This window comes from Nocardia niigatensis NBRC 100131 (genome assembly GCF_000308655.1).
Lineage (GTDB): Bacteria > Actinomycetota > Actinomycetes > Mycobacteriales > Mycobacteriaceae > Nocardia > Nocardia niigatensis.
Map to the genome: position 1 here is coordinate 1 of NZ_BAGC01000039.1, position 114,627 is coordinate 114,627.

Here is a 114,627-nt window from a genome sequence, read left to right on the forward strand (position 1 = left end):
GGCTGACACCCGCTCCCCACGCGGCGATCGGCGCGCGCCGAGCGATGCGTCGACCGCCGCCTGCCTCGACGAGCTCGACCGCAACGTCCCCGGCTGACACCCGCTGCGGACCGGAACACGATGAGCGCCGGAAATTATTGCGGCTGAAGGGGTTTGCGCAAGGCGGCGAGGAACATGGCGTCGGTGCCGTGGCGGTGGGGCCACAGTTGGGCGCCGGGGCCGTCGCCCAGTTCCGGGACGCCCGGGAGCAGGTCGCGGGTGTCGAGTTGTTCCGCGCCGGTGCGGCGGACCAGGTCGGCGACCACGGAGACCGTCTCCGGGAGGTGCGGGGAACAGGTGGAGTAGACCACGACGCCGCCGGGGCGGACGAGATCCCATGCGGCGGTAAGGAGTTCACGCTGCAGGGTGACCAGGTCGCGGACGTCGGAGGGCTGACGGCGCCAGCGGGCCTCCGGGCGGCGGCGCAGCGCGCCCAGGCCGGTGCAGGGGGCGTCGACCAGGATGCGGTCGAAGCCCGGGGTCAGGCCGCTGTCGCGGCCGTCTGCGACATGAACGTCGACGGGCATGCCGCGGGTGGCCTGGCGGACCAGGTCGGCGCGGTGCTCGGCGGGTTCCACGGCATCGACGCGGAAACCGTCGATATCGGCGATCGCGGCCAGCAGAGCGGTCTTTCCGCCCGGGCCGGCGCACAGGTCCAGCCAGCGTCCGGTGTCGGCGCCTTCGAGCGGCGCGCGGGTGACGGCCAGGGCGACCAGCTGGCTGCCCTCGTCCTGGACGGCGGCCATGCCCTCGCGGACCGGTTCCAGCTTCGCCGGGTCCCCGCCCTCGAGGTACACCGCGTACGGCGACCAGCGGCCTTCCTCGCCACCGGTGACCAGAGCCAGTTCCTCGGCGGTGATGTCGCCGGGCCGGGCCACCAGGTGCACGGCGGGCCGGGCGTCGTCGGCCTCGAGCACCTCGCGCAGCTCGCCCGCCCGCGCGCCCAGCGCATCCGCGAACGCCTGCGCGATCCACACGGGATGCGCGAACTCGAAGGCCAAGTGCCCCAGCGGATCCCGCGGCGCGAGTCGTTCCACCCACTCCTCGGCCGTATGCTCGGCCACCCGCCGCAGCACGGCGTTCACGAATCCGGCCCGCCCCTGCCCGTACTCGGCCCGCACCAGCGCCACCGACGTATCGACCGCGGCGTGCGCCCCGATCCGGGTCCGCAGCAGCTGATACGTGCCCAGCCGCAACGCATCCAGCAGCGGCCCGTCGATCTCGTCGACGCCGCGCCCCGCGCATTCCGCGATGACCGCGTCCAGCAAACCCTGGGACCGCGCGGCCCCATAGGTCAACTCGGTGGCCAGCGCCGCGTCCCGCCCGCTGATCTTCCGCTCCCGCAACAGCCCCGGCAGCACCAGGTTCGCGTAGGCATCCCGCTCCCGCACGGCCCGCAGCACATCCCGCGCCACCACCCGCACCGGATCGGCACCCGCCGCCCGCTCTGCCCGCCGGGCCGCCGCATTGCTCATCTCGCCACCGCGCGCCTCCGACGAGCCCCGTTTCGAGCCCCGATCCCCTTGCCGCGCAGCCTTTTCAGGATCGAACGAGCCACCCCGCCCGCCGCCACGACCATCCCCCACCGACCGTTTCGACCCCGAACCACGCTCGCCCGCAGGGAATCCCCCACGCCGGTCGTCATCCCGGCGATCGCCGGCGCGGCCGCCTCCGGAGCGGTCCCAGCTGCCGCCGGCGGATCGGTCGCGGCCGGGGGACGTGTCCCGATCCTGCCGCCCGTCGCCGAAGGAGCGCCCGCGGCCCGCGCCGGGCCCGTAGCCGTCGCGACCGCGAAGGCCACCCTCCGATCGGTTCGAACCCGAATTCTGTTCCCTCGCGGGCCGTTCACCCCGACCGAAGCCCGCGCGCTGTTGCTCGCCGCCCGCCCCACGGGATCCGGAGGATCGGGTCGGGCCAGACTCGCCGGAGGCGGAGCGGCGGAAGCCGCGGCGCTGATCGCTCTCGCCGGACTGTCCACCACGCGAGCTCGCGCCGCGGGCGTCGTCGGTTCGGGAGCCGCGGCGCTGATCGTCCTGGGATCGGTCGCTTCCGCGCGATGCGCCGGAGTCGGCGGCCGAACCCGAGGCGGAGCGGCGGAAGCCGCGGCGTGGGGTGTCGCCGGACTGCGCGCGATCGCCCTTGTGCGAGTCGCGGTCGCGGCCTTCGCCTTCCGGGCGGGTCACTCGATCACCGTGCCCGGCTCGAGGCGGGCGCCACGGGCCCAGTCCAGGGCGGGCATCATCCGTTTGCCCGGGGGTTGGACCTGGGTGAGGCGGACCGCGGTGGTGGCGGTGCCGAGGTAGGCGCCGGTCTTGCGGATGTCGATGGTGCCGGCGGGGAGGGTCTCCTCGACCAGTTCGACAGGACCGAGTTTGATGCGCTTGCCGTCGATTTCGGTCCAGGCGCCGGGGGCGGGGGTGACCGCGCGGATGCGCCGGTCGATGGCGAGGGCGGGCTGGTTCCAGCGAATGCGGCCGGCCTCGGGTTCCACCTTGGGGGCGTAGGAGATGCCGTCCAGGGGCTGCGGAATCGCTTGCAGGGTACCGTCTTCCACGCCGTCGAGGGTGGATTCCAGCAGGACCGCCCCGCTCTCGGCGAGCCGCTCCAGCAGGGTGCCCGAGGTGTCGCCGACGGCGATGCGCTCGGTCATGGTGCCGTAGACCGGGCCGGTGTCGAGGCCCTTCTCGATGCGGAAGGTCGAGGCGCCGGTGAACTCGTCACCGGCGAGAATGGCGGCCTGCACGGGCGCGGCCCCGCGCCAGGCGGGCAGCAGTGAGAAGTGCAGGTTGATCCAGCCGTACCGGGGAATGTCGAGCACCGGCTCGGGCAGCAGCGCGCCGTAGGCCACCACCGGGCAGCAATCGGGCGCCAAAGCCGTGAGCTGCTCGATGAATTCGGGCTCCGAAGGCCGCTTGGGCGTGAACACGGGAATCCCGTGCTCATCGGCCAGCAGGCCGATGGGCGAGCGGGTGATCTTGCGGCCGCGTCCGGCCACCGCGTCCGGCCGGGTCACCACCCCGACCACCTCGTGCCTGGAGGATTCGATGAGCCGCCGCAGCGACGGCACCGCCGGTTCGGGGGTTCCCGCGAATACCAGACGCATATCAGCGGCTCCGTTCCCGGTCACCGGCCGCCGCGCGGCGTCCGCCGCCGATCTCGGACGCCGGCAACACCGTGACTCCCTGTGTGAACCAACCCGATTCCCGGATGGTGCGCATGGCCTCCTTGCGCGAGGCCGACTCCAGCCGCTGCAGGAACAGCACCCCGTCGAGGTGATCGGTCTCGTGCTGCACACAGCGCGCGAGCAGTCCCTCCGCGCGGAATTCGACGGGCTTGCCGTCCATGTCGACCCCGCGCGCGAGCACGGTCAGCGGGCGCGTCACGTCGAAGCGCACGCCGGGAATCGACAGGCAGCCCTCCGGCCCGGTCTGGGTCTCGTCACCGACCACCTCGAAAACGGGGTTGATCAGATGTCCCTGCGCGTCGCCGGTGTCGTACACGAATACCCGCAGCCCGACCCCGATCTGCGGGGCCGCCATGCCGACGCCTCCGCTCTCGTACATGGTGTCGATGAGGTCGGTGACCAGCTGGCGCACCTCCCGGTCGAACGTCTCGACCTCCGCCGCGCGGGCGCGCAGGATCGGATCGCCGAACAGGCGGACAGGCTGGATGGTCACGGGCAGCTCCCGATAGCGAACGAATACGGTCGTCTCATTTTACGGACGCCCGTGACCACCCTGATCAGGAATGCGCCGCCAACACGACATCGCTGATGCCGGTGCCCAGCGCGACCGGCACGCAGTCCGGTATCACGGGGTGCGCGGGATCGAGCAGATTGACCACCAGCCGCTGCACGAACGGGTCGTACACCAGGTGGAAATGCCCGGTCAGGTCCTCCGCGCACTGCTCCTGCAGCACGATGTTGGTGGCGCCCGCGCCATGCAGCGCGATATTGGTGTTGGGCTGGATCATTTCATCGACGCGGCTGCCGATCGTCGTGTATTTCACACCGGACACCGTGTCGCCGCCCGCGTTCAGGTCCTTGATGAACGGCGATCCGGCCGCCTGTTGAATGGCGGCGGTGGAGGACCCCATCTCCACGAGCTTGTAGATGCCCGGCACCGCGTCGGCGATCGGTACCAGCCCGTACATGATCCCGCCGTAGCTGGGCGAGGCCAGGCCGATCCACTGGCCGACCTTCGGCGCGCCGCCGAGCTTGTTGATCCAGTAGCGGGTCACGCTGGCGCCCTGCGAGAAGCCGACCAGATCGACCTGGGTGGCCCCGGTCGCGGCGAGCACCTGATCGACGAAGGTGCCGATCTGCGCGGAGCTGGCCCACACGTCCTCGGTGCCGTAGGTGTCCTTGCCGGGTTTGCCGCCGTAGTTGAGGGCGAACACGCAGATCCCGGCCTGGGCCAGCAGTGGGCTGATGCCCGACCAGTCGGAGTAGGCCGAGGAGTCGGTGCCGTGTGCGAGCACCACCGGGCGCGGATGCTCCGCGGTCGGTTTGCAGCCGAAGTCGTTGGCGCCCTGGGGCGCCGCGTCCGGATGCTCCTTCAGATAGCGGGCCGCCGCCAGATGTTCGGTCTGCGGCGGCCCCTGTTGCGCCGGTACCTGCAGTACCGGATTCACGGACGGCTCGGCCTGTGCGTACGTCCCCGTCGGTGTGGCGGCCGTACCGATCACGGCGGCCGCCAGCGCCATCACCCCCACCGGTGCCACGCGGCGCAGTGCGCGAGTCCGGCTCCTCTGTTGTCCCATGTCACAAGATCGCATGGGGCGCTTTTGTCCCATGTCACAATCTTCGTCGGAATCAGTCCGAATGTTCCAGCGAGAAGCAGAGTTTCGAGGACATTACTTTTCGGGTGTGTCGTCCTCGGCGAGGATCCGGTAGAGCGAGCGGCGCGCCTCGGTGAGCACCTCTGCCGCCTTGGCCGCCTGCTCCTGCGTGCCGACGGCGGCCACCTGGGCGACCGCGCCCATCAGCTGGCCGACCAGTCCGCGCAGGTCCAGGGCCTGATCGCCGACGCCGTCCTTGACCTCCTGCCAGGGATCGCCCAGATCGGCGCGGTTGGCCTCGACGTACTCGACCCCGGATTCGGTGAGCTTGGCCGTCTTTCGACCCGACACCTTCTCGATGAGCACCAGACCCTCGTCCTCGAGCTGCGCGAGCGCGGGGTAGATGGAGCCCGGGCTGGGACGCCAGACATCCTCGCTGCGTTCGCGAATCTGCTGGATCAGCTCGTAGCCGTGCATGGGCCGCTCCTGCAGCAGCAGGAGGATGGCCGCGCGGACATCGCCGCGGCGGCCGCGCCCGCCCCGGCCACGACCGCGACCGAAGTGCGGACCGGGTCCGAACCCGGGACCGAAGTCCGGGCCGAAGCCGCGGCCGTGGCCGTGGCGGTGCGGACCGAAGTCGCCGCCGCGCGGGCCACGCGGGCCGCCGCGACGCATCCGCGGATGTTCGGGGCCCTGCTGCTCTTCGGCGCGCAGTCGCCGCCAGGGGCCGCGGCCCCGTTCGATGTTGTCCATGTGTTCCATGGTCGTGCCTCCTTCAAGGCTCGTCGTTGTGTTTGTTACTATCGACGATATATCGACAATCTATTTACAACAAGGGTGAGGCGGAACACAAACCGATTGGTTTGGACTTTAGGCGGTCAGCAGCCCGTGGGCACGGACGGCGTCCCACAGCCCCGACGGGCGCTCGACCGTCGGCAGCGGTTCGACCAGGGCGAATGCGCAGCCGAGGGCGGTCGCGCCGCCGTCGGCCTCGGCGCTGTCGCCGACCATGAGCGCGTTCCCAGGAGTCACCCCGAGGTTGTCGAGCGCCGCTTCGAAGATGCGGATATCGGGCTTCATCGCGCCGACTTCGAAGGACAGCGCGTAATCGCCGATATATCGATCCCAGCCACGGCCGGTGAAGGCCGGGCGGATGTCGAAGGCGATATTGCTGACCATGCCGACGTGCACGCCGCTCTCGTACAGGGCCTGCAGCAGCTCGCCGGCGTCCGGATACGGCGTCCACCCGTGCGGATCGAGCAGCAGGTCGTAGACCTGCAGGGCCTGATCGCGCGGGACGCCGGTCTGTTCGAGGACCTCCAGATAGGCCCGGCGGTGCAGGGCGGGGTCGAGATCCCGGTTCTCCCAGGCATATTGGCCCTCGGCGTCGAATCGCACGGCCTGACCGACCGGCGCGGTGAGCCGGCGCGTGATCTCGGCGATCTCGTGGGTGTCGAGCGGACGACCGTCGGCGGCGGTGAGCTGTGCGTCGTGGAATGCGGCCTCCTCGAATCGAAAAACCGTGCCGGAGAAGTCGAACAGCACCGCGTCGATCGCCATGTCGCCACCCTACACAGACCTCCCGGCCACTGACCGGCCCGCGGAACCTCACTCCTCAACTTGTCTGAGGACTTTGCTACGGTGGGATCATGACGGACCCGGTGCTGAACGTGAACGACGTGACGGTGGTGCGCAGCGGAAACCCCATCCTGCAAGGGGTTTCACTCACCGTGCGCGCCGGTGAGCACTGGGCTCTACTGGGCCCCAACGGCGCGGGCAAGACGACGCTGCTGCGGATGCTCGGCGCCTTCGAGCATCCGACCCGGGGCAGCGTGGAGGTGCTCGGCGAGCGGCTGGGCCGGGTGGACATGCGCGCCTTGCGCGCGGGCATCGGCCACGTCGATCCGCGCCACACCCCCAACGGGTCGCTGACCGTGCACGACGTGGTGATCACGGGCGCCACCAATACCGCCGGCCTCATTCCCCGCCGGCATCCCTCCCCCGCCGAGGTGGCCGAGGCCGACCGGCTGATCGACCTGCTCGGACTGTCCCATCGCCGCGACGCGGACTGGCAGATCCTGTCCCAGGGCCAGCGCGGCCGCACCCTCATCGCCCGCGCCCTCATGCCCAACCCGCGCCTGCTCCTGCTCGACGAACCGGCCACCGGCCTGGATCTGGCCGGGCGCGAACAACTTCTGGAGCGCCTCGACATCCTGCAGCGTGCCCACCCCGGCCTCGCCTCGGTCCTGGTGACCCATCACCTGGAAGAACTCCCGCCCGGCACCACCCACGCCATGCTGCTACGCGACGGCCGCACGGTCGCCGCGGGCCCGGTCGGCGAGGTGATCACCACTGCCCACATCAGCGCCTGCTTCGACCACCCGGTCCGCATCGTTCGCGACGAGGGCCGCTGGTCGGTGAGACCCGCTCAGCCGCAACTGAACTGAACCCGCCCAGCGGACGCGATGCGCCCCGTTGCACCGCACCGACTTCCCCAGGCCCTGGGGGATCGTGCATCGACGATGCTCGACCGATCATCGGAGCGCAGACCGGTCCGAAAGCTCAGGTCGCGGGGACGAGGGAGTCGATCCAGCGTTCCAGGCGCGCACCCTCGGCCGCCATCATGGCCGGGTCGCGGAAGGTATTGGTGAGCAGAGAGATTCCCTGGTAGGCGGCCAGCAGGGCGACGGCCAGTTCGCGGGAGTCGGTGCGGCCCATGCCGGCGAACTGGGCGTCGATCCAGTCCAGGAGGCCGCGCATGACGTCGGCGAGTTCGCGGTCGAGGCCGTCGGCGCGTTTGTCGAGTTCGGCGGCGAGAGAGCCCGAGGGGCAACCGAATTGGGCGGCGAGCTCGCGCTGGTCGACCCAGCCGCGCACCAGGGCCTTCAAACGTTCAGCGGGAGAGTCGAATTGCTCGAGCGCCGCGATGATGTCCTGGGCGGTCCGCGCGTGGGCGCTGATCGCGGCATGGACCAGCTGATCCTTGGTCTTGAAGTAGTAGTACACATTGCCGACCGGAACGTCGGCGGCGCGCGCGATATCGGCGATGGTGGTCTTCTCCACGCCCTGCTCGTGGAAGACCTTGGCTGCCGCGTCCGCGAGCCGTTGCCGCTTCCCCGACTTGACGGTCGCCGCGCGCGGCTGTGAGTCAGTCATACGACTAACTATAGACAGCGGCCGGTCACGTGCTTTATGGTTCGAGTTAGTCAGCCAACTAACTCAGGAGTGGGACAGATGATCGTGGTTACCGGAGCGACCGGAAACGTCGGCAGCGCGCTCGTGCGGGAGCTCGCGGAGGCGGGCGAGCAGGTGGTCGCGGTGTCGCGGGGCGAGAAGCCGGTGGATCTGCCGGAGGGCACCGAGCACCGCCGTGCCGATATCGGGGAGCTGGACAGCCTGGCCGAGGCGGTGGCGGGTGCGCGGGCATTGTTCCTGCTCATCACCGGCCCGCAGCTGGTCGAGGGACCGGCGGCCGCCGAGGTCCTGGAAACCGTTGCGGCGGCGGGCGTCCGGCGAGTGGTGTTCCTGTCCTCGCAGGGCGCCGTGACGCGGCCGGGCAGTGACGGCTACGCGCGCACGCTCGAGTTCGAGAAGGCGCTGGCCGCTTCGGATCTGGAATGGACGGTGCTGCGGCCGGGCGGATTCTTCAGCAATACCTTCGCCTGGATCGAACCGGTGCGGGCCGGGCGGCTGATTCCGGCGCCGTTCGGGGATGTCGGTCTGCCGCAGGTGGATCCGGCCGATATCGCGGCCGTGGCCGCGGCAGCACTGCGGGAGGACGGCCACGACCGGCAGGCCTACACGGTGACCGGACCGGAGCTCGTCACCCCGCGGCAGCAGGCGCAGGCGCTGGCGGCGGCGCTGGGCGAGCCGCTACGGTTCACGGAGCTGACCCGCGAGCAGGCCAAGGTGAACATGCTGCGGTTCATGCCGGAAGCCGTCGCGGACCACACGCTCACCATCCTCGGCGAGCCGACCCCCGAGGAGCAGCTGGTCAGTGACGATGTCGAGCGAGTGCTGGGCCGGCGGGCGACCGGATACGCCGAATGGGCGGCCCGGGTGGCTCCCGCCTTCCGATGAAACCGGGCGTCGACTCCTGGCAGGCCGAACAGTTCGACGCCGACACGGTTCCGGCCCGCGCGGGCGACACGATCGAGAGGCCGCACCGGTGCGCCGCTTAATCTTGTCCGCATGACAGACCGTCCGGACCTGGCAGCGATGATCGTCCCCCTGGGCCGTGCCCTCATGGCGGCGGAGCAACCGGTGCTCGCCGCACACGGGCTCACCATGTGGGCGTATGTCGTGCTGCTGCATCTGGACGAGGGGCCGGCGCGAGGTCAGGGCGTGCTGGCCCAGGAGATCGGGGCCGACAAGACCCGCATCATCGCGGTGCTCGACGACCTGCAGGAGCGCGGACTCATCGAACGCCACCCCGATCCGGCCGACCGCCGGGCCCGGCTGCTCGCGCTGACCCCGGAGGGGCGCAGCCTGCGCGACGCGGCACAGGCCGGGATCCAGGCGCAGGAGGATCGTCTCCTCGCCAAGCTGCCCGCCGCCGACCGCCACGGCTTCGTCAACGCCCTCATCGCACTCGCCGCCCTCCCCCGAGACGAAATCATCGGCGCCTGAACGAGATCAGAGAGCGGTCGGCGCGGTGATCCGGGCAGGATTCCGCGCCGATACAGCTCCGAGCTAGCCGATGTCGATGGGGTCGATCTGGACGCGCAGGGGCGCGTCCGAGCGGTGGGTGCTGCGGACGGCCTGGGCGGCGGTAAGCGCGCGAGAGAGGGCGGCGCCGACGGCGCGGTCGGCCCGCAGGATCATGCGTTCCACCTCGGCGGGAGAGTCGCCGGAGGAGAACGGCTTTCGCGCGCCCGGCGGCAGCGGCACCGGACCCAAGATCTCGACACCGCCGGGAAGCTCTGCCTCGCCGAGCAATTCGGCGATGGAGTCCGAGGTGCCGTCGATGGCGGCGAAGCGGACCGCGGGCGGGAACCGCACCTCGGTGCGCTGCTCGAGTTCGAAACCGGCGTGCCACACCGGATCCCAGCGCACCAGCGCCTGCACCGTCGGGATCGCTGCATCCGCCATGACGATGACCCTGCCGCCCGGGCGTACCAGGGCCGCGGCGGACATCCAGCGGCGCAGGGCATCCTCGGCCGCACGCAGGTCGGCGCGGCCGAGCAGCGCCCAGCCGTCGAGCAGCATGGCGACCGCGTAGCCGCCGGGCACCCGTGGTTCCGCGCCGATGGTCGACACCACGACCTGCGGCCCCTCCGGGACGGTGTCCAGAATCGACGAACCACCCGAACCCCGTACCGGCACACCGGGAAACGCACGTCCCAACTCCTCGGCCGTGCGTGACGCCCCGATGACGACGGCCCGCAGCGCCCGCGACCCACACGCTCCACATCGGAACGCCGCCTCGGTGATTCCGCACCATCGGCAGGCCGGACTCTGCGCCTCCGCGACACCTTCCCGCCCACTGCGCAAAGCGCCACGTGACGCGGGCCCGCCGTCGGGCAGTGCCAGCGGGCCATTGCAGTGACGGCAGCGCGCCGGGGTCCGGCACTTGGCACACGACAGCGCCGGAATGTATCCGCGCCGGGGTACCTGGACCAGCACCGGCCCGCCGGCTTTGATCGCCTTGCGCGCCTCCGTGAACGCCACGGCCGGAATCCGAATGGCCTGCGCGATCGGATCCCGCTCCAGCGCCGCGTCCGTATCGCCAGGTGCGGTGATGCGCGGCATGGCCTGCCGCACCACGGCACGATCCGCGAGCAGATCGTGCGCCCACCCGGATTCGACGATCGCCTGCACCTCGGCCGTCCGCGAGAACCCGCCCGCCACGAACGCCGCCCCGGTCTCGTGCGCGCGCAGCATGGCCACTTCCCGCGCATGCGGATACGGCGACCTCGGTTCGGCGAACGTATCGTCCCCGTCGTCCCAGATCGCGATCAGCCCAAGATCTTTCACGGGCGAGAACACCGCACTCCGCGTCCCCACCACCACCCGGGCCTTCCCTCGCAGCACCGACAACCACCGCCGATACCGCGCCGAAGGCCCCAACCCCGCCGCCAATCCGACCGCCGACTCCCCGACCAGCCCAACGCATTCCGCCAGCACTCGATCCAGATCCCGCTGATCTGGCACCATGATCACCGCACTGCGCCCACCCCGCACGGTCACCGCCGCCAACTCCGCCAACCGCGCCGCCCAGTCCTCCCCCGGCAACGCCTGCCACCCCGCCCGCGGCCCCCGCCCGGCCGCCAAGGCGGTCAGGAACGAATATCCATGGACATACCGTCCCCAGCCCGGATAGTCAGCCCCCACCGGCAGTGCGGCCACGAACTGCTCAGCCCCGCTCCCGGATTCGACCGCCGATCCAGCCGCAGGCAGCGGCGGATCTACCGGGCCGTCAACCGAATCGATCAGCGCCACACCAGCTTCCGCCGCCGCATCGGCGGCACTGCCGGGTGCCGACGGTGCGACCGTCATCCCTTGAACCCCGATATCGCCGGCCTCGGCCGGGACGTCGCCCGCGCCGTCGTTCTCGACCTCGTTCCCGGCCTCCGTGATTGCGGTCGTCGCCACGTCGGCCTGCTCGGGTCCACCCCGATCAGGTTGCGCCGCAGCGTCTTCACGAGTTCTCGGAGTGGCAGCAGTATCCGCATCGTCAGCCACCGCGAGATCGCCGGATGCGGCGGCGGGGCTCTTCTTCGCGGTGCGCTGGGATTCTTCGGCCTTCTCCGTGCCTTCGGATTCGACCTTGGCGTGGCGGGGTGGGATGGCGAGGCGGAGGACGTCGGCTCGGGTGCCGGCGTAGCGGGCAGCCACCGCGGTGACGAGGTTCAGGATTTCCGGGGTGAGGACCTGTTCGCCGGATACGACGCGTTCGAGCCGGACGAGTTTGCCGGTGTGGTCGGAGGTTTCGAGGCGTTCGAGGAGGTAGCCGTCGACGAGGCGGCCCGAGAAGCGGACGCGGACGCGGACGCCGGGCTGGGCTAGTTCGTCCATCTCCGGCGGGACCAGGTAGTCGAAATCCCGGTCCAGGTGGGCAGGTTCGAGAAGGGGCAGGACCCGCGCGATGGGACGCAACACGCCAACGCGCTCCACCTCCCTGCGCTTGGCGGGAGCGCCGGGCTCGGAGAGGCTCTCCGTGCCCGGCGCTCCCGTCGAGAGTGGTGGGGTGCCGGTCAATTACAGCCCGGCGGCCGCGCGCAGCTTCTCCGCGCGGTCGGTGCGCTCCCACGGCAGATCGACGTCGGTACGGCCGAAGTGGCCGTAGGCGGCGGTCGGCGCGTAGATCGGGCGCAGCAGGTCCAGGTCGCGGATGATCGCGCCGGGACGCAGGTCGAAGACCTGACCGATGGCGTCGGAGATCTTGATCGGGTCGATCAGCTCGGTGCCGAAGGTCTCGACGAACAGGCCGACGGGCGCGGCCTTGCCGATGGCGTAGGCGACCTGGACCTCGACCCGCTCGGCCAGGCCGGCGGCGACGACATTCTTGGCGACCCACCGCATGGCGTAGGCGGCCGAGCGGTCGACCTTCGACGGGTCCTTGCCGGAGAAGGCGCCGCCACCGTGGCGGGCCATGCCGCCGTAGGTGTCGACGATGATCTTGCGGCCGGTCAGCCCCGCGTCACCCATCGGACCACCGAGCACGAACTTGCCGGTCGGGTTGACCAGCAGCCGCACATTCGAGGTGTCGAGCGGGTTGGGCAACTGCAGCTCGGCCAGCACCGAGTCGACGACCTTCTCGCGGATGTCCGGGGTGAGCAGATTGTCCAGGTCGATGTCGGCCGCGTGCTGGGTCGAGATCACCACGGTGTCGAGGCGCTTGGGGATGGCGCCGTCGTACTCGATGGTGACCTGGGTCTTGCCGTCGGGACGCAGGTACGGCAGCACGCCGGACTTGCGGACCTCGGTCAGACGCCGGGACAGCTTGTGCGCCAGCGAGATCGGCAGCGGCATGAGCTCGGGGGTCTCGATGGTGGCATAGCCGAACATCAGGCCCTGGTCACCCGCGCCCTGACGGGCGATCTCGTCGTCCTCGCCGCCGACGCGGGCCTCGTGCGAGGTGTCCACGCCCATGGCGATATCGGGCGACTGGGCGCCGATGGCGACGTTCACGCCGCAGGAGGCGCCGTCGAAACCCTTTGCGGAGGAGTCGTATCCGATCTCCAGGACCTTCTCGCGAACGATGGTCGGGATGTCGGCGTAGGCCGAGGTGGTGACCTCACCGGCCACGTGCACCTGACCGGTGGTCACCAGAGTCTCCACCGCGACCCGGCTGCGCGGATCGGCCGCGAGCAACGCGTCGAGGATGGAATCGCTGATGGCATCACAGATCTTGTCGGGGTGACCCTCGGTCACCGACTCACTGGTGAATAGGCGGCTGCCAGACGTGCGCACAGTTGTTCCCTCTCCCTCAACGGGTTTCTCGTATCGGGTGGCGACAGTAGCGTCTCCGCTGCATCGCACAACCCTTTGTCTCAGGTTATTCCAATATGTTCGTCACAGGGGCAGGCTGCCTCCATGACGAGCACATTGTGACTCAGACAGTCGCGAGGCCGCGTCCGCGGACTGCGGACGCGGTCGTCGACCGCCTGAACCCTGCGGTGCCGAGGCTTCAGCGGAGCAAGGGACCGAGTGCATCCAGCACTCGGCTAGCCAGTAGTGCCTTGGACCCGTGGTCCAGGGCGATCTCGGTGCCGTCAGCACCGAGCAACCAGCCGTCGTTGGTGTCGACCTCGAAGGCCTTCCCCTCCCCGACGGCATTCACGACCAGCAGGTCGCAGCCCTTACGGGCCAGTTTGGCCCGGGCGTGGGTGAGCACATCGGCGTGCTCGTCCCCGGTCTCGGCGGCGAAGCCGACGATCGCGGTGCCCGGTAGGTGCCCGTCGCGACGGGATTGCACCAACCCGGCCAGGATATCCGGTGTCTTGGCGAGTGCGATCGAATCCGGTTCTCCCGCACCCTTTTTGATCTTAGCCGTCGCCACGTCCACGGGGCGGAAGTCCGCCACCGCCGCGGCCATGATGACCGCGTCCGCGCCGAGCGAATGCTTGTCGACCGCCACCTTCAGCTGTTCGGCGGTGGTCACGTGCACGACCTCGACCGCGGCCGGGGCGTCCAGGCCGATGGTATTCCCCGCGATCAGCGTGACCTGCGCGCCACGCTGGGCGGCCAGGCGGGCGATCGCGTAGCCCTGTTTTCCGGAACTCCGATTGCCAAGGAAGCGAACGGGATCCAGCGGTTCCCGGGTGCCGCCGGCGGACACCACGACGCGGCGGCCCTCGAGGTCGCGCGGCAGGGCGTCGGCCCGTTCCAGCAGCAGCCGGGCCAGGCCGAAGATCTCCTCCGGTTCGGGCAGCCGGCCCGGACCGGTGTCGGTGCCGGTGAGCCGGCCCGAGGCGGGTTCCATGACCACGGCGCCGTGCGCGCGCAGCGTCGCCACGTTCGCCCGGGTGGCCGGGTGCTCCCACATCTCGGTGTGCATGGCCGGGGCGAAGAGGACGGGACAGCGCGCGGTCAGCAGCGTCGCGGTCAGCAGGTCGTCGGCGCGGCCCTGCGCGGCGCGGGCCATGAGGTCCGCGGTGGCGGGGGCGATGACGACCAGATCGGCCTCCTGGCCGAGGCGCACATGCGGCACCTGCGGCACATCGGCGAAGACGCCGGTGTGCACGGGGTGGCCGGACAGCGCCTCGAAGGTGGCCTTGCCGACGAACTCCAGTGCCGACTCGGTAGGAATGACACGAACCTCGTGCCCGGTCTCAGTGAACCGGCGCACGAGGTTGCAGCTCTTGTAGGCGGCGATACCGCCGCCGACTCCGACGACGATCCGGGTCACCGCTGGACTACTCCCCTTCGGAGTGCTCGAGCAGGTCGGCGTGGATCTCGCGCATCGCCACCGACAGCGGCTTCTCCTGCAGACCCGGCTCGACCAGCGGACCGACGTATTCGAGAATGCCGTCGCCGAGCTGGTTGTAGTAATCGTTGATCTGCCGGGCGCGCTTGGCCGCGTAGATGACGAGCGCGTACTTGGACGAAGTCCGCTCCAGCAGTTCGTCGATCGGCGGGTTGGTGAGGCCGACCGGAGTGTCGTAGGCGGGAACGGTCTTGATGTCCGTACTCACTAGGAAGGCTCCTGCGGGGTTGTTCGGAAGGGTGGCTGCCCGGCTCACTGCCCTGCTTGATCGATCAAAACAGAGAAGAGCCGGGCGGTTCCGGGGCTAAGACCCCGAATTTGTGCTAACGAACAACGATACCAACTGCTCGCAGGCGCTGGTCACGTGGTCGTTCACGATGACGATGTCGAACTCGTCACATGCAGCCAATTCGGTCCGAGCGGTCTGTAGGCGACGCTCGATGACCTCGGGCGATTCCGTCCCGCGTGACGTCAGGCGGGACACCAGCTCGTCCCAGCTGGGTGGGGCCAGGAAGACCAGCAGGGCTTCCGGCATGGTCTTGCGGATCGAGCGCGCGCCCTCGAGGTCCACCTCGATCAGGACGTGATGTCCGGACGTGAGCGCTTCCCGCACGGGTGCGGCCGGGGTGCCCGACCGCTGCAGTCCACCATGGATGTCGGCCCATTCGAGCAGTTCGTCCGCCTCGATCATGGCGTCGAACTTCTCACGGGTGACGAATCGGTAGTCCTGGCCGTCGACCTCCCCGGGCCGCGGAGCCCGGGTGGTGGCCGACACACTGAATACCAATTCGGGCAGTCGTTCGCGCACGCAGCGCACGACGGTGGACTTACCGACGGCCGAGGGGCCGACCAGAACTACCAGTCGACCCTTCCGAGTGTGTTCGACCACCCTCGGATTATTCGGCGCTGAAGTCGAACCGGGCCAGCAGCGCCTTGCGCTGCCGGTCACCCAGTCCGCGCAGGCGGCGGGTGGGAGCGATCTCGAGCTCGCTCATGATCTCGGCCGCCTTGACCTTGCCAACCTTCGGCAGGGCCTCGAGCAGCGCCGAAACCTTCATCTTGCCGAGGACTTCGTCCTTCTCGGCGTCCGCAAGGACCGTCTTCAGATCGGTGCCACCACGCTTCAAGCGCTCCTTGAGCTCCGCCCGAGCGCGGCGAGCGGCAGCCGCCTTCTCCAAAGCAGCGGCGCGCTGCTCGTCAGTCAGCTGGGGAAGGGCCACGGTTCCTCCGTCTCATCGTTCATTGCTTGATCTACCTCCGGTAACCCGGTGGTCTCAGCGACCGTACCCACGACGCTTGCCGATTGCGAACCCACCCCCCAGGTCAGCGCGTGATTCGGGCCGCGACCGGGCCGGATGGGCGGCCTCGCGGGCCACCTCCGACCGACTGCCAGGATGCTACCGCCGCGGCCACGAATATCCTTGCAGCCAGGGCTTTTTCGGTCACGGAACGGGGCCGCCCGGGGGTCGGACGGGCCCCGGATGAAACCGTGACCGAGCTGTAATCTCGCGACCTGGATTTTTCTTGGATTTCTCGGCGTGTCGTTCGAATCCGCACCGCGTGTCGCGGCTCACGCGGAGCGTTGAGAGCAGGGTTGAATCACGCAATTCAGACACCTTCCGGTGCAGGTCGGACCGGTGCGGGGCCGCCCCGGAGCCGCCGGAACGACCCGTTTCCCAGCCCTGACGCGGCCGCTGACGGGCTAAACCTCCCGGGCGCGACGATCAAACGCCCGCCGCGATGCGGCGGGCGTTGTGAGGCGATACGGACAAGCGTTCGATCGGGTCGCCGGACGGATTCGCCGACAGCGAACAAGATCGCGTCAGTCGTCGTACTGACAGAGTTCCACGAGCGTGCCCTCCGGGGCGCGGACATGCGCCACGCGCATGCCCCACGCGGGCTGTTCGGCGGGCTCGGCGGCGATGCGGGCGCCGCGTTCGCGCAGGATGTCCACCGCCCGGTCGACCTCGGCGACGCGCAAAACCACGACGACCGTGTCGATCTCGCCGCGCGGCCGGTGCTCGGCGCCGAGGGCGGCGTCCATGTAGGCGCGGGTGAACAGTGCGAGATCGCCGCCGGGGAGCGCGAAGCAGGCGTACGGGCCGGCGTCCGATTCGGGCACGTCACCAGGGGTTTCCTGCTTCAGGGGCAGGCCCAGGACATCGCGGTAGAAGCGATAGCTGGTCGCGAAATCGTCCACCAGGACGCGGGTTTGGCCGTAGGAGACGAGGCCGAGGCCGGCGTCGGACATGAGAAATCCCACCTTTCTACCGAGCGGTCGGGTTTCAAGCCTAGTGCGCGGCGACCGAGCGCGAATCCGGCACACGGGCGGAAATCAGTTGCTCCCCACCGCGATTCGAACCCCTGCGGAGGTCAGTCCGCCGGCCAGAAGTCCTTCAGGCCCGGGGCCGCCTCCGCTCCCTGGCGCACCCCCGCCTGGTAGGCGGGCTCCAGGGCGGCGGCGTTGAACAGGTCCGGACCATAGGCGGCGATCGCGTCGGCGTCGGGGACGATGAAAGTCGTTACGGCGCCGCCCAGATCCCGGTCGGACGGGCTGTGCGGGAACAGGTGCGCGAGCGGCTCGATGATCAGCACGCGTTCGGCTCCGGCCGCCAGGTCGGCATTGATGGGCGAGCGCATGCCGCCGTCGAAGTAGTACATGCCGTCGATCGGGATGGGCGGGAAGACACCGGGAACCGAGGTGCTCGAGGCCAGTGCCTCGGGCAGGGTGGCCTTGCCGTCGGGGGTCCACACCTGCAGGTCGCCGGTGGCGACGCTGATGGCGGTGATTCGCAGATCGCGCCGCGGCCAGGCGGCATGGCCGACGAAGGCGCCGATGCGGGCGATGTGCTCGGCCGGGTCGCCGAGGTTCATCTCCAGCGCGCGCTCGCCGGCGCGACGGCGGGCCTGGTCCGGCGTCAGTCCCGGGGTGGCCAGCAGACCCATGATCTCGCCGAAGCTGTTCGGGTCGAACCGGATCGGGGGCGGTCCGGAGGCGTCGGGAGTGGGCCGGCGCAGCAGCAGGGCCAGGTCGACCTCGGCGGCGAGGGCGGCGCCGACGACGGCTCCGGCCGAGGTGCCGACGATCCGTTCGGCGCGGGCCGGGTCGATGCCGGCTTCACGCAGGGCGATGACCACACCGGCCATCCAGCTCAGGCCGACGGCGCCACCGCCACCCAGCACGAGGGCATGGCCAATTTCATTGGGCGGCACCGCGGCAGACATACCGTCACTGTAGCCGGAATCGAGCGAAGCGGAGGGGATCACTCCGAAAAGCTCGTGGCACCGGAACGGGTCCGGTGCCACGAGAGACGATCGCCTGCGGCGAATCAGTTCTGCAGGAAGGCGAATTCCTCGGTGAGTTCGGCGACCTTGGCCCGCAGGGCGGCCACGGACGGGCCCGCCTGCAGTACCTCGCGCGAGACATTGGGTACGACCGCGCCGAGCTCGTTGCCAGGCACCAGGTTCCGGATGGAGTCCACTCCCCCGCCCTGCGCGCCGACGCCCGGCATCAGGATGGGGCCGTTGAGCTTGCTCAGGTCGGGGGCCGCGGTGAGGGTCGCGCCGACCACCACGCCGACCGACCCGAACTCCGCGCCCGCGTTGGCCGCGGCCGCGTCGTCCACCATGCGCTGGGCGATGGTGCGGCCGTCGGGACCGGTGATGGTCTGCAGGTCCACCGCCTCCGGGTTGGAGGTGGCGGCCAGCACGAACACACCCCGGTCATTGGCCCGCGCCAGGTCCAGCGCCGGTGCGAGCGAACCGAATCCGAGGTACGGGGACACGGTGACCGCGTCGCTGCCGAGCGGCCCGTTGCCGAGCCAGGCGTGGGCGTAGGCGTCCATGGTGGAGCCGATGTCGCCGCGCTTGGCGTCGGCCAGCACCAGGGTGCCCGCCGCCCGCAGCGCGGCAATGGTCTCCTCCAGCACCACCATTCCGGCCGAACCGTAGGTTTCGAAGAACGCCACCTGCGGCTTGACCAGGGCGACCCGGCCCGCGAACGCCCGCACGCAGACGTCGGCGAACTTGGCGACCCCGGCCGCGTCCTCGGTCAGGCCCCAGGCCCGCAGCAGCGGCGGGTGCGGGTCGATACCCACGCACAGCGGACCGTGCTCGCGCATCGACTCCCGCAGCCGCACACCGAAACTCGTCATCGTCAGCCTCGCAGCGTGGCGTGGAGTTCCTGCAGGGACCGCACGCCGATGCCGCCGCGAATGGTGGCCTCGATGCCCTGCACGGCCGCGGCCGCACCCTGGACGGTGGTGATGCACGGGATGTTCGCGCCCACCGCGGCGGTGCGGATCTCGTAGCCGTCCACGCGCGGGCCGTTGTTGCCGTACGGGGTGTTGAACACGATGTCGACGTCGCCGTCCTTGATCATGTCCACGATGCTGGGCTGGTCCGGCGCGTCGTCGGAGTGCTTGCGCACCCGATCGCACGGAATGCCGTTGCGGCGCAGCATCTCCGCGGTGCCCTCGGTGGCGAGGATGCGGAAACCCAGGTCGTGCAGGCGCTTGACCGGGAACACCATGGCCCGCTTGTCGCGGTTGGCGATCGAGACGAAGGCGGTGCCCTCGGTCGGCAGCGAACCGTAGGCGGCGGACTGCGACTTGGCGAAGGCGGTGCCGAAGTCGGCGTCGATGCCCATGACCTCACCGGTGGACTTCATCTCCGGGGAGAGCAGCGAATCCACGCCGGAGCCGTCGGGACGGCGGAAGCGATGGAACGGCAGCACGGCTTCCTTGACCGCGACGGGGGCGTCGATCGGCGCGTAGCCGCCGTCGCCCTCGGCCGGGAGCAGGCCCTCCTTGCGCAGCTCGGCGATGGTGGCGCCGAGCGCGATTCGCGCCGCGGCCTTCGCCAGCGGCACCGCGGTGGCCTTGGAGACGAACGGCACGGTGCGGCTGGCGCGCGGGTTGGCCTCGAGGACGTAGAGCACGTCGTCCTTGAGCGCGTACTGCACGTTCAGCAGGCCCTTGACGCCGATGCCCCTGGCGAGCGCGGCGGTGGAGCGGCGCACGGCCTCGATATCGCTGCGGCCCAGGGTGATCGGCGGGAGCGCACAGGCGGAGTCACCGGAGTGGATACCGGCCTCCTCGATGTGCTCCATGACGCCGCCCAGGTAGACCTCCTCGCCGTCGCACAGGGCGTCGACGTCGATCTCGATGGCATCCTCCAGGAACCGGTCGACCAGCACCGGGTGGTCCGGAGTGATCTCGGTGGCGCGGGAGATGTAGTCCTCGAGGGACTTCTCGTCGTAGACGATCTCCATGCCACGACCGCCCAGCACATAGGACGGGCGCACCAGCACCGGGTAGCCGATCTCGTTGGCGATCTTCTTGGCCTGCGGGAAGGTGGTGGCGGTGCCGTACTTCGGAGCCGGAAGACCGGCCGCCACCAGCACATCGCCGAACTCGCCACGGTCCTCGGCCAGGTCGATGGCCGCGGCCGAGGTGCCGACCACGGGCACGCCCGCGTCGGTCAGGCGCTGCGCCAGGCTCAGCGGGGTCTGGCCGCCCAGCTGGCAGATGACGCCCGCGACGGTGCCGGACTCGGTCTCGGCGTGGTACACCTCGAGCACGTCCTCGAAGGTGAGCGGCTCGAAGTAGAGGCGGTCGGCGGTGTCGTAGTCGGTCGACACCGTCTCCGGGTTGCAGTTGACCATGATGGTCTCGTACCCCGCGTCCGACAGCGTCTGCGCGGCGTGCACACACGAGTAGTCGAACTCGATGCCCTGGCCGATGCGGTTCGGGCCGGAGCCGAGGATGATGACCTTCTCCCGCTCCCGCTGCGGCGCCACTTCGGATTCCGCGGCGGGATCCAGCTCGTAGGCGGAGTAGTGGTACGGGGTCTTGGCCTCGAACTCGGCGGCGCAGGTGTCCACGGTCTTGAACACTGGGCGGATGCTCAGGCGGTGGCGCAGCTCGCGCACGCCGCCCTCGCCGGCGAGTTCCGGTCGCAGCGAAGCGATCTGGCGATCGGAGAGGCCGTAGTGCTTGGCCGTGCGCAGCAGCGGCTCGTCCAGCACGGGAGCGTCCATGATCTCCTGACGCAGCTCCACCAGGCCCGCGACCTCGGCCACGAACCAGGGGTCGATGCCGGAGGCGGCGGCCACGTCCTCGATGCTCGCGCCCAGCCGCAGCGCACGCTCCACCTGGTAGATGCGGCCCTCGGTCGGCACCTTCAGGTCGTCCAGGATGGCCTGCACGTCGGTCCACTCGCCGTCGGGCTGGGTCCAGAAGCCCGCGGCCTTGGTCTCCAGCGAGCGCAGCACCTTGCCCAGGGCCTCGGAGAAGTTGCGGCCCATGGACATCGCCTCGCCGACCGACTTCATGGTGGTGGTCAGCGTAGGGTCGGCGCCCGGGAACTTCTCGAAGGCGAAGCGCGGCGCCTTGACCACGACATAGTCGAGGGTCGGCTCGAAGCAGGCCGGGGTCTCGCCGGTGATGTCGTTGAGGATCTCGTCGAGGGTGTAGCCGATGGCCAGCTTGGCGGCGATCTTGGCGATCGGGAAACCCGTTGCCTTGGAAGCCAACGCGGACGAGCGCGAGACGCGCGGGTTCATCTCGATGACGATCAGACGGCCGTCGCGCGGGTCCACCGCGAACTGGATGTTGCAGCCGCCGGTGTCGACGCCGACCTCGCGCAGGATGGCGATGCCGAGATCGCGCATCTTCTGGTATTCGCGGTCGGTGAGGGTCATGGCCGGGGCGACGGTGACCGAGTCACCGGTGTGCACGCCCATCGGGTCCACGTTCTCGATCGAGCAGACGATGACGACATTGTCCTTGCCGTCACGCATGAGCTCGAGCTCGAATTCCTTCCAGCCCAGGATGGATTCCTCGATGAGCACGTTCGCGGTGGGCGAGGCGGCCAGGCCGCCGCCGGCGATGCGATCGAGGTCGTCGTGGTTGTAGGCCATGCCCGAGCCCAGGCCGCCCATGGTGAACGACGGGCGCACGACCACCGGGAAGCCCAGTTCCGCAACGGTTTCGCGGACCTCGTCCATGGTGAAGCAGACCTTGGAGCGCGCCGACTCGCCGCCGACCTTGGCGACGATGTCCTTGAACTTCTGGCGGTCCTCACCACGCTGGATGGCCTCGAAGTCGGCGCCGATCAGCTCGACGTCGTACTTGTCCAGGATGCCGTTCTCGTGCAGGGCGACAGCGCAGTTCAGCGCGGTCTGGCCGCCCAGGGTCGCGAGGATGGCGTCCGGGCGCTCCTTGGCGATGACCTTCTCGACGAATTCCCAGGTGATCGGTTCGACATAGGTCGAGTCGGCGAACTCCGGGTCGGTCATGATGGTCGCCGGGTTGGAGTTCACCAGCGACACGCGCAGGCCCTCCGACCGCAGGACGCGACACGCCTGGGTTCCCGAGTAGTCGAACTCGCAAGCCTGGCCGATGACGATCGGGCCCGAGCCGATCACCAGGATGTGGTTGAGATCGGTGCGGCGTGGCATCAGGCTCCTTCCATCAGCATGGCGAAACGGTCGAACAGGTAGGCGGCGTCGTGGGGTCCGGCCGCGGCCTCGGGGTGGTACTGGACGGAGAAGGCGCGGCCGTTCACCAGCTGCACACCTTCGACGACACCGTCATTGGCGCAGACGTGGCTGACCTCGGCCTTGCCGAACGGGGTGTCGAAGACCTCGCCGCGTTCGCCCTCGAGGGCGAAGCCGTGGTTCTGCGCGGTGATCGAGATGCGGCCCGAATGATGCTCGACGACCGGCACATTGATGCCGCGGTGGCCGAACTTCATCTTGTAGGTGCTGCGGCCCAGCGCCCGGCCCAGGATCTGGTTGCCGAAGCAGATGCCGAACAGCGGCAGGCCCTCGCCCAGGACGCCCTGGGTCAGCGCGACCTGGGCGTCGGCGGTGGCCGGGTCGCCCGGACCGTTGGACAGGAACACGCCGCCGGGGTTCAGTTCCTTGATCTGGTCCAGGGTCACGTTCGCGGGCACCACGTGCACCCGCATGCCGCGCTGGGCGAACATGCGCGGGGTGTTGGACTTGATGCCGAGATCGACTGCGACGACGGTGAATCGGTGCTCGCCGACCGGGTCGATGGTGTACGTCTCGTCGGTGGAGACCTCACCGGCCAGGTCCGCGCCCAGCATGGACGGCTGGCCGTTGACCCGTGCGACGAGCTCCTCGTAATCGGCGAGCTGCTCGCCAGAGAAGATGCCCGCCTTCATGGAACCCTGGGTGCGCAGGTGCCGCACCAGGGCCCGGGTGTCGATGCCCGCGATACCGACGACGTTCTGGTTCTCCAGCTCGTCCTGCAGGGTGCGGGTGGCGCGCCAGTTGGAGGCGCGGCGCGCGGGGTCGCGCACGGCGTAGCCGGCGACCCAGATCCTCGAGGACTCGTCGTCCTCGTCGTTCCAGCCGGTATTGCCGATCTGGGGCGCGGTGGCCACCACGATCTGGCGGTTGTAGCTGGGGTCGGTGAGGGTCTCCTGGTAGCCCGTCATGGCGGTACAGAACACCGCCTCACCCAAGGTCTGCCCGACGGCGCCGAAGGTCGTCCCGCGGAACACGCGGCCGTCCTCGAGCACCATCACGGCAGTATTTCCGCTGCTCATGCCTCGTCTCCCGTCTTCGTAGCTGCTGCGGTCCATGCCGGGTACACCGCTTTGTCGTCGCCGCGGAAACCGGTATCCACCTCGGTTCCGGTCGGCAATGTCCAGCGAATCACCAGCACACCGTCTTCGGTCATCACTTTGCCCGCGTGCCCGCGCTCGGCGCGCACCGCGGTGATGGATTCCTGCGGAATCCAGATCGTCGCCGCGCCGTCCCGCTCCAGCAGGATGCCGCGTTCGAATCGGGTCAGTTCCGCCGTGGCGCGGAAACCCAGGTCGCCCACCGTGATTCGCTGAATCCAGCTGGGGGCGAGGGTGCTGCCGAGGTAGAGACCGGTGGTCGGCTCGAGCAGCTGCGCGCCGCAGTCGGCGGGCACCACCGGCAGCTCACCGATCGCCCCGGCCTGCTTCTTCGCTCGCCGGGTCCACGCCCGGTACATGAGCCACAGGCACAGCGCGAACAGCACCAGCAGAACCAGTACCTGCAGTGTGCGCTCCATTACGGTCCTCCGTGTCCTTCTAGGAATGGGCGGGGGGCCTGCGTGGTCACGCAAGCTTCCGCCTCCGGCCCCTGACCGCTCATTCCTGGGTTCCCCACCCGCCGCTAACCGGCGACGATCTTGCCGTCCCGGGCAGTGAGCCGGCCGCGCAGGAAGGTGGCGGTCACCTTCGCGGGCAGGGTCATCGCCTGGTAAGGCGTGTTGCGGGAGATCGAGGCCAGTTCCGTGGCCTCGACCGTCCATTCGGCGGCCGGATCGATCAGCACCAGGTTGGCGGGTTCACCGGCCGCGAGCGGCCGGCCCTGATCGTCCAGGCCCACGATCCGCGCCGGGTTCTCACTCATGACCCGCGCGACGCCGCGCCAGTCGAGCAGTCCCGGCTTGACCATGGTCTCCACGATGATCGACAGCGCCGTCTCCAGGCCCAGCATGCCGGGACGGGCGGCCGCGAATTCGCAGCACTTGTCCTGGTCGGCGTGCGGGGCGTGGTCGGTGGCGACGCAGTCGACGATGCCCTCGGCGAGGGCCTGCCGCAGCGCGGCGACATCGGAGGACTCGCGCAGCGGCGGGTTCACCCGGTTCACGGCGTCGTAGGTCTCCAGGCGCGAGTCGTCCAGCAGCAGGTGGTGCGGGGTGACCTCGGCGGTGATCGAAATGCCCTGGGCCTTGGCCCATTTCAGCAGTTCGACGGTACCGGCGGTGGAGGCGTGGCAGATGTGCACGCGGGCGCCGGCGTCCCGGGCCAGCAGCGCGTCGCGGGCCACGATGGACTCCTCGGCGGCGCGCGGCCAGCCGGCCAGGCCCAGGCGGGAAGCGGTCGGGCCCTCGTGCGCGACCGCGCCCTTGGTCAGGCGCGGCTCCTCGGCGTGCTGGGCGATGAGCACGCCCAGCGAGTTCGCGTACTCGAGGGCGCGGCGCATGATCAGCGGGTCGTAGACGCAGTGGCCGTCGTCGGAGAACATGCGCACCGCGCCGACTCCGGCGGCCATGGTGCCCATCTCGGCGAGCTGCTTGCCCTCGAGGCCGACGGTGACCGCGCCCACCGGGTGCACGTCGACCAGGCCGACCTCCTGGCCGCGCTTCCACACGTGGTCGGTGATGACCGCGGTGTCGGCGACCGGGCTGGTGTTCGCCATGGCGAACACCGCCGTGTACCCACCCAGAGCGGCTGCGGCGGAACCGGATTCGATGGTCTCGGTATCCTCGCGGCCCGGCTCGCGCAGGTGGGTGTGCAGGTCGATGAAGCCGGGCAGCAGGAACTGGCCCTCGCCCTCGACGATCTCGGCGCCCGGAGCGTTCAGGCCCGCGCCGATCTCGCGGATCTCACCGTCGGCCAGCAGCACGTCGACCGCGTCACCCTCGCCGTACAGACGGACATTCTTGATCAGGACGCTCATGCCACCACCTCGTCGGTTCCGACCAGCAGGCGGAACAGCACCGCCATGCGCATATGGACTCCGTTGTTGACCTGTTGCAGCACAGCGGCTTTCGGGGAATCGGCCACGGAGAAGCCGATCTCCATGCCGCGCAGCATGGGTCCGGGGTGCAGCACCACCGCGTGCTCGTCGAGCATCTTCATGCGGCGCTCGTTGAGGCCGTATCGGATCGAGTACTCGCGCGCCGACGGGAAGAAGCCGCCGTTCATGCGCTCGGCCTGGACGCGCAGCATCATGACCGCGTCCGCGCCCGGCAGCTCGGCGTCGAGCGAGTCCGAGACCCGCACCGGCCAGGCTTCCACGCCCACCGGCAGCAGTGTGCGCGGCGCGACCAGCACGACCTCCGCGCCAAGCGTGTCGAGCAGGAACGCGTTCGAGCGCGCGACCCGGCTGTGCAGGATGTCGCCGACCAGCACGACCCGCTTGCCCTCCAGCTCGCCGAGGCGCTGACGCAGGGTCAGCGCATCCAGCAGCGCCTGGGTCGGGTGCTCGTGCATGCCGTCACCGGCATTGATGATGGCGGGTCCGGGACCGGCGTAACCGCTTGCGGCCTCGTTCATCTCGCCGAACCAGCGCGCGATCTGATGGGCCGCGCCCGACGCCGGATGCCGCACGATGAGCGCGTCCGCGCCCGCCGCGTGCAGGGTCAGCGCGGTGTCGCGCAGCGACTCGCCCTTGGAGACCGAGGAACTCGACGCGCTGACATTGATGACGTCGGCGCTCATCCACTTGCCCGCGACCTCGAAGGAGACGCGGGTGCGGGTGGAGTTCTCGAAGAACACGGTCATGACCGTGCGCCCGCGCAGCGTCGGCAGCTTCTTGACCTCGCGGCCCAGCAGCGCCTGCTCGAAACGCTCGGCCTCGTCGAGCAGCCCGGTGGCGGCGTCACGGTCCAGGTCGGTGACCGAGAGCAGATGCTTCACTGGTGGTCACCTTCCTGACGCAGGTACACACCGTCGCGTCCGTCGTGTTCGCGCAGCAGCACCGAGATGTCCTCGGTGCGGGCGGTGGGCACGTTCTTGCCGACGTAGTCGGCGCGAATGGGGAGTTCGCGGTGGCCGCGATCGATGAGCACCGCGAGCTGCACCGCGCGGGGGCGGCCCAGGTCCCGCAGGCCGTCCAGCGCGGAGCGCACGGTGCGGCCGGAGAACAGCACATCGTCGACCAGCACCACCAGGGCGTCCTCGATGCCGCCCTCGGGCACCGAGGTGCGCTCGAGCGGACGATGCGGCTTGGAGCGCAGGTCGTCGCGGTAGAGGGTGATGTCCAGGGAGCCGATCGCGGGGCGGACGCCGGAGAATTCCTCGATCCGGCCGGCCAGGCGATGGGCGAGAGTGGTTCCGCGAGTGGGGATTCCGATCAGCACCACGCGAGCAACCTGAGGATCGCCGGAGTCCAGAGCCGTCTTCTCGATGATCTGGTGCGCCATGCGCGCGATGGTCCGGCCCACATCCGAATCCGAGAGCAGCTCGCGTCCGGCCTGGACCCGGTCCGGGTCGTGCCGCTGCGAGAACTCGGCAGCGCTCGACTTGGCCGCCCGGTCTTCGGGCACAGCCATGCCGACCTCCTTCCCCGCCTCACGGGACGGTCCGTTAAAGGATGTCTTTCGAGCGGTCACCCTACCAGCGCGCTTACCGCCTCCCGACCCCGCACCCCTCCGCAACCCGCGGCGGCGCGCCGTCCCGCAACACTCCGCGACCTGCCGGAACCCGAAACTCCCAGACCAACCGGCAAGCCCGCAGCTATGCACGCCCGGAGGCCCTGTGGCCAGGTTCACGATTCCGCCGATCCGGCGGGCGGCCGCCTCGAAACAGCCAACCCAGGTTGTTCAATTCCAATTGCACAATCCGGGTTGGCTATCTAGGGTCGAGACATGACCGATGCCCCCGTCATCCTGTCCGCATCCTCGACCCAGGCGGCCCGGGAACTGCGCGTGCTGGTGAGCCGCCTGCGGCGGCGGTTCCTCGAGGCGTCGGACAATGTGGAGCTGACACCCTCGCAGCTGTCGGTGCTGAGCCGGTTGAAGAACGGGGACGCCACCGCCAGCGAGATCGCCGCGGCGGAGCGGGTGCGCCCGCAGGCCATCGCCACCCACCTCGCGATTCTCAGCGACCGCGGCTTCGTACAGCGGCGGCCCGATCCGAAGGACGGCCGGCGGCAACTGGTTTCCCTGAGCCCGGCGGGCCGGGAGCTGATGGCGGGCCGCAGCCGGGCCGGGCAGGAATGGCTCACCACCGCCCTCGAGGAGCGGTACACCGAGGAGGAGCGGCAGACCCTCCTGGAAGCGCTGGAGCTCCTGGAAAGACTCGGGCCGCAATGATTTCGACGCTGTACCGGCGCACCCGCGAGCGGCCGCCCGACGGGTTCGACCGGCGGCTGCTGGCGCCCATGATCACCAGTTCGATCCTGAATCCGATCAATTCGTCGATCATCGCGGTGTCGCTGGTGCCGATCGGGGTGGCGTTCGGCGCGCCGGCGTCGGAGACCGCATGGCTGGTGTCGGCCCTGTACCTGGCCACCGCGATCGGGCAGCCGGTGGTGGGGCGCCTCATCGATCTCTACGGTCCGCGCCGCCTTTATCTCGGCGGGGCCGCGCTCACCGGATTCGCCGGACTGCTGGGCATGGTCGCGCCGAGTCTGTGGGTGCTGGTGCTCGCCCGGGTGATTCTCGGATTCGGCACGTGCGCGGGCTATCCCGCGTCCATGTACCTGATCCGCAGTGAGTCCGAACGGACCGGCAAGGACAGTCCGCACGGGGTGCTCACCGCCCTGGCCGTGGCGAATCAGACCATCGCTGTCATCGGGCCGACGCTGGGCGGGCTGCTGATCCACCTCGGCGGATGGCGGGCGACCTTCGCGGTCAATCTGCCACTGGCGCTGGCGTGCCTGATCATCGGCCGGCGGCGGATCGCGAAAACCACTGCGCCGCAAGGTGGCCGGTTGTCGGATATCGATCCGCCCGGGATCGGGTTGTTCGCGGCGATGCTGGTCGGCTTCCTGTTCTTCCTGATGAAACCGCAAGCGGCGCACTGGTATCTGCTGGTGCCGGCCATCGCCGCGGGGGTCGCGCTGGTGTGGCGGGAGCGCCGGGCCGAGCGCCCGTTCCTCGATGTGCGGCTGCTCGCGGGCAATGTGCCGCTGCTGGGCACCTATGCCCGCACGCTGCTGACCGCTCTCGTGGGTTACTGCTTCCTGTATGGGTTCACCCAGTGGCTGGAGGAGGGGCGCGGACTCTCCGCCGCCGCGGCGGGCCTGATCCTGCTGCCCATGTCGGCCACCGCGATCGGTGTCTCCGCGCTGACCGGTCGGCATCCCGGGATTCGCGGCAAGCTGCTGGCCGGTTCCACCTGTCAGGTGGTCATGACGGTGCTGCTGCTGGCCCTGCACTCGGGTGCCGCCCTGTGGTTGCTGGTCGGGGCCGCCGTCATCAACGGCGTCCCGCAGGGTCTCAACAATCTGGCCAATCAGAACGCCCTCTACCACCAGGCCGAGCCGGACCGCATCGGCTCCTCGGCAGGGCTCATGCGCACCTTCTCCTACTTCGGCGCGATCGGCTCGGCGGCGGTCAGTGGCGCATTCCTCACACCGGGTTCCGGTGTCGCGGGGTTGCACGATCTGGCCGCGTTCATGTTGGCGGCGGCCGCATTATGCCTGGTCCTCGTGGTGATCGACCGCTCGCTGCGGGTGCCGGTGGCCGGCGCGAGGACCGGTCCGGACAGCTCGCGGTCCTAGCTACCGGCCAGTCTTCATACACCGTAAACCCACGTGTGCGATGCTCGAAGGGTGAGCAACGACGCTGAATTCACCGAACCCGCCCGGGTGAGCTTCCGCGGGCACGGCGGTATCACCATCGCCGGGGACAGCTGGGGACCCAAGGACGGCCCGCTGGTGGTTTTCCTGCACGGCGGCGGGCAGACCCGCGGCTCGTGGAAGGACTCCGGCCTGGCCCTGGCCAAAGCCGGGATGCACGCGGTCCTCCTGGACGCGCGCGGGCACGGCGACAGCGACTGGGACCCCGAGGGCAACTACAAGCGCGAGGCCATGGTCGAGGACCTGATGGCGGTGCTGCGCGAACTCGGCAAGCCCGCCTTCATCGTCGGCGCCAGCATGGGCGGCCTGACCGGGCTCATGGCCACCACCCACCCGGAGCACGACCGCATCACCGGTCTCGTGCTCGTCGATGTGGTGCCGCGCCCCGAGCGCAAGGGCGTGGAGCGCGTCATCAACTTCCTCAGCAGCAACCCCGAGGGCTTCGCCAGCCTCGAGGAGGCCGCCGACGCGGTCGCCGCCTATCTCCCGCACCGCCGCCGCCCGCGCAATCCCGAAGGGCTGCAGCGCAATCTGCGTCAGCGCGCCGACGGCCGCTGGTACTGGCACTGGGATCCGGCCATGATGGGCGGCCCGCGCGACGGGCGCGGCGAGGAGATCGACGTCCACACCGAGCTGCTGGAGAGCGCGGCGCGGGAGCTGACCATCCCGGTGCTGCTGGTGCGCGGCGCGCTCTCCGATGTCGTCAGCGAGGAGGGCGTGGCGGCGTTCCGGGCCCTGGTCCCGCACGCCGACTACACCGAGATCGGCACCGCGGCGCACACCGCCGCCAGCGACGCCAATGACGAATTCACCGATGCGGTAGTCGATTTCGTCCGCGCGCAGGTCAGCGCCCAGGGCCGCTAGCGCCTATTTCCCGGCGGACACCCGGCCGAGCCGGTGGTCGAGCAGTTCGACCGCCGTCTCCCGGGTGGTTCCGCCCGCCAGGATCGCCTGGCTGATGCCGGTGACCGCCGGCACGGTCAGCTCGGCATCGAGTTCCAGTGCGCGCGTATCGGTTTCGCCCGGCCGATCGCGGCGCAACCGCTCGGTGAAGCCGACGATCAGGTAACGCGCCGGCCCCGCCGTCTCCTCGGAGGTGACGGTATTTCCGATCAGATTGGTCGGTCAAGACGTCTTGCTCTATTCCGAAAACGATACGGTCGCGCGTATGTATACACGATCCGATCCGCTTGGACTGGTCGGTCGGATTCGAAATGCCCGGGCGCACAAGACGTCCGCGCCCGCACCGCTCCACAAGTTGTTGCTGCGCATTCGCCGATAGCTCGCTATTCTGGATGGAGCCGAAGGTGAGCTTGTGAAACCATCAGCGCCCCAAAGAGATCGGGTGTCGCTGAACCTTGCACGTCGTGCTCATTGTGTTCGCTCGTCCAAGTTGCGGTGGGTCCGGAATCGTCACGCTGTCCAGTGGCGAGGCGGAGTTCGCCGGTGATCACGCAGTGGCACAACGCGTTCGGCTCGAGATCGATCGACACGCGCACATGACGCCCGACCGGGGCGGGCACGCTCCACGCGCGCGTCAGCGCAGAGGTTCCCGCCGACAGAGGAGACGAGCCCATGACGATCACACACGAAGCCATCGCCCTGACCGGTCCGGGCAGCGGCGTTCGCATCGATTCACCGCACGCGGAGCCGGCGGACGGCGACGTCGAGACCCACCTGCGCACGCTACGGCGACGCCTTCCACATCTGATCGGATCCGCGGTGGCCTCCTGCGACGGACTGCTGCTGGCCGACGATCTGCCGGAGGCCATCGAGGCCACCGGCATCGCGGCGCTGACCGCGGCGCTGCTGTCGGTGTCGCTGACCTTCACGGCCGCGACGCACGGCACCGACCTGCACGAGGTCGTCCTCGACAGCGGTGTCGGCCACGTTGCCGTCTACCGCGCCGGCCCCAGGGCCTGCCTGGCCCTGCTCACGGACTCCGACGCCACACTGGCCCGTGTCCATCTCGAAGCCCGCCCGGTGGCCCGCGCCATCGCGGCGACGCTGGCACCTCATCACGACTGACGGCACCCGAATTCCACTCATCGCGGACAGCACACGGAAAGGGAGATCAATGTCGAATCTGGATGTGGCACTGAAGGACATGATGAACATCGACGGGGCGCTCGGCGCGGCGGTCGTCGACTACAGCAGCGGGATGACCCTCGGCACCGCCGGCGGATCCCGGTCTCTGGACCTGCAGCTCGGCGCGGCCGGCAATACCGAGGTGGTCCGCGCCAAGATGCGCACCATCGAACAGCTCGGCCTGGACGAGGGCATCGAGGACATCCTCATCACCCTGACCGGTCAATACCACCTGCTGCGCCCACTGAACGCGCACCCGGAGAACCGTCTGTTCCTGTATCTCGCGCTCGACCGCATCCGCGGCAACCTCGCCCTGGCCCGGCACCAGCTCCGCAAGATCGACGAGGAACTCGAGATCTGACTCGGCGGCCGTCACCGCCGTTTTCCGCGCTCTTCCCGCGACATCACGACCAACTATCGAACATACGTTCGGACCTGTGGTAGGTTCGTCGGTATGTCGACGCCTTGGCAGGGATCACTTCTGGACGGGTTCGGGAAGGCGGAACTCGGTGCGCTGCAGGGGATACGGCGCACCGAGCTCGGCGACGGCGCCTGGGTGGATGTGCTGCCGGGCTGGCTGAGCGGCGCGGACGCGCTGTTCGATCGGCTCGTCACCGAGGTGCCGTGGCGCGCGGATCGGCGGGCCATGTACGACCGGATGGTGGATGTGCCACGGCTGCTGCGCTTCTACGAGGCCGGGCACGAGCTACCGGATCCGGTGCTGAGCGAGGCGCGGGAGGCGTTGAGCACGCACTACTCCGAGGAACTCGGGGAGCCGTTCACGACCGCCGGCCTGTGCTACTACCGCGACGGAAACGACAGCGTCGCCTGGCACGGGGACACCTTCGGGCGCGGGGCGACCCACGACACCATGGTGGCCATCGTGTCGGTGGGCGCGGCGCGCGCCCTGATGCTGCGCCCGCGCGGCGGCGGTGCGAGCGTGCGGTATCCGCTCGGACATGGGGATCTCATCGTGATGGGCGGCTCCTGCCAGCGCACCTGGGAGCACGCGGTACCCAAGACCAGAAGACCCGTCGGGCCGCGCATCAGCATTCAATTCCGCCCGCGCGGCGTCCGGTAACGAGGGGTCCGGACGCCGCGCGGTCCCCCGCGCAGGAGATCGGTCAGAGGCGGCGTGCGAAGTCCGGCACCGGTTCGGGAATCAGGCCCCGGGCCACCAGGAAGGCCGGGAGGCTGCGCAGCACCGGGATACGCCGAAAGACCTTCAAGGCCACAGGCGTCTCCCGGGAATTCGAGGTGTTCAGCTGACCCGCGATCGCCGGACGCACGACCTGCGCATGAGCGAGGCGCTGCATGCCCTGGATGACAGCGGTCGGCAGCCACCGGCGGCGCTGCACGCGGGCGAGATCCGCGGTGGTCACGGTGTGCGACAACAGTTTCGGGCCGAGCAGCCGCGCCGTCGCGACCGCGTCCTGGACGGCGAGATTGATGCCGACCCCACCGATGGGCGACATGGCGTGGGCGGCGTCTCCGATGCACAGCAGTCCGCCGGTGTACCACCGGTCGAGCCGATCCAGTTCGACGTTCAGCAGTTTCACCTCGTCCCAGCTCTGCAGGGCGTCGGTGCGGTCGGCCAGCCACGGCACCACCGCGGCCAGGCTGCGCATGATCTCCGTGACCGGTTGCCGCGCACGCAGTTCCGCGTCGCGTCCCTTGGCGATGAGGGTGGCACTCTGCCAGTAGTCGCCGCGATCGAACATGGCCACCACCCGATGGGCGCTGACCACGGGAATCAGTCCGGACGGGTCGGTGCCGTGGCGCGGGATCCGGAACCACCAGGCATCGAACGGCGTCGCCCAGCTCCGAACCCCCAGCCCGGCGGCGGCCCGCAGCACCGACGACCGGCCGTCGCAGGCCACGGTGAGATCGGCCCTGATCTCGCCGGTGACGCCGTCGTCGGTGCGATAGCGCACGCCCGCCACCGTGCCACCCTCGCGCACCAGATCGATCGCCTCGGTGTTCATCCAAAGGCGGAAGGCCGGTTCGGCGTCCCCGGCGCGGGCCAGCAGATCCAGCAGGTCCCACTGCGGCACCATGGCGACGTACTTGTGCGCCCCCGGGAGGTGGGTGAAGCTCGCCAGCGGCACCATGCGGCCGCCGATCGGGATCTGCACGGTGGTCAGCCGTCGCTGCGGCAGTTTCGCGAAATCCTCCCCGAGGCCGAGAGCGTCGAGGAGATCCAGGGTGGTCGGGTGCACCGTGTCACCGCGGAAGTCGCGCAGGAAGTCCCCGTGTTTCTCCAGCACGGTGACCTCGACGCCGCCGCGGGCGAGCAGCAGCCCCAGGAACATTCCCGCCGGTCCCCCGCCGGCGATGAGACAGGTCGTGCGTTCCATCGGGACCTCCCGAGCCGATGACCACCCTCACCGTCGATGGTAGGCCGAGTCCGGCTCGGGCACAGTCGCTTCGTCGACCGGGGTCAGCGGTCGCGGTACAGCACGAAGAAGTACGGCTCGGTCAGTCCGCGCTTGTCCATCACGCCCAGCAGGGTGTCCTCGTCGACCTTGCGGAAGATGTCGATGATCGGCAGATCGTCGTAGATCATTGCGGCGCTGGTCTTTCCGCGGAACTCCAGATTCCGCAGGCGGGCGCGCGGAGCGCGGGTCCGCAGCAGCGGCCGCAGCACCCCGAGCGACCGGCGCACCGGCTTCAGCGTCGTCACGGGCACCTTCCCGGCCAGGAACAGGGGCACCCGACGCGGATCGACCGCGAAGATGCCGCCCGCCGGATCCGTGAACAGCAGTGGCTGCACGCTGTCGGCGCTGTCGAATTGCTTTCCGTACCAGCCGCTTTCCACCAGCATCCCGTCCCAGGGATGCCCGGTCTCCACCTCGTTCCCGCGCCACCGACCGGTGGTGACCTCCTCGACCCGCACCGCGGGCAGGCTGTCGAACAGCTCCCAGGCCCGCGCGGCCGTGCCGTCCCCTGCCATCAGCGTCTGCAAGCGCAGCGCATTGTCCGTGGCGGGCCCGGCGGCAACCATCATGATCTCCTCGGTGAGAGCAAACGACATTTTGTACCTCACTGTATCCGGCGCTCCCCGGACACACCACACCTAGGCTGGCATCATGCCGACCGCGCTGTCCGCCCAGATCTCCGCCGCCAACCGCCTCACCGCCCGCTGGTGCGCCGCCGCCGGGACCGGCGACTTCGTTCTATCCGGTTGCGGCGCATGGCCGTTGCTCGCCCTACTGGCGTCCGCCGCCGACGAGCCCGGCCGCGGCGAGCTCGCCGCGGCCACCGGAATTCCCGCGGACCATGGCCACGATTTGGCCCTGGACCTGCTGCGGACGCTCACCGACAGCGAATCGGTCTCGGCGGCCCTCGGGCTCTGGGTCCGGCGGGATCTGCCGCTGCGCCCGGATTGGTCGCGCAGCCTGCCCGCCGGTATCGTGCAGGCCCTCACCGACCAGGCCGCGCTCGACAATTGGGCGAGCCGTCACACCGACGGCCTGATCGAGAAGTTTCCGCTCCCGATCGACGCCGGCACGGTCCTCGTCCTCGCCACCGCGCTGGCCGCGCGCACCACCTGGCTGCAGCCCTTCCACCGGACCACCATGGAGGTCGCCGACGGCCCGTGGCGCGGGTACACCGGCCCCGCCCTGCGGCGATTCTCGTCGCACCCTCGGGACGCGTGCGTGCTCGGCGCCGCACATCCGGTGACCCGCGTAATCATCTATGGCACAGGCGATCTCGATGTACACCTGCTGCTGGGCGACGGTTCGCCCGGCACGGTGCTGACAACCGGCCTCGCCGCCCTGGACGGCGCCGCCCCGATCCGGGCGGACCTGCCCGCGGGCACCGTGGCGCCCGGCCTGCGAGTGACGGCCGCGACCGATCACGGGCAGGGCGACACCCTGGAAACCCTGGTGCCGCCCTTCGAGATTCGCAGCCTGCACAACCTGATCGAACAGTCGGCACTGTTCGGGCTGAGCACCGTGACCGACAGTGCGCGTGGCCATTTCCCGGCGATGTCGGAGCACCCGCTCTATGTGGACCAGGCCGCGCAGGACGTGTTCGCGCGCTTCACCGAGACCGGGTTCGACGCCGCCGCGGTCACCGCGCTGGCGATGAGGCTGGGCAGCGCCCGGTTTCCGAAGCCGGGCCACACCGTGCTGCAGACAAAGGTGACGTTCGACCGCCCGTTCGGCTTCGTGGCGACCCACCGGCCCACCAGGCTGGCCGTGGTCGCCGGATGGGTCGCGCAACCGGGCCGCTAGCGGCGGCGAACGCAGCCCGCCAGGCTTTTTGTCTAACTTACAAAAAGTTGCCCCGAATCTCTGGCGCACCCGGTTTTAGTCGTCTAGCCTAAAACAATGACGACAGCACGGGAGACCGCCGAGAACATTCGTGCGGCCCGCCGGCCCGAGGATCTGTTCGGTACTGCCGCAACAGATTCCACGGCCCGCCAGGACGCACGGCGGCGATACCACCGGCTGGCGGCGATCGTGCATCCCGACCGGGTCGAGCCCGTCGACACCGCGATCGCGGGGGCCGCGTTCGCGCGGCTGGCAGAGTTGTACCGGCAGTGGCTCGACCTCGACGAGCCCGCCCTCGAGGTGACCGGCACACACGGCACGTATCCGGTCGGCGCGCTGCACGCGCCGGGCTCGGTCGCGGACGTGTATCGCAGCGGCTCGGATCGGGTCGTGAAGATCCCGCGACGGCCCGCCGCCAACCGGCTGCTCGCCGGGGAACGAAATGCGCTGCGCGACATCGCGATCGTGGCCGCAGAGCACGAATGGCTGGGTCCATACTTCCCCGAGCTGGTCGACACCGTCGATCACCTGGACTCCACGTCGGGTGAGCAGCGCACGGTGAACGTGCTCGGCGCCCTCACCGGGGAATTCGTGACACTCGAGGACGTTCGCGCCGCCTACCCGGGCGGCCTGGATCCGCGCGACTACGCCTGGATGCACCGCCGGCTGTTGCGCTGCCTCGCCGGTGCGCGGTCGGCGGGCTGGGTGCACACCGCCATCAGCCCCGCCAATGTGCTGGTGCATCCGCGCCTGCACGGAATCGTGCTGGCGGGCTGGTCTTTCGCGACCCGGCCCGGCCATCCGGCGGCGGCCACGCTGAAGTCCCTCGAATATCCGCCGGAGATCCGGGACGCGGTCTCCCCCGCCACCGACGTCTATCTCGCGCATCGACTGATGCTCACCATGCTCGGCGACCGCGCACCCGCGCCGATGCGGTCCTACGCCACGGGGTGCCTGCAATCCGATCCACGCCTGCGGCCCGAGGCCGCCGACCTGCTCGGGGAATTCGACGATCTGCTCGACCGGCTCTACGGGAAGCGCCGCTTCCGGCCCTTCGAGCTCACGAAAGGTAAGTGATAACAATGGGTTACGGACGCTGGGACGACAGTGCCTACGACGCGGCGCGGACCTTCCGCGCGGCCGAGGGACTCGACGACTTCGGCTACACCGCGGACATGCGGTCGGTGCCGTGGGATCAGTGGAAGGCGCATCCCACCCTGGACCCGTTCGGGGTGGGCACGCGGGAGTCGCGCGACTCCGACGACCACGGCAACTCGCTGCCGATCGCGGTGCTGTTCGACGTCACCGGGTCCATGGGCAGCGTGCCGCGCATCATGCAGGAGAAGCTGGCCAAACTGCACGGGCTGTTGCAGCGCAAGGGATATGCCGAGGATCCGCAGATCCTGTTCGGGGCCATCGGCGACGCCGACAGCGACCGGGTGCCGCTGCAGGTCGGGCAGTTCGAATCCGACAACCGGATGGACGAGCAGCTGCGGCTCATCCTGCTCGAAGGAGGCGGTGGCGGGCAGAAGTCCGAAAGCTACGAGCTGGCCGCGTATTTCATCGCCCGGCACACCGCCACCGACGCGTGGGACAAGCGCGGCCGCAAGGGCTACCTGTTCATCGTCGGCGACGAACTGAACAAGGCCCGGCTGGCCGGCCGCCACATTCGCGCCGTCATCGGCGACGACGTCGACCGCGATATCAGCGTCGACTCGATCTACCGCGAACTCGCCGACCGCTGGCACGTGCACTACATCCTGCCCAATCAGTCCAGCTACTACCGGGATCCCGAGGTCGCCGAGCACTGGCAGGGGCTGCTCGGTGAGCGGTTCCTGCGGCTCGACGATCCGGCCGCGGTGTGCGAGCTGATCGCGCTGACCATCGGCATCGCCGAGGACCGCATCGATCTCGGAGCGGGATTGGCCGACCTGCGCGACATCGGATCGACCAGCGAGGCCGATGCGGTGGGCAAGGCCCTCGCGCCGCTGGGCGGCGCCCGGCGCGGCCGCAGCGTGGGAGCGCTGCCCGCCGCTGCCGGGACCGACGACGTGGATCTCTGACCGATCCGAGAGACGAAGGGACAGAACATGTTCGGCGACAGTCACCTGATCGTGGTGGACCTGGGCTTCGGCGACGCCGGCAAGGGCGCCACCGTCGACTGGCTGTGCTCACCGGCGGCCGGGCTCGAGGTGGCCGCGGTGGTGCGGTTCAACGGCGGGGCGCAGGCCGCCCACAATGTGATCGCCGACGGCCGCCACCACACCTTCCGCCAGTTCGGGTCCGGCACCCTGTCGCGGGTGCCGACCCTGCTGTCGCGGCACATGCTGGTGGAGCCGCTGGCCCTGGCCACCGAGGCGCGCGCCCTCGCCGCGCTCGGGGTCGCCGATCCGCTGTCCCTGCTCTACGTGGACGAGCGGGCACTGCTCACCACACCGATCCACGGAGCCGCCAACCGTTGCCGCGAGGACACGAGGGGTACCGCGCGGCACGGTTCGTGCGGCATCGGCATCGGCGAGACCGCGAGCTACGCCCTCGGCCACGACGCACCCCGCGTCGCCGACTGCCGGCGACCGGAGGTGTTGCGGCGCAAGCTGATCGCCCTCGAGAAGCACTACGGGCCGCTGCTGACCGGCGGGCGGCACCGCTACGACCCGATCGACGACCTGGTCGCCGCCTACACCGCGTTCGCCGAGGCGGTGGCCATCCTGCCGGGCGAGCAGCTCGCGGCGTTCGCGCGCCAGGGCCGGCTGGTGTTCGAAGGCGCGCAAGGCGTCCTGCTCGACGAGTGGCGCGGCACCCACCCGTTCACCACCTGGTCGACCGTCGAACCCCGCAACGCGCGCGCCATGCTCGCACGCCTCGGCGCACCCGCCTACGTGCTCGGTGTGACCCGCGCGTACCTGACCAGGCACGGGGCCGGGCCCTTCCCCACCGAGGACCCGGCGCTCTCGATCGCGGAGCCGCACAATGGAACCGGCGAATACCAGGGCGCTTTCCGCCGCGGGCACCTCGATCCGCTGCTGCTGCGCTACGCCGTCGAAGCGTGCGGCGGGATCGACGGCTTGGCCGTCAACCACCTCGACGCCGTCGGCGACATCCGAACCGCCACCGGCTATCTCACCCCGGACGGGTGCGTCGACCGCCTGGAGTGCGGCGTCTGGCAGGACCTCGATCACCAGCAGCGGCTCACCGACCTCCTGGGCACCGCCACCCCGGCCCTGGCCGACCTGCCCGCCGACGTGCCCGGCCACCTGGAAACCGAACTCGGCGTGCCCGTGGTCCTCACCGCCCACGGCCCCGGCCGAGCCGATCGCACGCTCCGGATCGCGGCTCAGGCATGATTGCCTCTTTGTGGAGCAACAATCCGCAGTGTCCATCGACGTGATCACCCTGCGCTACGGACCCGACGACCCCACCGCCACCCTCGGCATCGCCACGCGGCGGTGGGAGCCGTTCGCCGGTGAGCTGGCGCTGCCGGGTGTGCTGCTCGGCCTCGGCGAACGCCTCGCCGAGGCCGCCCACCGCGCGGTCCACACCAAACTCGGCGTGCCGGAGGACGCCATCCTGGCCATCGGTCAGGTCGCCACCTTCGATGAGCCGCACCGCGATCCGCGCGGGCCGACCCTGTCCATCGCCATGTGGGCCGTGGTCGGACCGCACGGCACCGACAGCGCGACCTGGGTTCCGTTCGATGCCGTCCCGCCGCTGGCGTTCGACCACAACCAGATCGTCGCCGCCGCCCGCACCCGGCTGGCCGACATGCTCTGGAAGGACCTCACCTTCACCCGCGCCCTCACCGGCGACCAGTTCACCGCCACCCGAGCCGTCAGCCTCACCACCGCCCTGCACGGCACCAAACCCGACCCCGGCAACCTGAATCGGACATTGGCCGCCCTCCCCGGCCTTTCCCGCACCGGCGAACGCGTCCGTGTGAAGGCCACCGGCCGCCCCGCCGCGGTCTGGTCCTTCACCTGATCTCGTTCCGGCTCGAGGAATCAGCGCCGCGTGGCCACGCAGGCCACCGGCGGCCGGCCGGTAGCGCGGGCGTCGGCGACGCGGGCCCGCGCGGTCACCGCCTCGGTCCCGCTGCGCGTCGATTACGAGCGCACCGAACTCCGCCGCAGTCCGCTGCCGGTCATGCAAACCATCGAGAGCTGGGCCGAGACGCGATCGGGTACGTCCCCGCCACCCGCGAACGCTACGACGACAGCCCATCCTGAGCCAGCCCCTCCGCCACCCGGGCAGATCCGTCGAGGACCGATTGGACGAGCTGCCGAACTGCTTCGAGCAGGCGGTCCTTCTGACCGTTGCGGACCAGGTGCGGAACCAGGTCGCCGCCGAGCGGGGCCAGCAGCAGCCCGCCGACCACCTCGGCGTCCAGATCCGGGCGCGCCTCGCGGAGCAGGGTGGCGATGTGGGTCGCCCAGAACGCGTGCAACTCCTCGGCGCGCGGGTGCGGTGGAATCGCCCGATAGGCGACCGAGAGCTCGATGTCGTCGGCGACCATGCGGGTCATGGCATCGAAGTAGGCCAGCAGTCGCTCGCCCGCCGGTGCGCCCGGACCGAGCGGGGGCGGGCCGGACCGCACGGCCTCCATCAGGGCGAACGCGCCCTCGGCGACCAGTTCGTGCAGCAGCCCGGCCCGATTGCCGAAGCGGTGGAACAGCGTGCCCTTGGCGACTCCGGCCGCGCCCGCGATCCGTTCCATGGTGACAGCCTCCGCGCCCTCCTCGGCGAACAGCCGGCGCGTCGCTTCGAGGATGGCCTGCCGGTTGCGGGCGGCGTCGGCGCGTTCCTTGGGCGGGTTCATATCACCACTTCCATTGACAACTTGACCGACGGTCAATATCTTCGCAGATATATCTTGACCGTCAGTCAACTTATGAGGTTTTCAATGCAAGCAATCCTATTGACCGGCACCGGCGCACCCGACGTCCTGGTTGCGGGCGAGGTGCCCGCACCGCGACCGCGGGCCGGGGAGATCCTGCTGCGCGCCGAGGCGATCCCCGTCCTGTTCCCCGAGACCATGCTGCGTTCGGGCGCGTTCCCGTTGCCGGTGGAATTCCCGATCGTCTTCGGCACGCAGGCCGCGGGCGTCATCACCGAAGTCGGCGCGGGTGTGGACACCTCGCTGATCGGACGGCGAGTCGTCGTGAGCAGCAACAGCTTCGGCACGTACGCCGAGCAGGTCTGCGTCCCGGCCGAAGGGGTGACGCCGATTCCGGACGGCCTGGGCACCGTCGAGGCCGCGGCCGTCTCCATGAGCGGCTCGGTGGCGATCCCCCTGCTGGACACCGCCCGGCTCACCGGCACCGAGACGGTCCTGATCGAGGCGGCCGCCACGGGTGTCGGCGCCTATCTCACGCAACTGGCCAAGGAGTACGGCGCGGCGCGGGTGATCGCGACCGCGGGCGGCGCCGAAAAGGCCGCGCAGGCCCGGGAATTCGGGGCCGACGTGGTCATCGACCACCACGCCGCGGACTGGACCGAGCGGCTGCGCGAAATCCTCGGCGGCGCAACGCTGGACGTGGTCTTCGATTCGATCGGCGGCGAATCCGCGCTCGCAGTATTGGATCTCATGACCCCGCTGCGCGGGCGCATGCTCAGCTACGGGTTCCTGTCCGGCGCGCCCGCCCAGGTCAGTGCCATGGATCTGATCATGCGCGGCCTCACCCTCGTCGGCTGCTCCGGACCGGACTGGCTGGCGGGAGTGGCCGCTGCCCGCGGCGCCGCGCTGGCGCGGGCGGCCGACGGCTCGCTCACTCCCCTGGTCGATCGGGTGCTGCCACTCGACCAGGCCGCGCAGGCCCATCGCCTGCTGGCCGACCGCGCCGCCAAGGGCACCATCGTGCTACGGCCCGCCGGGGCATGACGAAAATCCGGCTCAGCCGGTGATTTCCCACTCGTGGACGGTGAGTTCCGAAGCGCCCGTGGTGTGAATCGGGTCCGTGTGGATCAGTTCCTGTGCGGCAGCCAGATTCTCGGCGGTGATCACGTACGCGCCGCCGCTGCCGTCGGTGAATTTGCCGGTCTCCACCAGCTGTCCGCGTTCGCGGACCTCCGCCAGCCAATCCTGGTGCGGGACGATGACGGAATCGTCGAAGCGCGGGGTGCGCATGGCCAGGACCAGATATTTGCGCACCCTGCGCCTCTCCTTCGAACTACTGCTCGCGAACTATTTCTCGTCGTCGGCGACGACCGTGCTGCGGGTCGCGGCCGCGGCCGCCCGGACCTGCGGGGCCACCTGGACCACCTGGCCGAGCACCCCGTTGATGAACGACGGCGAATCGTCGGTGGACAGCTCCTTGGCCAGCTCCACCGCTTCGTCGACCGCCACCACCGGGGGAACGTCGTTGGCGTGGAACAACTCCCACACCGCCACCCGCAGAATGGCGCGGTCCACGGCGGGCAGCCGTCCCAGCGTCCAGTCCTGCAGGTACGACTCGATGGTGCCGTCCACCCGGTCCAGATCGTCGGCGACGCCTTCGACCAGGACCCGGGTGTAGGGGCTCACCGGAGCCACCGATTCCTCACGGACCGACAGCGAGACACGCTCGGACAGCAGGTCCGCGGGATCGATGTCGCGGGCCTCCGCCTCGAACAGCAGATCCACCGCGCGCCGGCGCGCCTTGTGCCGTGCGCCGAGCTTCTTGAAAGATTTCTTGTCCGATTGATCGGCCACGGAAGACATTATCCGTCGCGTCAGTTGTTGACGCGGCTGATGTAGCTGCCGTCGCGGGTGTCGATGCGCAGCTTGTCGCCCTGGTTGATGAACAGCGGCACCTGCACCTCGGCGCCGGTCTCCACGGTGGCGGGCTTGGTGCCCGCCGAGGAGCGGTCGCCCTGCAGGCCCGGCTCGGTGTGGGTGACGACGACGTCGATGGCGACGGGGAGCTCGACGAACAGCGCCTCACCCTCGTGCATGGCGATCTGCACGGCCATGTTCTCCAGCAGGAAGCCGGCATTGCGGCCCAGCAGCTGCTCGCTCAGGTGGATCTGGTCGTAGGTGTCGCCGTCCATGAAGATGTAGTCCTGGCCATCGTGGTACAGGTATGTCATGTCGCGACGGTCGACGGTCGCGGTCTCCACCTTGACGCCGGCGTTGAAGGTCTTGTCGACGACCTTGCCCGAGACCACGTTCTTCAGCTTGGTACGCACGAAGGCGGGACCCTTACCCGGCTTGACGTGCTGGAACTCGACGATCTGCTGCAGCTGATTGTCGATCTTCAGCACGAGGCCGTTCTTGAAGTCGCTGGTGTCCGCCACTGTCCTCGGATCTCCTACTAGTCGGTCAAACCGCGCGTCAGTCGACGACGGTCAGGTCTTTGCTGGTGCGGGTGAGCAGCTCCGGGCCCCCCTGGCGAACCACGAGCGTGTCCTCGATCCGTACGCCACCGCGGCCGGGGAAGTACACACCTGGCTCGACGGTCACCGCCACGCCATCCAGCAGTGTACCTGTGCCGGTTTTGGCGATTCCGGGCGCTTCGTGAATCTGCAGGCCCACACCGTGCCCGAGGCCGTGCACGAACAGCTCACCGTGTCCGGCGGCCTCGATCACCGCACGCGACGCCGCGTCCACCGCCTTGGTCGAGACGCCCGGGGTCAGGGCCTCACGCCCGGCCTGCTGCGCGCGCCGGACCAGCTCGTACACCTCGCGCTGCCAGTCCGCGGGCGCGCCGAGCACGAAGGTGCGGGTCATGTCGGAGTGGTAGCCGCCGACCACCGCGCCGAAGTCGAGCTTCACGAAATCGCCGGCGGCCAGCACCGCCCCGGTCGGGCGATGGTGCGGGACAGCCGAATTCGGGCCCGCCGCCACGATGGTCTCGAAGGCGACCGCCTCCGCGCCGTGCTCGAACATGAGCCACTCCAGCTCCCGGGCCACCTGCCGTTCGGTGCGGCCGGGCCGCAGGCCGCCGCGCTCGAGCAGGGTGGCCAGGGCCGCGTCGGCGGCGTCGCAGGCCGCGCGCAGCTGGTCGACCTCGAACTCGTCCTTGACCATCCGCAGCTGCTCGACCAGCCCCGAGATGGCGACCAGGTCCAGGCCGGTGCCCAGCGCGGACAGGCTCCGATGCTGGTCGACGGTGACCACGTGGCTCTCGAATCCGACTCGGCCGGTCTGCCACTCCCCCGCGATCTCCATGACGCGGCGGGCGCTGACCCGGTTGATCTCGGCGCGCAGATCGGGCACCTGGACGCCGACCTGGGTGAGATAGCGGCCGTCGGTGCAGATGATGGTGCGGTCCTCGGTGGAGTCCCAGGCGTACACCAGCAGCGCGGCGTTCGACCCGGTGAACCCGGTCAGGTACCGGATATTGATCAGGTCCGTGACCAGCAGGGCATCGACGCGGTTCTCCACCAGCAGATTGCGCAGATTGGCCCTGCGCAGCGCGTAGTCGGGGCGCCGGGCCGAAGCGTGATCAGCAGACATGGGTCAAAGCTACCGCCGACACGCCGCAACGCCGACACGCAACACGTGAATGGACCTGTTATGGAACTCGCGCTGTTCACATAGCAAGCGGTTCTCCACATTTCGCGATCGCGCGCCCCGCGCCGGGCGCCGGCGCGCGACCCTCGAACCATGCCCGCACTGCCGACCCTGCTGTTCGCCCTGTGGTGCCTCGCGCTCAGCGCCTGCGATCTGTGCTGCCGGCGGCTACCGAACGCCCTCACCCTGCCGGGCGCGGCGTTCGTGCTCGGCTACGGATTCGCCACGGGCAGACCGGCTCTCGCCCTCTCCGGCGCGGTGCTGCTGGCCGTCCCGTATCTGCTCGTGCACCTGTGCAGCCCACATGCCCTCGGCGCGGGCGATGTCAAACTGGCGCTCGGTCTAGGAGCCGCGACAGCCCTCGCCGGCCCGCAGACCTGGTGCTGGGCGGCGCTCGCCGCGCCGATGCTGACCGCGGCCGCCGGCCTGGGCAGCCTGCTCGCGGCGCATCCCTCGCTATCGCCGCCGTCCCCGCTGTCGCCACCGTCCGCGCAACCGCGTGGCGACGCCCGTGCCCGGTGGACGTCCAGTGGGCCCGCGGTCGCTGCCGGGACGCTCGCGCACGGGCCCGCGATGTGTGCCGCGAGCGTGGTGGCGGTGCTGGCCGGGCGCTGACATCGGGCTATGCGCGGACCGTGTGTTCGAGCACCCCCGTTGTCATGGAAAGATGTCACTCGTGTTGCGCTGGATAACTGCCGGAGAATCCCATGGTCCTGCTCTCGTCACCATCCTCGAGGGGATGGTGGCCGGTGTCGAGGTGACCTCCGCCGAGATCGGCGCGCAACTGGCCCGGCGACGACTCGGGTACGGGCGTGGCGCGCGGATGAAGTTCGAGGCCGACGTCGTCACCATGGTCGGTGGCGTGCGCCACGGCCGCACCATGGGCGGCCCGGTCGCCATCGAGGTGGCGAACTCGGAGTGGCCCAAGTGGACCCAGGTCATGTCCGCCGACCCGGTGGACGAGGCCGAACTTGCCGACCTCGCCCGCAATGCCCCGCTGACCCGTCCCCGCCCGGGCCACGCCGACTACTCGGGCATGCTCAAGTACGGCTTCGACGACGCCCGCAATGTGCTGGAGCGCGCCAGCGCCCGCGAGACCGCGGCGCGCGTCGCGGCGGGCACGGTGGCCAGGAACTTCCTGCGCCAGGCGCTGGGCGTCGAGGTGATCTCGCACGTGGTGTCCATCGGCGCCGCCGCCAACACCACCGGTGTCGTCCCGACCGCCGCGGACCTGGACGCCATCGACGAGTCGCCGGTGCGCGCGTTCGACAAGGACGCCGAGGCGGCCATGATCGCCGAGATCGAGGCGGCCAAGAAGGACGGCGACACCCTCGGCGGCGTGGTCGAGGTCGTCATCGAGGGCCTGCCCGTCGGTCTGGGCTCGTTCACCTCCGGTGAGGCGCGCCTGGATTCGCGACTGGCCGCCGCGCTCATGGGCATTCAGGCCATCAAGGGCGTCGAGGTCGGCGACGGTTTCGAGACCGCTCGCCGCCGCGGCAGCCAGGCCCACGACGAGATGCGGCCGGGCCCCGACGGCGTGCTGCGCTCCACCAACCGCGCGGGCGGCCTGGAGGGCGGCATGACCAATGGCGAGGCGTTGCGCGTGCGTGCGGCCATGAAGCCGATCTCGACGGTGCCCCGGGCGCTGTCGACGGTCGACATGTCCTCCGGTGAGGAGGCCGTGGCCATCCACCAGCGTTCGGACGTGTGCGCGGTCCCGGCGGCCGGTGTGGTCGCCGAGGCGATGGTGGCGCTGGTCGTGGCGCAGGCCGTGCTGGACAAGTTCGGCGGCGACTCGCTGCCCGAGACCGTCGACAACATCCACGCCTACCTGAAGCGGATCAACGCTCGTCCGCACATCCCGGGCCACGCCGGGCAGTGACCGCTGACGACAGCGCGGTGTCCGGCGAGCAGGAACCGGCCGCGGCCGAGCTCGCCGACACCGCCGACGCCGCACCGGCGGGCGGGCCGGGTGAAACCGGCGGGCCCACGGTCAGTCTGGTGCTGGTCGGCCCGCCGGGCGCGGGCAAGTCGACCATCGGGCGCAAGCTGGCCCGGGAACTCGGCGTGGACCTCTACGACACCGACGCCGGGATCGAGGAGCGCGCCGGGCGCACGATTCCGGAGATCTTCGCCGAGGACGGCGAGCCGGAGTTCCGCCGCATGGAGGAGGAGGTCGTCCGCGACGCCGTCCTCGCCGGGCACGGCGTGGTCTCCCTCGGCGGCGGCTCGGTGCTGTCGGCCGCGACGCGCGCCCTGCTGCGCGACCGCACCGTCGTCTACCTGGAAATCAGTGTGGGCGAAGGACTTCGCCGCACCGGCGCCAGCACCAACCGGCCCCTGCTCAACGGCGACGATCCGGCCAAGAAGTACCGCGAGCTGATGAAGATCCGCCGCCCCCTCTACCGCGAGGTGGCGACCGTGCGGGTGCGCACCGACGGCCGCAGCCCGGGCCGGGTCGTCCGCATGATCCTGGCCAAGCTGGGTCTGGAACCGATTGCGCGCCCGGAGGATTCGGCCACCGAGCCCGCCACCGCCGAGCCCGGCGTGAGCAGCCGCTCCCGGGCGCGCCGCAAGCGCCGTCGCGGCGGGCGGGGTCGCGGGGTGAACAAGCCGGATACCGCCGCCACGACCACGACTGCCGCCGAGGCCGATTCGGCCGCCGGCACCGGGCAGACCGCGTCCGGCGCGGAGGCCGGCGCCGTCGAGCGGACGAAACCGGCCCGGCGCAACCGGCGTTCGCGCCGTCGCGGTGGCCGGACGGCCGACACCACGGCGGTCACCGCCACGACGGGAACGTCCGACACCGAGGAGTCCGGCGCACCGCGTGGCGATGCTCCGGGCGCGCGTTCCGGGGGCGGACGGCGCCGGCGGGCGTCCCGCGCCGCCGGTTCGCCCACGAGTGCGGCCGCCGGTGGCCAGGATCCCGCCACCGCGTCGTCCGCGTCCGAACAGGACACGCCCGCCGCACAACGGGATTCGGCCCGCCCCTCCGGCGCGGTGGCCGCGCCCGGCAATGGCCGCTCCCGGCGGGCGCGGGCCCGCCGGGCCCGGGCGCGGGCCCGCGAGCACGAGAACGCCGGCGCCACAGGGCAATCCAGCGCTCCGGCGTCGTCCACGGCGGACGGAGGCTCGTGATCGACAGCCTGCCGCGTCCGGCCGCCGCCCGGCGACCACCGATCTGATCGAAATCCCTTCGGGGACCCGCTACTTCCCCGCCCTCGGGCGGGACCATTCACGGAGGAGTCCTGATGAGCGAGCCGACTCGCATCGAGGTCCGCACCGCCGACCCGTACCCGGTGATCATCGGGCGCGGGCTGCTGGGCGATCTGGTCGACGAGGTGACCGGCCGGTCCGGTGTGCGGACCGTGGCGATCTTCTATCAGCCGCCGCTGGCCGAGACCGCCGAGGTGGTGCGGAAGGCCCTCGCCGACAAGGGCATCGACGCGCACCGGGTGGAGATCCCCGATGCCGAGGCCGGTAAGGACCTGCAGGTCGCGGGCTTCTGCTGGGAGGTGCTCGGCCGTATCGGCCTGACCCGCAAGGACGTCATCGTGAGCCTGGGCGGTGGCGCGGCCACCGACCTGTCCGGTTTCGTGGCCGCCACCTGGATGCGCGGCGTGGACATCGTGCATGTGCCGACCACGCTGCTGGCCATGGTGGACGCCGCAGTGGGCGGCAAGACCGGCATCAATACCGAGGCGGGCAAGAACCTGGTCGGCAGCTTCCACGAGCCGGCCGCGGTCATGGTGGACCTGGCCACGCTGGAGACTGTGCCGCGCAACGAGATCGTGGCGGGCATGGCCGAGATCATCAAGGCCGGTTTCATCGCCGACCCGGTGATCCTGGAGCTGGTGGAGCGCGACCCGCAGGCCGCCCTGGACCCCACCGGCGACGTGCTGCCCGAGCTCATCCGCCGCGCCATCCAGGTCAAGGCCGATGTGGTCGCCGCCGACCTCAAGGAATCGGATCTGCGCGAGATCCTCAACTACGGCCACACCCTGGGCCACGCCATCGAGCGCCGCGAGCGCTACCGGTGGCGGCACGGCGCGGCCGTCTCGGTGGGCCTGGTCTTCGCGGCCGAACTGGGCCGCCTGGCCGGTCGGCTCGACGATGCCACCGCCGAGCGGCACCGCACCATCCTGGAGAGCATCGGCCTGCCCACCACCTACGACGCCGACGCGCTACCGCAGTTGATGGACACCATGCAGACCGACAAGAAGACCCGGTCGGGCGTGCTGCGTTTCGTGGTGCTCGACGGCCTGGCCAAGCCGGGCCGGCTCGAGGGCCCGGATCCGAGCCTGCTGGCCGCGGCCTACTCGGCCATCGCCCGCGAGGGCGGCCCGACCGGCGGTGCGATTCTGCTGTAGGACGCAACGGCTTTCACCTCAGCGCCCGGCGCCGGTCTCCCGGCGCCGGGCGCTGTCGTGTCTGCCCCGGGCGTTGTCGTATCGGCCCCGCATACGAAAACCCCCGCGCCACAGCGTGAGTGGCGCGGGGGTCGTGCTCGTCGGGAGCGTCAGACGTTGGCGGGCTCCGGGTTGGGTGCGGTGCCGGCGGGCGTGCCCGGCTGCTGCTTGCCGTTCCGGCCGGCCAGCCAGCGGCCGACGGTGACACCGAGCATGCCCGGGATGAAGATCAGCAGCACGATGAACGACGCCCCCGAGGTGAGGTTGAAGAACAGACCCTGATCGCCGAGGTCGAAGCCGGGCACGAAGTCGAGCAGCCAGGCGACCAGCCCGGAGCCGATGCCACCGGCGAGTGCGGCCTTGAGCCAGCGCATGGTCAGATCGGCGCCGCGATCGGGATCGGCATTGGCGCGCCGATCGGCGCGGCCGTCCAGCAGACCCCACGCGATCACCGCACCGACCAGCACGATCAGGCACAGGATCCGCATCCAGGCGCCCGTGGTCGGCCAGTACCTCATGCCGAAACCGAGCAGGGCCTCCAGCACAACGGTCAGCGCCCCCAAGCCCACGGCGCGCAACACCCACGCATTCATGACGATCACCTTAACCTGCGCGGCCGCCCGGCCGAACCGAATGAATTGAAACTTGTTCCAGAACCATAGCCGGAGCGGGGCCGCCGGACACAGCCGGGCCCGACACGCTGCTAGAAAGACAGCGTGAGCATCGAAGCCGTCGCCCTGCTGCAGGATCCGATCCGCAAGCGGCTCTACGACTATGTCGCGGCCGCCGGCCACGATGTCAGCCGCGACGAGGCGGCCGCGGCGGCCGAGATCAAACGGCCGCTGGCGGCCTTCCATCTGGACAAGCTCGCCGAGGCCGGACTGCTGGACGCGGTGTTCCGCCGCCCCGAGGGCCGCACCGGACCCGGTTCGGGACGGCCCGCCAAGTTCTACCGGCGGGCCGGCGCGGAGTTCGCGGTCACGCTGCCGGCGCGCGACTATCGCACGGTCGCAACGGTTCTCGCCGAGGCGGTCGAGCACGAGGGCTTCGAGGAGGCCATCGCGCGGGCGGCCGCCGGACACGGCCCGGACCTGGCGGGCGGCGATCTGGTCGAGGCGCTGCGGGAGCGCGGCTACGAGCCCTATCTCGACGGCGACACCCTCCGCCTGCGTAATTGCCCATTCCATCAACTGGCCCTGGACTTCCCGCCCCTGGTCTGCGGCATGAATCTGGCCATGCTGGCGGGCTCGGCCGCGGTGGCGGGCTGGACCGCGCGAATGGATCCGGCGCCGGGCCGATGCTGCGTGAGCTTTTCTAAAACCAATGTCGACTAGTTATAGTCGAGCCATGCACCTCGCACAGCTCAATATCGGGCGCATGGTCGCCCCCGAAGGCGATCCCCGGGTCGCCGAATTCTTCACGGCCCTCGACGAGATCAATGCCGTCGCCGACTCCTCCCCCGGCTTCGTCTGGCGCATGGTGGATGGCGAATCCAACAACGCCACCTCCCTGCGCCCCTACGACGACCCGCACATGCTCGTGAACATGAGCGTGTGGGAATCGCGGAACGCGTTGTTCGACTACGTCTATCGCAGCGGCCACCTGGAGTTCGTGCGCCGTCGCCGGGAGTGGTTCGTCCCGCTGCGCGAGGTGTTCATGGTGCTGTGGTGGGTACCGGCGGGCACGCTGCCCACCCTGGCCGACGCCATGGCACGGCTGGACCACCTGCGCGAGAACGGCCCGACGCCTTACGCTTTCACCTTCCGCCAGGGGTTCGAACCGGAAACGGCCGCGGAAGCATCCGCGGCCGTTCTGGATTAGTGGATGATGCTCGGCGATTCAATCCCGCAGGGCCGCAGCCATTTCCGCGCGCGGGGCGGGCTTGCCGGTGAACTGCTCGACCTGCCCGTAGGCCTGGTTCAGCAGCATCTCCAGGCCGCTGACCACGGTATTGCCCGCCCGGGCAACCGCTTCCGCGAGGGGCGTGGGCCACGGGTTGTAGATGGCGTCGAGCACCACTGGGGCGGCCGCCACCGAATCCGCAACAGCCGCAGCGGCTTCGGCGGGCACGGTGCTGACGACGGCGTCCACGTCGGAGCAGACGAACAGCAGGCCCTCGGGGTCGAACCCGAGCACCTCGGCCGACATACCCAGCTGCTCGGCCAGTTCCAGGGTGCCGGCGGCGCGCCCACGGTCGCGAGCCACGATGGTCACGGTGTGCGCGCCCAGGTCCGACAACGCCAGCAGGGCCGGGCGGGCGGTGCCGCCCGCACCCAGCACGACGGCACGGGAGATCTCCTGTACGCCCGCGCCTTCCAGCGCGCCGCGCACGCCGTCCACGTCGGTGCAGTCGGCGCGCCAGCCGGATTCGGTGCGCACCAGGGTGTTCGCGGAGCCGACCAGGACCGCGCGCTCGGTGCGCTCGTCGGCGTAGTCGAGAGCGGCGACCTTGCCGGGCATGGTCACCGACAGCCCGACCCACTCCGGGCCGAGCCCGTCCACCAGGCCGGGCAGCTGCTCGGCGGTGCACTCGATGCGCTCGTAGCTCCAGTCCAGGCCCAGCGCCCGGTAGGCCGCCAGATGCAGTTGCGGCGACCGGGAATGGGCGATGGGGCTGCCGAGCACGGCGGCCCGCCGGCTACCGCCCACTGTCGAGGATTCCACTCTGCCTGGCCTTTTCGATATTGCGCAGGTGCTCCTTGTAGTCCTCGGTGAACAACGTGGTGCCCTGCTTGTCGACGGTCACGAAGTACAGCCACGGCCCGGGCGCGGGATTCTCCATGGCGCGCATGGCATCCAGCGACGGCGCGGAGATCGGCGTGGCGGGCAGGCCGGCCATGGCGTAGGTGTTCCACGGCGTCTTGCGCGCACGGTCGGAGTCCGTGGTGGCGACCTCGGTCTTGTCGAGGGTGTAGTTGACGGTGGAGTCGAACTGCAGCGGCTGCTGCGCGGCGAGCCGGTTCACGATGACCCGCGCCACCTTCGACATGTCCTGCGGCAGCGCCTCCCGCTCCACCAGCGACGCCGCGATGAGCGTGTCGTAGGGGGTCAGGCCGTTCGCCGCGCCGGACTGCGCGATCCCGGTGGCCTCGTAGCTCATGGCGCTCGAGGTCACCAGTTGCTTGAGGATGTCGAGCGCGTTGGCGCTGGGATCGAAATCCCAGGTGCCGCCGGCGATCAGGCCCTCGAGCTGACGGGAACGATCCGGCACCGACTTGACCCGCTCCAGCGCCCACGCGGGTACGCCCAGCGCGGCCGGATCGGCGGTGGCCCCGGCCTGGTCGAGCTGCTCGTAGGTGACGCACTTGGCGGCGGTGCCGGTGCCGACGCAGCTGGCCTCGGCGATCTTGCGGTAGATGCCGTCCTTGCGCGCGCCGGTGGTGACGTCGCTGGAGTCGTGCAGCTGGCGGCCCTCGGAGATGACCACGTTGCCGACCCGGGCTTCCTTGCTGAACAGCGCGGTCACCGCCTCCGAGCCCTTGCTGTGGCCGGGAATGGCGTAATAGCCGGGCTGGATGGAGTTCATGTTCGTATTGCGCACGGCCGCCTCGTAGAACGCGCCGCTGCTGGCCACCACGCCCTTGTCTGCCATGGTCTGCGCGATCTGCGTGGAGGTGTCGCCCGACTTGATCTGGATGACGACCAGCGGGCCCTGCGGACCGGAGAAGTCGGGCGGCGGGCTCAGCTTGCCGACGAACTTCCAGCCCGCGAATCCGACTGCGCCGACGAACAATACGGCGAACACGCCCGCGATGACGAACAGATTGCGGCGCCGCCGCTTGCGCTCGGCCGCCTTCCGCGACGCCATCCGGGATCGCTTGGGGCGCTGGCCGCCCCGCGATCCACCACCGGCCCGTGACTGCGACCGGGTGGCGCGGCGGCCACGCTCGGCGCGCTGGGCCCGCTCGCCGCCCCGGCCGCGCTCGGGCCGCTGGGGTGTGCCGCGGCGCGGCGGTTCCGGCTCCAGCGGAGGCTCCTCGTCGTACTCCTCACCCTGATAGTGCTCGTCGTCGTAACGCTCATCCTCGTAGCGGGGAATGACGGTGGTGTCGTCCTCGTAATCGTCCGCCTCGGACCAGTCGAGATCGTCGCGGCGGTAACGCCGTTCGGCGTTCTGCCGGTAGCGTTCCTCGGCCCGCGTCCAGCGGTCGGTCATGCGTCATCACCGCGCGGCTTCAAAAGGGCACTCCGTTCGTCCAACCATCCTTGCAGGATCGACACGGCGGCGGCTTGATCGATGACCTGCCGCTGCCCGCGTGCGCGAACTCCACTGTCTCGCAACGCACGTGCAGCAGACACCGTAGTCAAACGTTCGTCGGAAAGTCGCACCGGCACCGGCGCGATCAGGGCCCGCAAACGCCCCGCGAAGGTGGCCGCCAGCTTAGCCGACGAGCCGCTCTCCCCGCGCAATGTGCGCGGCAGGCCGACGATCACTTCGACTGCCTCGTACTCCCGCACAATGTCGGCAATTCTCGCCAGATCGGACGCGAGGGTGCCGGGCGCGACCTTCTTGGCGCGCGGCACCGTCTCCACCGGAGTGGCCAGCAGGCCGTCCGGATCGCTGGAGGCGACACCGATGCGGACCGAACCCACGTCGATGCCGATGCGCCGGCCGCGGCCCGGATCCCGTTCCGGCGAGGGCCGCTCGGACGCGAAGCCCCGCCCGCCGGCCGAGACGCCGGAGGCCTCGGTCGGCGGGCGAGCGAATCCCGCGGAATGCCCCGAATCAGCCCCTGCCGGGTCTGCTCCGGGGGTGGACCGGGTCCCGCCTGCGGGACCCGGGTTATCGGCTGTGTCCGAGTCGCCCATTTACCCGGCGAGCTCGGCGACCCGCGCGCGCAGGGCGGCCAGACCCGCCTCGATGCCCGACGGGTCGGAACCCGCGCCCTGGGCCATCTCGGGCTTGCCGCCACCCCGGCCGGAGATGGCCGGACCGAAGGCGGACACCAGGTCCCCGGCCTTGATGCCGAGATCCTGAGCGGCCTTGGTGACCGCGGCGACGAACGGCACCTTGCCGTCGGCATTGCCGAGCAGCACCACGATGGCGGGCTCGGAACCGAAGCGGCCCTTGATGTCCTGCACCAGGGTGCGCAGATCGCCCGCACCCACGCCCGCGGGCGCGGCGGCGGCGACGAGCAGCACCTTGCCGACCCGCTGGGCCTGCTCCACGAAGGTGCCCGCGCTGGACAGCACGGCCGCCATCTTGGTGCGCTCGAGTTCCTTCTCGGCGACCTTCAACCGCTCGACGAGCTGCTCGACCCGGCCGGGCACCTCTTCCGACGGCACCTTCAGCGAGGAGGCGATGCCGGCGAGCAGCGCCCGCTCCTTGGCCAGGTACCGGTAGGAGTCCAGGCCGACGAAGGCTTCCACGCGGCGGATGCCGGAACCGACCGACGACTCACCGAGCACGGTGATCGGGCCGATCTGCGAGGAGTGCTGCACGTGGGTGCCACCGCAGAGCTCCATGGAGAACGGCCCGCCGATCTCCACGACACGCACCTCGTCGCCGTAGTTCTCGCCGAACAGGGCCATGGCGCCCATCTTCTTGGCGGAGGTCAGGTCGGTGACGAAGGTGTTGACCTGGAAGTCGTCGGCGACCGCGTTGTTCGAGACGGCCTCGATCTCGGCCTTCTGCTGCTCGGACAGCGCGCCCTGCCAGTTGAAGTCGAAGCGCAGGTAGCCCGGCTTGTTGAGCGAGCCGGCCTGAACGGCGTTGGGGCCCAGCACCTGTCGCAGCGCGGCGTGCACCATGTGGGTGCCCGAGTGGCCCTGGGTGGCGCCGTGCCGCCAGGACGGATCGACCTGGGCCAGCACCGTGTCGCCCTCGGTGAGCTGACCGGCCTCGACGGTGGACTTGTGCACCCACACCTTCTTGGCGATCTTCTGCACGTCGTTGACCGTCACCTTCAGCCCGTGCGACGACACCAGCGAACCGCGGTCGGCGATCTGACCACCGGACTCGGCGTAGAGCGGGCTGCGGTCGAGGATCACCTCGACGTCCTGCCCGGCCTCGGCGACCGGCACCCGGACGCCGTCCTTGATCAGCGCCAGCACCGTCGCCTCGGTGGACAGTTCGTCGAAACCGGTGAACTCGGTCGCGCCGCGGTCCACGAACTCCTTGTAGACGGTGAGGTCGGCGTGCGCGTGCTTGCGCGAGAGCGCGTCCTCCTTGGCCCGCTTGCGCTGCTCGGCCATGAGCGCTCGGAAGCCCTCCTCGTCGACCTGCAGGCCGGCCTCGGCGGCCATCTCCAGGGTCAGGTCGATCGGGAAGCCGTAGGTGTCGTGCAGGGTGAACGCGTCGGTGCCGCTGATCTTCTTGCTGCCCTGGGCCTTCACGTCGTCGACGGTCTCGTCGAACAGCTTGGTGCCGGTGCTCAGGGTCTTGAGGAACGCGGCTTCCTCACCGACGGCCACGGTTTCGATCCGCTTGAAGTCGGTGAGGAGTTCGGGGTAGGACGGCGACATGAGGTCGGCGACGACCTTGATGAACTCGCCCATCACCGGCTTCTCGGCGCCCAGCAGGCGGGCCGAGCGCACGATGCGGCGCAGCAGGCGGCGCAGCACGTAGCCGCGGCCGTCGTTGCCGGGGTTCACACCGTCGCCGATCAGCATGGCCGCGGTGCGCGCGTGATCGGCGATGACACGGAAGCGCACGTCGTCGGTGTGCTCGACACCGTAGGAGCGGCCGGTCAGTTCCTCGGCCTTGTTGATGATCGGGCGCAGCAGATCGGTCTCGTAGACGTTGTCGACACCCTGCAAAAGGAACGCGACGCGCTCGATGCCCATGCCGGTGTCGATGTTCTTCTTCGGCAGCGGGCCCAGGATCTCGAAGTCGTCCTTGCCACGACCCGCGCCGCGCTCGTTCTGCATGAACACGAGGTTCCAGATTTCGAGGTAGCGGTCCTCGTCGGCCTCCGGGCCGCCCTCGACGCCGTACTCGGGGCCGCGGTCGAAGTAGATCTCCGAGCACGGGCCGCACGGGCCGGGGATGCCCATGGACCAGTAGTTGTCGGCCATGCCGCGACGCTGGATGCGCTCGTCCGGCACACCCAGCTCACGCCAGATCCGCTCGGCCTCGTCATCGTCGAGATAGACCGTGACCCAGAGCTTTTCGGGGTCGAAGCCGTAGCCGCCGTCCTCGACCGGCTTGGTGAGCAGCGACCAGGCCAGCTCCATGGCCCCGCGCTTGAAGTAGTCGCCGAAGGAGAAGTTGCCCGCCATCTGGAAGAAGGTGTTGTGACGGGTGGTGACGCCGACGTTCTCGATGTCGCCGGTGCGCACGCACTTCTGCACGCTGGTCGCGGTGTCGAAAGGCGGGGTCTGCTGACCGAGGAAATACGGCACGAACTGGACCATGCCTGCGTTGACGAACAGCAGGTTGGGGTCGGCCAGGATCAGCGAGGCACTCGGTACCTCGGTATGTCCGGCCTTTACGAAATGCTCCAGGAAGCGCCGTCGAATCTCGTGGGTCTGCACAACCGTCCAGCCTACCGGTCCGGGCCCAGGGCGTTTCCACCCACCACCGGGCGATAGCTACCATCGCCGGAGTGACTGTGATCCCGGACCCATCCCAGCGCTTCCCCCTCCCCCACGCACACCGCACCATCTTCCTGAAACCGCACGTCACCTCGCCGAATATCGAGGTCGGCGACTTCAGCTACTTCGACGATCCGCAGGCGCCGACCGCCTTCGAGACCGAGAATGTGCTCTACGCCTTCGGGCCGGAGAAGCTGATCATCGGCAAATTCTGCGCCATCGCGAGCGACACCCGCTTCATCATGGCGGGCGCCAACCACCCGACCTCGGGCGTGTCGACCTTTCCGTTCACCATCTTCGGCGGCGCCTGGGCCGAGGAGACCATGGACCTCCTCACCTCGATCCCGTCCAAGGGCGACACCGTGGTCGGCAACGACGTGTGGTTCGGCTACCACACGCTGATCATGCCGGGCGTGCGGATCGGCGACGGCGCGATCATCGCCACCGGCGCGGTCGTCACCGCCGACGTGCCGCCCTACACGATCGTGGGCGGCAATCCGGCGCAGCCGGTGAAGCAGCGCTTCCCCGACGCGGATGTGGCGCGACTGGTGCGGGCCGCCTGGTGGAACTGGCCGATCGAGCTGATCACCGAGAGCGTGCGCACCATCATGGGCGGCACGCCCGCGGAGATCGAGCGGATCGCCATCCACAACGGGCTGCTGGCGGACTGACCCGCGCCGCAAGCGGATTCGCGGCACACCGGACGACTTCTTCTGGCAGTCGCTGCAATTCGGCGCGTGCAGCACACGCGCAGGCGGCGCTATCTACCCCGGACGATGCGGCGGAGTTTGGTCACCCGGGGACCGACTTCGCGCTCGTACCCGTGATCGGTCGGGTGGTAGTAGTCCACGCCGACCAGTTCGTCCGGCGGATACTGCTGCCCGAGAACACCATCCGGGTGATCGTGCGGGTACCTGTAGCCCTGGGCATTGCCGAGCGCCGCCGCACCCGCGTAATGGCCGTCGCGCAGATGAGCGGGCACCGCGCCCGCCTTGCCCGCGCGCACATCGGCCATGGCCGCGCCGATGCCCTTCACCACGGCGCCCGATTTCGGGGCGGTGGCGATATGGATGGTGGCCTGGGTCAGGGCCAGCTGCGCCTCCGGCATGCCGACCAGCTGCACCACCTGCGCCGCGGCGACCGCGGTCTGCAGCGCGGTCGGGTCGGCCATGCCGACCTCCTCGCTGGCCTGGATCATCAAGCGGCGGGCTATGAATCGCGGATCCTCGCCGGCGCTGATCATGCGGGCCAGATAGTGCAGCGCGGCATCGACATCCGAGCCGCGCAGTGACTTGATGAACGCGCTGATCACGTCGTAGTGCTGGTCACCGGCGCGGTCGTAGCGCACCGCGGCCTTGTCGACGCTGGCCTCGACGAGTTCCACGCCGACAGTGCCGTCCAGGGAGGATTCGGCCGAGGCCTCCAGCGCGGTGAGCGAGCGGCGGGCGTCACCGCCCGCGACGCGCACGATGTGATCGAGCGCCTGGTCGGTGACCGTGTACTCCCCCGCGAGCCCGCGCGGATCCTCGATGGCGCGGGTGAGCACGGTGCGAATGTCATCCTCCGACAAGGACTGCAACTGCAGCACCAGCGACCGCGACAGCAGCGGCGACACCACCGAGAACGACGGATTCTCGGTCGTCGCCGCGACCAGCAGCACGATACGGTTCTCCACGGCCGCGAGCAGCGCGTCCTGCTGGGTCTTCGAAAACCGGTGCACCTCATCGATGAACAGCACGGTCTGTTCGCCCACGGTGAGCCGGCGGCGCGCCAGATCGATGACCGCGCGCACCTCCTTCACGCCCGCGGACAGCGCCGACAGGGCTTCGAAGCGCCGGCCCGTGGCCTGCGACAGCAGCGAGGCGAGCGTGGTCTTGCCCGTTCCGGGCGGCCCGTACAGCAGCACCGACGCGGCGCCGGACCCTTCGATCAGCCGCCGCAGCGGCGAGCCGGGTCCGAGCAGATGCTGCTGCCCCACCACCTCGTCGAGGGTGCGCGGGCGCATGCGCACGGCCAGCGGCGCGAAGCGGTCGTCACCACTGGGAATGCGCGTGGCTCCCGTCTCGTAGTCGTCGGACACGGCCTGCGTGCCCGGCGCATCGAACAGCCCATCACTCACGCCGACGACCCTACCCAGCGACTCCGACACGCTCGCCCGCCCCGAGGCCGCGCACAGCGGTGCGGGCCGCGATCCAGCCTCGGATCCCGGCCCGCGCCAACGCGGAGGATCACTCCTCCCAGTGTTCTTCCAAGGTGGCCGAGACGTGTTCGGCGAAGTCGCCGAGGGTGTCGTCGCCGGTGCAGCGGGCATCCTCGGCGAGCGCGGCCCACCGGTTGATGAGCGCGGCCGAGCGCGGGATGGACAGGCCGTGCTCGCGCGCGGCAGCGATGCGCGCGTGGTCGGCGGGCAGGAACCAGTAGGTGGACAGCCACACCCAGATGAGCCGGGCCTCGAGAATGCGCTCGGCGAGCACGTCGTCATCGGCGAGGGCCGGCCACACCGCGACCACCTCGGAGCGCCAGGCCTCCACCATCTGGCGGGCGCGTTCGCGCGACAGCTCGAAATCGCACAGGCAGCCCGGGAAGGAGACCAGGGCGTAGGCGATGTCGAGGGTGGCGTCGCGGAAGCCGCCCCACTCGTAGTCGAGGAACCGCGCGCCCTCGTCATTGAGGATGACATTGTCGGGGCACAGGTCGGAGGGGCTGAAGGCACGGTAGCGGCCGGCGGAGAAGAGGCGGTTGCCGCGCACGATCCGCTCGGCGATCTCGCCCGGCACCTCGATGCCCAGTTCACGCTGCAGCATGATCGGCACCTCGGCGACCGCGGATTCGGCTTGCTGCGCAATGCCGTCCACGCGATGCACCACATCCACGCGGCGCAGCAGCGCCACGAAGTCCGCCTCGCGGCCGACGGTCGCCGCGTGCATACGGCCCAGTGCCTGCGCGAATGCCATGAGCGCATTGCGTCCGCTCGGTTCCGCGCCGGACTGCAGGACCGCGGTGAGAGAGGTGTTCTCGCCGAGGTCGCTGAGAATGAGCAGGCGGTCCGGAAGGCTGTAGCCGAGCAGGTAGGCGCCGGGCCGATGGTCGCGGCCGAGGGCGGTGGTGAACTGGTAGGAGACCGCCTCGCGCAGGAATGCGGAGTCGATGCTGGCCACACCGGGGGCCATGCCACCGGTGCGTCGGTGGTTCGTCCCGCCGGCAACCTGCTTGATTATGAGTGTGCGAGGTAGGGAGAAGGCGTTCTCCGCAACGCGGACGCGGAGCACCGTCGTCCTACCACTGCCGCTGAGTTCCATGGGGTCACTCAGCTTTACCGCAGCACCCATTCGCTTTGTGAGCAACTGTTGTGCCGCGGACACGACTTCGGCGGCGCGTTCGGCCAATAGTGCGGTCATCGGAACCCAAGTTACTCCCGTCAGGTCACTTTCAGCGAGCGGTTGCGCAACCTTTCGCGCGTCGGACGGCGTGTCTTTGTAAAGGGTTTGCCCACGCGGCGCTGGTTGCTTGACACAACCAGGACCGTCTAGTTGTCTCATGGTCACTTGCTGTGCGCCACACCGTAAACCGGGAAATGTGAAAGGCTTGCGACCATGACTGGCACGCCGCCCTCAGCACCGTACGACCCCTCGGGCGACCGTCCGGGCGCGGGAGGCGGCGAGCCGTATCCGCCCCACCCGGGGCAGCACCAAAACCCCGAGCCCGCACCGGTTTCCGGCGCGCCCGAACCGGGCCCGGCGCCCGCCCGCCACCAGATGCCCGGGCTCGCCGGGTACCCGCAGTTCGACGGACCCGGCGCCGCGCAGTACGGCAGCGAGCCGGTAGAAGCTCCGCCGGCCTTCACCCCACAGCCGGGTGCGTCACAACCGCCGGCCGGCTACGGCCCCGGCACACCGCAGCAGTTGCCGCGGGGCGGCATGCCGCCCGGCGGCAATCCGCCTCCGCCGGGCGGATTCCCGCCGGGTGCGATGGCGCCGCCCGCCGGTCCCCCGCCCGCGCAGCCGGCGTCGCAGCAGGTCTATACGCCGCCCCGCGAGACCCTCGATGTCGGCGCGGCCCTCACCTACGGCTGGGATCGGTTCCGGCTCAATCCCATTCCCTGGGTGGGCATGGTGCTGATCGGCATGATCGCCTGGCTGGTGGTCACCCTGCTGGTGAATATGGTTGAGGTGCAGTCGCTGTCCGCGGTGGTGCTGCTGTTCGCGGTGGCGTCGCTGGTGGTGTGGCTGCTGCAGGCCGCCATGATCCGCGGCGCGCTCTACGAAACCGACGGGACGCCACCGGATTTCCCGGCCTTCTTCGGATTCGTGAATGCCGGAAATGTGCTGATCACCGCGCTCATGGTGTTCGCGCTGTGCTTCGTGGCCTCGATCGCGTGCGTGTTCCCCGCGATCATCGTGGGCGTGCTGTGCATGTTCGCGCTGCACTTCGTGATCGACCAGGACCAGAATCCGATCGCCGCAATCCAATCCAGCGTGCGGCTGGTGATCGCCAACGCGCTGCACGTCAGCCTGCTCGCGCTCGCGGTGCTGATCATGACCGTGATCGGCACGCTGCTGTGCGGTCTGGGCCTGCTGGTCGCCGGCCCGGTGACCGCCATCGCCACCACCTACGCTTACCGTACCCTCACCGGCCGGTTGGTCGTCTGAGTCCGATTCGCCTGTGGCTCAGCCGTCGCCGAGCCACCTGGTGTGCCATACCCGAAACGCCGCGCTGCACACGAAAACGCCGCACTACACGGTGACGTGCGGTGCGGCGTTACCAGGTGATCCGGCTACTTGGCGTCTTCCTTGACCGGGTTGCCGTTCGCGTCCAGCTTGGCGTTGAGTCCCGCCTCCTGCCGCTGCTGCGGGGTGATCGGGGTGGGCGCGTCGGTCAGCGGGTCGACGCCACCGCCCGACTTCGGGAACGCGATGACCTCGCGGATCGAGTCCACGCCGGCCAGCAGCGCGGTGATCCGATCCCAGCCGAAGGCGATGCCGCCCATGGGCGGAGCACCGTAGGAGAAGGCGTCGAGCAGGAAGCCGAACTTCTCCTGCGCCTCCTCCTCGCCGATACCCATCACCTTGAAGACGCGTTCCTGCACGTCGCGGCGGTGGATACGGACCGAACCGCCGCCGATCTCGTTGCCGTTGCAGACGATGTCGTAGGCGTAGGCCAGCGCCGTACCCGGGTCGGTGTCGAAGGTGTCCAGGTGCTCGGGCATGGGCGAGGTGAAGGCGTGGTGCACGGCGGTCCAGGCCGAATGCCCCAGGGCCACATCGCCGCTCGCGGTGGCGTCGGCGGCGGGCTCGAACATGGGGGCGTCCACGATCCACACGAAGGCCCAGGCGTTCTCGTCGATGAGGCCGCACCTGCGGGCGATCTCACCGCGGGCCGCGCCCAGCAGCGCCCGGCTGGACTTCGTGTCACCGGCGGCGAAGAAGACACAGTCACCGGGAACCGCGCCGACCTGCTTGGCCAGGCCCTCGCGCTCGGCGTCGGTGAGGTTCTTGGCGACCGGGCCGCCGAGGGTGCCGTCCTCGTTGAAGGTGATGTAGGCCAGGCCCTTGGCGCCGCGCTGCTTGGCCCACTCCTGCCAGGCGTCGAACTGGCGGCGCGGCTGCGAGGCACCGCCCGGCATGACCACGGCACCGACGTAGGGAGCCTGGAACACGCGGAACGACGTGTCCTTGAAGTACTCCATCATCTCGGTGATCTCGACCTCGAACCGCAGGTCCGGCTTGTCGGAACCGTAGCGGCGCATGGCCTCGGCGAAGGTCATGTGCGGAATCGGGGTCGGGATCTCGTAACCGACCAGCCGCCACAGCGCGGCGAGGATGTCCTCGGCCAGCAGGATGACGTCCTCCTGCTCGACGAAGCTCATCTCGATGTCGAGCTGGGTGAACTCGGGCTGGCGGTCGGCGCGGAAGTCCTCGTCGCGGTAGCAGCGCGCGATCTGGAAGTAGCGCTCGATGCCGCCGACCATGAGCAGCTGCTTGAACAGCTGCGGCGACTGCGGCAGCGCATAGAACTTGCCGGGCGCCAGGCGGGCCGGGACCAGGAAGTCGCGCGCGCCCTCCGGGGTGGAACGGGTCATGGTCGGGGTCTCGACCTCGATGAAGGCATGCTTGGCCAGCACCTCGCGGGCGGCGGCATTCACCTTCGAGCGCAGCCGGATCGCGTGCGCCGGGCCTTCGCGGCGCAGGTCCAGGTAGCGGTACTTGAGCCGGGCCTCCTCGCCCGGCTCGTCGTCGAGCTGGAACGGCAGCGGCGCGGCCTCGTTGAGCACCTCGAGCTCGGTCACATTGACCTCGATGGCACCCGTCGGCAGGTTCGGGTTCTCGCTGCCGGCCGGGCGGTTCTCGACCACGCCGATGACCTTGACGACGAACTCGTTGCGCAGCTTGTGGGCAGCCTCCGCGGGCTCGCCTTCACGGAAGACGGCCTGGGCAATACCCGACGCATCGCGCAGATCGATGAAGATCACGCCACCGTGGTCTCGCCGCCGGGCCACCCAGCCGGTGAGGGTGACGGTCTGACCGGCGTGCTCGCTTCGCAGCGAACCAGCCAAGTGGGTGCGCAGCACGGGATTCCTTTCGACGGGCTCGAAGCACCGGGGAGATGTGACCAGGTGCAGACCCATCGTAGAGAGACACATTCAGCGAGTGGAAACCGATATCGACTCGCCCGTGTCACAGTGATAGCCATGACCTTCAACGAGGGCCTGCAAATCGACCCGAACCGGGTGAGTGGTGGCGGCGGCGGACCGGGCATGGGCGGCGGATTGGCTCTCGGCGGCGGTGCCGTGGGCATCATCGCGGTGATCGTGGCGTTGCTGCTGGGCGGTGACCCGGGCAGCATCCTGGGCCAGTTCACCGGCGCGGACAGCAAGACCCAGTCGAACACCGCGGTCACTCCACAGCACTGCAAGACCGGTGCGGACGCCAACAAGTACGTCGATTGCCGGGTGATCGCCACCGCGCAGAGCCTCGACGGGGTGTGGAGCACCGAGCTGTCCAAACAGACCAACCGCAAGTACGTGGTCCCGAAGGTCACGCTGTTCTCGGGTGCGGTCAACACCGCCTGCGGCAAGGCGTCCTCGGCGGTGGGCCCGTTCTACTGTCCCGCCGACCAGACCGCTTATTTCGACACCAGTTTCTTCCAGGAACTGGTCGACCGCTTCGGCTCCAGCGGCGGCCCGCTCGCCCAGGAGTACGTGGTCGCCCACGAGTTCGGCCACCACATCCAGAACCTGCTCGGCGATATCAACCGCGCCCAGCGCGACCCCAAGGGCCCCGAGTCCGGCGCGGTCCGCACCGAACTCCAGGCGGACTGCTACGCCGGCGTCTGGGCCTACTACGCCGACAAGCTCCCCGCGCCCGGATCCAGCACCCCGTTCCTGAAGCCGTTGACCGACAACGACATCCGCGACGCGCTCTCCGCCGCCTCGGCCGTCGGCGACGACCGCATCCAGAAGGCCTCCACGGGCCGCGTGAACCCCGAGGCGTGGACCCACGGCTCCTCCGAGGAACGCCAGAAGTGGTTCCTCACCGGCTACAAGACCGGCCAGGTCAAGGCCTGTGACACCTTCTCGGCAGCGGACCTGAACAACCCGCCCGCCCTCCGCTGAACGTATCCGCCCCGAGGTCCCCGGTCCCCTGGCCCGGGGACCTCGTCGTCTCGGGCGATGCCCGCTGTCGGCGTGGCTCCGTGGGCGAGCGCCAGGCGGGCGGCAGAATCGGCGGCGGCGGGTGGGTGCCCGCAGGGTAATTCGGAGGAGTGGGATGCGGATCGCCAGGGCGGCAGGACTTTTCGGTGAAATGGGACAGGGGGAGGTGTCATGGCGTCGAGGCGGTGTGCCGCGGCGACGCGGGTGGCGCGCGGCGGCGGCCACGGCGGCGGCGACCGTGATGCTCACGGGTGCGGGAGGATTCGCGATGGCCGATCCGGCGCCCGCGCCCGCGCGGTCGGTGGCGCTGTTCACGCTGACGGCCATGCCCGCGGGATGGCAGACGCGCACGGATCTGCACCCGTCGCTCGAGGTCCAGCCCGACGGGCGGGCGGTGAAGCGCGCCGACAACGACGCTCAGCCGGTGAACGGGAGCATCCCCGCCGATGTCCTCGGGGCCGCGGCCACCGAGGTCGAGGCGCTGGCCGCCATGGACATGGGCACGCCGGAGCAGTCCGACAAGGGCACCTCGATCATCGACTACATGCCGCAGTCGCCCGAGCAGGACGTGCACCTGATCGTGTACGCCCCCGAAGTGTCCGACGGGCTCACCGATGACCAGAAGGCGTCCCGCAAGCGCTTCGACGATCTGTTCCAGCGCCTGCTGAACGCCTTCGTTCCGGCCTGACGGCGGAAGCTCAGCCGACCGTCCAGGTCTCGCGGCCGGTGAGCAGCTCCTGCAGCGAGTCACCGCTCACCGGTGTGCGCTCGACGGCGGTGGTCAGCTGGGCGCGGACGCCGTCGTCGTAGGTGGGCCGGGAGACGCTGCGGAAGATGCCGGTCACCACGTGGGTGAGGTCCTGGTCGGACAGGCGGGACAGGGCGTAGGCGTATTCCGGGTGGTCGGTATAGGCGTCGTGAACCACCAGCTCGGACTCGGCGACGCTGTCGGCGCGCGCCACCCGCAGGCCGAAACCGTCGCGGACCACGGCGAATTCACCGTCCGCGCCGAAACGGATCGGCTCACCGTGCCGCAAACGGATGAGATGCGATTCGGCGTTCTCCCGGCGCAGCGCGTCGAACGAGCCGTCATTGAAGATCGGGCAGTCCTGCAGGATCTCCACGAACGAGGTGCCGCGGTGCTCGGCGGCGGCGCGCAGCACCTCGTTGAGCCCGGTCCGATCCGAGTCCAGCGCCCGGGCCGCGAAGGTGGCCTCGGCGCCGAGCGCGACCGACAGGGTGTTGAACGGATGGTCCACCGAGCCCATCGGAGTGGACTTGGTGACCTTCCCGGCCTCCGAGGTCGGCGAGTACTGCCCCTTGGTGAGGCCGTAGATCCGGTTGTTGAACAACAGGATCGTCATGTTCACATTGCGGCGCAGCGCGTGGATGAGGTGATTGCCGCCGATGGACAGCGCGTCGCCGTCCCCGGTCACCACCCAGACCGACAGGTCGGGCCGGGTCACCGCCATACCGGTGGCGATGGCCGGGGCCCGCCCGTGGATCGAATGGATCCCGTACGCCTCCAGGTAGTACGGGAACCGGCTCGAGCAGCCGATACCGGACACGAACATGAGGTTCTCGCGCTCGAGCCCCAGATCGGCCAGGAAGCCGCGCACGGTGGCCAGGATGACGTAGTCGCCACAGCCCGGGCACCAGCGCACCTCCTGATCGGAGGTGTAGTCCTTCGCCTTCTGCGGCCCGTCGGCCCGCGGCACGCCGGACAGTCCGGAGAGACCGAGATCGGTTCCCACGAGCGGATTTTCGAGAATGGTCATCACTTGCCCCCTGGGGTCCGGTAGGTCGCCCGCGCGCGTGCGGCGAAGGCCTTGGCCTGTTCCATCTCCGCGATGGAACCGTCCAGGGCCGCGTCGATGACGCCGACCAGTTCCTGTGCTTGGAAGGCGGTGCCCGCGATCTTGGTCCACGGTTGCACGTCCACCAGGTAGCGGGCGCGCAGCAGCATGGCCAGCTGGCCGCCGTTCATCTCCGGGCAGACCACGGTGCGGTAGCGGCGCAGCACCTCGCCGAGGTTGGCCGGGAAGGGATTCAGATGCCGCAGATGCGCCTGCGCCACCGGCACCCCGCGCCGCCGCGCCCGCCGGCACGCCTCGCCGATCGGCCCGTAGGAGCTGCCCCAGCCGATGAGCAGCAGTTCGGCGCGATCCCCCGGATCGTCGACCTCGAGGTCGGGCACCGCGATGCCGTCGATCTTGGCCTGCCGGATCCGCACCATCAGCTCGTGATTGGCCGGTTCGTAGGAGATATTGCCGCTGCCGTCGGCCTTTTCGAGCCCGCCGATGCGGTGGGCGCGGCCCACGGTGCCGGGCACGGCCAGCGGCCGGGCCAGGGTCTCCGGATCGCGCGCGTAGGGCTGGAACGAATCCCCCTCCGCGCCACCGGGTTCGAAGCCGGGATCGATCGGGGCCAGCTCGGTGACCTGCGGAATCGCCCACGGCTCGGAACCATTGGCGATGGCGCCGTCGGACAGCAGCAGCACCGGGGTGCGGTAGGTCAGTGCGATGCGGGCCGCGTCCAACGCGGCGTCGAAGCAGTCCGCGGGCGAGCGCGGCGCGACGATGGCCACCGGCGACTCGCCATTGCGCCCGTAGAGCGCCTGCAGTAGGTCGGCCTGTTCGGTTTTGGTGGGCAGTCCGGTGGACGGCCCGCCGCGCTGCACGTCGATGATCACCAGCGGCAGCTCGGTCATGACGGCCAGGCCGATGGTCTCACTCTTGAGCGCCAAGCCCGGACCGGACGTACTGGTCACCCCGAGCGCACCGCCCAGTGCCGCGCCCAGCGCCGCGCCGATGCCGGCGATCTCGTCCTCGGCCTGGAAGGTGGTGACGCCGAAGTTCTTGTGCTTGCTCAGTTCGTGCAGGATGTCCGAGGCCGGGGTGATCGGGTAGGTGCCCAGGAAGACCGGCAGCCCGGACAGCTGCCCGGCGGTGACGATGCCGTAGGCGAGCGCGGTGTTCCCGGTGATCTGCCGGTAGGTGCCGGGCGGCAGCGTCGCGGGAGCTACCTCGTAGGTGGTGGCGAAGGCCTCGGTCGTTTCGCCGTAATTCCAGCCTGCCCGGAATGCGAGGATATTCGCTTCGGCGACATCCGGTATGGCCGCGAATTTCTCCCGCATGAACTGTTCGGTGCCGCCGATGGGCCGCCCGTACATCCAGGACAGCAAACCGAGCGCGAACATATTCTTCGCGCGCTGCCCATCCTTTTTACCCACACCGGTCGGCTCGGTTGCCCCGAGCGTCAGCGAGGTCATGGGCACCCGGTGCACCACGAAATCGGTCAACGTGTCATCGGTGAGCGGATCACCGGCATAACCGACCTTGGCGAGATTGCGTTTGGTGAATTCGTCAGTATTCACGATCACCGTCGCCCCGCGGGCCAAATCCTCCAGATTCGCCTTCAGCGCAGCGGGATTCATGGCCACCAGCACGTCCGGCTGGTCACCCGCGGTGAGGATGTCGTAGTCCGCGATCTGGATCTGAAACGACGACACGCCAGGCAGGGTGCCCTGGGGTGCGCGGATCTCCGCGGGAAAGTTCGGTTGGGTGGCAAGGTCATTGCCGAAGGCGGCTGCCTCGTGGGTGAAACGGTCACCGGTGAGCTGCATACCGTCACCGGAGTCACCCGCGAAGCGGATGACCACCCTCTCCAGTTTCTCGACCGCCAATTTCCCTGTGGCGCCGCCGTTTCCGGCCGTCACAGAGTCGTCATGCTGCGAAACCATGCGCGTGCATCACTTCCTCGTCAGGTGTGAGGTACCAACGCCAAACTACTCCGCAATATTCGCGACACACCCGTGAAGTGCAATGGTTTCGATCAAAGAACCGCCGTCAGGCGAACAACGCCAACTGCGGATCGGGCGTGTGCGATTCGGCGGCGCGGACCTCGGGTTCGGCCGGCCGATCACGGTTCAAACGGTGCTTCTCCAGCAACGGCTCGATTCGGCCGCGTAGCCACGCAGAATACTCCAGTGTCACCGAAGTACTGCGACCATACAGCTGCCGGTAGCGCCGCAGCAGCGCCGGGTGGGCTTCGGCCAGCCAGTTGAGGAACCACCCGCGGGTGGAACCGCGCAGATGCATGGGGAAGGCCGTGACGCCGGCGGCCCCGGCCTCGGCGATGGCGGCGAAGAGCGCGTCGAGATGCGCCTGCGAGTCGGTGAGATACGGAATGACCGGCGCCACCATGACATTCACCGCGAATCCGGCATCGGCCAGGGTGCGCACCAGCTCCAGCCGCGCCCGCGGCGACGGCGTGCCGGGCTCGAGGCCGCGGTGCAGCTCCTCATCCAGAATGGCGATGGAGACCGCGAGATGCACCGGCACCTGCCCGGCGGCCTGGACCAGCAGTGGCAGATCCCGCCGCAACAGCGTGCCTTTGGTCAGGATCGAGAATCCGGTGCCGGATTCGGCAAGCGCGGAGATGATGCCGGGCATGAGCCGGTAGCGGCCCTCGGCGCGCTGGTAGGGATCGGTATTCGTGCCCAGCGCAACCGATTCCCGCCGCCACGACCGCCTGTGCAGTTCGCGCCGAAGAATCGGGACCACATTGGTCTTGACCACGATCTGGGAGTCGAAATCCGCGCCCGCGTCCAGGTCGAGGTACTCGTGCGTACCGCGAGCGAAGCAGTAGCGGCACGCGTGCGAGCAACCACGCATGGGATTGATGGTCCAGCTGAAGGGCAGATTGCTGTCGGGCACCCGGTTCAGGGCACTCTTGCAGAGCACCTCGTGAAACGTGATGCCCTCGAAGTCGGGCGTCTGTACGCTGCGTACGAAGCCCGCACGTTCGAGCCCGGGCAGCGCGCCGTCATCGGCGCCGAGGGTTTGCCTTTGCCAACGCACTACCCCAGTCGAACATGCGTTCTAACGACTGTCAAGCAATCTTCTGCGTGTCGGCCTCGATCGGATGCCCGTTGTAGAAGGCGACCAGATCGCGAATGGTCTGCTCGGCCGGACGCGGACGGTAGCCCAGCTCCTCCGCGGCCTTGGCGTGCTCGACGATCGGCGCCGACAGCAGCGCGCCCATGGCCGCCTTGGAGATGCGGTCGCTGCCCAGCGCGCGGGCGACGGGCTCCATGACCGGCATGCACGCGTTGATGACCTTGGCCGGAATCGCGAAGGCGGGCTTCATCTTCCCGTTGACCTCGGCCGCGGTGCGGGTGGCCTGGAACATGTCGGTGAAGTGCCCGCCGAGCAGGTAGTTCTCACCGGTGCGGCCGCGCTCGCTCGCGAGCACCAGGCCCTGCGCCACGTCACGCACGTCGACCAGGTCGAAGCCGCCGCTGATCATGACCGGCACGCGGCCACGCGCGGCGTCCCACAGCGTGGTGTTGATCCGGGAGGCGGTGTTGTCGATCGGGCCGTACACACCGGTCGGGTTGCACACCACCGCGTCCAGGCCCTTGTCGATGATCTTGCGGAGCTCGATCTCGCCCTGCCACTTGGAGCGGTCGTACACCGGCAGATCCGGATCGATGGACCGCGGCGAACGCTCGTTGATCCGGCCGCCACAGCAGTACTGGTTGAACGCGTGAATGGAGCTGGTGTGCACCATCCGCCGCACGCCGACCTCACGCGCGGCGTCCGCGACGATGCGCACGCCCTCGGTGTTGACCCGCCAGGCCACGTCGTTCTTGTGGGCCAGGGTGATGAGCGCGACGAGGTGGTAGACCACCTCGGCGCCGTCCAGGGCCGCCCGCATGGACGCCGGATCGAGCACGTCGCCGTTGACCCAGGTGACACCGGGCTGACTCGCGCCCGCGACCCGGTCGATGGCCGTCACTTCGTGACCGCGATCGGTAAGCAGGCGAAGCAAATTGGTGCCAAGGAACCCGGCAGCGCCGGTGACTGCGACCTTCATGGTGACGAGAATATAGAACTTGTTCTAATTTGCAACAACGGTGCCGTCGCGGTGTGGCCGCGCACGCCACGCCGGTCCGGACGCTGAAGGCGCTATATTCGCCATCCGTATGTCCATGACGATCAGGGGGGCGTTGCCATGGCCGATCTCTCGGTCGACACCGGTGCGGTTCGCAGATTCGCCGCGGCGCAGGACGCCGTCGCCGCCGACATCGCCGCCCAGGGCGGCCGCGACACGGTATCCCACGTCGCGGCGATGACACCGGTCTTCGGACTCATCGGCGCGGACTTCCTGGCCGGCTTCGCGGTCGCCGAGTTGCTGCACCACCGCGATATCGACGCCCTCTCGGCCCGCTTCGGCGCGCTCGGTCAGGCGGCCTTCGGATCGGCCGCCACCTACGACACCACCGACGCCGACTTCGCCCGGGGTTTGGGCGCGGTGGCCGGGCAGATCGGCGAACAGTCATGAGGCCGTTCGAATCCGGCGTCATCGATGTGCTCCGCCCGGCCGATCCGGACAGCAGCGGACGGGGAGCCGAGAGCACGACCGTCCTCTCGCCGGGCCCGATCCCGGAGCTGACACTGGATGCCGTGCCCGATGACGTGCCCACGTTCGAACCGGACGCATTCGGCGATGACCATGCCGTACCCGGTTTCACGGCCGTGTTGCCGCCGCTGCCCGCCGACCCGGTCGGAGATCTCGTGCAGGGCCTGACCGTCCCCGCGATTCCGGGACTGGACGCGCTGTTCAAACCGTTCCTGGAGCTGCTGCAGAGCTTCGGCACCGGCGTCCTCGGCGAGTTGAATCCCGCGACTCTGCTCAGCACCGGGTCGAAGGTCATCGGGTCCGCGGTCCAGGTCGGCGGTGGCGCGCTCGGGACCGTCGAATCCCTGTGGCAGGGAGCTGCTTCTCAGAGGGCGCAGGAGTCGGGCCGCCAGGCCTGTAACCACGGCCAGGAGACGACGCAGCGCGGTTTCGACCTGTCGTCGATCACGACTCGGGCCGCGTCCGTGGTGCAGCAGGGCAACATCCAGCTCACCGCCATCGCTCAGGCCTTCGCCGAAGAGGCCACGGCACTCGCCCCCTTGATCCTCACCCCGATCGGGCAGACCACGCTGCTCTCCTCGGCCACCTACCACCTCGGTGAGGCCGTCGCGGTCGTCAATGCCACCCAGGGCGAACTCTCCGGCTACACCGCGCAGGTACAGGGCATCATCGGCCAGCTGCTCGGACGAAGCGGCGGCGCGGACCCGGCCGAGGTCGCGCGGTCGCTCGCGGAGAACATCGGCAGGCCGATCCTGGAGCAGGCCAAGACCCTGCTCGAAAGTGGTCTGCACGCAACAACTCCCACATCGGGTACGCCAGGACGAACCGCTCCGGCCGGTGGCCTCCCGGATACCGGTGCGGCCGGTGTCGGTGCAGGCGGCAGTGGTGGCATCGGAGCCGGTGGCGGCGGCATGCCCTCGACGCCAGGCGGCCCGGGTGCCTCGATCCCCGGCGGCAAGATCGCCAATCCGGCCGATCCGTTCGGCACGGGCACGGCCGGTATCCCAGGCGTCGGCAGTCCGGCCGGTTCCGGTTTCCTGGGCTCCCCCGCCGCGGCGGGCGCGCGCAAGGGCGGCGCGGCAGACGGCCGGCACGGTCGCACCGTGCAGCCACACCCGAGCCCCACCGCCGAAAGCGAACTCACCGGCAACCTGGGCATCTTCGCCCCCGGCGTCATCGGACAGGCCGAGGATAGCCCGGATCCGGCAGACTCCGATCCGGCCTGAACCCAGTGCGGCACAGCCGCTTTCACCCGGCCCCGGACAGCAGAATGCCGCGGCGATCGGGTCGGGTACCCCGGTCACCGCGGCATCGGTGGAGGCCGAAATGCGGCTGTACACCCCGCGGGCTCGGCCACCGTTCAGGGCGCGCGATGAGCACGCCGCGGTGGATTACACCGCGGTCGGCCGCGTCTGCGCGTCGATTCCGCCGTCGATGACGAACTGGGCGCCATGGATGAAGCCGGCCTGCGGGCCGATCAGGTAAGCGATGAGGGAGGCGATCTCCTCGGGCTTGCCGTTGCGGCCGATGGGGGCCACGAAGTTGCGGATGGCGTCCCCGTAGCGCGGGTCGTCCAGACCGGCCTGCAGCAGCGGGGTTTCGACACTGCCGGGGGCGACGGTGTTCAGGCGCACGCCCGCCGCGCCCCACTCGACGGCGCGTTCGCGCACGGCCACGGTGACGGCGTTCTTGGAGGACGCGTAGGCGTAGTGGCCCGCGAAATCCCCGGCCCGGGCGAAGGCCTCGGCCTCGGTGCCGGAGGCGATCGGGTTGTCCTCCCACTTGATCTGGGTGGAGGCGACCGACGAAACCACCACGGCGGCAGGGTTTTCGCCCTTGCGCAGCGCGGGCAGCAGGGCGTCGAGCAGGGCGACGGTGGCCCGGTAGTTGATCTCCACGATCAGGTTCGGGTCGGGCACCTGGGGGCCGACGCCCGCGCACAGCACCAGCCCGTCCAGCACTCCCCCGGACCGCTCCACGATCTCCTCGACGGCGGCGGCCCGCGCCGCGGCGTCGGTGAGGTCGACGGTGATGTCGGCGTTGCGCAGATCGATCCCGATGATGTCGTGCCCGGCGGCGCGCAGGGCGGCGGCGGTGGCCGCGCCGATGCCGGAACCGGAGCCGGTGATGGCGATCGTCATGACGCGATTAGAACAAGATCCAGGAATTCGAACAAGCCCACCGGGACGGGCATCTCAACCACCGGGACCGCAACGACCGGGCGGTCGGCCGCTGGGATACGACAAATGACCACCCCCTGCACGATCGGGTGCCGGGGGTGCGGATCGCTCGTTCGACTGCTTTTCCCGCGAGCCTCCCGCTAGCATCACTTCAAGAACTAGAATCGGTTCTAGTTTTTAGCACCTGGCTCACTGTCGAGAGGACGATCGATGCGCTTCACCTACGCGGAGGCGATGACCAACCCGGACTACTACATCCCCCTCGCGCAGGCCGCCGAGGCCGCCGGGTTCCACAGCATCACCGTGGCCGACAGCATCGCCTACCCGGCCGAGTCGGATTCCAAGTACCCGTACACCGCCGACGGCAATCGCGAGTTCCTGGACGGCAAGCCGTTCATCGAGACCTTCGTGCTGTCGGCCGCCATCGCCGCGGCCACCACCACGCTGCGGCAGACCCCGTTCGTGCTCAAGCTGCCCATCCGCCCGCCGGTGCTGGTGGCCAAACAGGCCAGCTCCCTGGCCCGCCTGAGCAACAACCGCTTCGCGCTGGGCGTGGGCATCAGCCCGTGGCCGGAGGACTTCCAGATCATGGGCGTCCCGTTCGAGAAGCGCGGCAAGCGCATCGACGAGTGCATCGAGATCGTGCGCGGCCTGTCCACCGGCGAGTACTTCGAGTACCACGGCGAGTTCTACGACATCCCGAAGATCAAGCTCACCCCCGCCCCGACCGAGCCGCTGCCGATCCTGCTCGGCGGGCACAGCGATGCCGCGCTGCGCCGCGCGGTGCGGTTGTGCGACGGCTGGATGCACGCCGGCGGCAAGGCCGACGAACTGGACAAGTACCTCGCGCGCATCAACGAGCTGCGCAGTGAGCGCGACAATCCGGGCGAGTTCGAAATCCACGCCGTCTCCCGCGACGGCTACACCACCGACGGGGTCAAGCGCCTCGAGGAGAAGGGCATCACCGATCTGATCGTCGGTTTCCGCAACTCGTACTCCATGGAGCACGACACCGAGTCGCTGGAGGAGAAGATCGTCAAGATCAAGTGGTACGGCGAGAACGTGATCAACAAGCTGAGCTGATCACCACCGCCGATCAGGACCGCTTCGCGTACCCCAGGTCGATCACGGCGTCGCGCTCGCGCACGAGTTCCGCGACGCTCTGGTCGATCCGGGTGCGGGCGAAGTCGCCGATCTCCAGGTCCGGCACGATGGTGTATTCGCCGTCGGCGCAGGTCACCGGGAACGAGCTGATCAGTCCCTCCGGCACCCCGTAGGAGCCGTCCGAGGGCACCGCCATCGAGGTCCAGTCGCCGGGCGCGGTGCCCAGCACCCAGTCGTGGATGTGGTCGATGGCGGCGCTGGCCGCGCTCGCCGCCGAGGACGCGCCGCGGGCCTTGATGATGGCGGTGCCGCGCTGCTGCACGGTCGGGATGAAATCGCCGGTCACCCAGGCGTCGTCACCGATCAGTTCGAGCGCGCCGCGCCCGCCGACGGTCGCGTGCGCGAGGTCCGGGTACTGGGTCGCGGAGTGGTTGCCCCACACCGTGATCCGCGCGATGTCGGCGGCCGCCGCCCCGGTCTTCTTCGCGACCTGCGCGATCGCCCGATTGTGGTCCAGCCGGGTGAGGGCGGTGAACCGGCCGGCGGGCACGTCGGGCGCGTTGCTCATGGCGATGAAGGCATTGGTGTTGGCCGGGTTCCCGACCACCAGCACCCGGATGTCGCCGGCCGCATTGGCATTGATGGCCGCGCCCTGATCGGTGAAGATCGGCCCGTTGGCGGCCAGCAGATCCGAGCGTTCCATGCCCGCGGTCCGCGGCCGCGCCCCCACCAGAATTCCGATATTGGCACCCTCGAACCCGATCCACGGATCATCGGCGATGTCGATTCCGGCCAGCAGCGGGAACGCCCCGTCCTCGAGTTCCATCGCCACGCCCTCGAGCGAGCCGACGGCGGCGGGAATCTCCAACAGCCGCAACCGCACCGACGTCTCGGACCCGAGCAGCGCGCCCGACGCGATACGGAAGAGCAACCCGTAGGCGATCTGCCCGGCTGCTCCGGTCACGGTGACGGTCACTGGCGCGGTGGTGCTCACGACGATCTCCTCGCGATGGCGGGTAGGTCCGCTTTCACCCTAGCCAGGCTCACATCCCGGCGTCCCGTCCCGTGAGCAGTGCGTGAGCAAACAGACATCGGCGACCGCCGGCGAATCCACCTCGGGGATCGGCGAATTGGCCGGTCAGTGGGCGAGGTCGGCGATGTCGGAGTCGGTGAGGACGACGGGGGCGACCTGGTCGCGGGCGCGGACCAGGCGGACGGCGCGGTAGAGCGGGCGTTGCTCGGCGACGGCGTCGCGGGCCTCGGCGCGCAGCTGCTGAACCAGGAGTTCGGAGATGGCGAGGGCGGCGGCGAGCGGGCAGCCGGCCAGGGCGTCGGCGAGTTTGCGCAGGCCCAGGATGTGGAGTTCGCGGCCGCTGCCGGCGTCGCTGTAGAGGGCCAGCGGCACGACTTGGGTATCGGGGCCCGCGGTGACCCGCAGCACGATGCGGCTGATCCGCCCCGGATAGACCAGGATTTCGGCGGCGGTGGCGGCGGCGAGGTCCAGGCGGTGTTCGCCACGCCAGGTGCGGGCGCGGATAACGGTGCCGGACACCATGATTCGCCGCCGCTGCACGGCGACGGCGTAGAGCGCGGTCGGCGCGCCGAGCACCAGCCCGGTGGCGAGGGCGATCGGCCAATGCACGAACAGCGCCATCAGCAATCCGACGCCGATACCGATGCCGAGCGCGGCCAGGGTGAGCTTGCGCAGGGCCGGCGCCAGCAGTTCGGGGGCGACCAGGTCGAGGCCGACTTCGCCGGCGGACCCCGGTTTCGATTCTTCAGTCACAGCAGCGCATTCGTCCAAGTCTCGATGGGTCGTGCCTACCGGCGGCACGTACCGCCCCCGCGACGCCCCGCACGGTACCAGCAGGTCCATACCCCGTACCGCGATTTCCGCGACCCCGAGCCCGTGTCCTCCCCACCCCGGGCCGGGGCCGGCGTGGCGACCGCGGGCGGTCCGGACGGCGGCGCTGCCCGGACCGCCCGGCGGATCAGTCCTCTTCGCCCGCGAACAGGGCCGCGACCTGGGCGACGGCCTCGTCGAGGGGGATCTGACGCTGTTTCCCGGTGCTCAGATCCTTGAGCCCGATCTCCCCCTCGGCGACCTCGCGGTCACCGAGGACCAGGGCCACCTGCGCCCCCGACTTGTCGGCCGCCTTCATGGCGCCCTTCATGCCGCGGCCGCCGTAGGCGAGGTCGGTGCGGATGCCGGCCTTGCGCAGCTCGGCGGCCAGTACGACCAGGCGCTGCTTGGCGACCTCACCGAGCGGGACGCCGAACACCTGGACGCGCGGTCCGCCGACGGCCGACTTGCCCTCGGCCTCGAGCGCCAGCACCGTGCGGTCGACGCCGATGCCGAAGCCGATGCCCGACAGCGGCTGCCCGCCGAGCTCGGCCATCAGCCCGTCGTAGCGGCCGCCGCCGCCGATGCCGGACTGCGCGCCCAGCCCGTCGTGCACGAATTCGAAGGTGGTCTTCGTGTAGTAGTCGAGCCCGCGCACCATGCGCGGATTGACGACGTACGGCACCCCGAGCGCGTCGAGGTGGCCGAGGACCTGGTCGAAGTGCGCCTTGGCCGACTCCGACAGGTGGTCGATCATGAGCGGCGCGTCCGCGGTCATCTCCTTGACCTCGGGGCGCTTGTCGTCGAGCACCCGCAGCGGGTTGATCTGCGCCCGGCGCTTGGTCTCCTCGTCCAGCGGCAGCTTGAACAGGAAGTCCTGCAACAGTTCCCGATACTGCGGCCGGCAGGTCTCGTCGCCGAGCGAGGTGAGCTCGAGCCGGAAGCCCGCCAGTCCCAGCCCGCGGAATCCGGCGTCGGCGATGGCGATGACCTCGGCGTCCAGCGCCGGATCATCGATGCCGATGGCCTCCACGCCGACCTGCTGCAGCTGCCGGTAGCGACCCTTCTGCGGGCGCTCGTACCGGAAGAACGGCCCGGCGTAGCAGAGCTTCACGGGCAGCGCGCCGCGGTCGAGGCCGTGCTCGATGACCGCGCGCATGACGCCGGCGGTGCCTTCGGGACGCAGGGTGAAGCTCTCGCCATTGCGGTCGGCGAAGGTCCACATCTCCTTGGAGACGACATCGGTGGATTCGCCCACACCCCGCGCGAACAGGGCGGTCTCTTCGAAGATCGGCAGCTCGACATGCCCGTATCCGGCCAATCGCGCGGTCGCCACGAGCGCGTCGCGGACGGCGACGAACTCGGCGGACGTGGGCGGCAGATAGTCGGGGACCCCCCTCGGGGCACGGAAGCTGCTGGTCTTGGTCACGATCCCCAGTTTTCACCACGGCCGTCCGCCAAGTCCAACCGGTTACCGGCCGACGGCCTCGGCGGCCTGCCATATGTAGGTTTTTCTCAGCGAATGCAGGTAATGTCTGCCGCGGCCGCTGGGCTGACGGCCGCAGTCTGTACAGACATCAGATACCGACCGTTCACGGAGGGACAGTTAGTGCCGAGCAATGAACAGCGACGCGCTGCGGCGAAGCGGAAGCTGGAGCGTCAACTGGAGAATCGGGCCCAGCGGGCGCGCAAGCGCAAGCAACTTACCATCGCGGCATCGGCCCTCGGTGTCGTGGTCGCGGTCGCGGCCGGTGTCGGCATCTACTTCCTGACCAAGGGTGATGACAACAGCACCAGCGCCAAGCCTTCGGAGACTCCGGACGCCTCGCTGACCGCGGCTCCCCCGCCGGCCGCCAAGGCCAAGCCGGCCTCGGTCAGCTGTGAGTACCGTCCGTCGCAGAAGCCGGCCGACAAGCCGGTGAATCCGCCGAGCACGGCCAACATCTCCACCGCCGGTGATGTCAAGGCGACCATGGACACCAGCCAGGGTGCGATCTCCATGACCCTGACCCCGAGTGAATCCCCCTGCACGGTCAACAGTTTCGAGAGTCTGACCAAGCAGAAGTTCTTCGACAACACCAGCTGCCACCGCATCACCACCGGCAAGGGCCTGCAGGTGCTGCAGTGCGGCGACCCGACCGCGAGCGGAATGGGCGGCCCGGGTTACGAATTCGACAACGAATACCCAACCGACCAGTACGGCCAGAATGATCAAGCGGCCCAGTACCCGGTCGCCTACAAGCGCGGCGTGCTCGCCATGGCCAATGCCGGCCCGGGCACCAATGGCAGCCAGTTCTTCCTGGTCTACGGCGATTCCCAGCTGCCGCCGCAGTACACCATCTTCGGCACGGTCGACGACGCCGGCCTGGCGACCCTCGACAAGATCGCCAAGGCGGGCGTCCAGGGCGGCGGCCAGGACGGCAAGCCGGCCGCGGACGTGAACATCCAGTCGGTCCAAATCAACTGACCAGCATGGTTTTTCGGGCCCGGTGCATCCCGCGCCGGGCCCGTTCCTTTTCCGGCGAAGGTCTCGGAAAGGTCCCGTTGAACCTCTTGCCTAAGGCTTCCCTAACCAAAGAAAATCCTGAGTTTTCCAAGACCTGCCGGAATTGTGCGATATATGCTGGATCGCGACGCGCGCGTACGGTGGTTTCGCAGTTTTCGCTGGTAATCTCGTAGAACGGAGTACCAAGGCGTAGTAAAGCCCACCGGGCAATCCCCATCCGGGCCGCGCCAACGCCTTTCGTTCTCCCGGTGTCCACGTTTGCAGGCGGGACAGCTCCGCAGAACCATCGTTCGCGTGGCGATATCCGTGACGAAGCACCACAATCATCCACAGTGATCCAACTGCAGCATCGGGGAGCAGGCAATGGCCGAGGAACTCGACGACATCGGCCGCGAAACAGCGGCGATGATGAGGCAAATGTTGCAGCTCGCGACACTTGTCGCGCTGCGCACCCGGGAACGTGGCCAGAAGGAAGCGGAAGCACGCGTCAGGGTCACCGAGGCCCGGCAGAAGGAAACCCGTGAGCGTCGCCTGCGCGAGGCCGCGGATGCCAAGGCACGCGATCCGCGCAACCGCGAACTCTCGCGAATCTTGGAGCGCCCCACACGCGAACGGGCGGGCGGCGGCGTATCCCTCGAAAAGGATCGATTCTCCGCCCAGGCGGAGGCCTCGCGCATGGCCGCGCAGCAGGCCGGCCGCGGCTCCGCGCGATACGACTCGGTGGAGCGGCGAACCGCTCTGGCCCAACACCTTTCGCGCATGGGCATCTCGCCCGAACTGCAATCGGTACGGCTGCTGATGGAGGTCGGACAGGCCCAGTCGGCACAGGACGCGGTGCGACTCCGGGAGCAGGAGGCGGCGCAGCGGCGGGTCCGGGAGCAGGAAGCGCACGAGCGGGAGCGCGAACGCGCTCGCTCGCGTGAACGAGTCTGAGTAGCAATAGTTTCGAACCGTGGCGGATCGTAACCCGATCCGCCACTTTCCGTTTCGGCGCCGGAACCATACCGGCGCCCCGGTTTTCCGTCAGAGCGGGAATTCCCCGATGGTGGGATTGCTGAACAGGCCCTGCTGAGGGGACTTCAACGGCAGCGGCGTGAGCATGTCCTTGTGGCCGTTGCGCACACTGCAGTACTTGAACGGGCCCTTGGGATCGAACAGTTTCGCCATGTGCGGATCGGCGTGGTCGAGGAACCAGATGCTCAGTCCGGTCTTGCCGTCGTAGCGGAAGTGCTCCCACGCCCGCCACATGGCGTCCAGTCGCGCGACCGCCTCGGCGTGCTTCCACCATTCGGGGCACCACACGGTGTCGCTGATATCGGTCACCTGGCGGCGGTACACGAGGCTGAGGTAGTTCTCGACGAACTCGACCACGCTCGCGTAGACCATGGGTGTTGACTCTTCGCTCACAGCGGTCGGACCTCCTTGGGAGCCGAAACATCCGGCAGTGTCTCTTTGATCACCGTGGGGCTGATCAGATCGGAAATCTCGGTCTTGCGCGTCGGGGACGGATCGTGGGCTTCGATCGACCGCTCGACGGCGGCGGCGTCGGGGCCCTCCCACCACGGCACCGTGCGCACCAGCACCGCCGGTGTGCCCGAGGCGAACAGGATGGCGCGCCCGCGTGGCAGGGTCGCCAGGGCGTGCGCGTTGAACGTGCGCGAGGAGCTCAGCGAGCGCGAATAGCTCTTGCCGCCCTTCGATTCCGAGACCGACTGCGAGATGCTGTCGTAGTCGCCGATGGCCTCGGAGCGCTGCTGCAGGAAGGCCATGTCGTCGATGCCGCTGCCGATGACCTTGATATTGGCGGCGCCCCAGAGCGCCTCCATGCCGTCGGGTCCCCAGCAGCGCGCGCCCTGTGCCCAGGACTGCAGCACCGTCATCACCACGATGCCGCGAGAACCGAAGTGGCTGTACTGCTTCGGCAGATCCTTCCAGCGCACGACATTGGCGGCCTCGTCGAGGGCGGCCAGCAGCGGCACCTGGAGCCGCCCGCCCGGGGACCGCGACGCCTCCCGCGAGGCCACGTCGATCACCGCGGCGGTCAGGGCGCTCACCAGCGGCGCCGCCGAGCCCCGGCCCTCCAGCGACAGGCAGTACAGGGTGCCGTTGCGCTCCAGGAATTCCAGTTCGTCGAAGGCCGTCCGGCCGCCGTTGGGGATGATCCACGGCTGGATGTGCGGGAACTTCAGGCACCGGATCATCGCCTTCGCGCCACCGAAAATGCCGTCGCGCGTACGGATGTCGAGGTTGTACTGCCCGGCCAGTCCCTCGGCCATGTAGTGCTTCGAGTTCGCGCGCAGGATCTCGATGGGCGTGGTGTCCATCGGATTGTTCACCCATTCCCAGGCGCGCAGGATATTGCTGCCCTCGAAGCCCGCGGCCAGGAACAGCGCCGCGAGCAGATCCTCGGCTTCGGGGTCGAAGTAGGAGTCGGCGCCCTGGCCCGCGGACGGACTGCCCTCGGCGTCGGAGAAGTGACCCGCGAGGCTGACCGCCCGCACCTCGCAGCCGGGCCGGTGTACGTCGACCCAGGCCAGCGGATCCCAGTACCAGCCGGGTTCCTGCTGCGCCTGCAGATCGTGCGAATCCGGCGCCACGCCTTGCGGATCGAAGACGAAGATCTGACTGCCCTTGTCGGCACGCACATCCCGGGTGGCGTCGACGACGTCGCGCTTGTTTGAGGTGACGACCACCGGGCCGATGGCGGCGAGCACGGCCGGGATCACCCGGGAGGTGGTCTTGCCCTGGCGCGGACCCCAGATGTCGACCTGCAGATCCTCATAGGAGCCGTACATCATCTCGCCGTCGGCGACCGACATACCGATCGGGATGCCCGGCACCAGGACATCACCGGGCCGCATCAGCGAACCGGGAATGATCATGTCCCCGTTGAAGTGCATGTGCAGCGGCACGCCGATCTGGCCGGCCTTCTCGCGCACGCCGGACAGCGTGAGCGGCTTGATGGCCCCGCCGGTGCCCATGTGATCGGCCTTGTCGTCGATCGCTAGTCGGCCCTTCTTGGCGTTCTCCGCGCGACGGCGCTTGTAGAACACCCAGCCGAGCGACGAGCCGACCACGAGCAGGATGATCACCGTCGCGGCGGTCGGCCACTTCAGGTCGCCCTTGATCAGGCTGACCACGATGGCGATCGGATTGATCGGCAGGTGCTGTCGCGGGGAGCTCAGCAGGTTGCCCAATTGCACTGCCAGCCACAGGGTTCCGAAGATGTAGAAACCCGCGTATACGAGGTGCAGGGTACGATCGGGACCCGGCTCGGCCGGGTCCGCAATCGGTTTCTTCGCCATCTCTAACCTCCTGGGATGACCTGTATGTCGTTACCGCTCAACGGAATTCGTCCAGCAACCAGCTACCGGCAGGTCCGCGCACGACAGTGGCGACGACCGTGGCCGGGGGTAGTGTTTCCCGCTTGCCGTCCGGGTAGACGACCGTCTGCTCGATGCCGATCTTGAACTGCTGCCGGTTCGGATCGGCGCCGGCCGGGGCCTTCTCACCGGAGGCGAACGCGAACGCCTCGACGTGTGCGTTCGCCTTGGCCCAGTCGGCCCAGCGCAGTGACGGTCTCGGGGTTTCCACGCCGGTGGACGGGCTGTCCAGTGTACGGATCAGGCTGGGCCCCAGCCATTTCCGAGCCCGGCGCAGCGCGTCGCCCTCGGATTCGGTGGCCGGATACCAGGTGTAGATCTGCTCCAGCGCGGTGACCGCGACACCGTCGGGGGTGGTCGGGTCGGGGGCGGGGGCATTCTCCAGCAACCGGGTGGTGGACGTGGGCGGTTGCCCGGCAGACGGATTCGAGCCGCCGCCGGTCGAACTGCCACTGCCGCATGCGGTGGCCAGCATCGCGACGCTCACTACCAGCATCACCACCCCAATCGCGGGACGCATGCCTGCGCTCGCAACGTACGCACCGGTGCCGGTGCTCACCGGCCCACGCCGGCGGCGCAGCACCGGACCACCCTTCCAGGCTAGTCGCTGTGTGCTATACCCGGGCCATACCAGGGGTTTTCCGGCGTCGGCGTGTTCGTTCTCGCGGCAGCGGCTCATGTGCCGCGCTTGGCGTCGTGGAGGGTTTCCACCAGCGTACGGTTCATTTCGGCGGCGGCGGCCAACTGCTGCTGCAGCAGAGCCACCTTGCGGCGCAACGCGATCGCATCCATGCGTTCCAGGCCGGGGCTCTCGGCGGCACGCACCCAGTTGCGCACCGAATTGGTGTGCACTCCGATCTGGTCGGCGACCACCCGGCAGGCCTCGGATTCCGAGCGCAGTTTGCCGGTGAGGGCGATGACCTGTTCGACGGCGGCCTGCCGGACCTCCGGCGACACTCTTCGATACGACCGGTGCGGCATCATGCGGCGCTCCCCTCGTCCGAGCCGCGGCTCGCGGTGGTCTCGGTGAATTCGCTGAAACGCTGATTGGTGTCGTGGATTCCGCTCTCCCGTTCCGAGAGCGTGAACTCCATGTGGAACGGGATGCCGGGACGGCGGTCCTCACCGATCTTGAGCAGGAACTTGCCGGTGCCGGGCGCGGGCGGGCGCTGCTGGCCCGGTTTGAGCGCCTCACCGGTCAGCGCCTGCGGCGCCGACCAGCTGGTCACCATCTCCTCCTCGGCCGCGGTGAAGGGCACGGTGGAATCCAGGCGCGCGATCTCCTCGGCCGGCAGTGCGCCGAAGATCTTGGCGCGAGCGCGTTCCAGGAAGCCGAGCGCCTTGGCGATGGCCGCCTCGGAGCCCAGCGCCTGCAGGTCCTTGATGGTGTGGCTGATCATGATGAGCGAGGTGGCGATGCCGCGCTGCAGACGGGTGAGTTCGTCGACGCGGTCGACCATGAAGTCGCCCAGGCCCAGCACCTGCCACAGCTCGTCCATGACGACCTGGAAGTAGCGCTGCGGACCCATGTCCGCGTCGGCCAGCACGTGCGCGGCCTCGACGGAGGCGAAACCGTCGGCCCAGCAGGCCAGCATGACGGCGGCCTTGAGTTTCTTGTCGCCGTTGGGAATATGGGAGACGTCGACGCAGACGGCGGTGGAGTTGGTGTCGATGGGAGTCGTGGTGTGGCCGTTGAAGACCGCGCCGAACGGGCCCTGGGTGAGGGCGCGCAGCGAGCGGCGCAGGCCCTTGATGGCCTCCTGGTACTCCTCCGGATTGTCCGCGCCCGCATCGAGTTGCAGTTCGTCGCCGCCGGCCACGACCACGTCGAGGAGGTCCTCGATGATGGGCGGCTGGTCGGGGGTGAAGCCGCTGCCCTCGCGGTAGAGGATGCGCAGGGCGGTGGAGATGAGCGTCTCCTCGAAATCGCGCACGCGGGCGCCGCGGACCAGCTCCACCAGACCGGCCACCAGGGTGACCTGGCGGGCGCGCATCTCCTGCATGACCTGGGTCTGCAACTCCGGCAGCTCGTTCAACAGCGGAACGATGGAGCCCAGCACACCGGCGGCGAGCGGGTTCAGTTTGCCGTGGCCGTAACCCAGGTCGATGACCTGGCCGCCGACCAGTTCCACCAGCTTGCGGTAGTCGGGCTTGACATCGGCCAGCACCAGCGGGGTGATGCCCTGCGCGACACCGCCGAGCACGATGCGGCGCACCAGCGAGGACTTGCCGAAACCATTGAGGCCCAGCACGAACAGGCTGGGCGCGGTGATGAAGCTGCCGCGCATGAACCAGTTCATGGGGTCGAAGCAGACCGGCGCGCCGGTGTGCAGGTGCGAGCCCAGCGGGGTGCCGATGAGCGGCGCGCCGGCACCGACCGACCACGGCCACAGGCCCGCGACCTGCGCGGTGGTGGCGCGGTACTCGACCGGGCGGCCGATCACGTTCATCCGGCCGCCGCCCGCGCCGATGTAGCCGCGGTCGGTGAGTTGCGCGGTGGTGCGGTCGAATTCGTCGAAGCTGCCGTACTCCATGCGCTCGGCGCGCGCCGCGAAGTTGCGCCGCCGCAGATCGTCGGTGTGCAGCCGGAAGGTGGCCCAGGCCGCCTTGATGCCATTGCCCTCGCGCGCGGTCACCTCGAGCTTGGCCCGCATGGTGTCGTCGAGCAGCTTGGGACCGGACTGCTTCTTCTTGGCCGCGGCCCTGCGCGCCGCCGCCCGCTTGGCGGCGGCCTCGCGCTCGGCTGGGTCGGTGATCTTGTCCCGCTTGCCCTTTCGCGCACCGCCGCGCCCACGCTCGTCGGTGGCGGCGCGCTCGGGCCGGCGGTCGCGCACGGGCCGGTTGCGCACCGGCCGCTCGCCCGCCTCGCCCTCCGGCCGCGCCGGACGGGCCCGCCCGGGCGTTCCGGCCCGGCCGCCCAGGTGCACCCGATCCGCGTCCGTGGACCGGCCGCGACCCTCGGATCCGTTGGCACGCCGGGCATCCCGCTCCGGATCACCCCGGCGCTCGCGCCCGTCGGCAGCACGCCGCTCACGCCCGGCTTCTCCATCGCTGTTGCGCCGTTCGCGGGCGGGTTCGCCCTCGGCGCGCCGTTCACGGCCGGGTTCTCCGTCGGCGCGCGGTCGTTCGCGGCGCCGTTCCCCGGGTTCGCCGCGCCGCGCCGCCTCCGCCTCCGCGTCGGGTGTGGTCTCGCGACTCCGCTTGCGCTCCATGCGATCCCCCTCGGTCCGTTCCGGCCGGCGCGGCCGCGCGGCCTCGCCTTCCCGCACCCCGCCGGATCGCGACGCCACACCGCTCCGTCCGGATCGCTTGTCCAGCGCCCGCTCCGAGCGCTCGGCCGGCTGCGACGCCGGTTCCCCCAGCACGCCGGCCGCGGCCCGCAGCGCATCCCCCGAATCGGCAGCGGGGCGCACCGCCAGCTCCAGCCCGGTCGCCGCGGTGGCGGGGGCACTCTCGGTCGTCGCCGATTCGCCTGTGCCACCGGCGGGTTCGAGGGCGGGCAGGGCCGGGAGCCGGCGTCGGGCCGGCGTCCGGACCGGTTCCGGGTCGCGGCCGGCCGCCGGGACGTCGGCGGCCGCGGCCGCCGTCTCGGTGCGCTGCGGCGCGACATCGACCTCGACCGGCTCCGGGCTCGGGACCGCCGCGCGCGGCTCGATCCGCTCGGGTTCGGCCTCGGCCGTCGTGACCGCGGTGACGCGCTCCTCCACCGTCTGCGCGGCGACCGGCGGTACCGGCTGCGACGCCGGATCACGCTGGGGCGCGACGGTATCGGCGACGAACTCCCGCTCCGCGGGCACCGTGTCGCCCGCGGGCTCGGTCACGACCGCCGCCGGCCGATCCTCGCCGGCCGGCTCGATGGGGTCGCGGCGGAGCATGCGGCGGTCCGGCAGGGTGCCGCGGCGCGGGCGGTGCTCGTCACGCATGACGCGCGAGGAGGGCGGCGGGTACGGGTCCGGCTCCTCGTAGGAGGGGTCGACGGGGACCGGGTCGCGGCGGGAGCCGCGCCGCGCGGGCGGCGCGGCGTCGTGTTCGCGGACCGAAGGGTCGAAGTCACGTGGCATGGGTTACCCCGCAAGCGCTTTCGGAATGGTGGCGTGTTCGGGGAGGATCACCCCGCAGCCGAGGGAGGCCGCGAACGCCGCCGCCTGATAGCGGTAGCAGCGGCGGATCTTGAGGCGGGCCTGGGTGGACAGGTCGCGGGTGATGGCCTCGATGCGCGGCAGATCGCCGCGCAGGGGTTCGGTGATGGTGACCAGGGCGCCGAACCGGGTGACGCCGTGCCCGCGGGCCTGCTCCTCGCGGGCCTGCTGGGTGGCGCCGACACGCAGGGTGGCGGCGGCGGACACGACGCCGCGCTCGGATTGCTGTGCCACCAGGGCGTTCTTGTAGTCGTCGTCCACGATCTGCGCGGCATCACCGGCCGAGTGCGGACGGTAGACGATGGTGATCCGCTTGCGCGGCACCTCCGGATTCGGCGCGAGCAGCCGCTGCAGCACCCGTTCGTCGACCGCGCCCTCGGGAGCGGTGTCCATCTCCCAGGTGACCGAGCGGCCACCGTCGTGGATGAAGTGGTCCCAGCGCTCCTCGTGCGAGACCGGGCCGGCGTCGGCCCAATCCAGGCCGTGCCCACCGGGTTCGCCCGCCGCGACCTCGAGATCGGCTTGGGCGGCCGGGTCGTAGCTGCGGCGGATGAACGAGATGATCTCCTCCGCGGCCATGGGCTGGGCCCGAACTCCGGCCTCCGCCAGGGCGGCACAGATGCCGGGCAGGCGGCGGCCGATCTCGACCGCCTCCTCCGCCGGGTTCTTGCGACGCTCGGCGGTGGTGGCCTTGAAGGTGATGGCGACCCGCGGCAGCAGCTGCACCCGCTCCTGCGGCAGCTCGGTCGCCAGCTCGTACATCACCTGCTGCGCGAGATCGGGCGCCTCGGGCCGGGTGATGGTGGAAACCTCGGTGAGCAAACGGTTTCCGGTCTCCGGCACGGTGTCGATGACGGGCACCACGGCCACGATGTCGGAGGTCTGCCCCAGCGACGCCAGGAACGTTCCCCACGCGCCGACCCAGCGGTCGATGACCGGCTGGTCGACGGCCTCGTGGCCCTGCGGCCAGGCGCGCAGCACCACGGTGTACTGGGCGAACTGCGGTAGGTGGATCATGCCGAAGCTGTAGCCGCCGGCGTCGATGCCCTCGTAGAGCCGCGAGGGCGCCATCAACCCGGGCAGGCGGGTGACGCCGCCCGGGATCCGGGAGAAGCGCCCGCCCCGGTAGACGTGCTCGCCCTTGGAGCGGCCGCGCAACCAATGGAACATCATCAATCCGTTCTCGTAGCCGGAGCGGCCCCCCGACCGCCACACCAGTGGAACCATCACGACTATGCCGATGCCCGCCACCACGGCGGCCGCTTTCGGGCCGGCCGCCAGCGCCGTCAGCAGAGCGGTGATGACAACGGCGAAACCGACCACGGTCTCCCCCCAGCGCAGGCCGAAAAGGCCGGCGCTGCGGGGCTTCTGCCACAGTCCGTACGAGCGGCGCTCGTAGGTCTCGGTCATCGTCATCGCGGGATGGTGCTCCTGCCGAGGTCGGGTGAACGGTTGGCCCAGCGGTCACCGGCCAGGTCGCCCGCGGTGGACTCGGCCTTGCTCAGCGAGGCGGTCGCCGCACGCACCTGCGCGACCCGGTTGGCGACGCGGGACGCGCCTGACGGTACTGCGCCGCCACCGCCTTGGGCGGCAGGACTCGCGGCGGGCGCACCGCCACCGCCACCTGCCGGGCGTGGCGGAGGCGTCGGGCGTGGCGCGCCGCCACCACCCGGACCGCCGCCACCGGGACCGGGACGGGGACGCCCGCCACGACCGGGTCCGATGAATCCGGCGGCGCCGGGCCCGGCCGCACCGCGCGGGGCCACCGCGCGGGAGCCGACCGCGCCGAGCGCGGCGATGCCGACCAGGGTGCCGGTGGTGGCGGCCAAACCCGAACCGCCCGAACCGACAATGGCGACCGCCGGGGTGACCAGGCGCATGAGCGCGGGCAGCACGAACGCGACCGTGCACAGCAGCACGATGGCGACCAGCATGCGCTGGGCCTCGTCCGCGTCGGGCAGGTTCACGGTGCCGGTCAGGTCGTCGGTGTTGCCCGCGGTGGTGAACGCGATCATGTACACGATCGCCGCCACCGGCTTGTAGAGCATGAACGCGATGATCCAGCCCAGCAGCTTCGAGTACGAGGTGCGCCCGATCTGGGTGCCGGACGCGGCCGCGGCCAGCGGCAGCACGCCCGCGGCCACCACCAGCAGGCCCTGGCGGACGATGGCCAGCACGATCTGGGCCAGCGCCCCGAGCAGGCCGACGATCGCGATGATCAGCACCAGACCCGGCGAGAACGCCTGCAGCTTCGAGGTTTTCACCATCAGCTCGGCGATGTTCTTGGCATTGCCGCCGGTGGAGTCGTTGATGATCCACTCGGAGAACTTGTCCGAGGCCTGGGTGGCCGCCACCACCACCGCGCCCAGCATCCAGGAACTGAACACCACGCGCGCGAACATCCAGAACGATTCCGTGGCCTCACTGACCGCGGCTCCTCGTCTGGCCTGTGCCAGTTTCAGGCCGGACAGGATCACCGATGCCATCAACAGCAGGATCTGGGCCTGATAGGTGTAGTCGTTGATCTTCGTGAAGAGCGCGCCCGCGTCGCTGACGCGTTCGTTCGGGATCTTCATCCAGAACGTCAACGCCAGGGTCAACGCCTCGCCCAGACCGTTCATCAGCGAGTCCACCACCTTGCCGAAGGTGGAGTCCCACGCCTTGTCGCGCACGGTGGCGGCGGCATCGGTCGGGTGGGTCGCGACATTGCCCGCCTTGCACGCGGCCGAGGCCGCGTCGCCGAGCGAGATGCCGGGCACGCCCAGCCCGTCGAGGGAGTCGTGTAATTCGTTGCAGGCCTGGTCGAAACCGTAGGTCTGGCCGTAGGCCACCGTCGGAGTTGCGATCATGACGGTGAAGACGACCGCAAGGATCGTGACTAGCCGCCTCAGCATGTGGTCCACCTCTCGATGGGTCGCGATGCCATATCTGTTGTTGTCACCATCGGGTCCACCCCGCAAGCGAATCCACGTATTCGGTTTGCGCGGTCTTGGAAGTCGAGGGTTTGAGCCGCCAGTCGCCGGCGTCCCAGACCATGATCAGGCGCACCGCCGCCCACAGTTGCCGATTGTCGACCACCGGCCCGCGCGCGGCCAGCCGCACGATGGCCATGTCGTCGGCGTAGTTCTCGATCTGGAAGCCGTCGGGGGCCACCAGATAGCGGGTCACCTTCTCGGGCTGCTGTTTCGGCAGCCGTTGATCGGCCAGCGCCTGGTCGTAGGCGGTGAGCTGCTCGGCGGGCACGCGGACCTGCCGGACATAGAGCTCCCGGTCCGCCGGACGGGCGTTGAGCCGGTAGGTGATCTGGGCGGCGGCCAGCGCCGCGCCCTGCGGCGTGTGCGAATAGCCGACGGCCAGCCCGTTTTCCAGGCGTGCCGGACCGTCGGAGGTGGAGAAGGGCACGGACGCGCCGTAGACCCGCTGCCAGCCGTGGGGATCGGTGACCCCCTGCGGGGCGGCGGTGAGCCAGTCGGCGTCGGTGGCCTTGCGCTGCTTGGACGGATCCTGCGGCAGCGGCTGGCCGGCCGTGTTGTTGGGGACGTCGACCCGGCGGCCGAACAGATCCACCTCGGGTGAGGCGAATCCGGTGGCGCCGGATTCGGAGGTCGCCGGGACGGTTCCCTCGGGCTTGGCGCTCGGCTTGCTGTCGCCGTGCCCGAAGTAGACCACCAGGCCGGCGATCAGGATGACCGCCACCAGGGCGGCCGAGGCGATGACGCCGAACGAGACGCGGTCGCGCTCGGGCGACTCCTTCTCGCTCATGACATGGCCTCCGAAGTGTGTGTGCCAGTAGACAATTCAGCTGCCCGTGCCTGTCAGGTCGGTAGCAGGGCCAGTGCGATGCCGCTGGCCGAGGTCGCCATGATCGCGCCCACCAGGCTCATCACCACCCCGTGCGTCGCGTCGTTGGCGGCCAGGTCGTCGCGGAAGGCGTACCAGAGCCGGCCCGCGGCCAGGATCATCCAGGCCAGGCAGAACAGCAGCACGCACCACAGCAGCCAGTCGATGAGCTGCATGATCGGCCGGATCACATCCGACGGCATCTGCTTGTAGGCCAGCACGGCGTCCATCGCCGCGGGCACCAGCGCGGCGGACATTAGGTGATCACTGCGTTCATGATCGTGCCCGCGCTCGTGGCGATGATCCCTCCGATCATGGCCCCTGCGACCATCTTCGGCGACTCCAAACCGCCTCCCGTCCATTTCTCCCAGGCAAACCGTCCACCGGCATAGGTGATGCCCATGACTCCCGACAACAGAACGAACCAGGTGAAATACCGAACCAGTTTCAGCAATTTGTCCGACGCCGGCGGCGCCTCGGGGGTCGGATTCCCGACCTGGGCGAGGAGCTGACCGTACGCGTCGTGTACGGCGAGGAGCATGCTCATTGTCTGTCCTTATCGAAAAGCGAACTGCTAGTAACAATCTCGCCGATGCACGGCCCAGCCGTCCAACCGGCGACGATAACTCCTTCTACTGACTGCCCTGCCGCCCTTCCTGGAGACCGGGCAGGTCCCCGCAACCGGGAACTTCTTCCCGCACAACACAATCCATCAGTGTTCAAGATCACTCCTCCGCATCCGGGAACGGGGAGCGGGGGCGTCGAGCGCGTCCTGCACGGCGGCCACGATGCCCACGCCGAGCTCCCGCACATCGGGCGTGATCTCTTCCAGCGGATCGGGTTTGCGCTTGCGCTGCTCCGGCACCGGGTCGCCCGGCGACCACATCGGCAGCTGATCGGCCTCGACCAGGGTCCACTCCTCGTGCCACGGCAGCTGCCACACCTGACCCGCGAGCGAACCGACCACATCGCGGTAGCGGCGGATCTCGGCGGGCAGCCGGCCCGGCCGCGCGGCCACGGTGATCAGGCCCAGCACCTCACACGACCCGGCCAGTCCGGCGTGATGCTGGCGCAGCAGATCGTGGGCGCGGGTGAGCCCGGCGATGGTCTCGCGCGCCACCAGCACCACGAACGGGGACTCCCGTTCGAAGACGCCCGGCCAGCGCCGATACGAATCCGCCGTCGGCGCAAGCACATGCGAGAGCGTGGTCGCGCCCGCGCCACCGTGCACACCGAGCAGCCACACCAGGGGCGCTCGGCCACCGCCGGGTACGGGTCGGTCCCAGATCGGTGCGCGGCGGGATTCCGGCGGCGGCACCACACCGGCCGCCAGGGCGGCCTCGGAGGAGGATCGGCGTTCCTTCATGGCTGCGGTCATGATGCCACTCCAGCAAGCAGGCGGCGATACGCGCGGCGTGTCTCGGCGGCCAGGTTGCTGTGCCGCACCAACTCTCCGCGTGCGAGATGTGCGTCGTAGGGTATCTCGACGATCTCGCGGACCCAGCCGTCCAGATGCGCTCGCAAATGCTCAGCGATCCGAGAATCGCTGCCCGGCAACTGATGTGACACGACGATGGTGGTGTCGCCGACGATGCCGTCGCCCTGTCCCTCGCCGTGCCCGCCGAACTGATCGTCGAGCCACTCGAGCGTCACGCGCAGGCGGTTGGCGGCGTCCACGCGCGCCGGAATCGACAGCACCAGCGCGATATCGGCGTCCTCGAGCAGCGGGCGCAGATGCCGGCTCGCGATCGGATTGCCGCCGTCGTAAACCGGGGTGTACTCGGTCTCACCGAGCGCGCGGGCGACGGTGAGGTAGGTGGCGCGGCGGCGCAGCGGAGCCGGATCGCGCCACAGCAGGCCGATTCCGGAGGTGGCGCGGGAGAGGCATTCCTTGAGCGGCGCGGCCTCGTCGTCGCCGCGGCCGTAGAGCCACGCCTGCAGGCTGATCGGGCTCAGGTGCTCGTCAGCGCCGCGCAACGCGAGATCGCTGCCCGCGAAAGTTCCATCCACCGCGACGGTTTGGGCGCCCGCGACGCTCATCTCCCCCGCGATGCCGAGTGTCGTCGTGGTGGTACCAGCGCCGCCGCAACCACCCACCACCAGAATCGGGCGCGGCGCGGGGCCGGCCTCGCCGGAGTCGCCGCGGCGCTTGCGCAAGCGCATCACCGGAGCCTTGGAACGCGCGGCACGGCCCGTCGATTCGCCCTCCTCGGGCTTCTCGTCGAGCCAGCGGCTCCAGTCCTGATCCATTGTCTCCGCTCTCCTCTTATCCGGCCGGAATACCCGCGGTGGGTCCATGGTCGCCGATGATCGCGGGGGCCGTCATTTCGTTGTACGCCGCCGCGACGGCGATCGGGCCGGAACGGGGCCCGGCCGCGAGTGTGCCGATGGATTGCGAAGTGCCGCCGTGGGAATTCAGCACATATAGGGCAACCCCGCCGGCAATGGCCAGCAAAACAATGGCAACAATCAGCACCGCGAGGGCGAAAACCCGTCGCCCCAGGGCGCGCTCGGCCGGCGCGGGCGCGTAGTCGGCGACCGCGTCGAGCAGTTGTGAGGCCCTGTCGGCCAGTCTCGGCGCCTCCTCCTCGACCGGCCACGCGACGGGTTCGCCACTGTCCGTAGGGAATTCGACGACGGTGCTGCCACGGTAGCGCTGCGGCGGTGCGTAGGAACCACTCTCGCCGCGCCCGGTCATCCAATCCGACCAGGTGCCGTCGAAGCGGTTGCGCCGCAGTACCGATTCGGGCACCGGCGGAAGCTCGAGTTCGGGTTCGTCCTGGATGTAGTCCGGATAGCGGGCCGGGCCCTGCTCGTCGGCGAACGCCGCGTCGGCGTCGAACTGCCCGGGGGCCGGGGCCTGGCCGTCCGGGTCGAGGGCCGGGTACCACCGAGAGACTTTTTTGTACGACTTCAACATTCCCGCTGTGGGCGCGTCGCTCGGCATCGTCTGACCCTCTCGGCGGTCGGTCCTGGCTGACGGTGTGTTGTCGTCGGTGATCGTCGGTACTGTGCAGCCCGCCGTCGTCGCGTCGCCCCGGGCGTCGCGCACGAAACGGTCCCGATCGGAAATTCTCTCGCATGAACAGGATTCCAACGACTCGACGCGCCGGGCGACACTCCGTTCGATCCGCGCGCGCGTGCGAGTAGCAGGGTTCGCGACATCGCGTGAACGCCACGCCGACGGGGCGGGCTTCCCTGTGGACGAAGCAGAATCTACATTAACAAGACCAAGAGTTTTGGAGGTTTTGTGAAGACAGCAGACATTGCCGCGGTCGTGACCGGTGGCGCGTCGGGACTCGGACTGGCCACCGTGCGCGAACTGCACGCGGCCGGCACGAAGGTCGTTATCCTCGATCTTCCCTCGTCCGACGGCAAGGCAATCGCCGAAGAACTCGGTGAGCGCGTGGTGTTCTCGCCCGGCGACGTCACCAGCGAAGCGGATGTGACCGCCGCGCTGGACGCCGCTCAGGAGCTCGGCACACTGCGAATCGCGGTGAACTGCGCGGGAATCGGCAATGCCATCAAGACGGTCGGCAAGCAGGGCGCGTTCCCGCTGGAGTCCTTCTCCAAGATCATCAACGTTAACCTGATCGGCACGTTCAACGTCATCCGCCTGGCCGCGGAGCGGATCTCGACGGTCGAGGAGGCCGACGGCGAGCGCGGCGTCATCATCAACACCGCGTCGGTCGCCGCCTACGACGGCCAGATCGGCCAGGCCGCGTACTCCGCGTCCAAGGGCGGCATCGTGGGCCTGACCCTCCCGGTCGCCCGCGACCTGGCCTCGTTCAAGATCCGCGTGATGACCATCGCGCCGGGCCTGTTCCACACCCCGCTGTTCGCGACCCTGCCGCAGCAGGCCATCGACGCGCTCGGCGCGCAGGTCCCGCACCCGTCGCGACTGGGCGACCCGGCCGAGTACGCCGCGCTGGTCCGCCACATCGTGGAGAACCCGATGCTCAACGGTGAGGTCATCCGCCTCGACGGCGCGATCCGCATGGCCCCGCGGTAATCACCGCACGGCGATCACCCGGTGACGGCACCGGCGCGGACCTCGGCCCGCCCGGTGCCGTCGCCGCGTCCGCGCAGCGCCAGCAGCTGGCGGGTGTGGCCGGGAATCTCCACATCGATCAGGCCGATGAACAGATTGCGCAGGGGCACGGCCTGATCCAGTAGCAGCGCGCCGGCGGACAGCAGGCGGGTGGGCACCGGGGTGTCCAACTCCGCGTCGCTGAGAGCGGGCCCGCCGCAGCCGCACAGCATCTCGGCCTGGCGGCGCAGGCGTTCGCGCAGGCCGGAGCAGCCGCCCGCGAGATCGACGAGACGGTCGATGGTCCAGGTGTCCTGGGCGAGGCGGTTGTCGTAGGTGGTGTGCGCCCCGGCCGCCACCGCCGACGCGCTGGCCAGGGTGGCGGCGGTGACGAGGCAGACGTGGGCCAGGATCCGCTCGGCGTTCCACTCCCCCGGCGGAGGCGGCAGCGGTGGGCCCGAATCCGCCACGGCGACAGCGGCTTTCAGCAGGTCGTTATAGACACCGCGGAGCGCGGCGACGTCGAACATGACAGTTCCCCGAGTACGCGGCGGATCAGGCGTGGGCCTGCGACATCTCCCAGGGCGCCTGCGGCAGTACGGCACCGGTCTCCAGCAGCGACTTGAGGTTGGCCAGCACGGCCGGCCAGCCGCTCGAAATGCCTTGCAGCATCTCCTCGTTCGGCAGGTTCTCGTGGGTGACGGTGAGCCGAACGATGTCCTGGTGGGGTTCGATGAGGAAGGTCACCACGGACGGGGAGCGGTCGGCGCCGATCGAATCCTCGAAGGTGAGGACCAGGCGGTGCGGCTCGTCGACCTCGAGCACCTTGCCGACCACATCGATCTTGCCGGAGCCGTCGGCGCGGCGGTGTTCCCAGTCCGAACCCTGCCGCCAGTCGGACACGTTCTCGTGGCCCCAGTACTGCGCGGTCAGGTCGGCGTCGGTGAGGGCCTTCCACACCTGGGCGGCACTGGCGTGGATGTAGGTGACGTAGACGTAGTTCGGCACGGTGGTGGTCATGGCGTACTCCTCTGCCTGATCTTTGATGGCGCGCAGGACATCCAGCCGGGGGCGATCGAAGACGGAGATCCAGCGCTGTTCGATGTCGTGAATCGGGGTCGGATTGATGTAGTGCACCCGTTCGCGACCGCGTCGCAGCACGGTGACGAGGCCGGCCCGCTCGAGGATGTCGAGGTGCTGGGTCACCGACTGGCGGGCCATCTCGACCCGTTCGCACAGTTCGCGCAGGGTCTGGCCGTTGTGCTCCCGCAGCCGGTCCAGCAGCAGGCGGCGGGTGGAGTCGGCCAGGGCCTTGAAGACCGCGTCCATATCGGGTTCGGGTTGCACGCGAAAATTATGCAGGTATTTACCTGCATAAGTCAACGCCCGGCCGCCGAGCCGTACCGGACGTCTGCGCCGGCACCCCCTCTTACGTGGGAATTTCGTTCTCGGACATGACAATCCGCGCATTCACGGTCAAGATGTTCAACGGCCCTCGGCCAGAACTGACATCGTTGTCTCAGCAGCGCCCGGTGTTTCGCGGCGCGGACAGGAGCGCCCGTGGCGACGCCGCAGACCTCGGACCCCGTTTCATCGGTCGTCGTGGAAACGATCCGGCCGGCGCGCATCGGGACCAGGCTCGCCCACCCTGTCCTGCGCACGACCCTGCAGCAGTTCCTGCGCGCCGGCGCCTGGGTCGCCGATCTGGGCCCGCTCCCGGCCGAGCTGGTGTTCCGCATGACCCGGCTGTCCGAGCAGCCCGCCCGGGTACTGGGCACCCCGCGCGGCACCCGCCGCGAGCCGCTGCGATTCGAGCACTTCGACGCCGAATGGCTCTGGAGCGCACCGGTTTCCGATCCGCGTGTGGATCGCGACGCCGCGATCCTGTACCTGCACGGCGGCGCCTTCATCGCGGGCGGGCTCAACAGCTACCGCCGCCACACCGCGCGCCTGGCCGCGCTGAGCGAGCTGCCGGTGCTGACCGTCGACTATCGGCAGCTGCCCGACGCCCACCCCAACGAGAGCCTCGACGACGCGCTCACCGCCTACCGGCATCTGCTGGCCGAGGGGTTCCCGCCCGAGCAGATCGTCGTCGCGGGCGATTCCGCGGGCGGCGGGCTGGCGCTGCGACTGGCGTTGACGCTGCGCGACGCGGGCCTGCCGCTGCCGGTGGCGCTCTCGGTGACCTCGCCGTGGGCGGATTTCGACTCCGCCGCGCGCCTCGCGCACCCGAACGCCCGCCACGACGCGGTGCTGCCGGCGGCCGGTCCGGACATGGTGGTGCGACGCGGCATCGCCGTGGACGGGGAGCTGGATCCGAGCTGGTCGGTGGTGAATCACGATTTCACGGGTCTGCCACCGATTCTGCTGCAGGTCGGCTCCCGGGAGATGCTGCTCGCCGACGCGCTGGCGGTGGCGAAACGCGCGGAGGCGGCGGGTGTCCCGCTGCGCCTGCAGGTGCGGCCGAGCGCCCCGCACACCCTCATCCATCTGGGTGCGGGCCTGCTCGCGGACGGCCGGGACGCCGCGCGTGACGCGGCCGCGTTCCATCGTGCGATGATCGATCCCGGTCGCCTCGGCCGCAGCGCCGCCTGATCCGCACGGCGGCGCCGACCCTCCGATCCGAGAGGTTCCGATGTCCCAGCCCGCCCACACTTCCAGGCCCGCCGATGCCCGGCCCGCGGTCTTCGTGACCGGTGCGGCCAGCGGGATCGGCCGTGCCATCGCCGCCCGCTTCGCCCGCGAGGGCTGGACCGTCGGCCTGTACGACATCGACGCGGAGGCGGTGGCCCGCACCGCCGCCGAGATCGGCGGCCGGACCGTGACCGGCGCCTTCGACGTCACCGATCCGGCGGGCTGGGATCGGGCGCTGACGGAGTTCGACGACGCGACCGGGCGGTTGGACCTGCTGGTCAACAATGCGGGCATTCTCGTCTCGGGCCCCTTCGCCGAGATCCCCCTCGAACGCCAGCACCGCCTCGTCGACGTGAACGTCAAGGGCGTGCTCAACGGCTGCCACGCCGCCCTCCCCTATCTGCGCCGCACCGCCGGCAGCCGGGTCGTCAATCTGGCCTCGGCCTCGGCGCTCTACGGCCAGCCGGGCCTGGCGACCTACGGCGCTACCAAGGCCGCGGTGCGCAGCCTCACCGAGGCCCTCGACCTCGAGTGGCGGCGCTACGGCATCGCGGTCAGCGATCTGCTCCCCCTGTTCGTCGCGACCGACATGATGACCGAGGTGAGCCGCGGCTCGAAATCCGCGACCACCCTCGGTGTGCACCTCACGCCCGGGGACGTCGCGGATTCGGTGTGGCGCACGGCGACCGGACGCCGCCCGCTGTCGGGCCCCCACGTCCTGGTCGGCATGCAGACCAAGCTGACCGCCCTGGCCACCCGGCTGTCCCCGCCCTTCCTGGCCCGCGCGGTGGTGGGCTGGATCAGCAAGGCCGATTCGCTGCGATAGCGCTCAGCGGGCGGGCAGGTCACCGACGAGGAAGACGCCCAGGCCGACCCCCTGTGTTTCCCCGGCTGGATACGCGATCATGTCAATCCCCTTTCGGCGGGCGGTTATCCGGTGGCGGTCCGTGCGCTCCGCTCGGTGCGGGAGGCCAGCGCGAACCGCAGTTCGCTGCGGCGGGCGACCGCGAGTTTCCGGTACACCCGGGTCAGATGCTGTTCGACCGTGCTGGTGGTGATGTTCAGGGCCTCGGCGATCTCGCGGTTGCGCCGGCCGAGCGCGGCGAGTTCGGCCACCCGCGATTCAGCCGGACTCAGGGCCTCGAAACCGGTACCGCCCAGAGTGTCCCGCGCGCCCGGCGCCGAATCGACCTGCAGCCGGGCCAGCAGCGGTTCGGCCCCGCAGGTCTCGGCCAGTCGCGCCGCCTCCCGCAGCGGCGGCCGGGCCCGGTCGGCCTCTCCCAGCGCCCGGTAGGCGGCCCCGAGATCGGCCAGCACCGTGGCCAATTCGAGTTCGTCGCCACCCGAGCGGGCCAGGGTCGCCGAGCGGCGCAGGAGTGTCACCCGCCGCAGTGGGTCGCTGGCCGCGGCGAGCAGGCGCAGCGACACCCCGCCGGTGTGGTGCTGTTCGGCGCCGCCGATCAGGTCCAGGTGCCGGATCGCCAGCTGCCGCGCCTGCCGCTGATCCCCGGCCGCCAGACCGGCCGCGGCCAGGTCGTTGCGCCACGGCGCCAGCCAGGCGAAGTCCATGTCCCACTCGTCCATCAGCCGTCCGCATCGGCGGAAGTGCCGCAGCGCCTCCTCGGGCCGGCCGGTGGCCAGGCAGTGCTCGCCGCAGGCGCGCAGATAGCCCAGCGCGAAACGGGATTCGAACATGGCGCGCGGCACCGGCCGCTCCAGTTGCGCGGCGGCCTCGGCGTGCCGGCCCTGCGCGGTGAGCGCGCGCACCAGCACCCCGATCGCCCGGCCCACCCACACCCCGAGCTGTTCGGCGGGCAGCAGATTGAGGGCCGTGAGCGCGTGCCCGGCGGCCTCGACCGGATTTCCCTTGCGCAGCAGGGTCTCCGCGCGGGCCGAGGCGAACAGCGCCTGCCAGGTCGGGGCGCGCCGCGCGGTCGCCTCGGCCAGCAGGGCCGTGCACCAGGCGTCGGCGGCGTCGAGCCGGTCGGTGTGCAGCAGGCAGTCGACGGCCGCCACCAGCACCTCGACGGTGGCCGGGGTGAGCCGGTGCTGGGCCAGGATGCGCTGCGCGGCGGCGGCGGTCTCGGCGGGCGGCCGCTGCTCCCATAGACCCGTCAGCACCGCGGCCGCCTGCCGGTGGGGTGAGTCACGGTCCGGGGACCGGGATTCCGGGCCGGACCGGGTGCCGGCCAGCCACGGATGCCGCTGCGCCTGCACCGGATGCGTGTAGCGCAGCCACGCCCCGAGGAAGGCGAGCCGATCGCCGGGTACGGCCGCGTCCGCGCTGCGGCACAGCCGGGCCAACGCGTGATCGGCGTGCAGGACGTAGCCGTGCCACAGCATCTGCAGCACGGTCATGGGTAGTTCCGGATACGGCACCCGTCCGGTGCGCAGGGCCGCCTTCAACCGGCCGAAATTGCGGGTGCGGCTGGACGGGTTGATCCGCCACTCCACCGCCACCAGCCGGGTCGCGATGGCGGCGCGCTCGTCGGCGCGCCGGCTCGCCCGGTACGCGAGCTCCAGATAGGTTCCGGCGCTGTCCAATTCATCGGTGTCGAAGGCGTGATCGGCGACCTGCAGGAGCACCTGCGCCGCCCACGATCCGCGGGCGTCGCCCGCCTCGACCAGGTGCCGGGCGACGGTGGCCGCGGGCAGGCCCTCCCGGTACAGTAGGTCGGCCGCCCCCACATGCAGGGCGCGCCGATCCTCGTCGGGCAGGTCGCGCAGCACCGGCGCGGTCAGCTCCGGATGCGGGCGGCACTCCGCCACGATCAGTCCCGCCGCCGCCAATTCGCTGACCACCGGGCGGATCTCGTCGAGATCGGCGTCCAGCAGGGCCGCCACCCGGCCCACTCCGGCGGCGGCCCCCAGTACGGCCACCGCGCGCGCGACCCGCAGCCGCTCCGCCTCCGTCGCGCCCGCCCGGCCGGCGGCCGCGCGACTCGTCCTGTCGCCGGCCCTCACCGGCGTCTCCCCTCGGTCCCGAGCGACCGACCGTGCCATCTGACGTCCCTTCCACCGATCGGGATGCGCCCGACTGACAGGCGTGGCACGGCGAGCTTCGGTGTGCTGGAGCGGCATCATTGCAGCGAGGGCGCGCGGGCGCCCAGGATCAGCCGGGGCACAACGGTTTCGAAATGTACTGTCAAGTAGTGTATTTCACATTCGCCTAGGACGTCGTGACGAGCGCGTGCGGGCGATAGACCAGGGCCGCCGCCGAGCTGTCGTCCACCGCCAGGAACACCACCGCGCGCGCCTCGTCGAGCATGCCCTGGGTGGCCGCGCTCAGGTACGCGTGCACCGGTCCCGCGGAGTACGGGTCGCCGACGAACGGGTCGATCCCGGCCACCGCCGCCGACGGCAGCCCGGTCCGGACGGCGACCCGCTCCCGGAAGCCGGGCACCGGCGCCGGGGCCAGCAGCACCGCGGTCCCGGTGGCGAAGTCGCCGGGCTCCAGCCCTTCTCCGGCCAGGCATTCGCGCACCGCGGTCTCGGCCAGTTCGAGGGGGTCCGCGGCCCCGGTGCGCACGGTCAGCGCGTGGCGGCCGCCGGTGCCAGCGGCCTCCAGGTCGGCCCACGCGGTCGGGGCGAGCGCGCCGGGGGTCTCGGTGGTGTAGATGCGGCCGAATCCGCCCGCGCTGCCGGAGGAATGCAGCAGGATGGCCGCGCCGCCGGCGGCGTACGGGAAGTCCGCGCGACCGCGTTCGGTGGAGGGGTGGGTGTCGCCGGCCACGATGAGCGCGTACTCGACATCGCCGAGACCGGTGAAGCACTGGGCGGCCAGGAGCGCGTGCACCACGCCGGTGCCGCCGTTGAGCAGGTCGAAGGAGAACGCGGGCACCCGCCCGGTCGCGTACTCGAGGCCCACTTCGAGACGCTTCTGGATCAGCGCCGCCACCGCCGGTTCGGCGATATTGCTGTCCCGGAACACCCCGGCATTGACCACCAGGCCGACGCGGTCGGCCGACACCTCGGCCGCGGCCAGCGCCCGCGCGCCCGCGCGGGTGGCCAGCTCGAAGTAGCTGCCGGTGTCGGCGTCGGTGCAGACGGCCGCGGAAACGATTGCGGTGCTCATGTATTCAGGCCTCCAGCCGGGAGATGGTCGCGGCGAGATGCCCGGACACCACGCCGGACGCCTCGGGGATCAGCAGCACCTTGGAGCCGCGCGGAATCCGGCCCTGCGCCAGGTGTTCGCGCAGCACCAGGAAGTGCGAGGTGGACGCCGTATTGCCGTACTCGGAGTAGACATTGAGCGCCTGCGGCATCGGGGTGTCGAAGTGCCGCTCGGTCAGCGAGCTGATGTAGTCGATCGCCGGGCCGCTGAACTGGTGGTGGATCCAGTAGTCGTACTTCTCGCTCTCCCAGGCTCGCCCGGTCTCCAGCAGGAAGTCCGCCATTCGCGAAATGCCTTGCAGGAAGCGGGATTCGCTTGCCAGGGCGCGGTTGTCGGTGTACATGGCGATGCCGGTGGTCTTGTCGCTGGGCATGCCGAGGCAGTGCTCGGCGCCGGCCGAGGTGGTCATCAGCTCGATGTAGTGGATCTCGTCCGCGTCGTCGCCCTGATCGTCGACCACCACGGCCACGGCCGCGTCGCCCACGGTGAGGGCCGCGAACTGCGGGTCGTAGGGCTGGGAGATCTCGCGGGTGGCGGTCTCGGCGATGGGGGTGATCTGCTCGCCGCTGACCACCAGGCCGCGCCGCACCACGCCGGACCGGATCATGCGGTCCAGCACCAGCACGCCGGTGATCATGCCCGCGCAGGCATTGGACAGGTCGAAGTGCAGCGCCTTGCCCGCGCCGATGGCAGCGCCCAGCTGGGCGGCGAAAGACGGTGCGAAGCAGTACTGCCCGGGCGCGGTGAAGCGGGTGATCGACACCGAGATGATGACGTCCAGGTCCGCCGCGGGGTAGCCGGAGCGTTCCAGGCAGTCCTCGATGGCGTTCCGCGCCAGCGCGAACGACGATTCGTAATTCTCCGGATCGCTATTGTGTACGCGGCGATTCTTGATTCCGGTAATTCGCTCCAGATCCAATGCCCTGGGTGCCGAAAGGCTGTTGATCACGTCCTCGGTGGAACGGACGGTTGTGGGTGTGTACGCACCGATCGATTCGAAGCGTGTACGCATGTGACCCCTGCTCTCTGGACTGAGTGCGCCCGGTCGAATGTGGCTGCGGCGACCGCAATTCGGCGTCCCCCGAGCCGGCCCCGCTGATATCCCGTAGCCCCGATGCCAGGTGAGACGCTACCGTACCCATCGGTAGTCGAGCGTCCCGACGGCTTCGTGAATCACCGTGCGCTCGAGTGTTTTTCATGGCGTATTCGCTGCAAGACGCTGGTGCGCACACCGTTCGGGAACGCTTCCCGGCCCGCCCGGTAGGGGTGGGATAGGGGGTTGCGAGAAACCGGTGTCGGTACCCGGAGACACACTAAAACCGTTGTATATCAAATGAATACGAAGTGCCACGGCTAGCGGTCCGACAGCGCCCCGTGTAGCCTCACCGATACATTCCTCGCATTCCTCGACAATTCACTGGGGGAAGTGTGTCGCATTCCTTGCCCACCATTTATTGGCGCGCTCTCGATCGTTTCCGGGATATCGTCGCCGCCCATCCCGGACGGGAGGCGGTAATCTATGCCGACGGGAAGAATCGAGCCGGACTGCCCGAATACCGGGAACTCACCTACGCCGAACTCGACGCCTGGTCGGACACCATTGCCGAGCGCTTCGCCGCGGCGGGCGTCGCCCGCGGCGTGCGCACCATCGTGCTGGTGCGGCCGGGACCGGAGCTCTACGCGGTCCTCTACGGACTGTTCAAGATCGGTGCGGTGCCGGTGGTCATCGACCCGGGCATGGGCGTGTTCAAGATGCTGCGCTGCCTGCAGGCCGCCGACGCCGAGGCCTTCGTCGGCATCACCGAGGCGCAAGCGCTGCGCATCGTGTTCCGCGCCTACTTCCGCAAGGTGCGGGTGGCGGTCACGGTCGGGCGCTCGTGGTGGCAGGGGCCCACCCTCGAAAGCTGGGGCCGCACACCGGCTTCCACGCTGCCCGAGCGCGAGCCCGCACCCGATGACGAACCGCTGCTCATCGCCTACACCACCGGCAGCACCGGGCCCGCCAAGGCGGTGGTGCTGACCCACGGCAACCTCAGCGCCATGATCGACCAGGTGGATGCCGCCCGCGAGCACGTCGCGCCGGGCACCTCGCTGATCACCGCGCCGGTGGCGGGCATCCTGGAACTGGTACTCGGATCCCGTTGTGTGCTACCGCCATTGATTCCGTCCAAGGTCGGCGCGACCGATCCGGCGCACGTGGTGGACGCGGTGCAGCGGTACGGGGTGAAGACCATGTTCGCCTCCCCCGCCGTACTGATCCCGCTCCTGCGCCACGTCGAGGAGACGGGCGCGGCGCTGCCGAGCATCCAGAGCATCTACTCGGGTGGCGCGCCCGTCCCCGATTGGTGCATCGCGGCGCTGCGGCAGGTGCTGCCCGAGCAGGCGAAGGTGTACTCCGGCTACGGCGCCACCGAGGCGCTGCCCATGGCGACGATCGAATCCCGGGAACTGCTGGGTGATCTCGTGGAGCAGGCGCACGCCGGGCACGGGGTGTGCGTCGGCGCGCCCGCGCTGCACGTCCGGGCTCGCATCATCGCCATCACCGACGATCCACTGCCGGACTGGTCGGACGTGGAGGCGCGCGCGGCCGAGCTGGCGGCCTCCCGCGGGATCGGCGAACTGGTGGTGTCGGGGCCGAATGTCAGCCCCCGCTACTTCTGGCCGCAGGCGGCCGACCGGACCGGCAAGATCACCGAGGGTGCGGTGATCTGGCATCGCACCGGCGATCTGGCCTGGATCGACGACGCCGGGCGAATCCGCTTCTGCGGGCGCAAGACCCAGCGACTGGAGACGGCGAGCGGGCCGATGTTCACCGTGCAGGTCGAGCAGGTGTTCAACACCGTCGAGGGCGTCGCCCGCAGCGCGCTGGTCGGCGTGGGCGAGCGCGGGCAGCAGCAGCCGGTGCTGTGTGTGGAACTGGCGCCCGGCGCCGACCGGGCCGCGGTCGAGGATCGATTGCGCGGGCGGCGCGACGAATTCGACATCACCAAGCCGGTGTCGGAGTTCCTGTTCCATCCGCTGTTCCCGGTCGACATCCGCCACAACGCCAAGATCGGCCGCGAGAAGCTGGCGGTCTGGGCATCCAGGCAACTCGACGGGTAGCGGCGTGAGACCCCCTGGGCCGCAAGTGGTTCCGCTGGTCACGCGGGCGTATTTCGTGGCCGGTATCCTCGCGCGACTGTACCTGCTGGCCGGACTGATCGCCGCGGTCGCGGGGCGGGCGCCGGCCGGCCCCGTGCTGCGGCTGCTGTGGTGGGCCGACGCGGCCCTGTGCGCCGCGGATCCGGCGACCCGCATACCGGTCAGCATGGCCGCCGACGAACTGGCCGGCCGCGTCCGCTGGGAACGTCCGGCATCGCGGCTCGGGCGTGCGCGGCGACGGGATCACACACTTCTGGAGGCATCGTGAAGGCGGCGGTATGAAGGCATTGGTGACAGGAGCCTCCGGGTTCCTGGACGGGGCGCTCACGCGCCGGCTGGTGAACGACGGCGACCACGAGACCGCGATTCTGGTGCGGCGCACCAGCAATCTGCGGGATCTGGCCCCGGTCCTCGACCGGGTGGAGCGGGTGGTCGGGGATCTCGGCGATCCGGGCTCGCTGGAGCAGGCCGTCGCCGGGGTCGATGTGGTGTTCCACAGCGCCGCCCGCGTCGACGAGCGCGGCACCCGCGCCCGCTTCTGGGCCGAGAACACCGCGGCCACCGCACGATTGCTGGCCGCCGCGCGGGCGGCCGGGGCGCGGCGGTTCGTGTTCGTCTCGAGTCCGAGCGCGCTCATGGACCGTGACGGCGGCGACCAGATCGATATCGACGAGTCGGTCCCGTATCCGCGGCGCTACCTCAATCACTACTGTGAGACCAAGGCCGCCGCCGAACGGCTGGTGCTGAAGGCGAATGCGGACGGCTTCACCACCTGCGCGCTGCGGCCGCGGGCCATCTGGGGCGCGGGCGACCGATCCGGGCCCATCGTGCGGCTGCTGGAACGGGCCGCGGCCGGGACACTGCCGGATCTGTCGGGCGGGCACGACGTGTACGCCTCGCTGTGCCATGTCGACAATATCGTCGAGGCCGCGGTCCTGGCCGCGGCCGGCGAGAATGTCGGCGGCAAGCCGTATTTCATCGCCGACGCCGAACGGACGGATGTGTGGGGCTTCCTCGGCGACGTCGCCGCGGACCTCGGCTATCCGCGGCCGAGCCGCAGGCTCGATCCGCGCGTGGTGGCGCTGATGGTGTCGGTGATCGAAAACCTCAGGCGGATACAGTATCTCGCCGAGCACTGGACGCCGCCACTGTCGCGGTACTCGGTGGCGGTGATGACCCGCTCGGGCACCTACGACACCGCCGCGGCCACCCGCGATTTCGGATACCGGCCCGTTATGGATCGCGACACCGGCATGGCCGAATTGAAATCCTGGATCCACGGCGGGGAGGTGATCGCCGGATCCACCCGCTGACCAGCGCTCGGACGCTCCACCCGGAACTTGTGTTACGCGCGGTACCGGCTAACATGGCTGGTACCGCGCGAGGGCGAGTCGGTGCTGACGGCCCTCGAGGCCGCAGACGCAGTGCAGCACCGCTACTCAACGAGGAGAGCGCCCGATGCCGGAGTTCGACTATCACGGCGTATCCGTTGCCTACGATCACGCCGGATCCGGGGATCCGATTCTGTTCCTGCACAATATCGGCGGTGACCGGCGCATCTGGGTGAACCAGACCCGCGCGCTCGCGGCCACCAACAGCGTGTACGCCCTGGATCTGTTCGGCTACGGCGACTCGGCCGCTCCCTCGGACGGATACACCGTCGACAACTACCTGCGCATGGTGTCGGAGTTCATCGAGACGCACGGGCTCACCAATGTCACGATGGTGGGCAACTGTTTCGGCAGCGCGCTGTCGTTGCTGTACGCGCGCAGCAATCCGCAGAATGTGCGCGCCCTGGTGCTGTGCAGTCCGCTCACCGCCGCCACCCTGCGTCCCACACCGACCGGTTGGACCGCCCGCACGGCGGCGCACCTGCCGCTGGACTCCTTCGCCGGCGCGATCCGCCTCCCGGGCCTGGCCGCGAATCTCGTGGTCCGTGAACAGCTCGGCCCCCGCGGCCGCGGCATGTCCGCTTCGACCTTCACCGGTCTCCGCCAGCGCTGGAGCGAGCCGCGACGCCTGCTCCCGCCCGCCGCCATCGCCCGCGACCTCTCGAAGCTGGCCGTCCTCGACGACTTCCGCCCTGCCCTCGGCTTCCCGCCCATCACCACCGTCTGGGGCACGAAGAACCGCATCCTCTCCGCGGCCGCGGGCGCCCGCCTCAATGCGACGCTGTGCCCGTCCGAATCCATCGAACTCCGCGACTGCGGCCACCTGGTCATGCTCGAACAGCCCGAAACCGTCACGGCCGCAATCCGTTCCGCCACCCGCACCGCCCTGGCGGGCTGAACCTCCCGCGCTCAGCCTGCGGCGCGGTGCAGCAGGGCGGCCAGTTCGCGGAGGCGTGTGATCAGTTCCGGGGGGTCGATGACGCGGAACTCGAACCCGAAGCCCGCGACGTGGACGGCGATGGCGTCGAGGGAATCGGCGCCGGTGTGCAGGATGCAGGTGTCCGGGTCGACGGCCTCGAGGACGCCGACGGTCGGGGCGATCAGCTCGGCCGCGCGCTCGACCGAGGTCAGCAGGGTGAGGCGGGCCTGATAGCGGTAGGGCGCGGTGGTGACGCCGCGGGAGACCTGAGCGGCGGCGTCGGGCGCCTCGCGCGGGGCGAAGCGGGGGCCGGTCGGGACGCGCGGGGTGAGGCGGTCGACACGGTAGGTGCGCCAGTCCTCGCGGTCCACGTCCCAGCCGGTCAGGTACCAGCGGCGGCCGATGTGCACCAGGCGGTGCGGTTCGGTTGTCCGGCACGAGGTTTCGCCCTCGTGGGTGCGGTAGTCGAATCGGAGGCGATGCTGGTCACGGATGGCCGCGGCGATGGCGGTCAGGGTGTCCGGGTCGACGCGCGGGCCGCCATCGGGGACGGCCACGGTCGCGGCCTGCAAGGCCGTCACCCGATGCCGCAGCCGCGAGGGCAGCACCTGCTCGAGTTTGGCCAGCGCCCGCAGTGAGCTCTCCTCGATGCCGGCGATGGTTCCACCCGCCGCGGTGCGCAATCCCATGGCGACGGCGACGGCCTCCTCGTCGTCGAGCAGCAGTGGCGGCAGTGTCGCGCCCGCGCCGAGCCGGTATCCGACCGCGCCGGCGGTGGCGTCCACGGGATAGCCGAGGGCGCGCAGCTTTTCGATATCCCGGCGCACGGTGCGCACATCCACCTCGAGCTGCGCGGCCAGTTCCGCGCCGCTCCAGTCGCGCGGGGTCTGCAGCAGCGAGAGCAGTCGGAGCAGTCTGGCGGAGGATTCCAACACGACTTCGATTCTGCCGCACAGCTAGGGCGGAACCTGTCCTAACTGCCTCATACTGTGGTTCTCATGAGCGACGAGATCATTCCCTTCCGCATCGACATCCCCGCCGAACAGCTCGAGGACCTGCGGCGACGCCTGGACGACGCGCGGCTGCCCGCCCCGCTGCCGGGCGACGACTGGGACACCGGCGTTCCGGTGCACTGGCTGCGCGGCCTGGTCGAGTACTGGCGCACCGGATACGACTGGCGCGCAGCCGAAGCTGAACTCAACCGGTATCCGCAATTCGTCACCGAGATCGAGGGGCAGCGCATCCACTTCCTACACATCCGCTCCGCCGAACCGGGCGCGGTGCCGCTGCTGCTCACCCACGGCTGGCCCGGCTCGATCGCCGACTTCCTCGACGTCATCGGCCCACTGAGCGATCCGCGCGCCCACGGCGGCGATCCGGCCGACGCCTTCCACCTGATCATTCCCTCGCTGCCCGGGTTCGGATTCTCGGGACCGGTCGGCGACTCGGGGTGGACCCGGGCCCGCATCGGCCGGGTCTGGGCGGAGCTGATGAACCGGCTCGGCTACGAGCGCTACGCCGTGCAGGGCGGCGACATCGGTGGCGCGGTCAGCCCGGAAGTGGCCCGCACAGCACCGGATCGGGTGATCGGCGTGCACGTCAACGGCGGCCCGAATCTGCCGCCGCCGTCGGCCGCGGACGACATCGACGAGCTCACCGAGCTCGAGCGGGACCGGGTGCGGCGCATCCAGGCGTTCATGCGGGAGGAGTTCGGGTACATCGCGATTCAGTCCACCCGGCCCCAGGCCCTGGCGTACGGGCTGGTGGATTCGCCGGTGGGACAGCTGGCCTGGATCATGGACAAGTTCCGGGAGTGGACGCACCCGCGCGGCGTCGACCCCGACAAGATCATCGACCGCGATCGCCTGCTCACCACCGTCATGCTCTACTGGCTCACCGGCACCGCGGGTTCCGCGGCCTATGTCGGATACGCCAACACCGGGGAGTGGGGCGTGCCCGGCGTGAATTCCGGTGTGCCGACCGCCGTCATCGCCTTCGCGCACGACGTGTGCATCCGCCGCTACTGCGGGGAGTCCAACACCATCACCCGCTGGGTCGACGTGGATCGCGGCGGGCACTTCGCGGCCATGGAGGAACCCGAGCTGCTGGTCGACGATATCCGCGAATTCTTTCGCGACCTGCGCTGACCCGTCGGATCAGGACACCAGGTCGCGATCACGCTCGGCGACGAACCGGACGAAACCCACCAGGTCCGGTTCGTCCCCGGTGGGCTGCAGGACCACGCTGGTCGCGCCCGCCCCGGGCCAGCGGAGCACGGTGTCCCGGCGATGGCCCGGGGCATCTCGGTCCGCAGCTCCGCGGCCATCCTTTCAGCGGCGCCGGAACCGGTGGCCGCCGGCAGGTATACGACGATCGGATACGGCTGTGCCACAAGCGTTTCGGGACGAGCGGCGCGCACGATCACCACGGCCGCCCGAATCCCGTCGGCGGGCGTGGAGCTGGTGAGGAGCACTCCGTCGGCGGCCTCCCCCACCAATCCCAATGTGCGGGGCCCGGTCGCGGCGGCCAGGATCGGCGACGCGGCGACCGGTGGCCGATCCGGTGTCCGAGCCGCAAGCGTTTTCGGAAGCTCAGCCGAAGTGGCACACGTAGTGGACCGGCTCGACGACCTCGATCTGGAAGCTGGAATTGCCCGGCACCGAGAACGATTCGCCGCCCTTGTAGGTGACGGCCTCGGTCTCGCCGGCGAGGGTGACATTGCACTGGCCCTCGAGCAGTTCCATGATCTCCGGCGCGCCCGTGGTGAAGGTCAGGGTGGCGGGGAGGATGACACCGATCGACTTGCTGGTGCCGTCGGCCAGTTCGATGTTGTGGCTCACACACTTGCCATCGAAGTAGACGTTGGCGCGCTTGGTGACGGTGACATTCTCGAACTTCATGCTGGTACGGGGCCCTTCCTACGGGTGACGACCGGCCGCGGGGGCCGGTCCGGTTCGCGCCGATCGTACCCGTGACCGCGGGGCGATCGTTCAGTCGGGCGGGGCGTCGAGGGCGCGGCCCGGCAGGGTGTCGAGAGCCTTCGCGGCCAGCGCCCGACCCTGTTCGATGATCGGCGCGGCGCGATGGAAATCCATGGTGCCGCAGATGTTCTGCGGCACCTCGATCACCAGGTCCGGCGGGTGGGCGGCGAGATGCTGGCGGGTGAGCGCGGCCAGCATGAGATCGATGGCCCGCTGAGCGACATCGGTGGCGCGGATACTGCTCAGCGCCGGAGGCTGCTCCACTGCCTCGTCGACCGGAGTGCGCGCGCCGCCGAAGCGGTGCGCCGAGGTACGCCACCACTGGGTGAACCAGTTGGTGCGTGGTTGCGCTCGGTCGTAGGCGGGGTCCGGCGCACCCGAGAGGTCGACGCCGATGGTCATGTCGGCGGGTCCCAGCGCCATGGTCGCCACCACCGGGAGCGGATCGAGCACACCGCCGTCCACCAGCACATGACCGTCGAGGAGGACCGGCGTGATGAATCCGGGGATCGCGATGGACGCCCGGATGGCGGCATCCAGCTCGCCCGCCTGGAACCAGGTCGATCGCCCGGTCGTCATATCGGTGGCCACCGCGACATACGGGATCGCCAGGTCCTCGATGCGCAGATCGCCGAGCATCTCGCGGATCCGGTCGAGGACCTTGCCCGCGCGGATCACGCCCGGTTCACTGAACGCCGGATCCAGCAGCCGCGCCACCTCGAACTGACCGAGAGTCGTTGCCCAGGCGGTGAATTCGTCGAGCCGTCCGGCCGCGAACAGCCCGCCCACGAGCGCCCCCATCGACGATCCGGCCACGCCGACGATCTCGTAGCCGCGCTCCTGGAGCTCGGCGATCACCCCGATGTGCGCGTACCCGCGCGCGCCGCCACTGCCCAGCGCGAGTTTGACACGCGTACCCGTCGACATATCGATCTCCTGCCCACCCGGAAACCAGCAATCGAATCGCGAACCATGGCAGCCGCTGCTGCGCGCCAATCGACCTGTCCCCCACCCCGTTTCCGGGGGTGGGGTCAGGCGGCCGAGGTCACGCGGTAGACGTCGTAGACGCCTTCCACATTGCGCACGACATTGAGCAGGTGGCCCAGGTGCTTGGGGTCGCCCATCTCGAAGGTGAACTTGGAGATGGCGACCCGGTCACCGGAAGTGGTGACCGCGGCCGAGAGGATGTTGACCTTCTCGTCGGCGAGGACCTTGGTGACGTCCGACAGCAGGCGGGTGCGGTCCAGGGCCTCGATCTGGATGGCCACCAGGAACACCGACGACGGCGACGGCGCCCACTTGACCTCGATGATCCGTTCCGGTTCCGAGCGCAGCGAATCGGCGTTGGTGCAGTCGGTGCGGTGCACGCTGACCGCGCCGCCGCGGGTCACGAAGCCCATGATCTCGTCACCGGGCACCGGGGTGCAGCACTTGGCCAGCTTGGAGACCGTGCCGGGCGCACCCGGAATCTCCACGCCCGCATCGCCTGTCGTGCGCTGGCGGGCGGGCACCGTGGACGGCGTGGACCGTTCGGCCAGTTCGTTCTCGACATCGCTGACGCCGCCGAGCTGGGCCATGAGCCGCTGCACCACGTGGTGCGCGGACACCTGGTTCTCGCCGACGGCCGCGTACAGCGCGGAGATGTCGGTGTAGTGCAGCTCGTGGGCGAGAGCGCTCATGGCGTCGACGCTCATCAGACGCTGCAGCGGCAGGCCCGAGCGGCGGACCTCCTTGCTGATGGCGTCCTTGCCCGCCTCCAGGGCCTCCTCGCGGCGTTCCTTGGCGAACCACTGCCGGATCTTGGCCTTGGCGCGCGGGGACACCACGAAGTTCTGCCAGTCACGTGACGGGCCGGCGTTCTGCGCCTTGGAGGTGAAGATCTCGACGACCTCACCGTTCTCCAGCTGCCGTTCCAGCGCGACCAGCCGCCCGTTGACCCGGGCGCCGATGCAGCGGTGACCCACCTCGGTGTGCACGGCGTAGGCGAAGTCCACCGGGGTGGACTTCTGCGGCAGCGTGATCACATCACCCTTGGGGGTGAACACGAATATCTCCGGCGACTTGAGGTCGAAGCGCAGCGACTCCAGGAATTCGGCCGGGTCGGCCGCCTCCCGCTGCCAGTCGAGCAGCTGACGCATCCACGCCATGTCGTCGACTTCGGTGGAGTCGTTGGAGTGCTTGCCCTTGGTCTCCTTGTACCGCCAGTGCGCGGCGATGCCGAACTCGGCGGTCCGGTGCATGTCGTGGGTGCGGATCTGCACTTCCAGCGGCTTGCCGTCGGGGCCGACCACGGTGGTGTGCAGCGACTGGTAGACGCCGTAGCGCGGCTGGGCGATGTAGTCCTTGAACCGCCCGGCCATGGGCTGCCACAGCGAGTGCACGACGCCGACCGCGGCGTAGCAGTCGCGCACCTCGTCGCAGAGGATGCGGATGCCGACCAGGTCGTGGATGTCGTCGAAGTCCTTACCCTTGACGATCATCTTCTGATAAATCGACCAGTAGTGCTTCGGACGGCCCTCGACCACGGCGTTGATCCGGCTGGAGGCGAGGGTGTTGACGATCTCGGCGCGCACCTTGGCCAGGTAGGTGTCGCGCGAGGGCGCGCGGTCGGCGACCAGGCGCACGATCTCGTCGTACTTCTTGGGGTGCAGGATCGCGAAGGCGAGGTCCTCGAGCTCCCACTTGACCGTGGCCATACCGAGGCGGTGGGCCAGCGGCGCTATCACCTCGAGGGTCTCGCGGGCCTTCTTGGCCTGCTTCTCCGGCGGCAGGAAGCGCATGGTGCGCATGTTGTGCAGCCGGTCGGCGACCTTGATCACCAGCACGCGGGGGTCGCGGGCCATGGCGATGATCATCTTGCGGATGGTCTCGGCCTCGGCGGCCGCGCCGAGGTTGACCTTGTCCAGCTTGGTGACGCCGTCGACCAGGTGGGCGACCTCGGTGCCGAATTCGGCGGTCAGCTCGTCGAGCGAGTAGCCGGTGTCCTCGACGGTGTCGTGCAGCAGGGCGGCCACCAGCGTGGTGGTGTCCATGCCCAGCTCGGCCAGGATGTTCGCAACGGCCAGCGGGTGCGTGATGTACGGATCGCCGGACTTGCGGAACTGATGTGCGTGCTTCTCGTCGGCGACGTCGAAAGCCCGTTGCAGCAGAGCCAGATTCGCCTTCGGGTACAGCTCGCGGTGCACGGTGGCCAGCGGCTCGAGCACCGGCTTGACGGCGGCGATGCCGCGCTGCCCGGTCATGCGGCGGGCCAGGCGCGCGCGGACACGGCGGGAGGCGGAGGTGGGGACCGCGGTGGTATTGCGAGCGGCGGACTGCCCATTGGCCGATGGGGTGGCGGACTCGCCCTCGGGCGATTGCCCCGAGTTCGCCTTCTCCAGATGCTGTGTCATGCCACCTCCGCTCGCGGCCTCGATCGGAAAACCATATCGGACCGTTCAACCACCCAGATCATCCACTTTAGTCCTGGAATCGGATCCCGACCGGGACAGCGATCACCGCCGGTCCGAACAGCTCCGGAGCGATGAACGATACCCGGTCGAGGCCCGGTTCCGCGGCCGCATGGAACCCGGATTGTTCCGGGGTCGGCCGGGTTGCCCTGCTCAGTGTTCGCCCGCGCTCTCGACCAGGCCGTCCGGGGTCAGTTCCAGCCGTCGCGTCACCCCGATCTCGGCGAGGAAACGCGGGTCGTGGCTGACCACGATGAGCGCGCCCTGGAAGCCCGCCAGCGCCTCGGTGAGATGGGCGAGGCTGGGCAGATCCAGATTGTTGGTCGGCTCGTCGAGCAACAGCAGTCTGGGCGCGGGCTCGGCCAGCAGCAGCATGGCCAGGGCCGCGCGCAACCGTTCACCGCCCGAGAGCGCGCCGGCGGCGACGTCGGCGTCGGCGCCGCGGAACAGGAATCGGGCCAGCTGGGCTCGGATCTGTTCGGCCGAGGCGTGCGGCGCGGTGGTCGCGACATTCTCGAACACCGTCTTCGACTCGTCGAAGACGTCCAGGCGCTGCGGCAGCATGCGCCAGGGCACCCTGGGCGATTCCTCCCGGATGCGGTGCAGCAGCGTGGTTTTGCCGATGCCGTTGCGTCCGGTGAGCGCGATGCGTTCGGGGCCGCTGACTCTCAGCGTCACCGTCGGCCCGCACGCGAGCCGCACATCGGTCAGCTCCAGCACGTCCTGGCCCGGGTAGAGCCGGGTGCCGGGCAGGTCGACGCGGATCTCGCGGTCGTCGCGCAGCCGTTCCTGCATGTCGGTCAGATGATCCTTCGCCTCCTCGACCTTGCCGATGTGGTTGTTGCGCAGCTTGCCCGCCGACACCTGGGCCTGGCGTTTGCGCTCCCCCATGACGATCTTGGGTTCGCGCTTCTGGTCCCACATCTTCTGTCCGTAGCGTTGCCGACGGTCGAGTTTGATGCGGGCCTCGGCGAGCTCGCGCGCCTGTTTGCGGACGTCGCTGCGGGCCTCGCGGATCGCGGCGCGCGCGGCGTCCTGTTCGATCTCGATGATCCGCTCGTACTCGGTGAAATTGCCGCCGAAGAGCCGGATCTCGCCCTGCCGCAGTTCGGCGACGGCATCGACGCGGTCGAGCAGTTCGCGGTCGTGGCTGACGGTGAGCACGGTACCGGGGAACTGGCCGACGACCTCGTAGAGGCGTTGCCGCGCCACCTGATCGAGGTTGTTGGTCGGCTCGTCCAGCAGCAGGACGTCGGGTTCGCGCAGCAGTTCGGCGACCAGGCCCAGCAGCACGGTCTCGCCGCCGGAGAGGGTGTCGAGCCGCCGGTCCAGCTGCGCCACATCCCCTGCGACGTAAGGCAATCCGAGCCGCCCCAGCAGGGCCACGGCGCGTTCCTCGATATCCCAGGCGGTGCCCACGGTCTCGAAGTCGGCCTCGGCACCGGATCCGGATTCGATGCGGTGCAGGGCTTTCCGGACCTCGGCCAGCCCGAGCACCTCGTCGACCCGCTGCCCGGCGGCCAGCCCGAGATCCTGACGCAGGTATCCGAATCGTCCAGGAATGCTCACCGAACCGCGTGCGGGACGCAGTTGGCCGGTGAGCAGCCGGAAGAGGGTGGATTTCCCCGCGCCATTGCTGCCGACCAGGCCGACGTGCCCGGGTCCGAGCTGGGCGTCGAGGCCGTCGAACACGGCGGTGCCGTCCGGCCACGCGAAGGTGAGATCGGAAATGGAAACAACAGGCATTGACATGCGGGCCTCCCCGAGAGTGAGCGAATGCGGCGCGCGATTGCGGGCCACTCGGCGATCACCTCAGAAGAGCAACGGCATGTCTCCGATCGGACGGGAAAAGAACTCGACTACGGTAACCGAGACCAACGACCCCGGGCAAGAACGTATTTCGTGAGGCGGGTCTCAGCGGCCGGTCCGCGCGGTGAGCCGCAGATACCCGAGCGCGCTCACCGCCAGCAGCGCGGCCAGCCCGAACATGACCGTCGCGCCGTGCCCGAGGGTGACGCCGCCCAGCAGGGTTCCCGCGCCGATGCCGAAGTAGATGCAGGAGGCGTTCAACGCCACCACCAGTCCGGACTCCTGCGGCGCGGCCGCGATGAGGCGATGCTGCTGCGCCGGCGTCTGACACCAGCTGGCCGCACCCCAGCCCACGGCCAGCACACCGACCAGGACCGGAATGTGCGTGTGAGTCGCGGCCAGTACGCCCATCATCGCCAGCGCCACCGCCATCACCGCGTAACCGGCCGTCAGCACCCGTGTGGCGCCGAAACGGTCGGTGGCGTATCCCGACGACAGGTTGCCCGCCACCGCGCCGAGGCCGTACAGCATCAGCGCCCACGCGATCGTGGACGCGCCGATTCCCAAGGCCCCCAACGCCGGAACGGCATACGCGTACACGACATACGCCGCGCCCATCCCCAGCACGGTCAGCGGCAGCACGGCCGCGACCGACCGATTGCGCAGCACCGCCAGCCGTGTCGCCAACGGGACCACGGGATTGCCGGGCAACGCGGGCACCCACGCGGCGACTCCGGCGGCCGCCGGCAGGCACACCATCGCGACTCCGGTGAGCGCGGACCGCCAGCCCAGCCATTGCCCGAGCAGATCACCCAGCGGCACCCCGAGCGCGGTCGCGATGGTCAGCCCGCCGACGACCACCGCCAGCGCCCGCCCCCGCGCCTGCGGCGGTACCAGTGCGGCGGCCACCGCGCCCGCATTGGGTGTGAACGCCGCCGCTCCCAGGGCGGCCACGATCCGGGTGGCCAGCAGGATCGAAAACGTCTGCGCCAGAGCCGATCCCAGATTCGCCAGGGCGAGCACCAGCAGCGCCGACACCAGCAGGGCCCGGCGCGGCAGTCGCGCGGTCAGGGTGGCCAGCACCGGTGACCCGAGTGCGTAGGCCGCCGCGAACACCGTCACCGCCGTGCCCGCGGTCGCCGTGGATATCCGGAGCGATCCGGCCAGGTCGGGCAGGAACCCGGCCAGGATGAACGAGTCGGTGCCGACGGCGA

General features: G+C 69.7%; 107 protein-coding genes and 1 pseudogene (1 of these 108 only partly in view). 38 read left to right on the forward strand and 70 right to left on the reverse strand.

What is annotated here, in order from left to right:
- Nucleotides 1–134: 134 nt before the first annotated feature.
- The 6 genes from ON33_RS12085 to ON33_RS12110 all read right to left on the reverse strand — a co-directional run bounded on the left by ON33_RS12085 (nt 135) and on the right by ON33_RS12110 (nt 6,378).
- A complete protein-coding gene (locus ON33_RS12085; protein WP_083868910.1) occupies nt 135–1,514 on the reverse strand; it encodes an RsmB/NOP family class I SAM-dependent RNA methyltransferase in 1,380 nt (459 codons plus the stop codon).
- Nucleotides 1,515–2,218: 704 nt separating this feature from the next.
- Nucleotides 2,219–3,142, reverse strand: coding sequence for a methionyl-tRNA formyltransferase (gene fmt / locus ON33_RS12090; RefSeq protein ID WP_040858654.1), 924 nt, complete (start codon nt 3,140–3,142; stop codon nt 2,219–2,221).
- Between the two features lies 1 nt (nt 3,143).
- Entirely contained in the window at nt 3,144–3,716 is a 573-nt protein-coding gene (gene def, locus ON33_RS12095; protein WP_040858552.1) for a peptide deformylase, read from the reverse strand.
- Nucleotides 3,717–3,780: 64 nt separating this feature from the next.
- On the reverse strand, nt 3,781–4,800 hold the full coding sequence (locus ON33_RS12100; RefSeq protein WP_083868900.1) for an esterase/lipase family protein: 1,020 nt from the start codon (nt 4,798–4,800) through the stop codon (nt 3,781–3,783).
- A gap of 93 nt (nt 4,801–4,893) precedes the next feature.
- Nucleotides 4,894–5,571, reverse strand: a complete 678-nt coding sequence (locus ON33_RS12105; RefSeq protein ID WP_040858658.1) for a PadR family transcriptional regulator — start codon at nt 5,569–5,571, stop codon at nt 4,894–4,896.
- A 117-nt stretch (nt 5,572–5,688) separates the two neighbouring features.
- Nucleotides 5,689–6,378 (reverse strand): HAD family hydrolase, encoded by a 690-nt coding sequence (locus ON33_RS12110; protein ID WP_040858553.1) that lies wholly within the window; start codon nt 6,376–6,378, stop codon nt 5,689–5,691.
- An 89-nt stretch (nt 6,379–6,467) separates the two neighbouring features.
- Between ON33_RS12110 and ON33_RS12115 the strand changes: the two genes are divergently transcribed.
- Complete coding sequence (locus tag ON33_RS12115; protein ID WP_040858554.1) at nt 6,468–7,265, forward strand: ABC transporter ATP-binding protein; 798 nt, start codon at nt 6,468–6,470, stop codon at nt 7,263–7,265.
- A 115-nt stretch (nt 7,266–7,380) separates the two neighbouring features.
- On the opposite strand, the gene ON33_RS12120 is transcribed toward ON33_RS12115, so the two are convergent.
- Entirely contained in the window at nt 7,381–7,974 is a 594-nt protein-coding gene (locus ON33_RS12120; protein WP_040858555.1) for a TetR/AcrR family transcriptional regulator, read from the reverse strand.
- Nucleotides 7,975–8,052: 78 nt separating this feature from the next.
- Between ON33_RS12120 and ON33_RS12125 the strand changes: the two genes are divergently transcribed.
- Both ON33_RS12125 and ON33_RS12130 read left to right on the forward strand, forming a co-directional pair.
- Nucleotides 8,053–8,898 carry an SDR family oxidoreductase gene (locus tag ON33_RS12125; RefSeq protein ID WP_040858556.1) on the forward strand — a complete coding sequence of 282 codons (846 nt, stop codon included), beginning with the start codon at nt 8,053–8,055 and terminating at the stop codon, nt 8,896–8,898.
- A gap of 111 nt (nt 8,899–9,009) precedes the next feature.
- Nucleotides 9,010–9,447 carry a MarR family winged helix-turn-helix transcriptional regulator gene (locus tag ON33_RS12130; RefSeq protein ID WP_040858557.1) on the forward strand — a complete coding sequence of 146 codons (438 nt, stop codon included), beginning with the start codon at nt 9,010–9,012 and terminating at the stop codon, nt 9,445–9,447.
- A gap of 63 nt (nt 9,448–9,510) precedes the next feature.
- Here the strand turns inward: ON33_RS12130 and ON33_RS43270 are convergent, their stop codons facing one another.
- The 15 genes from ON33_RS43270 to pyrR form a co-directional block, all read right to left on the reverse strand.
- Nucleotides 9,511–11,919, reverse strand: a complete 2,409-nt coding sequence (locus tag ON33_RS43270) for a primosomal protein N' (RefSeq protein ID WP_245550494.1) — start codon at nt 11,917–11,919, stop codon at nt 9,511–9,513.
- 99 nt (nt 11,920–12,018) lie between these two features.
- Nucleotides 12,019–13,233, reverse strand: a complete 1,215-nt coding sequence (metK, locus tag ON33_RS12140; RefSeq protein ID WP_040858558.1) for a methionine adenosyltransferase — start codon at nt 13,231–13,233, stop codon at nt 12,019–12,021.
- A 217-nt stretch (nt 13,234–13,450) separates the two neighbouring features.
- Nucleotides 13,451–14,671 (reverse strand): bifunctional phosphopantothenoylcysteine decarboxylase/phosphopantothenate--cysteine ligase CoaBC, encoded by a 1,221-nt coding sequence (gene coaBC, locus ON33_RS12145; protein WP_040858559.1) that lies wholly within the window; start codon nt 14,669–14,671, stop codon nt 13,451–13,453.
- A 7-nt stretch (nt 14,672–14,678) separates the two neighbouring features.
- Complete coding sequence (gene rpoZ, locus ON33_RS12150) at nt 14,679–14,957, reverse strand: DNA-directed RNA polymerase subunit omega (RefSeq protein WP_033086942.1); 279 nt, start codon at nt 14,955–14,957, stop codon at nt 14,679–14,681.
- Nucleotides 14,958–15,053: 96 nt separating this feature from the next.
- A complete protein-coding gene (gmk, locus tag ON33_RS12155; protein WP_040858560.1) occupies nt 15,054–15,638 on the reverse strand; it encodes a guanylate kinase in 585 nt (194 codons plus the stop codon).
- Between the two features lie 7 nt (nt 15,639–15,645).
- On the reverse strand, nt 15,646–15,969 hold the full coding sequence (gene mihF / locus ON33_RS12160; protein ID WP_033086940.1) for an integration host factor, actinobacterial type: 324 nt from the start codon (nt 15,967–15,969) through the stop codon (nt 15,646–15,648).
- A gap of 602 nt (nt 15,970–16,571) precedes the next feature.
- Nucleotides 16,572–17,000: a VOC family protein gene (locus ON33_RS12165; protein WP_051151948.1), complete on the reverse strand. Its 429-nt coding sequence runs from the start codon at nt 16,998–17,000 to the stop codon at nt 16,572–16,574.
- Between the two features lie 122 nt (nt 17,001–17,122).
- Entirely contained in the window at nt 17,123–17,974 is an 852-nt protein-coding gene (locus ON33_RS12170) for a patatin-like phospholipase family protein (protein ID WP_157184496.1), read from the reverse strand.
- 104 nt (nt 17,975–18,078) lie between these two features.
- A complete protein-coding gene (pyrF, locus tag ON33_RS12175; protein ID WP_040858561.1) occupies nt 18,079–18,903 on the reverse strand; it encodes an orotidine-5'-phosphate decarboxylase in 825 nt (274 codons plus the stop codon).
- A 2-nt stretch (nt 18,904–18,905) separates the two neighbouring features.
- A complete protein-coding gene (gene carB / locus ON33_RS12180) occupies nt 18,906–22,211 on the reverse strand; it encodes a carbamoyl-phosphate synthase large subunit (protein ID WP_040858562.1) in 3,306 nt (1,101 codons plus the stop codon).
- A complete protein-coding gene (gene carA, locus ON33_RS12185) occupies nt 22,211–23,329 on the reverse strand; it encodes a glutamine-hydrolyzing carbamoyl-phosphate synthase small subunit (RefSeq protein ID WP_040858563.1) in 1,119 nt (372 codons plus the stop codon). The genes carB and carA overlap by 1 nt, the downstream gene beginning before the upstream one ends.
- Nucleotides 23,326–23,826 carry a PH-like domain-containing protein gene (locus ON33_RS12190; protein ID WP_040858564.1) on the reverse strand — a complete coding sequence of 167 codons (501 nt, stop codon included), beginning with the start codon at nt 23,824–23,826 and terminating at the stop codon, nt 23,326–23,328. Before ON33_RS12190 ends, carA begins: the two co-directional genes overlap by 4 nt.
- 104 nt (nt 23,827–23,930) lie before the next feature.
- Complete coding sequence (locus ON33_RS12195; RefSeq protein WP_040858565.1) at nt 23,931–25,223, reverse strand: dihydroorotase; 1,293 nt, start codon at nt 25,221–25,223, stop codon at nt 23,931–23,933.
- A complete protein-coding gene (locus tag ON33_RS12200) occupies nt 25,220–26,185 on the reverse strand; it encodes an aspartate carbamoyltransferase catalytic subunit (protein WP_040858566.1) in 966 nt (321 codons plus the stop codon). Before ON33_RS12200 ends, ON33_RS12195 begins: the two co-directional genes overlap by 4 nt.
- Complete coding sequence (pyrR, locus tag ON33_RS12205; protein WP_040858567.1) at nt 26,182–26,820, reverse strand: bifunctional pyr operon transcriptional regulator/uracil phosphoribosyltransferase PyrR; 639 nt, start codon at nt 26,818–26,820, stop codon at nt 26,182–26,184. Before pyrR ends, ON33_RS12200 begins: the two co-directional genes overlap by 4 nt.
- Before the next feature lie 315 nt (nt 26,821–27,135).
- Here pyrR and ON33_RS12210 point away from each other — a divergent pair, with 315 nt between their 5' ends.
- Genes ON33_RS12210 through ON33_RS12220 form a run of 3 tightly spaced genes read left to right on the forward strand, consistent with a single transcriptional unit; the run spans nt 27,136 to nt 29,936 of the window.
- On the forward strand, nt 27,136–27,582 hold the full coding sequence (locus tag ON33_RS12210) for a MarR family winged helix-turn-helix transcriptional regulator (protein WP_040858568.1): 447 nt from the start codon (nt 27,136–27,138) through the stop codon (nt 27,580–27,582).
- Complete coding sequence (locus ON33_RS12215; RefSeq protein WP_051151952.1) at nt 27,579–28,994, forward strand: MFS transporter; 1,416 nt, start codon at nt 27,579–27,581, stop codon at nt 28,992–28,994. Before ON33_RS12210 ends, ON33_RS12215 begins: the two co-directional genes overlap by 4 nt.
- Nucleotides 28,995–29,045: 51 nt before the next feature.
- A complete protein-coding gene (locus ON33_RS12220) occupies nt 29,046–29,936 on the forward strand; it encodes an alpha/beta fold hydrolase (protein ID WP_040858569.1) in 891 nt (296 codons plus the stop codon).
- A gap of 3 nt (nt 29,937–29,939) precedes the next feature.
- Here ON33_RS12220 and ON33_RS41145 read toward each other — a convergent pair whose 3' ends face one another.
- Nucleotides 29,940–30,113 (reverse strand): hypothetical protein, encoded by a 174-nt coding sequence (locus tag ON33_RS41145; protein WP_157184497.1) that lies wholly within the window; start codon nt 30,111–30,113, stop codon nt 29,940–29,942.
- Between the two features lie 534 nt (nt 30,114–30,647).
- On the opposite strand from ON33_RS41145, the gene ON33_RS12225 reads away from it, so the two are divergent.
- The 3 genes from ON33_RS12225 (at nt 30,648) to ON33_RS12235 (ending at nt 32,241) form a co-directional block, all read left to right on the forward strand.
- Entirely contained in the window at nt 30,648–31,100 is a 453-nt protein-coding gene (locus ON33_RS12225) for a roadblock/LC7 domain-containing protein (RefSeq protein ID WP_083868901.1), read from the forward strand.
- A 49-nt stretch (nt 31,101–31,149) separates the two neighbouring features.
- A complete protein-coding gene (locus ON33_RS12230) occupies nt 31,150–31,521 on the forward strand; it encodes a hypothetical protein (RefSeq protein ID WP_040858570.1) in 372 nt (123 codons plus the stop codon).
- A 93-nt stretch (nt 31,522–31,614) separates the two neighbouring features.
- Complete coding sequence (locus tag ON33_RS12235) at nt 31,615–32,241, forward strand: alpha-ketoglutarate-dependent dioxygenase AlkB (protein WP_040858571.1); 627 nt, start codon at nt 31,615–31,617, stop codon at nt 32,239–32,241.
- 43 nt (nt 32,242–32,284) lie between these two features.
- Here the strand turns inward: ON33_RS12235 and ON33_RS12240 are convergent, their stop codons facing one another.
- Together ON33_RS12240 and ON33_RS12245 are read right to left on the reverse strand one after the other, a co-directional pair.
- Nucleotides 32,285–33,517, reverse strand: a complete 1,233-nt coding sequence (locus tag ON33_RS12240; protein WP_040858572.1) for an FAD-dependent oxidoreductase — start codon at nt 33,515–33,517, stop codon at nt 32,285–32,287.
- 83 nt (nt 33,518–33,600) lie between these two features.
- Nucleotides 33,601–34,113 (reverse strand): DUF4334 domain-containing protein, encoded by a 513-nt coding sequence (locus ON33_RS12245; RefSeq protein WP_051151994.1) that lies wholly within the window; start codon nt 34,111–34,113, stop codon nt 33,601–33,603.
- A 136-nt stretch (nt 34,114–34,249) separates the two neighbouring features.
- Here ON33_RS12245 and ON33_RS12250 point away from each other — a divergent pair, with 136 nt between their 5' ends.
- The 5 genes from ON33_RS12250 (at nt 34,250) to ON33_RS12270 (ending at nt 39,418) form a co-directional block, all read left to right on the forward strand.
- On the forward strand, nt 34,250–35,401 hold the full coding sequence (locus ON33_RS12250) for a serpin family protein (protein WP_051151954.1): 1,152 nt from the start codon (nt 34,250–34,252) through the stop codon (nt 35,399–35,401).
- A gap of 96 nt (nt 35,402–35,497) precedes the next feature.
- The gene (locus ON33_RS12255; protein WP_040858573.1) at nt 35,498–36,517 is read left to right on the forward strand and encodes a hypothetical protein; all 1,020 of its coding nucleotides are present in this window, start codon (nt 35,498–35,500) and stop codon (nt 36,515–36,517) included.
- A 5-nt stretch (nt 36,518–36,522) separates the two neighbouring features.
- Entirely contained in the window at nt 36,523–37,503 is a 981-nt protein-coding gene (locus tag ON33_RS12260; protein WP_040858574.1) for a hypothetical protein, read from the forward strand.
- Nucleotides 37,504–37,530: 27 nt separating this feature from the next.
- The gene (locus ON33_RS12265; RefSeq protein WP_040858575.1) at nt 37,531–38,784 is read left to right on the forward strand and encodes an adenylosuccinate synthetase; all 1,254 of its coding nucleotides are present in this window, start codon (nt 37,531–37,533) and stop codon (nt 38,782–38,784) included.
- Between the two features lie 28 nt (nt 38,785–38,812).
- Entirely contained in the window at nt 38,813–39,418 is a 606-nt protein-coding gene (locus ON33_RS12270) for an NUDIX hydrolase (protein WP_218001413.1), read from the forward strand.
- A 223-nt stretch (nt 39,419–39,641) separates the two neighbouring features.
- Here ON33_RS12270 and ON33_RS12275 read toward each other — a convergent pair whose 3' ends face one another.
- Nucleotides 39,642–40,253, reverse strand: coding sequence for a TetR/AcrR family transcriptional regulator (locus ON33_RS12275; RefSeq protein WP_051151957.1), 612 nt, complete (start codon nt 40,251–40,253; stop codon nt 39,642–39,644).
- An 84-nt stretch (nt 40,254–40,337) separates the two neighbouring features.
- On the opposite strand from ON33_RS12275, the gene ON33_RS12280 reads away from it, so the two are divergent.
- Nucleotides 40,338–41,315, forward strand: coding sequence for a quinone oxidoreductase family protein (locus tag ON33_RS12280; protein ID WP_040858577.1), 978 nt, complete (start codon nt 40,338–40,340; stop codon nt 41,313–41,315).
- 12 nt (nt 41,316–41,327) lie between these two features.
- Here ON33_RS12280 and ON33_RS12285 read toward each other — a convergent pair whose 3' ends face one another.
- The 4 genes from ON33_RS12285 to ON33_RS12300 are packed head-to-tail and all read right to left on the reverse strand — an operon-like array spanning nt 41,328 to nt 43,871.
- The gene (locus tag ON33_RS12285; protein WP_218001414.1) at nt 41,328–41,585 is read right to left on the reverse strand and encodes a YciI family protein; all 258 of its coding nucleotides are present in this window, start codon (nt 41,583–41,585) and stop codon (nt 41,328–41,330) included.
- Nucleotides 41,586–41,618: 33 nt separating this feature from the next.
- Nucleotides 41,619–42,125, reverse strand: a complete 507-nt coding sequence (nusB, locus tag ON33_RS12290; RefSeq protein WP_174391514.1) for a transcription antitermination factor NusB — start codon at nt 42,123–42,125, stop codon at nt 41,619–41,621.
- Nucleotides 42,126–42,145: 20 nt separating this feature from the next.
- Complete coding sequence (gene efp / locus ON33_RS12295) at nt 42,146–42,709, reverse strand: elongation factor P (protein ID WP_040858579.1); 564 nt, start codon at nt 42,707–42,709, stop codon at nt 42,146–42,148.
- Between the two features lie 37 nt (nt 42,710–42,746).
- On the reverse strand, nt 42,747–43,871 hold the full coding sequence (locus ON33_RS12300) for a M24 family metallopeptidase (protein WP_040858580.1): 1,125 nt from the start codon (nt 43,869–43,871) through the stop codon (nt 42,747–42,749).
- A gap of 150 nt (nt 43,872–44,021) precedes the next feature.
- Here ON33_RS12300 and ON33_RS12305 point away from each other — a divergent pair, with 150 nt between their 5' ends.
- From ON33_RS12305 to aroB, 4 genes and pseudogenes are all read left to right on the forward strand, one after another.
- Entirely contained in the window at nt 44,022–44,543 is a 522-nt protein-coding gene (locus ON33_RS12305; RefSeq protein ID WP_040858581.1) for a prepilin peptidase, read from the forward strand.
- Between the two features lie 61 nt (nt 44,544–44,604).
- Nucleotides 44,605–45,810, forward strand: coding sequence for a chorismate synthase (aroC, locus tag ON33_RS12310; protein ID WP_083868912.1), 1,206 nt, complete (start codon nt 44,605–44,607; stop codon nt 45,808–45,810).
- A 116-nt stretch (nt 45,811–45,926) separates the two neighbouring features.
- Nucleotides 45,927–46,412: pseudogene (locus ON33_RS43275) on the forward strand (shikimate kinase); the annotation flags it as partial.
- A gap of 767 nt (nt 46,413–47,179) precedes the next feature.
- Entirely contained in the window at nt 47,180–48,298 is a 1,119-nt protein-coding gene (aroB, locus tag ON33_RS12320) for a 3-dehydroquinate synthase (protein WP_040858583.1), read from the forward strand.
- A gap of 149 nt (nt 48,299–48,447) precedes the next feature.
- Here the strand turns inward: aroB and ON33_RS12325 are convergent, their stop codons facing one another.
- Nucleotides 48,448–48,930 (reverse strand): B-4DMT family transporter, encoded by a 483-nt coding sequence (locus tag ON33_RS12325; RefSeq protein WP_051151998.1) that lies wholly within the window; start codon nt 48,928–48,930, stop codon nt 48,448–48,450.
- Nucleotides 48,931–49,053: 123 nt separating this feature from the next.
- Between ON33_RS12325 and ON33_RS12330 the strand changes: the two genes are divergently transcribed.
- Nucleotides 49,054–49,671 (forward strand): helix-turn-helix transcriptional regulator, encoded by a 618-nt coding sequence (locus ON33_RS12330; RefSeq protein ID WP_040858584.1) that lies wholly within the window; start codon nt 49,054–49,056, stop codon nt 49,669–49,671.
- A 13-nt stretch (nt 49,672–49,684) separates the two neighbouring features.
- Nucleotides 49,685–50,158 carry a DUF3291 domain-containing protein gene (locus ON33_RS12335; RefSeq protein ID WP_218001415.1) on the forward strand — a complete coding sequence of 158 codons (474 nt, stop codon included), beginning with the start codon at nt 49,685–49,687 and terminating at the stop codon, nt 50,156–50,158.
- Nucleotides 50,159–50,176: 18 nt separating this feature from the next.
- Here the strand turns inward: ON33_RS12335 and ON33_RS12340 are convergent, their stop codons facing one another.
- The 4 genes from ON33_RS12340 to alaS form a co-directional block, all read right to left on the reverse strand.
- A complete protein-coding gene (locus ON33_RS12340) occupies nt 50,177–51,001 on the reverse strand; it encodes a shikimate dehydrogenase (RefSeq protein WP_083868904.1) in 825 nt (274 codons plus the stop codon).
- Nucleotides 50,976–52,493, reverse strand: coding sequence for an endolytic transglycosylase MltG (mltG, locus tag ON33_RS12345; RefSeq protein ID WP_040858587.1), 1,518 nt, complete (start codon nt 52,491–52,493; stop codon nt 50,976–50,978). Before mltG ends, ON33_RS12340 begins: the two co-directional genes overlap by 26 nt.
- A complete protein-coding gene (gene ruvX, locus ON33_RS12350; protein WP_040858683.1) occupies nt 52,490–52,942 on the reverse strand; it encodes a Holliday junction resolvase RuvX in 453 nt (150 codons plus the stop codon). Before ruvX ends, mltG begins: the two co-directional genes overlap by 4 nt.
- Nucleotides 52,943–53,146: 204 nt before the next feature.
- The gene (alaS, locus tag ON33_RS12355; protein ID WP_040858588.1) at nt 53,147–55,813 is read right to left on the reverse strand and encodes an alanine--tRNA ligase; all 2,667 of its coding nucleotides are present in this window, start codon (nt 55,811–55,813) and stop codon (nt 53,147–53,149) included.
- A 71-nt stretch (nt 55,814–55,884) separates the two neighbouring features.
- Between alaS and ON33_RS12360 the strand changes: the two genes are divergently transcribed.
- Complete coding sequence (locus ON33_RS12360) at nt 55,885–56,544, forward strand: CatB-related O-acetyltransferase (RefSeq protein ID WP_245550495.1); 660 nt, start codon at nt 55,885–55,887, stop codon at nt 56,542–56,544.
- 89 nt (nt 56,545–56,633) lie between these two features.
- Here ON33_RS12360 and ON33_RS12365 read toward each other — a convergent pair whose 3' ends face one another.
- A complete protein-coding gene (locus tag ON33_RS12365) occupies nt 56,634–57,992 on the reverse strand; it encodes a replication-associated recombination protein A (RefSeq protein ID WP_040858589.1) in 1,359 nt (452 codons plus the stop codon).
- A 109-nt stretch (nt 57,993–58,101) separates the two neighbouring features.
- Complete coding sequence (locus ON33_RS12370) at nt 58,102–59,271, reverse strand: phosphotransferase family protein (RefSeq protein WP_040858590.1); 1,170 nt, start codon at nt 59,269–59,271, stop codon at nt 58,102–58,104.
- A 195-nt stretch (nt 59,272–59,466) separates the two neighbouring features.
- On the opposite strand from ON33_RS12370, the gene ON33_RS43985 reads away from it, so the two are divergent.
- Nucleotides 59,467–60,522 (forward strand): DUF2189 domain-containing protein, encoded by a 1,056-nt coding sequence (locus ON33_RS43985; protein ID WP_040858591.1) that lies wholly within the window; start codon nt 59,467–59,469, stop codon nt 60,520–60,522.
- A 125-nt stretch (nt 60,523–60,647) separates the two neighbouring features.
- Here the strand turns inward: ON33_RS43985 and aspS are convergent, their stop codons facing one another.
- Entirely contained in the window at nt 60,648–62,441 is a 1,794-nt protein-coding gene (gene aspS / locus ON33_RS12380) for an aspartate--tRNA ligase (RefSeq protein WP_040858687.1), read from the reverse strand.
- Nucleotides 62,442–62,561: 120 nt separating this feature from the next.
- Here aspS and ypfJ point away from each other — a divergent pair, with 120 nt between their 5' ends.
- Together ypfJ and ON33_RS12390 are read left to right on the forward strand one after the other, a co-directional pair.
- Nucleotides 62,562–63,485 (forward strand): KPN_02809 family neutral zinc metallopeptidase, encoded by a 924-nt coding sequence (ypfJ, locus tag ON33_RS12385; RefSeq protein ID WP_040858592.1) that lies wholly within the window; start codon nt 62,562–62,564, stop codon nt 63,483–63,485.
- A gap of 307 nt (nt 63,486–63,792) precedes the next feature.
- On the forward strand, nt 63,793–64,212 hold the full coding sequence (locus ON33_RS12390; RefSeq protein WP_245550496.1) for a hypothetical protein: 420 nt from the start codon (nt 63,793–63,795) through the stop codon (nt 64,210–64,212).
- Nucleotides 64,213–64,222: 10 nt separating this feature from the next.
- On the opposite strand, the gene ON33_RS12395 is transcribed toward ON33_RS12390, so the two are convergent.
- From ON33_RS12395 to ON33_RS12410, 4 genes are all read right to left on the reverse strand, one after another.
- Complete coding sequence (locus tag ON33_RS12395) at nt 64,223–65,302, reverse strand: 2-oxoacid:ferredoxin oxidoreductase subunit beta (protein ID WP_040858595.1); 1,080 nt, start codon at nt 65,300–65,302, stop codon at nt 64,223–64,225.
- On the reverse strand, nt 65,302–67,266 hold the full coding sequence (locus tag ON33_RS12400; protein WP_083868907.1) for a 2-oxoacid:acceptor oxidoreductase subunit alpha: 1,965 nt from the start codon (nt 67,264–67,266) through the stop codon (nt 65,302–65,304). Before ON33_RS12400 ends, ON33_RS12395 begins: the two co-directional genes overlap by 1 nt.
- A gap of 106 nt (nt 67,267–67,372) precedes the next feature.
- On the reverse strand, nt 67,373–68,386 hold the full coding sequence (locus tag ON33_RS12405; protein ID WP_040858596.1) for an Rv2578c family radical SAM protein: 1,014 nt from the start codon (nt 68,384–68,386) through the stop codon (nt 67,373–67,375).
- Between the two features lie 31 nt (nt 68,387–68,417).
- Nucleotides 68,418–69,404: an NAD-dependent epimerase/dehydratase family protein gene (locus ON33_RS12410; protein WP_040858597.1), complete on the reverse strand. Its 987-nt coding sequence runs from the start codon at nt 69,402–69,404 to the stop codon at nt 68,418–68,420.
- Between the two features lie 138 nt (nt 69,405–69,542).
- Between ON33_RS12410 and ON33_RS12415 the strand changes: the two genes are divergently transcribed.
- Nucleotides 69,543–69,872, forward strand: coding sequence for a type VII secretion target (locus tag ON33_RS12415; protein ID WP_040858598.1), 330 nt, complete (start codon nt 69,543–69,545; stop codon nt 69,870–69,872).
- Nucleotides 69,869–71,176: a hypothetical protein gene (locus tag ON33_RS12420; protein ID WP_051151960.1), complete on the forward strand. Its 1,308-nt coding sequence runs from the start codon at nt 69,869–69,871 to the stop codon at nt 71,174–71,176. The genes ON33_RS12415 and ON33_RS12420 overlap by 4 nt, the downstream gene beginning before the upstream one ends.
- Nucleotides 71,177–71,341: 165 nt before the next feature.
- Here the strand turns inward: ON33_RS12420 and ON33_RS12425 are convergent, their stop codons facing one another.
- A complete protein-coding gene (locus tag ON33_RS12425; RefSeq protein ID WP_040858600.1) occupies nt 71,342–72,091 on the reverse strand; it encodes an SDR family oxidoreductase in 750 nt (249 codons plus the stop codon).
- A gap of 249 nt (nt 72,092–72,340) precedes the next feature.
- On the opposite strand from ON33_RS12425, the gene ON33_RS12430 reads away from it, so the two are divergent.
- A complete protein-coding gene (locus ON33_RS12430) occupies nt 72,341–73,213 on the forward strand; it encodes a TIGR03619 family F420-dependent LLM class oxidoreductase (RefSeq protein WP_040858601.1) in 873 nt (290 codons plus the stop codon).
- Nucleotides 73,214–73,226: 13 nt separating this feature from the next.
- Here the strand turns inward: ON33_RS12430 and ON33_RS12435 are convergent, their stop codons facing one another.
- From ON33_RS12435 to hisS, 3 genes are all read right to left on the reverse strand, one after another.
- Entirely contained in the window at nt 73,227–74,228 is a 1,002-nt protein-coding gene (locus ON33_RS12435) for a malate dehydrogenase (protein ID WP_040858603.1), read from the reverse strand.
- Nucleotides 74,229–74,372: 144 nt separating this feature from the next.
- A complete protein-coding gene (locus ON33_RS12440) occupies nt 74,373–75,020 on the reverse strand; it encodes a hypothetical protein (RefSeq protein ID WP_040858605.1) in 648 nt (215 codons plus the stop codon).
- Between the two features lie 205 nt (nt 75,021–75,225).
- On the reverse strand, nt 75,226–76,506 hold the full coding sequence (hisS, locus tag ON33_RS12445) for a histidine--tRNA ligase (RefSeq protein ID WP_040858607.1): 1,281 nt from the start codon (nt 76,504–76,506) through the stop codon (nt 75,226–75,228).
- A 180-nt stretch (nt 76,507–76,686) separates the two neighbouring features.
- Here hisS and ON33_RS12450 point away from each other — a divergent pair, with 180 nt between their 5' ends.
- Both ON33_RS12450 and ON33_RS12455 read left to right on the forward strand, forming a co-directional pair.
- Nucleotides 76,687–77,544, forward strand: coding sequence for a peptidylprolyl isomerase (locus ON33_RS12450; protein ID WP_040858608.1), 858 nt, complete (start codon nt 76,687–76,689; stop codon nt 77,542–77,544).
- A gap of 402 nt (nt 77,545–77,946) precedes the next feature.
- Nucleotides 77,947–78,516 carry a hypothetical protein gene (locus tag ON33_RS12455; protein WP_040858610.1) on the forward strand — a complete coding sequence of 190 codons (570 nt, stop codon included), beginning with the start codon at nt 77,947–77,949 and terminating at the stop codon, nt 78,514–78,516.
- 90 nt (nt 78,517–78,606) lie between these two features.
- Here ON33_RS12455 and ON33_RS12460 read toward each other — a convergent pair whose 3' ends face one another.
- The 13 genes from ON33_RS12460 to ON33_RS12520 form a co-directional block, all read right to left on the reverse strand.
- On the reverse strand, nt 78,607–78,990 hold the full coding sequence (locus ON33_RS12460) for a DUF4913 domain-containing protein (protein WP_245550497.1): 384 nt from the start codon (nt 78,988–78,990) through the stop codon (nt 78,607–78,609).
- Entirely contained in the window at nt 78,987–80,888 is a 1,902-nt protein-coding gene (locus ON33_RS12465) for a type IV secretory system conjugative DNA transfer family protein (RefSeq protein WP_040858614.1), read from the reverse strand. Before ON33_RS12465 ends, ON33_RS12460 begins: the two co-directional genes overlap by 4 nt.
- Before the next feature lie 37 nt (nt 80,889–80,925).
- Nucleotides 80,926–81,486: a hypothetical protein gene (locus tag ON33_RS12470; protein ID WP_051151962.1), complete on the reverse strand. Its 561-nt coding sequence runs from the start codon at nt 81,484–81,486 to the stop codon at nt 80,926–80,928.
- Between the two features lie 155 nt (nt 81,487–81,641).
- Nucleotides 81,642–81,923 (reverse strand): transposase, encoded by a 282-nt coding sequence (locus ON33_RS12475; protein ID WP_245550498.1) that lies wholly within the window; start codon nt 81,921–81,923, stop codon nt 81,642–81,644.
- 23 nt (nt 81,924–81,946) lie between these two features.
- A complete protein-coding gene (locus ON33_RS12480) occupies nt 81,947–85,027 on the reverse strand; it encodes a hypothetical protein (RefSeq protein ID WP_245550499.1) in 3,081 nt (1,026 codons plus the stop codon).
- Nucleotides 85,028–85,030: 3 nt separating this feature from the next.
- A complete protein-coding gene (locus tag ON33_RS12485; protein WP_040858616.1) occupies nt 85,031–86,521 on the reverse strand; it encodes an SCO6880 family protein in 1,491 nt (496 codons plus the stop codon).
- Nucleotides 86,518–87,999 (reverse strand): hypothetical protein, encoded by a 1,482-nt coding sequence (locus ON33_RS12490; protein ID WP_040858696.1) that lies wholly within the window; start codon nt 87,997–87,999, stop codon nt 86,518–86,520. Before ON33_RS12490 ends, ON33_RS12485 begins: the two co-directional genes overlap by 4 nt.
- A 43-nt stretch (nt 88,000–88,042) precedes the next feature.
- Complete coding sequence (locus ON33_RS12495; RefSeq protein WP_040858617.1) at nt 88,043–88,867, reverse strand: DUF8175 domain-containg protein; 825 nt, start codon at nt 88,865–88,867, stop codon at nt 88,043–88,045.
- A 53-nt stretch (nt 88,868–88,920) separates the two neighbouring features.
- Nucleotides 88,921–89,202, reverse strand: coding sequence for a hypothetical protein (locus ON33_RS12500; RefSeq protein WP_051151964.1), 282 nt, complete (start codon nt 89,200–89,202; stop codon nt 88,921–88,923).
- Nucleotides 89,202–89,492: a hypothetical protein gene (locus ON33_RS12505; protein WP_040858618.1), complete on the reverse strand. Its 291-nt coding sequence runs from the start codon at nt 89,490–89,492 to the stop codon at nt 89,202–89,204. Before ON33_RS12505 ends, ON33_RS12500 begins: the two co-directional genes overlap by 1 nt.
- Before the next feature lie 165 nt (nt 89,493–89,657).
- On the reverse strand, nt 89,658–90,323 hold the full coding sequence (locus ON33_RS12510; RefSeq protein ID WP_051151966.1) for a hypothetical protein: 666 nt from the start codon (nt 90,321–90,323) through the stop codon (nt 89,658–89,660).
- A complete protein-coding gene (locus ON33_RS12515) occupies nt 90,320–91,195 on the reverse strand; it encodes a MinD/ParA family ATP-binding protein (RefSeq protein WP_040858620.1) in 876 nt (291 codons plus the stop codon). Before ON33_RS12515 ends, ON33_RS12510 begins: the two co-directional genes overlap by 4 nt.
- Before the next feature lie 16 nt (nt 91,196–91,211).
- A complete protein-coding gene (locus ON33_RS12520) occupies nt 91,212–91,862 on the reverse strand; it encodes a hypothetical protein (protein ID WP_157184498.1) in 651 nt (216 codons plus the stop codon).
- Between the two features lie 333 nt (nt 91,863–92,195).
- Here ON33_RS12520 and ON33_RS12525 point away from each other — a divergent pair, with 333 nt between their 5' ends.
- Nucleotides 92,196–92,957, forward strand: coding sequence for a 3-hydroxyacyl-CoA dehydrogenase (locus ON33_RS12525; RefSeq protein ID WP_040858621.1), 762 nt, complete (start codon nt 92,196–92,198; stop codon nt 92,955–92,957).
- 14 nt (nt 92,958–92,971) lie between these two features.
- On the opposite strand, the gene ON33_RS12530 is transcribed toward ON33_RS12525, so the two are convergent.
- Together ON33_RS12530 and ON33_RS12535 are read right to left on the reverse strand one after the other, a co-directional pair.
- On the reverse strand, nt 92,972–93,505 hold the full coding sequence (locus ON33_RS12530; protein WP_051151969.1) for a hypothetical protein: 534 nt from the start codon (nt 93,503–93,505) through the stop codon (nt 92,972–92,974).
- A 25-nt stretch (nt 93,506–93,530) separates the two neighbouring features.
- A complete protein-coding gene (locus tag ON33_RS12535) occupies nt 93,531–94,304 on the reverse strand; it encodes an ArsR/SmtB family transcription factor (RefSeq protein WP_040858623.1) in 774 nt (257 codons plus the stop codon).
- 231 nt (nt 94,305–94,535) lie between these two features.
- Here ON33_RS12535 and ON33_RS12540 point away from each other — a divergent pair, with 231 nt between their 5' ends.
- Nucleotides 94,536–95,570 (forward strand): alpha/beta hydrolase fold domain-containing protein, encoded by a 1,035-nt coding sequence (locus tag ON33_RS12540; RefSeq protein WP_040858625.1) that lies wholly within the window; start codon nt 94,536–94,538, stop codon nt 95,568–95,570.
- Nucleotides 95,571–95,610: 40 nt separating this feature from the next.
- Nucleotides 95,611–96,435, forward strand: coding sequence for an SDR family oxidoreductase (locus tag ON33_RS12545; protein ID WP_051151971.1), 825 nt, complete (start codon nt 95,611–95,613; stop codon nt 96,433–96,435).
- A 104-nt stretch (nt 96,436–96,539) separates the two neighbouring features.
- On the opposite strand, the gene ON33_RS12550 is transcribed toward ON33_RS12545, so the two are convergent.
- From ON33_RS12550 to ON33_RS12560, 3 genes are all read right to left on the reverse strand, one after another.
- Complete coding sequence (locus tag ON33_RS12550; protein WP_051151973.1) at nt 96,540–98,573, reverse strand: helix-turn-helix transcriptional regulator; 2,034 nt, start codon at nt 98,571–98,573, stop codon at nt 96,540–96,542.
- 205 nt (nt 98,574–98,778) lie between these two features.
- Complete coding sequence (locus tag ON33_RS12555) at nt 98,779–99,684, reverse strand: hypothetical protein (RefSeq protein WP_040858627.1); 906 nt, start codon at nt 99,682–99,684, stop codon at nt 98,779–98,781.
- Nucleotides 99,685–99,688: 4 nt separating this feature from the next.
- On the reverse strand, nt 99,689–100,735 hold the full coding sequence (locus ON33_RS12560; protein WP_040858629.1) for a 3-oxoacyl-ACP synthase III family protein: 1,047 nt from the start codon (nt 100,733–100,735) through the stop codon (nt 99,689–99,691).
- 428 nt (nt 100,736–101,163) lie between these two features.
- Between ON33_RS12560 and ON33_RS12565 the strand changes: the two genes are divergently transcribed.
- The 4 genes from ON33_RS12565 to ON33_RS12580 all read left to right on the forward strand — a co-directional run bounded on the left by ON33_RS12565 (nt 101,164) and on the right by ON33_RS12580 (nt 105,153).
- Nucleotides 101,164–102,825 carry a fatty acid CoA ligase family protein gene (locus ON33_RS12565; RefSeq protein WP_083868916.1) on the forward strand — a complete coding sequence of 554 codons (1,662 nt, stop codon included), beginning with the start codon at nt 101,164–101,166 and terminating at the stop codon, nt 102,823–102,825.
- A gap of 4 nt (nt 102,826–102,829) precedes the next feature.
- Nucleotides 102,830–103,132 carry a hypothetical protein gene (locus ON33_RS12570; protein ID WP_157184499.1) on the forward strand — a complete coding sequence of 101 codons (303 nt, stop codon included), beginning with the start codon at nt 102,830–102,832 and terminating at the stop codon, nt 103,130–103,132.
- 10 nt (nt 103,133–103,142) lie between these two features.
- Nucleotides 103,143–104,177: an NAD-dependent epimerase/dehydratase family protein gene (locus ON33_RS12575; protein ID WP_051151975.1), complete on the forward strand. Its 1,035-nt coding sequence runs from the start codon at nt 103,143–103,145 to the stop codon at nt 104,175–104,177.
- A 145-nt stretch (nt 104,178–104,322) separates the two neighbouring features.
- Nucleotides 104,323–105,153 carry an alpha/beta fold hydrolase gene (locus ON33_RS12580; protein ID WP_051151976.1) on the forward strand — a complete coding sequence of 277 codons (831 nt, stop codon included), beginning with the start codon at nt 104,323–104,325 and terminating at the stop codon, nt 105,151–105,153.
- An 11-nt stretch (nt 105,154–105,164) separates the two neighbouring features.
- Here ON33_RS12580 and ON33_RS12585 read toward each other — a convergent pair whose 3' ends face one another.
- A complete protein-coding gene (locus tag ON33_RS12585) occupies nt 105,165–106,109 on the reverse strand; it encodes a helix-turn-helix transcriptional regulator (protein ID WP_040858633.1) in 945 nt (314 codons plus the stop codon).
- Nucleotides 106,110–106,172: 63 nt separating this feature from the next.
- On the opposite strand from ON33_RS12585, the gene ON33_RS12590 reads away from it, so the two are divergent.
- Complete coding sequence (locus ON33_RS12590; RefSeq protein WP_040858634.1) at nt 106,173–107,321, forward strand: epoxide hydrolase family protein; 1,149 nt, start codon at nt 106,173–106,175, stop codon at nt 107,319–107,321.
- A gap of 444 nt (nt 107,322–107,765) precedes the next feature.
- On the opposite strand, the gene ppnP is transcribed toward ON33_RS12590, so the two are convergent.
- The 5 genes from ppnP to ON33_RS12620 all read right to left on the reverse strand — a co-directional run.
- Nucleotides 107,766–108,074, reverse strand: coding sequence for a pyrimidine/purine nucleoside phosphorylase (gene ppnP, locus ON33_RS12600; RefSeq protein WP_040858636.1), 309 nt, complete (start codon nt 108,072–108,074; stop codon nt 107,766–107,768).
- 90 nt (nt 108,075–108,164) lie between these two features.
- Nucleotides 108,165–109,082, reverse strand: coding sequence for a patatin-like phospholipase family protein (locus tag ON33_RS12605; RefSeq protein WP_040858637.1), 918 nt, complete (start codon nt 109,080–109,082; stop codon nt 108,165–108,167).
- Nucleotides 109,083–109,186: 104 nt separating this feature from the next.
- Nucleotides 109,187–111,547, reverse strand: a complete 2,361-nt coding sequence (locus ON33_RS12610) for a RelA/SpoT family protein (protein WP_040858638.1) — start codon at nt 111,545–111,547, stop codon at nt 109,187–109,189.
- 210 nt (nt 111,548–111,757) lie between these two features.
- Entirely contained in the window at nt 111,758–113,356 is a 1,599-nt protein-coding gene (locus tag ON33_RS12615) for an ABC-F family ATP-binding cassette domain-containing protein (RefSeq protein WP_040858716.1), read from the reverse strand.
- A gap of 162 nt (nt 113,357–113,518) precedes the next feature.
- Nucleotides 113,519–114,627, reverse strand: partial view of an MFS transporter gene (locus ON33_RS12620; protein ID WP_245550500.1) — the 3' portion only. The gene runs 34 nt beyond the window's last position; 1,109 of the gene's 1,143 nt are visible here — the last part of the coding sequence; the start codon falls outside the window, past its right edge — the gene reads right to left on this strand; it ends in the stop codon at nt 113,519–113,521.

Bases quoted from the DNA above. Each gene is read 5' to 3' on its own strand.
- ON33_RS12085 (WP_083868910.1), bottom strand. From the start codon at position 1,514: ATGAGCAATGCGGCGGCCCGGCGGGCAGAGCGGGCGGCGGGTGCCGAT.
- fmt (WP_040858654.1), bottom strand. From the start codon at position 3,142: ATGCGTCTGGTATTCGCGGGAACCCCCGAACCGGCGGTGCCGTCGCTG.
- ON33_RS12100 (WP_083868900.1), bottom strand. From the start codon at position 4,800: ATGGGACAACAGAGGAGCCGGACTCGCGCACTGCGCCGCGTGGCACCG.
- ON33_RS12105 (WP_040858658.1), bottom strand. From the start codon at position 5,571: ATGGACAACATCGAACGGGGCCGCGGCCCCTGGCGGCGACTGCGCGCC.
- ON33_RS12110 (WP_040858553.1), bottom strand. From the start codon at position 6,378: ATGGCGATCGACGCGGTGCTGTTCGACTTCTCCGGCACGGTTTTTCGA.
- ON33_RS12115 (WP_040858554.1), top strand. From the start codon at position 6,468: ATGACGGACCCGGTGCTGAACGTGAACGACGTGACGGTGGTGCGCAGC.
- ON33_RS12120 (WP_040858555.1), bottom strand. From the start codon at position 7,974: ATGACTGACTCACAGCCGCGCGCGGCGACCGTCAAGTCGGGGAAGCGG.
- ON33_RS12125 (WP_040858556.1), top strand. From the start codon at position 8,053: ATGATCGTGGTTACCGGAGCGACCGGAAACGTCGGCAGCGCGCTCGTG.
- ON33_RS12130 (WP_040858557.1), top strand. From the start codon at position 9,010: ATGACAGACCGTCCGGACCTGGCAGCGATGATCGTCCCCCTGGGCCGT.
- ON33_RS12165 (WP_051151948.1), bottom strand. From the start codon at position 17,000: ATGTCCGACGCCGGCCTCGGCCTCGTCTCCTACGGCCAAACCCGCGTC.
- ON33_RS12170 (WP_157184496.1), bottom strand. From the start codon at position 17,974: ATGTCTGCCGCGGTGCCGCCCAATGAAATTGGCCATGCCCTCGTGCTG.
- pyrF (WP_040858561.1), bottom strand. From the start codon at position 18,903: ATGACGAGTTTCGGTGTGCGGCTGCGGGAGTCGATGCGCGAGCACGGT.
- carB (WP_040858562.1), bottom strand. From the start codon at position 22,211: ATGCCACGCCGCACCGATCTCAACCACATCCTGGTGATCGGCTCGGGC.
- carA (WP_040858563.1), bottom strand. From the start codon at position 23,329: ATGAGCAGCGGAAATACTGCCGTGATGGTGCTCGAGGACGGCCGCGTG.
- ON33_RS12190 (WP_040858564.1), bottom strand. From the start codon at position 23,826: ATGGAGCGCACACTGCAGGTACTGGTTCTGCTGGTGCTGTTCGCGCTG.
- ON33_RS12195 (WP_040858565.1), bottom strand. From the start codon at position 25,223: ATGAGCGTCCTGATCAAGAATGTCCGTCTGTACGGCGAGGGTGACGCG.
- pyrR (WP_040858567.1), bottom strand. From the start codon at position 26,820: ATGGCTGTGCCCGAAGACCGGGCGGCCAAGTCGAGCGCTGCCGAGTTC.
- ON33_RS12210 (WP_040858568.1), top strand. From the start codon at position 27,136: ATGACCGATGCCCCCGTCATCCTGTCCGCATCCTCGACCCAGGCGGCC.
- ON33_RS12215 (WP_051151952.1), top strand. From the start codon at position 27,579: ATGATTTCGACGCTGTACCGGCGCACCCGCGAGCGGCCGCCCGACGGG.
- ON33_RS12225 (WP_083868901.1), top strand. From the start codon at position 30,648: ATGACGATCACACACGAAGCCATCGCCCTGACCGGTCCGGGCAGCGGC.
- ON33_RS12230 (WP_040858570.1), top strand. From the start codon at position 31,150: ATGTCGAATCTGGATGTGGCACTGAAGGACATGATGAACATCGACGGG.
- ON33_RS12235 (WP_040858571.1), top strand. From the start codon at position 31,615: ATGTCGACGCCTTGGCAGGGATCACTTCTGGACGGGTTCGGGAAGGCG.
- ON33_RS12240 (WP_040858572.1), bottom strand. From the start codon at position 33,517: ATGGAACGCACGACCTGTCTCATCGCCGGCGGGGGACCGGCGGGAATG.
- ON33_RS12245 (WP_051151994.1), bottom strand. From the start codon at position 34,113: ATGGCAGGGGACGGCACGGCCGCGCGGGCCTGGGAGCTGTTCGACAGC.
- ON33_RS12250 (WP_051151954.1), top strand. From the start codon at position 34,250: ATGCCGACCGCGCTGTCCGCCCAGATCTCCGCCGCCAACCGCCTCACC.
- ON33_RS12255 (WP_040858573.1), top strand. From the start codon at position 35,498: ATGACGACAGCACGGGAGACCGCCGAGAACATTCGTGCGGCCCGCCGG.
- ON33_RS12260 (WP_040858574.1), top strand. From the start codon at position 36,523: ATGGGTTACGGACGCTGGGACGACAGTGCCTACGACGCGGCGCGGACC.
- ON33_RS12265 (WP_040858575.1), top strand. From the start codon at position 37,531: ATGTTCGGCGACAGTCACCTGATCGTGGTGGACCTGGGCTTCGGCGAC.
- ON33_RS12275 (WP_051151957.1), bottom strand. From the start codon at position 40,253: ATGAACCCGCCCAAGGAACGCGCCGACGCCGCCCGCAACCGGCAGGCC.
- ON33_RS12280 (WP_040858577.1), top strand. From the start codon at position 40,338: ATGCAAGCAATCCTATTGACCGGCACCGGCGCACCCGACGTCCTGGTT.
- ON33_RS12300 (WP_040858580.1), bottom strand. From the start codon at position 43,871: ATGTCTGCTGATCACGCTTCGGCCCGGCGCCCCGACTACGCGCTGCGC.
- ON33_RS12305 (WP_040858581.1), top strand. From the start codon at position 44,022: ATGCCCGCACTGCCGACCCTGCTGTTCGCCCTGTGGTGCCTCGCGCTC.
- aroB (WP_040858583.1), top strand. From the start codon at position 47,180: ATGAGCGAGCCGACTCGCATCGAGGTCCGCACCGCCGACCCGTACCCG.
- ON33_RS12325 (WP_051151998.1), bottom strand. From the start codon at position 48,930: ATGAATGCGTGGGTGTTGCGCGCCGTGGGCTTGGGGGCGCTGACCGTT.
- ON33_RS12335 (WP_218001415.1), top strand. From the start codon at position 49,685: ATGCACCTCGCACAGCTCAATATCGGGCGCATGGTCGCCCCCGAAGGC.
- mltG (WP_040858587.1), bottom strand. From the start codon at position 52,493: ATGACCGACCGCTGGACGCGGGCCGAGGAACGCTACCGGCAGAACGCC.
- ON33_RS12370 (WP_040858590.1), bottom strand. From the start codon at position 59,271: ATGACCGCACTATTGGCCGAACGCGCCGCCGAAGTCGTGTCCGCGGCA.
- ON33_RS43985 (WP_040858591.1), top strand. From the start codon at position 59,467: ATGACTGGCACGCCGCCCTCAGCACCGTACGACCCCTCGGGCGACCGT.
- ypfJ (WP_040858592.1), top strand. From the start codon at position 62,562: ATGACCTTCAACGAGGGCCTGCAAATCGACCCGAACCGGGTGAGTGGT.
- ON33_RS12390 (WP_245550496.1), top strand. From the start codon at position 63,793: ATGGCCGATCCGGCGCCCGCGCCCGCGCGGTCGGTGGCGCTGTTCACG.
- ON33_RS12395 (WP_040858595.1), bottom strand. From the start codon at position 65,302: ATGACCATTCTCGAAAATCCGCTCGTGGGAACCGATCTCGGTCTCTCC.
- ON33_RS12400 (WP_083868907.1), bottom strand. From the start codon at position 67,266: ATGGTTTCGCAGCATGACGACTCTGTGACGGCCGGAAACGGCGGCGCC.
- ON33_RS12410 (WP_040858597.1), bottom strand. From the start codon at position 69,404: ATGAAGGTCGCAGTCACCGGCGCTGCCGGGTTCCTTGGCACCAATTTG.
- ON33_RS12415 (WP_040858598.1), top strand. From the start codon at position 69,543: ATGGCCGATCTCTCGGTCGACACCGGTGCGGTTCGCAGATTCGCCGCG.
- ON33_RS12420 (WP_051151960.1), top strand. From the start codon at position 69,869: ATGAGGCCGTTCGAATCCGGCGTCATCGATGTGCTCCGCCCGGCCGAT.
- ON33_RS12425 (WP_040858600.1), bottom strand. From the start codon at position 72,091: ATGACGATCGCCATCACCGGCTCCGGTTCCGGCATCGGCGCGGCCACC.
- ON33_RS12430 (WP_040858601.1), top strand. From the start codon at position 72,341: ATGCGCTTCACCTACGCGGAGGCGATGACCAACCCGGACTACTACATC.
- ON33_RS12455 (WP_040858610.1), top strand. From the start codon at position 77,947: ATGGCCGAGGAACTCGACGACATCGGCCGCGAAACAGCGGCGATGATG.
- ON33_RS12465 (WP_040858614.1), bottom strand. From the start codon at position 80,888: ATGGCGAAGAAACCGATTGCGGACCCGGCCGAGCCGGGTCCCGATCGT.
- ON33_RS12470 (WP_051151962.1), bottom strand. From the start codon at position 81,486: ATGCGTCCCGCGATTGGGGTGGTGATGCTGGTAGTGAGCGTCGCGATG.
- ON33_RS12480 (WP_245550499.1), bottom strand. From the start codon at position 85,027: ATGCCACGTGACTTCGACCCTTCGGTCCGCGAACACGACGCCGCGCCG.
- ON33_RS12485 (WP_040858616.1), bottom strand. From the start codon at position 86,521: ATGACGATGACCGAGACCTACGAGCGCCGCTCGTACGGACTGTGGCAG.
- ON33_RS12490 (WP_040858696.1), bottom strand. From the start codon at position 87,999: ATGCTGAGGCGGCTAGTCACGATCCTTGCGGTCGTCTTCACCGTCATG.
- ON33_RS12495 (WP_040858617.1), bottom strand. From the start codon at position 88,867: ATGAGCGAGAAGGAGTCGCCCGAGCGCGACCGCGTCTCGTTCGGCGTC.
- ON33_RS12500 (WP_051151964.1), bottom strand. From the start codon at position 89,202: ATGTCCGCCGCGCTGGTGCCCGCGGCGATGGACGCCGTGCTGGCCTAC.
- ON33_RS12505 (WP_040858618.1), bottom strand. From the start codon at position 89,492: ATGAGCATGCTCCTCGCCGTACACGACGCGTACGGTCAGCTCCTCGCC.
- ON33_RS12510 (WP_051151966.1), bottom strand. From the start codon at position 90,323: ATGACCGCAGCCATGAAGGAACGCCGATCCTCCTCCGAGGCCGCCCTG.
- ON33_RS12515 (WP_040858620.1), bottom strand. From the start codon at position 91,195: ATGGATCAGGACTGGAGCCGCTGGCTCGACGAGAAGCCCGAGGAGGGC.
- ON33_RS12530 (WP_051151969.1), bottom strand. From the start codon at position 93,505: ATGTTCGACGTCGCCGCGCTCCGCGGTGTCTATAACGACCTGCTGAAA.
- ON33_RS12535 (WP_040858623.1), bottom strand. From the start codon at position 94,304: ATGGACGCGGTCTTCAAGGCCCTGGCCGACTCCACCCGCCGCCTGCTG.
- ON33_RS12545 (WP_051151971.1), top strand. From the start codon at position 95,611: ATGTCCCAGCCCGCCCACACTTCCAGGCCCGCCGATGCCCGGCCCGCG.
- ON33_RS12555 (WP_040858627.1), bottom strand. From the start codon at position 99,684: ATGAGCACCGCAATCGTTTCCGCGGCCGTCTGCACCGACGCCGACACC.
- ON33_RS12560 (WP_040858629.1), bottom strand. From the start codon at position 100,735: ATGCGTACACGCTTCGAATCGATCGGTGCGTACACACCCACAACCGTC.
- ON33_RS12575 (WP_051151975.1), top strand. From the start codon at position 103,143: ATGAAGGCATTGGTGACAGGAGCCTCCGGGTTCCTGGACGGGGCGCTC.
- ON33_RS12580 (WP_051151976.1), top strand. From the start codon at position 104,323: ATGCCGGAGTTCGACTATCACGGCGTATCCGTTGCCTACGATCACGCC.
- ON33_RS12590 (WP_040858634.1), top strand. From the start codon at position 106,173: ATGAGCGACGAGATCATTCCCTTCCGCATCGACATCCCCGCCGAACAG.
- ppnP (WP_040858636.1), bottom strand. From the start codon at position 108,074: ATGAAGTTCGAGAATGTCACCGTCACCAAGCGCGCCAACGTCTACTTC.
- ON33_RS12605 (WP_040858637.1), bottom strand. From the start codon at position 109,082: ATGTCGACGGGTACGCGTGTCAAACTCGCGCTGGGCAGTGGCGGCGCG.
- ON33_RS12610 (WP_040858638.1), bottom strand. From the start codon at position 111,547: ATGACACAGCATCTGGAGAAGGCGAACTCGGGGCAATCGCCCGAGGGC.
- ON33_RS12615 (WP_040858716.1), bottom strand. From the start codon at position 113,356: ATGTCAATGCCTGTTGTTTCCATTTCCGATCTCACCTTCGCGTGGCCG.